The organism is Acinetobacter sp. GRABPA_MV_2 (assembly GCF_056725885.1).
In genome coordinates, this window is the sequence record NZ_JBWZNA010000010.1 from 1 (window position 1) to 115,343 (window position 115,343).

106 protein-coding genes and 4 pseudogenes (1 of these 110 running past the window's edge) are annotated in these 115,343 nt (G+C 37.5%); 69 read left to right on the forward strand and 41 right to left on the reverse strand.

All coding sequences use genetic code 11. From position 1 onward, the window contains the following. The 8 genes and pseudogenes from ACXM0J_RS10205 to ACXM0J_RS10240 form a co-directional block, all read left to right on the forward strand. Positions 1-397: pseudogene (locus ACXM0J_RS10205) on the forward strand (TonB-dependent receptor); the annotation flags it as partial. 565 nt (positions 398-962) lie between these two features. Next, entirely contained in the window at positions 963-3,110 is a 2,148-nt protein-coding gene (mtlD, locus tag ACXM0J_RS10210) for a bifunctional mannitol-1-phosphate dehydrogenase/phosphatase (protein WP_213034376.1), read from the forward strand. Positions 3,111-3,215: 105 nt separating this feature from the next. After that, entirely contained in the window at positions 3,216-3,842 is a 627-nt protein-coding gene (locus tag ACXM0J_RS10215) for a 2'-5' RNA ligase family protein (RefSeq protein ID WP_086264592.1), read from the forward strand. Next, entirely contained in the window at positions 3,830-4,348 is a 519-nt protein-coding gene (gene cobU / locus ACXM0J_RS10220; protein ID WP_086264593.1) for a bifunctional adenosylcobinamide kinase/adenosylcobinamide-phosphate guanylyltransferase, read from the forward strand. Before ACXM0J_RS10215 ends, cobU begins: the two co-directional genes overlap by 13 nt. A gap of 1 nt (position 4,349) precedes the next feature. Beyond that, on the forward strand, positions 4,350-5,405 hold the full coding sequence (gene cobT / locus ACXM0J_RS10225; protein ID WP_086264594.1) for a nicotinate-nucleotide--dimethylbenzimidazole phosphoribosyltransferase: 1,056 nt from the start codon (positions 4,350-4,352) through the stop codon (positions 5,403-5,405). Then, positions 5,398-5,997, forward strand: coding sequence for a histidine phosphatase family protein (locus ACXM0J_RS10230; protein WP_086264595.1), 600 nt, complete (start codon positions 5,398-5,400; stop codon positions 5,995-5,997). Before cobT ends, ACXM0J_RS10230 begins: the two co-directional genes overlap by 8 nt. A 124-nt stretch (positions 5,998-6,121) precedes the next feature. After that, positions 6,122-7,690: a histidine phosphatase family protein gene (locus ACXM0J_RS10235; protein WP_479750482.1), complete on the forward strand. Its 1,569-nt coding sequence runs from the start codon at positions 6,122-6,124 to the stop codon at positions 7,688-7,690. 106 nt (positions 7,691-7,796) lie between these two features. Then, entirely contained in the window at positions 7,797-8,540 is a 744-nt protein-coding gene (locus ACXM0J_RS10240) for an adenosylcobinamide-GDP ribazoletransferase (protein WP_086264597.1), read from the forward strand. A gap of 73 nt (positions 8,541-8,613) precedes the next feature. Here the strand turns inward: ACXM0J_RS10240 and ACXM0J_RS10245 are convergent, their stop codons facing one another. Next, positions 8,614-9,723: a 3-deoxy-7-phosphoheptulonate synthase gene (locus ACXM0J_RS10245; protein WP_081404725.1), complete on the reverse strand. Its 1,110-nt coding sequence runs from the start codon at positions 9,721-9,723 to the stop codon at positions 8,614-8,616. 96 nt (positions 9,724-9,819) lie between these two features. Further along, complete coding sequence (locus ACXM0J_RS10250) at positions 9,820-10,707, reverse strand: sulfite exporter TauE/SafE family protein (protein ID WP_086264598.1); 888 nt, start codon at positions 10,705-10,707, stop codon at positions 9,820-9,822. A 61-nt stretch (positions 10,708-10,768) separates the two neighbouring features. On the opposite strand from ACXM0J_RS10250, the pseudogene ACXM0J_RS10255 reads away from it, so the two are divergent. Further along, a pseudogene (locus ACXM0J_RS10255) lies at positions 10,769-10,883 on the forward strand (hypothetical protein). Here ACXM0J_RS10255 and ACXM0J_RS10260 read toward each other — a convergent pair. The 4 genes from ACXM0J_RS10260 to ACXM0J_RS10275 form a co-directional block, all read right to left on the reverse strand. Next, positions 10,858-11,139 carry a hypothetical protein gene (locus tag ACXM0J_RS10260; protein ID WP_033849947.1) on the reverse strand — a complete coding sequence of 94 codons (282 nt, stop codon included), beginning with the start codon at positions 11,137-11,139 and terminating at the stop codon, positions 10,858-10,860. The pseudogene ACXM0J_RS10255 and the gene ACXM0J_RS10260 overlap by 26 nt on opposite strands. Then, entirely contained in the window at positions 11,136-12,692 is a 1,557-nt protein-coding gene (locus ACXM0J_RS10265; RefSeq protein ID WP_262470165.1) for a PepSY-associated TM helix domain-containing protein, read from the reverse strand. Before ACXM0J_RS10265 ends, ACXM0J_RS10260 begins: the two co-directional genes overlap by 4 nt. Beyond that, positions 12,685-12,984 (reverse strand): hypothetical protein, encoded by a 300-nt coding sequence (locus tag ACXM0J_RS10270; protein WP_213034378.1) that lies wholly within the window; start codon positions 12,982-12,984, stop codon positions 12,685-12,687. Before ACXM0J_RS10270 ends, ACXM0J_RS10265 begins: the two co-directional genes overlap by 8 nt. Before the next feature lie 66 nt (positions 12,985-13,050). Then, positions 13,051-15,210, reverse strand: a complete 2,160-nt coding sequence (locus ACXM0J_RS10275) for a TonB-dependent siderophore receptor (RefSeq protein WP_086264599.1) — start codon at positions 15,208-15,210, stop codon at positions 13,051-13,053. A gap of 220 nt (positions 15,211-15,430) precedes the next feature. Between ACXM0J_RS10275 and lpxB the strand changes: the two genes are divergently transcribed. Continuing rightward, a complete protein-coding gene (lpxB, locus tag ACXM0J_RS10280; RefSeq protein ID WP_086264600.1) occupies positions 15,431-16,606 on the forward strand; it encodes a lipid-A-disaccharide synthase in 1,176 nt (391 codons plus the stop codon). A gap of 36 nt (positions 16,607-16,642) precedes the next feature. Here lpxB and ACXM0J_RS10285 read toward each other — a convergent pair whose 3' ends face one another. Further along, positions 16,643-17,512 (reverse strand): DUF2797 domain-containing protein, encoded by an 870-nt coding sequence (locus ACXM0J_RS10285; RefSeq protein WP_086264601.1) that lies wholly within the window; start codon positions 17,510-17,512, stop codon positions 16,643-16,645. Between the two features lie 39 nt (positions 17,513-17,551). Here ACXM0J_RS10285 and ACXM0J_RS10290 point away from each other — a divergent pair, with 39 nt between their 5' ends. Beyond that, positions 17,552-18,013: a DUF6231 family protein gene (locus ACXM0J_RS10290; protein ID WP_086264602.1), complete on the forward strand. Its 462-nt coding sequence runs from the start codon at positions 17,552-17,554 to the stop codon at positions 18,011-18,013. A gap of 99 nt (positions 18,014-18,112) precedes the next feature. After that, positions 18,113-18,703 (forward strand): YidB family protein, encoded by a 591-nt coding sequence (locus tag ACXM0J_RS10295; protein ID WP_086264603.1) that lies wholly within the window; start codon positions 18,113-18,115, stop codon positions 18,701-18,703. A 108-nt stretch (positions 18,704-18,811) separates the two neighbouring features. Here ACXM0J_RS10295 and ACXM0J_RS10300 read toward each other — a convergent pair whose 3' ends face one another. From ACXM0J_RS10300 to ACXM0J_RS10310, 3 genes are all read right to left on the reverse strand, one after another. After that, the gene (locus tag ACXM0J_RS10300; RefSeq protein WP_086264604.1) at positions 18,812-19,918 is read right to left on the reverse strand and encodes a porin; all 1,107 of its coding nucleotides are present in this window, start codon (positions 19,916-19,918) and stop codon (positions 18,812-18,814) included. A 255-nt stretch (positions 19,919-20,173) separates the two neighbouring features. After that, on the reverse strand, positions 20,174-20,587 hold the full coding sequence (locus ACXM0J_RS10305) for an HIT family protein (protein WP_005069390.1): 414 nt from the start codon (positions 20,585-20,587) through the stop codon (positions 20,174-20,176). 17 nt (positions 20,588-20,604) lie between these two features. Further along, a complete protein-coding gene (locus ACXM0J_RS10310) occupies positions 20,605-20,874 on the reverse strand; it encodes a YARHG domain-containing protein (RefSeq protein ID WP_063098761.1) in 270 nt (89 codons plus the stop codon). A gap of 736 nt (positions 20,875-21,610) precedes the next feature. On the opposite strand from ACXM0J_RS10310, the gene ACXM0J_RS10315 reads away from it, so the two are divergent. After that, a complete protein-coding gene (locus ACXM0J_RS10315) occupies positions 21,611-22,078 on the forward strand; it encodes a hypothetical protein (protein WP_086264605.1) in 468 nt (155 codons plus the stop codon). 294 nt (positions 22,079-22,372) lie between these two features. Here ACXM0J_RS10315 and ACXM0J_RS10320 read toward each other — a convergent pair whose 3' ends face one another. Continuing rightward, a complete protein-coding gene (locus ACXM0J_RS10320; protein WP_086264606.1) occupies positions 22,373-23,458 on the reverse strand; it encodes an alpha/beta fold hydrolase in 1,086 nt (361 codons plus the stop codon). A gap of 137 nt (positions 23,459-23,595) precedes the next feature. Here ACXM0J_RS10320 and ACXM0J_RS10325 point away from each other — a divergent pair, with 137 nt between their 5' ends. From ACXM0J_RS10325 to ACXM0J_RS10345, 5 genes are all read left to right on the forward strand, one after another. Then, entirely contained in the window at positions 23,596-24,783 is a 1,188-nt protein-coding gene (locus ACXM0J_RS10325) for an O-succinylhomoserine sulfhydrylase (protein WP_213034379.1), read from the forward strand. Positions 24,784-24,951: 168 nt separating this feature from the next. After that, positions 24,952-25,188, forward strand: a complete 237-nt coding sequence (locus ACXM0J_RS10330) for a hypothetical protein (protein ID WP_086264608.1) — start codon at positions 24,952-24,954, stop codon at positions 25,186-25,188. 264 nt (positions 25,189-25,452) lie between these two features. Continuing rightward, positions 25,453-25,782: a YbaB/EbfC family nucleoid-associated protein gene (locus ACXM0J_RS10335; protein WP_002113538.1), complete on the forward strand. Its 330-nt coding sequence runs from the start codon at positions 25,453-25,455 to the stop codon at positions 25,780-25,782. 9 nt (positions 25,783-25,791) lie between these two features. After that, positions 25,792-26,388: a recombination mediator RecR gene (recR, locus tag ACXM0J_RS10340; protein WP_086264609.1), complete on the forward strand. Its 597-nt coding sequence runs from the start codon at positions 25,792-25,794 to the stop codon at positions 26,386-26,388. A 332-nt stretch (positions 26,389-26,720) separates the two neighbouring features. Further along, the gene (locus ACXM0J_RS10345; RefSeq protein ID WP_086264610.1) at positions 26,721-27,845 is read left to right on the forward strand and encodes a ribonuclease D; all 1,125 of its coding nucleotides are present in this window, start codon (positions 26,721-26,723) and stop codon (positions 27,843-27,845) included. A gap of 461 nt (positions 27,846-28,306) precedes the next feature. Here the strand turns inward: ACXM0J_RS10345 and ACXM0J_RS10350 are convergent, their stop codons facing one another. Further along, a complete protein-coding gene (locus ACXM0J_RS10350; protein WP_086264611.1) occupies positions 28,307-28,981 on the reverse strand; it encodes an FMN-dependent NADH-azoreductase in 675 nt (224 codons plus the stop codon). Between the two features lie 119 nt (positions 28,982-29,100). Between ACXM0J_RS10350 and ACXM0J_RS10355 the strand changes: the two genes are divergently transcribed. The 3 genes from ACXM0J_RS10355 (at position 29,101) to ACXM0J_RS10365 (ending at position 30,829) form a co-directional block, all read left to right on the forward strand. Further along, the gene (locus ACXM0J_RS10355) at positions 29,101-29,952 is read left to right on the forward strand and encodes a LysR family transcriptional regulator (protein WP_086264612.1); all 852 of its coding nucleotides are present in this window, start codon (positions 29,101-29,103) and stop codon (positions 29,950-29,952) included. 95 nt (positions 29,953-30,047) lie between these two features. Next, the gene (locus ACXM0J_RS10360; RefSeq protein WP_014206661.1) at positions 30,048-30,314 is read left to right on the forward strand and encodes a hypothetical protein; all 267 of its coding nucleotides are present in this window, start codon (positions 30,048-30,050) and stop codon (positions 30,312-30,314) included. Positions 30,315-30,493: 179 nt separating this feature from the next. After that, complete coding sequence (locus ACXM0J_RS10365; protein ID WP_086264710.1) at positions 30,494-30,829, forward strand: hypothetical protein; 336 nt, start codon at positions 30,494-30,496, stop codon at positions 30,827-30,829. Positions 30,830-30,901: 72 nt separating this feature from the next. On the opposite strand, the gene ACXM0J_RS10370 is transcribed toward ACXM0J_RS10365, so the two are convergent. Next, entirely contained in the window at positions 30,902-31,066 is a 165-nt protein-coding gene (locus tag ACXM0J_RS10370) for a hypothetical protein (protein WP_002113596.1), read from the reverse strand. Between the two features lie 471 nt (positions 31,067-31,537). Between ACXM0J_RS10370 and ACXM0J_RS10375 the strand changes: the two genes are divergently transcribed. The 8 genes from ACXM0J_RS10375 (at position 31,538) to ACXM0J_RS10410 (ending at position 38,948) form a co-directional block, all read left to right on the forward strand. After that, on the forward strand, positions 31,538-31,843 hold the full coding sequence (locus tag ACXM0J_RS10375; RefSeq protein WP_032062314.1) for a YcgL domain-containing protein: 306 nt from the start codon (positions 31,538-31,540) through the stop codon (positions 31,841-31,843). Further along, positions 31,836-32,222, forward strand: coding sequence for a hypothetical protein (locus ACXM0J_RS10380; RefSeq protein ID WP_086264614.1), 387 nt, complete (start codon positions 31,836-31,838; stop codon positions 32,220-32,222). The genes ACXM0J_RS10375 and ACXM0J_RS10380 overlap by 8 nt, the downstream gene beginning before the upstream one ends. 29 nt (positions 32,223-32,251) lie before the next feature. Further along, positions 32,252-33,103 carry an AAA family ATPase gene (locus ACXM0J_RS10385; protein WP_002113662.1) on the forward strand — a complete coding sequence of 284 codons (852 nt, stop codon included), beginning with the start codon at positions 32,252-32,254 and terminating at the stop codon, positions 33,101-33,103. 15 nt (positions 33,104-33,118) lie between these two features. After that, entirely contained in the window at positions 33,119-34,306 is a 1,188-nt protein-coding gene (locus ACXM0J_RS10390) for a vWA domain-containing protein (RefSeq protein ID WP_086264615.1), read from the forward strand. Positions 34,307-34,343: 37 nt separating this feature from the next. Continuing rightward, positions 34,344-35,549 (forward strand): tryptophan synthase subunit beta, encoded by a 1,206-nt coding sequence (gene trpB / locus ACXM0J_RS10395; RefSeq protein WP_086264616.1) that lies wholly within the window; start codon positions 34,344-34,346, stop codon positions 35,547-35,549. 236 nt (positions 35,550-35,785) lie between these two features. Further along, positions 35,786-36,793 carry a 50S ribosomal protein L3 N(5)-glutamine methyltransferase gene (gene prmB, locus ACXM0J_RS10400; protein ID WP_002113580.1) on the forward strand — a complete coding sequence of 336 codons (1,008 nt, stop codon included), beginning with the start codon at positions 35,786-35,788 and terminating at the stop codon, positions 36,791-36,793. 12 nt (positions 36,794-36,805) lie between these two features. Beyond that, positions 36,806-37,897 carry a chorismate synthase gene (gene aroC / locus ACXM0J_RS10405; protein WP_086264617.1) on the forward strand — a complete coding sequence of 364 codons (1,092 nt, stop codon included), beginning with the start codon at positions 36,806-36,808 and terminating at the stop codon, positions 37,895-37,897. Positions 37,898-38,228: 331 nt separating this feature from the next. After that, entirely contained in the window at positions 38,229-38,948 is a 720-nt protein-coding gene (locus ACXM0J_RS10410; RefSeq protein ID WP_086264618.1) for a hypothetical protein, read from the forward strand. Positions 38,949-39,258: 310 nt separating this feature from the next. On the opposite strand, the gene ACXM0J_RS10415 is transcribed toward ACXM0J_RS10410, so the two are convergent. Next, entirely contained in the window at positions 39,259-40,488 is a 1,230-nt protein-coding gene (locus ACXM0J_RS10415; RefSeq protein WP_086264619.1) for a GGDEF domain-containing protein, read from the reverse strand. A 320-nt stretch (positions 40,489-40,808) separates the two neighbouring features. Here ACXM0J_RS10415 and ACXM0J_RS10420 point away from each other — a divergent pair, with 320 nt between their 5' ends. Next, on the forward strand, positions 40,809-41,561 hold the full coding sequence (locus ACXM0J_RS10420; RefSeq protein ID WP_086264620.1) for an iron-containing redox enzyme family protein: 753 nt from the start codon (positions 40,809-40,811) through the stop codon (positions 41,559-41,561). Between the two features lie 48 nt (positions 41,562-41,609). On the opposite strand, the gene ACXM0J_RS10425 is transcribed toward ACXM0J_RS10420, so the two are convergent. Then, positions 41,610-42,749, reverse strand: coding sequence for a transcriptional regulator (locus ACXM0J_RS10425; protein WP_078225350.1), 1,140 nt, complete (start codon positions 42,747-42,749; stop codon positions 41,610-41,612). Positions 42,750-42,905: 156 nt separating this feature from the next. Then, positions 42,906-43,892 (reverse strand): lipoyl synthase, encoded by a 987-nt coding sequence (gene lipA, locus ACXM0J_RS10430; RefSeq protein ID WP_086264621.1) that lies wholly within the window; start codon positions 43,890-43,892, stop codon positions 42,906-42,908. A gap of 362 nt (positions 43,893-44,254) precedes the next feature. Between lipA and ACXM0J_RS10435 the strand changes: the two genes are divergently transcribed. From ACXM0J_RS10435 to ACXM0J_RS10460, 6 genes are read left to right on the forward strand one after another with little or no spacing between them, the layout of a single operon-like run. After that, positions 44,255-45,217, forward strand: coding sequence for a thiamine pyrophosphate-dependent dehydrogenase E1 component subunit alpha (locus tag ACXM0J_RS10435; RefSeq protein ID WP_001177517.1), 963 nt, complete (start codon positions 44,255-44,257; stop codon positions 45,215-45,217). 13 nt (positions 45,218-45,230) lie between these two features. Next, the gene (locus ACXM0J_RS10440; protein ID WP_086264622.1) at positions 45,231-46,250 is read left to right on the forward strand and encodes an alpha-ketoacid dehydrogenase subunit beta; all 1,020 of its coding nucleotides are present in this window, start codon (positions 45,231-45,233) and stop codon (positions 46,248-46,250) included. A 1-nt stretch (position 46,251) separates the two neighbouring features. Continuing rightward, on the forward strand, positions 46,252-47,787 hold the full coding sequence (locus ACXM0J_RS10445; protein WP_086264623.1) for a 2-oxo acid dehydrogenase subunit E2: 1,536 nt from the start codon (positions 46,252-46,254) through the stop codon (positions 47,785-47,787). Between the two features lie 10 nt (positions 47,788-47,797). Next, on the forward strand, positions 47,798-49,201 hold the full coding sequence (gene lpdA / locus ACXM0J_RS10450; protein ID WP_086264624.1) for a dihydrolipoyl dehydrogenase: 1,404 nt from the start codon (positions 47,798-47,800) through the stop codon (positions 49,199-49,201). Positions 49,202-49,227: 26 nt separating this feature from the next. Then, a complete protein-coding gene (locus ACXM0J_RS10455; protein ID WP_086264625.1) occupies positions 49,228-50,013 on the forward strand; it encodes an acetoin reductase in 786 nt (261 codons plus the stop codon). A gap of 29 nt (positions 50,014-50,042) precedes the next feature. Further along, a complete protein-coding gene (locus tag ACXM0J_RS10460) occupies positions 50,043-51,101 on the forward strand; it encodes a 2,3-butanediol dehydrogenase (RefSeq protein WP_086264626.1) in 1,059 nt (352 codons plus the stop codon). A 46-nt stretch (positions 51,102-51,147) separates the two neighbouring features. Here ACXM0J_RS10460 and ACXM0J_RS10465 read toward each other — a convergent pair whose 3' ends face one another. Together ACXM0J_RS10465 and ACXM0J_RS10470 are read right to left on the reverse strand one after the other, a co-directional pair. Continuing rightward, entirely contained in the window at positions 51,148-52,059 is a 912-nt protein-coding gene (locus ACXM0J_RS10465; protein WP_086264627.1) for a bestrophin family protein, read from the reverse strand. Between the two features lie 69 nt (positions 52,060-52,128). Beyond that, the gene (locus ACXM0J_RS10470; RefSeq protein ID WP_086264628.1) at positions 52,129-53,400 is read right to left on the reverse strand and encodes a sigma-54 interaction domain-containing protein; all 1,272 of its coding nucleotides are present in this window, start codon (positions 53,398-53,400) and stop codon (positions 52,129-52,131) included. A 191-nt stretch (positions 53,401-53,591) separates the two neighbouring features. On the opposite strand from ACXM0J_RS10470, the gene ACXM0J_RS10475 reads away from it, so the two are divergent. The 4 genes from ACXM0J_RS10475 to ACXM0J_RS10490 all read left to right on the forward strand — a co-directional run bounded on the left by ACXM0J_RS10475 (position 53,592) and on the right by ACXM0J_RS10490 (position 58,117). Next, complete coding sequence (locus ACXM0J_RS10475; protein WP_086264629.1) at positions 53,592-54,287, forward strand: MBL fold metallo-hydrolase; 696 nt, start codon at positions 53,592-53,594, stop codon at positions 54,285-54,287. A gap of 9 nt (positions 54,288-54,296) precedes the next feature. Then, on the forward strand, positions 54,297-55,952 hold the full coding sequence (locus ACXM0J_RS10480; RefSeq protein WP_086264630.1) for a bifunctional protein tyrosine phosphatase family protein/NAD(P)/FAD-dependent oxidoreductase: 1,656 nt from the start codon (positions 54,297-54,299) through the stop codon (positions 55,950-55,952). A 259-nt stretch (positions 55,953-56,211) separates the two neighbouring features. Then, positions 56,212-57,003 carry a sulfite exporter TauE/SafE family protein gene (locus ACXM0J_RS10485; protein ID WP_086264631.1) on the forward strand — a complete coding sequence of 264 codons (792 nt, stop codon included), beginning with the start codon at positions 56,212-56,214 and terminating at the stop codon, positions 57,001-57,003. A gap of 109 nt (positions 57,004-57,112) precedes the next feature. After that, positions 57,113-58,117, forward strand: coding sequence for a homoserine dehydrogenase (locus ACXM0J_RS10490; protein WP_086264632.1), 1,005 nt, complete (start codon positions 57,113-57,115; stop codon positions 58,115-58,117). 32 nt (positions 58,118-58,149) lie between these two features. On the opposite strand, the gene ACXM0J_RS10495 is transcribed toward ACXM0J_RS10490, so the two are convergent. After that, a complete protein-coding gene (locus tag ACXM0J_RS10495; protein WP_086264633.1) occupies positions 58,150-59,067 on the reverse strand; it encodes a DMT family transporter in 918 nt (305 codons plus the stop codon). 166 nt (positions 59,068-59,233) lie between these two features. On the opposite strand from ACXM0J_RS10495, the gene ACXM0J_RS10500 reads away from it, so the two are divergent. Continuing rightward, the gene (locus ACXM0J_RS10500) at positions 59,234-60,088 is read left to right on the forward strand and encodes a helix-turn-helix domain-containing protein (protein ID WP_086264634.1); all 855 of its coding nucleotides are present in this window, start codon (positions 59,234-59,236) and stop codon (positions 60,086-60,088) included. Here ACXM0J_RS10500 and ACXM0J_RS10505 read toward each other — a convergent pair. Continuing rightward, positions 60,085-60,480 carry a winged helix-turn-helix transcriptional regulator gene (locus ACXM0J_RS10505; protein WP_086264635.1) on the reverse strand — a complete coding sequence of 132 codons (396 nt, stop codon included), beginning with the start codon at positions 60,478-60,480 and terminating at the stop codon, positions 60,085-60,087. The genes ACXM0J_RS10500 and ACXM0J_RS10505 overlap by 4 nt on opposite strands. Before the next feature lie 95 nt (positions 60,481-60,575). Between ACXM0J_RS10505 and ACXM0J_RS10510 the strand changes: the two genes are divergently transcribed. Next, positions 60,576-61,184 carry an FMN-dependent NADH-azoreductase gene (locus tag ACXM0J_RS10510; protein ID WP_086264636.1) on the forward strand — a complete coding sequence of 203 codons (609 nt, stop codon included), beginning with the start codon at positions 60,576-60,578 and terminating at the stop codon, positions 61,182-61,184. Between the two features lie 324 nt (positions 61,185-61,508). Here the strand turns inward: ACXM0J_RS10510 and ACXM0J_RS10515 are convergent, their stop codons facing one another. Next, positions 61,509-62,795, reverse strand: coding sequence for an MFS transporter (locus ACXM0J_RS10515; protein WP_086264637.1), 1,287 nt, complete (start codon positions 62,793-62,795; stop codon positions 61,509-61,511). A 516-nt stretch (positions 62,796-63,311) separates the two neighbouring features. Between ACXM0J_RS10515 and ACXM0J_RS10520 the strand changes: the two genes are divergently transcribed. Then, positions 63,312-65,516: a TonB-dependent siderophore receptor gene (locus ACXM0J_RS10520; RefSeq protein WP_086264638.1), complete on the forward strand. Its 2,205-nt coding sequence runs from the start codon at positions 63,312-63,314 to the stop codon at positions 65,514-65,516. Between the two features lie 58 nt (positions 65,517-65,574). Here ACXM0J_RS10520 and ACXM0J_RS10525 read toward each other — a convergent pair whose 3' ends face one another. Further along, complete coding sequence (locus ACXM0J_RS10525; protein ID WP_086264639.1) at positions 65,575-66,993, reverse strand: aspartate ammonia-lyase; 1,419 nt, start codon at positions 66,991-66,993, stop codon at positions 65,575-65,577. A gap of 416 nt (positions 66,994-67,409) precedes the next feature. Here ACXM0J_RS10525 and ACXM0J_RS10530 point away from each other — a divergent pair, with 416 nt between their 5' ends. From ACXM0J_RS10530 to ACXM0J_RS10545, 4 genes are all read left to right on the forward strand, one after another. Further along, positions 67,410-67,592 (forward strand): hypothetical protein, encoded by a 183-nt coding sequence (locus tag ACXM0J_RS10530; RefSeq protein ID WP_002113649.1) that lies wholly within the window; start codon positions 67,410-67,412, stop codon positions 67,590-67,592. A 109-nt stretch (positions 67,593-67,701) separates the two neighbouring features. Beyond that, the gene (locus ACXM0J_RS10535; protein ID WP_079284332.1) at positions 67,702-67,923 is read left to right on the forward strand and encodes a hypothetical protein; all 222 of its coding nucleotides are present in this window, start codon (positions 67,702-67,704) and stop codon (positions 67,921-67,923) included. Positions 67,924-68,469: 546 nt separating this feature from the next. Beyond that, on the forward strand, positions 68,470-69,363 hold the full coding sequence (locus ACXM0J_RS10540; protein WP_086264640.1) for a LysR substrate-binding domain-containing protein: 894 nt from the start codon (positions 68,470-68,472) through the stop codon (positions 69,361-69,363). A gap of 233 nt (positions 69,364-69,596) precedes the next feature. Then, positions 69,597-70,490: a LysR family transcriptional regulator gene (locus tag ACXM0J_RS10545; protein ID WP_003651675.1), complete on the forward strand. Its 894-nt coding sequence runs from the start codon at positions 69,597-69,599 to the stop codon at positions 70,488-70,490. Between the two features lie 48 nt (positions 70,491-70,538). On the opposite strand, the gene ACXM0J_RS10550 is transcribed toward ACXM0J_RS10545, so the two are convergent. The 6 genes from ACXM0J_RS10550 to ACXM0J_RS10575 all read right to left on the reverse strand — a co-directional run bounded on the left by ACXM0J_RS10550 (position 70,539) and on the right by ACXM0J_RS10575 (position 76,279). Then, positions 70,539-71,711: a thiolase family protein gene (locus tag ACXM0J_RS10550; RefSeq protein ID WP_086264641.1), complete on the reverse strand. Its 1,173-nt coding sequence runs from the start codon at positions 71,709-71,711 to the stop codon at positions 70,539-70,541. 65 nt (positions 71,712-71,776) lie between these two features. Beyond that, positions 71,777-73,186: a short-chain fatty acid transporter gene (locus tag ACXM0J_RS10555; protein WP_086264642.1), complete on the reverse strand. Its 1,410-nt coding sequence runs from the start codon at positions 73,184-73,186 to the stop codon at positions 71,777-71,779. Positions 73,187-73,301: 115 nt separating this feature from the next. After that, on the reverse strand, positions 73,302-73,943 hold the full coding sequence (locus ACXM0J_RS10560) for a 3-oxoacid CoA-transferase subunit B (protein ID WP_014206696.1): 642 nt from the start codon (positions 73,941-73,943) through the stop codon (positions 73,302-73,304). A 1-nt stretch (position 73,944) separates the two neighbouring features. Beyond that, positions 73,945-74,649, reverse strand: a complete 705-nt coding sequence (locus tag ACXM0J_RS10565; RefSeq protein ID WP_086264643.1) for a CoA transferase subunit A — start codon at positions 74,647-74,649, stop codon at positions 73,945-73,947. Positions 74,650-74,894: 245 nt separating this feature from the next. Beyond that, complete coding sequence (locus ACXM0J_RS10570; protein ID WP_086264644.1) at positions 74,895-75,776, reverse strand: LysR family transcriptional regulator; 882 nt, start codon at positions 75,774-75,776, stop codon at positions 74,895-74,897. Between the two features lie 113 nt (positions 75,777-75,889). Next, a complete protein-coding gene (locus ACXM0J_RS10575; protein WP_199992401.1) occupies positions 75,890-76,279 on the reverse strand; it encodes a hypothetical protein in 390 nt (129 codons plus the stop codon). Between the two features lie 489 nt (positions 76,280-76,768). On the opposite strand from ACXM0J_RS10575, the gene ACXM0J_RS10580 reads away from it, so the two are divergent. The 7 genes and pseudogenes from ACXM0J_RS10580 to ACXM0J_RS10610 all read left to right on the forward strand — a co-directional run bounded on the left by ACXM0J_RS10580 (position 76,769) and on the right by ACXM0J_RS10610 (position 81,967). Then, positions 76,769-77,122 carry a hypothetical protein gene (locus ACXM0J_RS10580; RefSeq protein WP_086264712.1) on the forward strand — a complete coding sequence of 118 codons (354 nt, stop codon included), beginning with the start codon at positions 76,769-76,771 and terminating at the stop codon, positions 77,120-77,122. A gap of 103 nt (positions 77,123-77,225) precedes the next feature. Then, positions 77,226-77,339: a hypothetical protein gene (locus tag ACXM0J_RS10585; RefSeq protein WP_139841461.1), complete on the forward strand. Its 114-nt coding sequence runs from the start codon at positions 77,226-77,228 to the stop codon at positions 77,337-77,339. A 56-nt stretch (positions 77,340-77,395) separates the two neighbouring features. Further along, positions 77,396-77,797: a J517_1871 family lipoprotein gene (locus ACXM0J_RS10590; RefSeq protein ID WP_368662603.1), complete on the forward strand. Its 402-nt coding sequence runs from the start codon at positions 77,396-77,398 to the stop codon at positions 77,795-77,797. A 121-nt stretch (positions 77,798-77,918) separates the two neighbouring features. Beyond that, positions 77,919-78,015, forward strand: a pseudogene (locus ACXM0J_RS10595) (hypothetical protein); the annotation flags it as partial. Between the two features lie 397 nt (positions 78,016-78,412). Beyond that, on the forward strand, positions 78,413-79,834 hold the full coding sequence (locus tag ACXM0J_RS10600) for a GntP family permease (protein WP_479750492.1): 1,422 nt from the start codon (positions 78,413-78,415) through the stop codon (positions 79,832-79,834). A gap of 33 nt (positions 79,835-79,867) precedes the next feature. Beyond that, the gene (locus tag ACXM0J_RS10605; protein WP_000163845.1) at positions 79,868-80,653 is read left to right on the forward strand and encodes a 3-hydroxybutyrate dehydrogenase; all 786 of its coding nucleotides are present in this window, start codon (positions 79,868-79,870) and stop codon (positions 80,651-80,653) included. A gap of 327 nt (positions 80,654-80,980) precedes the next feature. Beyond that, complete coding sequence (locus ACXM0J_RS10610; RefSeq protein WP_069036033.1) at positions 80,981-81,967, forward strand: AraC family transcriptional regulator; 987 nt, start codon at positions 80,981-80,983, stop codon at positions 81,965-81,967. 69 nt (positions 81,968-82,036) lie between these two features. Here the strand turns inward: ACXM0J_RS10610 and ACXM0J_RS10615 are convergent, their stop codons facing one another. Next, entirely contained in the window at positions 82,037-83,380 is a 1,344-nt protein-coding gene (locus tag ACXM0J_RS10615) for an MFS transporter (protein WP_086264645.1), read from the reverse strand. A gap of 16 nt (positions 83,381-83,396) precedes the next feature. Beyond that, positions 83,397-84,608, reverse strand: coding sequence for an OprD family outer membrane porin (locus ACXM0J_RS10620; protein WP_410374424.1), 1,212 nt, complete (start codon positions 84,606-84,608; stop codon positions 83,397-83,399). Between the two features lie 369 nt (positions 84,609-84,977). Here ACXM0J_RS10620 and ACXM0J_RS10625 point away from each other — a divergent pair, with 369 nt between their 5' ends. Genes ACXM0J_RS10625 through ACXM0J_RS10645 form a run of 5 tightly spaced genes read left to right on the forward strand, consistent with a single transcriptional unit; the run spans position 84,978 to position 89,868 of the window. Next, a complete protein-coding gene (locus ACXM0J_RS10625) occupies positions 84,978-86,228 on the forward strand; it encodes a dienelactone hydrolase family protein (protein ID WP_086264647.1) in 1,251 nt (416 codons plus the stop codon). 12 nt (positions 86,229-86,240) lie between these two features. Further along, positions 86,241-87,023 (forward strand): SDR family oxidoreductase, encoded by a 783-nt coding sequence (locus ACXM0J_RS10630; protein WP_086264648.1) that lies wholly within the window; start codon positions 86,241-86,243, stop codon positions 87,021-87,023. A 46-nt stretch (positions 87,024-87,069) separates the two neighbouring features. After that, a complete protein-coding gene (locus tag ACXM0J_RS10635) occupies positions 87,070-88,308 on the forward strand; it encodes a styrene monooxygenase/indole monooxygenase family protein (RefSeq protein ID WP_213034381.1) in 1,239 nt (412 codons plus the stop codon). Between the two features lie 28 nt (positions 88,309-88,336). Continuing rightward, positions 88,337-88,867: a flavin reductase family protein gene (locus ACXM0J_RS10640; RefSeq protein ID WP_086264650.1), complete on the forward strand. Its 531-nt coding sequence runs from the start codon at positions 88,337-88,339 to the stop codon at positions 88,865-88,867. Between the two features lie 53 nt (positions 88,868-88,920). Next, positions 88,921-89,868: a SphA family protein gene (locus ACXM0J_RS10645; RefSeq protein WP_086264651.1), complete on the forward strand. Its 948-nt coding sequence runs from the start codon at positions 88,921-88,923 to the stop codon at positions 89,866-89,868. Positions 89,869-89,922: 54 nt separating this feature from the next. On the opposite strand, the gene ACXM0J_RS10650 is transcribed toward ACXM0J_RS10645, so the two are convergent. From ACXM0J_RS10650 to antA, 4 genes are all read right to left on the reverse strand, one after another. Continuing rightward, entirely contained in the window at positions 89,923-90,981 is a 1,059-nt protein-coding gene (locus tag ACXM0J_RS10650; RefSeq protein WP_086264652.1) for an AraC family transcriptional regulator, read from the reverse strand. A gap of 449 nt (positions 90,982-91,430) precedes the next feature. Continuing rightward, the gene (antC, locus tag ACXM0J_RS10655) at positions 91,431-92,465 is read right to left on the reverse strand and encodes an anthranilate 1,2-dioxygenase electron transfer component AntC (RefSeq protein ID WP_086264653.1); all 1,035 of its coding nucleotides are present in this window, start codon (positions 92,463-92,465) and stop codon (positions 91,431-91,433) included. A gap of 5 nt (positions 92,466-92,470) precedes the next feature. Continuing rightward, on the reverse strand, positions 92,471-92,962 hold the full coding sequence (gene antB / locus ACXM0J_RS10660) for an anthranilate 1,2-dioxygenase small subunit (protein ID WP_078220806.1): 492 nt from the start codon (positions 92,960-92,962) through the stop codon (positions 92,471-92,473). Between the two features lie 2 nt (positions 92,963-92,964). After that, positions 92,965-94,380 carry an anthranilate 1,2-dioxygenase large subunit gene (antA, locus tag ACXM0J_RS10665; protein WP_086264654.1) on the reverse strand — a complete coding sequence of 472 codons (1,416 nt, stop codon included), beginning with the start codon at positions 94,378-94,380 and terminating at the stop codon, positions 92,965-92,967. A 220-nt stretch (positions 94,381-94,600) separates the two neighbouring features. On the opposite strand from antA, the gene ACXM0J_RS10670 reads away from it, so the two are divergent. The 4 genes from ACXM0J_RS10670 (at position 94,601) to ACXM0J_RS10685 (ending at position 97,230) form a co-directional block, all read left to right on the forward strand. Continuing rightward, on the forward strand, positions 94,601-94,951 hold the full coding sequence (locus ACXM0J_RS10670) for a winged helix-turn-helix domain-containing protein (RefSeq protein ID WP_086264655.1): 351 nt from the start codon (positions 94,601-94,603) through the stop codon (positions 94,949-94,951). A gap of 179 nt (positions 94,952-95,130) precedes the next feature. Next, on the forward strand, positions 95,131-95,916 hold the full coding sequence (modA, locus tag ACXM0J_RS10675; RefSeq protein ID WP_086264656.1) for a molybdate ABC transporter substrate-binding protein: 786 nt from the start codon (positions 95,131-95,133) through the stop codon (positions 95,914-95,916). Next, positions 95,913-96,605, forward strand: coding sequence for a molybdate ABC transporter permease subunit (gene modB / locus ACXM0J_RS10680; RefSeq protein WP_086264657.1), 693 nt, complete (start codon positions 95,913-95,915; stop codon positions 96,603-96,605). Before modA ends, modB begins: the two co-directional genes overlap by 4 nt. 4 nt (positions 96,606-96,609) lie before the next feature. Next, positions 96,610-97,230, forward strand: coding sequence for an ATP-binding cassette domain-containing protein (locus ACXM0J_RS10685; protein ID WP_086264658.1), 621 nt, complete (start codon positions 96,610-96,612; stop codon positions 97,228-97,230). Positions 97,231-97,277: 47 nt separating this feature from the next. Here ACXM0J_RS10685 and ACXM0J_RS10690 read toward each other — a convergent pair whose 3' ends face one another. Together ACXM0J_RS10690 and ACXM0J_RS10695 are read right to left on the reverse strand one after the other, a co-directional pair. Continuing rightward, a complete protein-coding gene (locus ACXM0J_RS10690) occupies positions 97,278-98,882 on the reverse strand; it encodes a PepSY-associated TM helix domain-containing protein (protein ID WP_086264659.1) in 1,605 nt (534 codons plus the stop codon). A 2-nt stretch (positions 98,883-98,884) separates the two neighbouring features. After that, positions 98,885-99,175, reverse strand: a complete 291-nt coding sequence (locus ACXM0J_RS10695) for a hypothetical protein (protein ID WP_086264660.1) — start codon at positions 99,173-99,175, stop codon at positions 98,885-98,887. 413 nt (positions 99,176-99,588) lie between these two features. Between ACXM0J_RS10695 and ACXM0J_RS10700 the strand changes: the two genes are divergently transcribed. After that, a complete protein-coding gene (locus ACXM0J_RS10700; protein ID WP_086264662.1) occupies positions 99,589-100,320 on the forward strand; it encodes a 4'-phosphopantetheinyl transferase family protein in 732 nt (243 codons plus the stop codon). Between the two features lie 42 nt (positions 100,321-100,362). On the opposite strand, the gene entS is transcribed toward ACXM0J_RS10700, so the two are convergent. The 4 genes from entS to fes are packed head-to-tail and all read right to left on the reverse strand — an operon-like array spanning position 100,363 to position 110,218. After that, positions 100,363-101,613, reverse strand: a complete 1,251-nt coding sequence (gene entS, locus ACXM0J_RS10705) for an enterobactin transporter EntS (protein WP_086264663.1) — start codon at positions 101,611-101,613, stop codon at positions 100,363-100,365. Beyond that, a complete protein-coding gene (locus ACXM0J_RS10710; protein WP_086264664.1) occupies positions 101,610-108,761 on the reverse strand; it encodes a non-ribosomal peptide synthetase in 7,152 nt (2,383 codons plus the stop codon). The genes entS and ACXM0J_RS10710 overlap by 4 nt, the downstream gene beginning before the upstream one ends. 12 nt (positions 108,762-108,773) lie before the next feature. Continuing rightward, positions 108,774-108,989 carry an MbtH family protein gene (locus ACXM0J_RS10715; RefSeq protein ID WP_005305165.1) on the reverse strand — a complete coding sequence of 72 codons (216 nt, stop codon included), beginning with the start codon at positions 108,987-108,989 and terminating at the stop codon, positions 108,774-108,776. Between the two features lie 29 nt (positions 108,990-109,018). Beyond that, on the reverse strand, positions 109,019-110,218 hold the full coding sequence (gene fes / locus ACXM0J_RS10720; protein ID WP_086264665.1) for an enterochelin esterase: 1,200 nt from the start codon (positions 110,216-110,218) through the stop codon (positions 109,019-109,021). A gap of 266 nt (positions 110,219-110,484) precedes the next feature. Between fes and ACXM0J_RS10725 the strand changes: the two genes are divergently transcribed. The 5 genes and pseudogenes from ACXM0J_RS10725 to ACXM0J_RS10745 all read left to right on the forward strand — a co-directional run bounded on the left by ACXM0J_RS10725 (position 110,485) and on the right by ACXM0J_RS10745 (position 115,089). Beyond that, positions 110,485-111,255: an SDR family oxidoreductase gene (locus ACXM0J_RS10725; protein ID WP_086264666.1), complete on the forward strand. Its 771-nt coding sequence runs from the start codon at positions 110,485-110,487 to the stop codon at positions 111,253-111,255. A 44-nt stretch (positions 111,256-111,299) separates the two neighbouring features. Then, complete coding sequence (locus ACXM0J_RS10730) at positions 111,300-112,538, forward strand: isochorismate synthase (RefSeq protein ID WP_086264667.1); 1,239 nt, start codon at positions 111,300-111,302, stop codon at positions 112,536-112,538. After that, positions 112,535-114,199, forward strand: coding sequence for a (2,3-dihydroxybenzoyl)adenylate synthase (locus ACXM0J_RS10735; RefSeq protein ID WP_086264668.1), 1,665 nt, complete (start codon positions 112,535-112,537; stop codon positions 114,197-114,199). The genes ACXM0J_RS10730 and ACXM0J_RS10735 overlap by 4 nt, the downstream gene beginning before the upstream one ends. 20 nt (positions 114,200-114,219) lie before the next feature. After that, positions 114,220-114,870 (forward strand): annotated as a pseudogene (locus ACXM0J_RS10740) (isochorismatase family protein); the annotation flags it as partial. A gap of 30 nt (positions 114,871-114,900) precedes the next feature. Next, the gene (locus ACXM0J_RS10745) at positions 114,901-115,089 is read left to right on the forward strand and encodes a phosphopantetheine-binding protein (RefSeq protein WP_235823111.1); all 189 of its coding nucleotides are present in this window, start codon (positions 114,901-114,903) and stop codon (positions 115,087-115,089) included. A gap of 54 nt (positions 115,090-115,143) precedes the next feature. Here the strand turns inward: ACXM0J_RS10745 and ACXM0J_RS10750 are convergent, their stop codons facing one another. Next, positions 115,144-115,343, reverse strand: the 3' portion of a protein-coding gene (locus tag ACXM0J_RS10750) for a multidrug efflux RND transporter permease subunit (RefSeq protein WP_086264670.1). 2,962 nt of this gene lie beyond the right edge of the window; only the last 200 of its 3,162 coding nucleotides appear in the window; its start codon lies off the right edge, out of view; it ends in the stop codon at positions 115,144-115,146.

Consider the following 115,343-nt stretch of genomic DNA (forward strand, 5'->3'; position numbering starts at 1 on the left):
AACACTTGGTTATACGCGAGGTCAATATAAAGATACGGTTGGTAAATGGAAAGAGTTGAATGCTTTTCAAGTCTCGCCAATCAAAGGTACGGTTTTTGCCGAGTGGAACAGTGATGAAGGATATGGTGCTCGTGTGCAAATGCTTGCTGTAAAAGGTACAAATGAAGCAGTAAAAGATGGCTCACTTTCAGCTGTAAAAATTAAAGGCTATAGCACGATGGATGTTTTGGCACATTTTTCAGCTTGGAGAGGACGTATAGATTTTGGTGTATATAATGTTTGGAATAGAGATTATCGAACTGTCTATAGTCAACAAGCAGAAAAAGTATATGGTCTTGTAGAAAGTATACCAGCTGAAGGACGTACTTACGGCCTCAGTTATACATTTAACTATTAATGTGAAGTGAGATAGGGAATATCTATAAATCATAGGTATTCCTTAATAAATTTAAAAAAATAATAAAATAAACTTGCATTATTAAATGCAAATGATTATCATTATCCATATTGAAAGTTGAGGGATATTCTAATAATTAAGTTTAACGTCTACTACTGTAATGCTGAGTTTTAGACGATTTAAAGTTATACCAGAGACTCCAATAACAATGATGTTGAAAAAGATGAGTTGATTTCTGGTATGTGAGCGCCTGCAGGACATTATAAAAATAGGCAGGTTCAACTAGCGGTAAATGGAACAAAGAAAAATAAACATGATCAGCGCAACAAAAAGAACTAATCAAAAGCAGTAGGCGAGGATGGCCTGCTGCTTTTGTAGTTAAAATTAATTTCACAGTTATTTATATATTTCAACTCTTTTAGTTATTTAACTCGCCACAGTCACAGATCAAATGTGTTTTTTGATTAAAAAATAACCACTAATGTTTCATTTATTAACATTCTGTCTTTTTAGCTATTTTTTTGTATACCCTGAATAAAACATGATCAAAAAAAGAGGTAAAAACGTGCTTATTTTTCATGGAAAACCTGTTCACGGAGCTATCTTCGATATGGATGGGACAATGTTTGATACTGAGCGCTTGCGGTTTCAAACATTGCAACAGGCATCTCAAGAACTCATTGGACAGGAATTTTCACACGAATATTTAATGCAATGTCTAGGTTTAAGTGCAACTACTGCAGAGCAATTAGCGCAACGTCTATATGGCGTAAATGTTCCATATAAAGAAATTCGAAAAAAAGCTGATGAGATGGAACTTGAATATATTCGAAAACACGGCGTGCCTATTAAAAAAGGTTTGGTTCAAGTTCTAGAGCGTTTGCGAAAATCTGGTTTAAGAATGGCTGTTGCGACTTCAAGCCGTAGGGCAATTGCAGAAGAATATTTAATTAATGCGAATGTTTATAAATTTTTTGATGTGATTACCTGTGGTGATGAAGTAGAACAAGGTAAACCGCATCCAGAAATCTTTTTAAAAGCTGCTAGTCAACTTCACTTGGACGCTAACCAATGTTTAATGTTTGAAGATTCTGAAAATGGTTTAACTTCAGCTCACACTTCAAAAGGTTTAACGATTTTATTAAAAGATATTAAAGAACCAAATGACGAAATGTTGGAAAAAGCACATTTTTATTATGAACAAATGTATGACTTATTGAATGACCTTGACCAATTTATTCCAGTTATGGATATGCCAGAGATACAGGAGCCTTTTCCACAAAGCTTGAATCAACTTACAGTTGGGATACATGGTTTCGGTGCGATTGGCGGTGGTTACATAGCGCAAATCTTGTCACATTGGGATGGATATACAAAACCAAAACGTATTATTGCATCAACACGAAATAGTCTTTTTCGCGAAGCCGTGAATGCATTTGGAACATATAGCATTCGCTATGGGCAATTTTCTTATGATGAGCGTATTGAGAATATGACCATTGTTGATTCTGAAAATGAACAACAAATGTTAGAGATGTATACTCATTCAAGCTTAATTGCACTTTGTTTACCTGAACAGGCCATCGAAGTTGAGGCAAAAATAATTGCAAAAGGGTTATATGCACGTTTTAACTCGCAACTTGAAACATGTATAGAACCGTTAACCTTTCTAATTATTTTAAATAAGGTTGGTGCGAAATATTTGGTTATGAAGCATCTTAAAGAAGCTCTCCTGGAGTTGACCAACGATGAAGATGTGACTGAGCATATTTTAAAAGAACATTACTTTTGCGACACCGTTGTAAACCGCATGGTTTCAAAACTATCTAATCAGAGTTTATATCGCCAACTTCGTATTAAGCATAATTTTCTTGAACAGCATTTAGAAGATGTGGAACACGACGAACAAATCGAAATTGAAGACTGTAATAAACTGACTCAAGATCAGCAAAATCAGGCTTCTTTATATGTCGATAACATGCGCCGTAATTTCCAGCCAGGACATATATTACAAAGCATGGACCTAATTCTGTTTCATAGCGAAACGGATATGCCAATTTATGTAGAAAAAGGCAGCCCTTTACTCGAAAAGTTGCGTCAAGTAGTTTTGGTGGGGCAGATTACTGACATTCAATTAATCAAAAATCGTCTATGGAACGGCGTACATGCCATGCTTGCTTGGTATGCATCTTTACTGGGTCATGATTCTATTGGTGTTGCCATGGGAGATCATTCAGTTAAAGCATTTGCAGAAAACTTAATTACAGAAGTGAAGCAGGGACTTGCAATCGTATTGCCTAATTATGCGAAGGATTTGGACCGCATGGCACAAAGCTTTCTAGACTCATGTGAATATGCTTTTAAAGATCCTTGTCAAAGAGTGGCAAGAGATCCACTTCGCAAATTAACTCATAATGAAAGAGTAATTGCATCAATTGGGGTGAATATCGCTCATGATTTACCTTATAAAAACCTTTTAAAAGGTGCTGCGCTAGGTTATGCCTATGCGATTCAATTTTTAGAAATTGAAGAGACTGATGCAATTAAACATTTACACGACCAAGTTCAAAAACTGGATATGAGTGCCGCTCAAAAAGGGCAACTTGAAGTTGAGTTAACACAATTAGTTCAATATTTATTTTCTGAACAAAGCAAACAGCCTTTAAACATGAAAATTACCAATTCAAAAAATACGAGTGCTCAACATGCCTAAATTCTTTTAAGTAATTAATGCTCTACAACTGAAAGGCAAACATGCTTTAATACAAAAATTGAATGATTTTGAATTAAAGTTGTGCTGATAAAACCCTCGAGGTTCATGGTGCCAACATCTATACGTGATTATCCTGAGTGGCACCTTGGGCGTCAAAATTACGCTTTATGGTATCTAGAAATTAATGATCGGAAATTAGTTCATTATCTAGATCAATTGCGTGCGCATTTTTCAGAATTCTTATTAGAACCCAATAACCGTCAATATCATGTCACATTATTTATATGTGGATTCTTAATTCATGAAACTAAAATTTATAGTGATGACTTTAGTTTTGGTGAATTTGAGCAGCAAAGAGAAATCTTAAGAAAAGAAGATTTTGCTCCGTTTCATTTAAAAATTGGTTCAGTAGATAGTTTTAGTAGTGCTTTATTTGTAGAAATACGAGACACCGAAAATATCTTATCTCAGATACGCCAAAAACTTAGCCTAGTTTCTAATGAAATTGCGGCTTTAGAGTATTGCCCGCACATTACATTGGGGTTGTATAAAAAAGACTATAGTAGTGATTTGATTTTACATAAAATTTCTCAATTACCTGTACAATACAAACAAGCTGAATTTGATCTTAAAGTCGAGCATTTAACATTTGGTTATTATCAAGCTCAAACTTTACAAGGTAAGTTATATCCATCTCAGCATTTGTTTTTAGGTGATTCATGTTGCAACTGATTTTGGGTGGAGCCCGTTCTGGCAAAAGCCGACTGGCTGAACAAACGGCAATAGATAGGCAATTAGCTGTCACTTATGTTGCAACGGCGCAAGCACTTGATCCTGAAATGCAAAGTCGAATAGCCCATCATCAAAAGCAGCGTCCTTCTCACTGGTCTTTGGTTGAAGAACCTTTATATTTAGCAAAAACTTTGCAAAATATTGATCGAACTAACCAAATTATTCTGGTGGACTGTTTAACACTTTGGCTAACCAATTTGTTACTTTTAGAAGATCAAAATGTTCAGCAATTTGAATGTGAGCAGCTATTAAAAGTTTTACCTATGCTTGAGTCAGAAATTATTTTAGTAAGTAATGAAACAGGACTTGGGGTTGTCCCACTCGGTGAGATTAGTCGTCGATTTGTCGATGAAGCAGGCAGGCTACATCAGAGTTTAGGGCAAATTGCAGATAAGGTTATGTTTTGTGTGGCTGGTTTTCCAATGATTTTAAAAGGTGAGAAATAAAATGAACTGGTGGTTAGAGACTGTACAGCAACCTGATTTGGACACAAAACAACAAGCTGAGCAACACCAGCTCCAACTTACAAAGCCTACTGGAGCTTTAGGTGATCTAGAACTCATAGCAGTCAAACTTGCTAGTTTGCAATCAAATGCACATCCGCAAGTTAGCCATCCATGGATTACAGTTTTTGCTGGCGATCATGGCGTGGTTGAAGAAAATATTTCTGCATATCCTCAAGCCGTTACCTGTCAAATGCTACAAAACTTCACGACTGGTGGTGCAGCAATTAGTGTACTTGCTAAATATCATCAAGCTCATTTGCAAGTGATTGATTGCGGTACCGTAGGTGAAGCATACGAATACACCGGAGTTGAACGTCATTGTATTCGTGCCGGCACTGCAAATTTTGCCAAACAAGCCGCAATGAATGCAGATGAATGTCGTGCTGCTTTAGAGTTAGGTAAAAACAGTGTAGACACGGCCAAATCTAAAGGTGCAGATATTTATATTGCGGGTGAAATGGGGATAGGAAATACCTGTTCTGCTTCTGCCTTAGCATGTCTTTTATTAAATGATACTGCCGAGCAATTAACTGGAGTTGGTACAGGAATTGGTGCCGATCAGTTAAGACATAAAATTGAAGTAATTGAAAAGGCAATTGAACTTCACCATAAACATGTTGTTGGTGATGTATTCAAAACACTATGTGCTGTAGGTGGTTTGGAAATTGCAGCAATTATCGGTGCTTACATTCGCTGTGCGCAGGTGGGCTTACCTATCATTGTCGATGGTTTTATTAGTTCGGTCGCTGCTTTATGCGCAGTACGAATGAATTCTAACGTGCGTGACTGGATGTTTTTTGGCCATCAATCGGCAGAATATGGACACCGACGTATTTTACAAGAACTCAATGCTGAGCCGATTTTAAAAATGAATTTGCGTTTAGGTGAAGGTAGTGGGGCTGGCGCTGCTTTGGCATTAGTTAAAATGGCATGTGTATTACACAACCAGATGGCTACATTTGCTCAAGCTGCTGTAAGCGGGGATAAAATTGGGTAAATTCAGAATTGATTTGCTCAGACATGGCGAAAGTCAGTATAGCCATACTTTACGTGGACATTTGGATGATGAGTTAACGGCAAAAGGTTGGCAGCAAATGCAGTCAACCATTGAGCAAGTTACAAATCAGTCATGGCATGTCATTATAAGTTCAACATTAAAACGTTGTGCTTGTTTTGCTGAGAAACTTGCAAAGACAACTCAGCTACCTTTACTTTTAAACCATGACTTAAAAGAAATGTATTTTGGTGAGTGGGAAGGTGTCTCAACTCAGCAAATTTATGAAACTTCACCAGAATTACTGGCAAATTTTTGGCAAAAACCGAGTCAATATTGTCCACCGCGTGCAGAAACATTAATGCAATTTCAAACAAGGGTGCTTAAAGGCTTTCAGGAACTACTTGTAGAGATGCAAAAACAAAACTGGCAACATGGATTGGTTGTTACCCACGGCGGTGTAATTAAGCTATTGACTTGTTTAGCTAAACAACAACCTCTAGATGACTTACTTAAAATGCCAGCAGAGCTTGGAAAATTATATTCACTCGAATTTTCTGAAACAGATGGTCAATTAAATTTTAAGTTAAGATAGTAGTTTTATATTTTTATATACTTGTAAGTTGTTATTTTTATGAAGATATTTAAGTCTATGTAATAGAACTGTCACTCCTAAAAACTAAGCTATTGGCATTTCTTATTAATTACTCATCTGACTTATGAATATTTTATTTAAAACAACTATGCTCGCCGCATCACTATTACTCATAGCGTGTAACAATAATGATGATCAAGAAGCTCAAACTGCACCATCTACAAACCAATCAAAATATTATCAAACGAAAACGCCTTACCAACCTCAACAAGAAATAAGAAACTATGAACAAGCACCGAATGGATTCCAGCCAGTTTTTACAGAGCTAGTGGCGCGTCACGGTTCAAGAGGCCTCTCAAGTCTGAAATATGATTTGGCACTTTATAATTTATGGAAACAGGCAAAATCAGAAAATGCCTTAACACCTTTAGGTGAGCAATTAGGTGCTGATTTAGAAGCCATGATGAAGGCAAATATCTTATTAGGTTATGGCGTGGAAGGGATCCGCCAGTACGGTTATGGAAACGAAACCATGACTGGTATCTTAGAACACCGTGGCATTGCAGATCGTTTATTACAACGCTTACCAACTCTTTTAAATTCTCAAGCCTCTATATTGGTACAAAGTTCTGGGGTGGATCGTGCGGTAGATAGTGCTAAATTTTTCACTGCTGAACTTATAAAACAACAACCGCAACTGAAAGATAAAATTTTTCCATTGTCTTATACCAATTTATCAAGTGAGAGCGTGGCGAGTGTTGAAGATGGCGGCGTAGATCGTTTCAAACTCTATTTTCATAGTTTGAATGCAGACGAAGACTTAGCTCAACCCCTGAGTGCTAGCCAACAAAAAATTTATGATGCTAGTCAGGCCTATCAAGATTTTGAAGAAAATAATAAAGATTTAGCACAAAAGTTAGATGAGTTATCAAAAAATACTGAGGCTGAAAAAACAGCTCAAACAGTGCTCAGTCCGATTTTTAAAGCAGACTTTATTAAAAAACTGGGTACAACAGGTTATAGCTTTAGCAATACCGGATCTTTCACGGTAACCTCACCTAAAGGTGAGCAAATTACAGAAAAAGGTAAGGGTAAAAACACAATTGCCAGCGCAGTTGATGCAGCAGCTTATATTTATGAACTCTATTCAATTTCTGGTGGTATGAAAGATGAGTTGAAAGGTATTAATTTTGATAAATATATGCCGTTAGATGCTGCGAAATTCTACGCTGAATTTAATGATGCAAACGATTTTTACGAAAAAGGTCCAAGTTTTACAGAGTCAAATAAAGTCACAAGTGAAATTGCCCAAGGACTCAAACAGGATCTGTTCCAACAAGTTGACGCTGTGGTGAATAAAGCTCAGCCTTACAAAGCAGTTTTACGGTTTGCCCATGCTGAAATTATTATTCCTTTGGCAACCAGCCTAGATTTGCATAATATGATGCAGCCGTTACCACTACGCCAGACTTATAATTACTCGACAAGTGCATGGCGTGGTGAAGTAGTTTCACCTATGGCGGCAAATGTACAGTGGGATATTTACCAAAATAGTCAAGGCTCTACTTTGGTAAAAATGCTTTATAACGAAAAAGAAACTTTGTTCAAATCTGCATGTAACTATGCACGCTACACACCAACCAGTTTTTACTATGACTACATCAAATTGAAACAGTGCTATCAAATGCAATAGATTTTCAGTTTTTTGAAGTCTTTAATGGGAATAGGGATTGCTATTCCCATTTTTATTTCTTCATAATTCAATTTGTTTTAGATATAGATCAGTTAGAGACTTGGATATGACACCTTTTTGGATAGCATTGCAATTTTTAACTGTTCTGCCTATTGAGTTAAAGACTATACCAACGGCGCAACAAAATGGTCGAGCTATTTTGTTTTATCCTCTAGTCGGTCTGATTATTGGCGGCATACTTTTTATTGTTGCCTGTCTTTTTGCCAAATTACCCGTTATTTTGCTTGCAACTATCATCATGACTTTATGGATTTGGCTAACAGGTGGGCTGCATTTAGATGGGCTAGCAGATACGGCCGATGCATGGATAGGTGGTTTTGGAGACAAACTACGTACTTTACAAATCATGAAGGATCCAAGTTGTGGCCCAATTGGAGTCCTCAGCTTAGTTATCATATGTTTGCTTAAACTCGCATTGGTTTATGTATTGATTGAACAGCATCAAACGTTATTTTTAGTCTTTGTTCCTATCCTTGGGCGTGTGGTGCCATCTATTTTATTCTTAACTACACCATATGTACGTGAAAAAGGTTTAGGGCGTTCTTTGACTGATCACTTACCTAAAACAGCCTCATGGATAATCACTGGGTTAGTTCTACTATTACCTTTCTATTGGGAGTTGCAAGGGCTTATTGCCATCATTAGTTTTTTAATAAGTCTCGTTTATTTAAGACATCTGTTTATAAAAAGAATTGGTGGTATTACGGGGGATACTGTTGGTGCAGCAATTGAGATTAGTGAAACCGTGCTGCTTTTTGCTTTTGTTTTGAGTTATTTTTATTTAGTTTAATTTTGAGATCCATCCAAAAATAAAAAAGCCCTCAAAAAAATGAGGGCTTAATTTTCAATCTTAAAAAGATGAATTAGCGGTTTGGTAAAACATCTTTTAAAGCTTCATGCATTTCAAGCAAGGTCTTTTCAGTAGTTTCCCAATCGATACAACCATCAGTTACTGATTTGCCATATTCTAAATCACAAAGATTATCCGGAATATCTTGGCGGCCGCCTTTCAGGTGACTCTCAACCATAATACCTACGATTGACTTATTACCATCTAAAATTTGTTCAGTAATATTTTTAAGAACAAGTGGTTGTAAGTACGGGTCTTTATTTGAATTAGCATGGCTCGCATCAATCATGATTTTGTTGCTCACTTTAGCTTTTGCTAAAGCATTTTCTGCTTCTGCAACCGAGCCTGCGTCATAGTTCGGTTTACCGTTACCACCACGTAATACAACGTGTGCATAAGGGTTACCATTTGTATTAATAATTGAAACTTGGCCGTCTTCATTTAGACCTAAGAAACTATGGCCATATTTAACAGATTGCATCGCATTGGTTGCAACAGTTAAACCACCATCTGTACCATTTTTAAAACCAACTGGTGATGATAAACCAGAAGACATTTCACGGTGAGTTTGGCTCTCTGTTGTACGTGCACCAATCGCAGACCATGAAATTAAGTCTTGGTAGTACTGTGGAGAGTTCGGGTCGAGTGCTTCAGTTGCACATGGCAAACCTTTTTCATTTAACTCAAGCAAGAGTTTACGGCCAATACGTAAACCTTTTTCGATATTAAATGAGTCATTCATATCAGGGTCATTGATTAGGCCTTTCCAACCAATAGTTGTACGTGGTTTTTCAAAATAAACGCGCATAACTAAATACAATGAATCTTTAACTTTTTCACTAAGTACTTTTAAGCGATCAGCATATTCGTGAGCAGCTTTGGGGTCGTGAATAGAGCAAGGACCAATAACGACAAACAAACGTTTATCTGAACCATCTAAAATATTACGGATAGTTTCGCGGCCTTTTAGAACAGTTTGCGAAGCAACGTCAGATAAAGGAAGTTCTGACTTAAGCTCAGCTGGTGTTACAAGAGTTTGAATGCTTTTAATATTAACGTCGTCGATATCTGGCTTTGAAACGGAATTTGAATGTGTAGTCATTGCTGTCACTGGTTCGATCATACTAAAGGTTGTTTTGTGTACTGAATATACCATGAAATAATTATGAAAATACTACATCTCATGGTATTTCAGATTGGAAAAATCCTATTGATTTTACTATCTTTCAGTCGAGTTGCCTGTTTTTTCGGCAACTACTGCTTGTTGTTGTACCACAGGTGCTTTCGGTTTTGCTTTGACTGGATGAACCATAAAGTTAACACCGAGGGCAAATAGGGTAATCCCTAGAATTTTTCGGATTAAACGTTCAGGCATACGAGAGCTAATTAATGTTCCAATAATAATTGCTGGAATCGAACCCACCAATAACCACATCAGAAGGGTAAAGTCGACGTTACCAGCACTCATGTGTCCAAGGCCAGCCACTAAGGTAAGTAATACCGCATGTACAACATCCGACCCGATAATTCGGATCATTGGCAAGTTCGGGAACATAATCACAAGTGCCATGATCCCAAATGCACCCGCACCAACTGATGAAAGAGTTACGAATACACCTAAAATGATGCCCATAATCACGATAAGGCTACGTTTTTTATGGATTGCTAACTGCTCATTTTCAGTTTGGGTAACTTCTTTAGATCTGAATTTATTAAAGAACTTCTCAATGCGCGTACGGAAAATGATGGAAACACCAGTTAAGGTCAACATAAAGCCTAATACCATGGTTAATACAGCTTTATAGTGTGTTGACTGACTTAAATAATGCTCAAGTACCCATGAGGTGCCGAAAGATGCGGGAATACTACCTACAGCCAACCATAAAACAATTGGCCAAACAATATTGAGCTTTCTTGCGTGAACCATTGATCCACAAAATTTTGAGATTGCAGCATAAAGTAAATCGGTACCAATCGCGATATGAGGTTCAATTCTAAAAAGACCAATTAAAATTGGTGTCATTAATGATCCACCACCAACTCCTGTAATCCCTACACAGAAACCAACTAACATACCCGCTAAGATAAATTCAAAAGCACCAGACATCTTTATCGCCACTTATCACGAAACGCAGATATCTTATTCCTTTTAGAGATAAACAGTTGTCATGAATAATGATTTACTTATGCAAAAAACAGCTAAGCAACGAAAATTTTGCTTAGCTTGTACTATTTTTCATCATTTTTAAGAAAATGATTATTTTGATGACTTTAGTGGATTAATTAAAAGTATAAGAAGAAAAGTTAATGGCGTTGCAAAGATCCACCAACTGACAAAACCAATTGAAAATTTATATTGTTGAATAAGAATAAATGCACACAAACCAAATAATATAAATGCAGCTATTTTGAAGTGCCGGTAATACTTTTGAGCTAACGATTTGAAATGACCTGTCGATTTCGGCGATCGATATTTTTCGCTCGCCATAAATAACAAGTACATACCTAATAAAATTAAGATGAACGCTATAAGAATCATGAGCTCACCTCAGTATTTAGTTTATTCAGCTTTTTTTGAATTTTTGCGACAGCTTGATGCTGGATAGGTTGAATTTTGCAGAATATAAAAATGGCTAAAGTTGCAAAGACCCACAAAAATACATCTACACGTGCAAACGTCCAATAATCACTGATGTTTTGCACATAATCATGTTTAAGTAAATAACTTAGATTTAAGATTGGAAGTGTAATACATAGCATAATAAAAACGCTAAGTTGAGTTCGCCACAAATGCTGTTTTTTAGTGATTAATGCAATGATTAAGCTGATTAGCCAAACGAAGAAAAAACTATAAATTTCATAATTGATTGTGCTTGAAGTGATTGTAAATAATCGATTAGCGCTTAAGTAGGCGACAGTTGCACAAGGCAATCCTACAAATGCTGCAACATTTAAACGGTCAACTAAATAGTGCCCGAAATGAAACTGACTATTCTTATTTTGAATTTGTCGTTTAAGACTCCACAGTAACAAACCAGAGGCAATCATTACACAGCCAAGAATGCCAGAGAAAAAGAATCCTAAACGAAGTACAGGCTGAGCAAATGTTGCCATGTGCAGGCCATAGACACCTGCATTTAATGTTGCAATAGGGCTATTATTACGTGTGTCTTCTAAGACTTTGCCAGTTGATGCATTTAATGTAATTTGAGGCTGATTTCGAGTAATAGTGCGGTCTTCTTTTTGAATAAATGTAATTTGAGCTTGGTTCGTATTTGGATTTTTCACACTCATTGTTGATAAAGGTTGTTTGCCCCAACTTTGTTGAACCTGGCTCAGCAGCTTCTCAATAGCTAAGTTTTGGGCAGGTTGAATCGATTGATTCTCAAGCATAGTCTTTGTGCGGATTTCGGTAAAATATTGATACGGGTTTTCAGGGTAAAGCTTTTGCATTCCCCAAGGCAGATATAAATAAAAGAAAATAGCTAAGCCTGTAAATGTAATGGTTAAAAAGAAGGGCAGAGCAACGACTGAAGAAATATTATGAAAGTCTAACCATGAACGCTGAGACTTAAATGTACGTAAAGTAAAAAAGTCGGTGAATATTTTTTTATGGGTAATAATGCCTGAAATCAAAGCAATCAGCATAATAAATGCGGCAAGACACACGACTAATCGCCCAACTATTATTGGAATTCCAAAAAGTTGGTAATGGAAGCGGTAAAAAAAATCGCCGCCTAAGGTCGCCGAAAGTTGAAGCTCTTTTCCCGTGTTAGCATCAAGTGTGGCATTGCCATAACCACCGTCAGCTTTTTCCCAATACATGGTGTTGACCGGACTTTCTGGTGTTGCAACAGTTAAATACCAAGATTTGGCGTCTGGAGCGTTTTCTTGTAAATATTGATATGCTGTTTTAATGGCAATATCTTGCTTTACTTCATATTGCGCAAGCGCCGGTTGCATCCATAAATTAATTTCATGGCGGTAGTAGGACAAACTTCCCATTAAGAAAATTGCAAACACAAGCCATCCAAAAATTAAGCCAGTCCATGAGTGTAGCCATGCCATAGATTGACGTATACCTTTATGCATAACCTACCGTCCGTGTCACAATAAAGAAAAGGGCTAATAGCGCGATTGATAGAATGGTCAGTCGCAATAATGATTGAATGCAGAATCCAACAATCACAAAGGCTACGTAAAATAAAATCGCTATAAATGCTGAAAGATAGATAGCCTCAGCTTTGTCCAGATTCAAAAGGAAAATTCCAGTGAGTCCAAGACTTAAATACGTCATACAGGCAAAGCCCATACCGAAAACTAGCAAGAAACGATAGAAAACTTTTATACGATATGACACTGGGATATTTACAGTTTTGGACATCTTCACTGACACATACACAAAGAATAATAAGTAAAGCCAATCCCTAAATTGAGATTGGCTACAGTATTAATATTTAAATTTTACAGCAACTGTATAGTTGGCTGGAGCTCCATAAAAAGCTTGCCCATCGGGGAAACTATTTAAATATTTCTTGTCAAAAATATTATTACCATTTGCTTGAAGCGTAATATGATCATTGACTTCATAGCTTGCCATTAAATTAACTAAAGCATATGCATCTTGTTTGATCGTACTGTTTACATTTGAATCATATAACTTTATCCCATCTTGCCATTGTAAACCTGCACCAACTTTCAGCTTAGGTAAAGCTGGTAGAGTGTAGGTGGTTAGCAAGTTAAGTGTTTGGTTTGGATTGTAAGTTCTTGCCTCGCCACCATTTTTGGTATCTTTAATACTAAATTGAGCATAGCCGAAAGAAAGATTCACATTATCTGTGATTTGACCAGATAGACCGACTTCTACACCTTGTGACTCTAAATCACTCGTTGGTACTTTTCGATTAAGTGGATTTCCATCTGAGCTGCGTAGAGGGTAATTATTTTGTTCAGTTTTAAATACTGAAAGTGTTCCTGTTAAACGGTCATCTAGCCATGAGCTTTTTACGCCCATTTCATAGCTTTTACCATCAATAGGTTTTAAAGCTTGATTGGTATTTTTATCAATACCAGTTTGAGGCCGGAAAATTGAGGTGTAACTCATATAACCTGTATATTCAGGTGTAAAGTTATAGGTTAGTCCAACATATGGTGAGACTTTACTTTCACTATATGACATTGGAGAACCATAACTTTCACCTTTACTTTCAGCCTGTACATAGTTTGCACCAAGTAAAAGTTTTAAATCTTCATTAAGATGTAAGCGCGTCGCAGCATAGATGGAGTTAATATTCTGTTTATAGTTTGCAGCTTCTGTAAAATCTGACCAAGTTATAGATTGCGGTGTCCAGCTTGCCCAATTTGTCGTGAGCTGGCGTAAATATCCTTGAGAGTAATCATTCAAAATATTAGCATCGTTAATAAAACCTGAAGATTGTTTATCTTGCTGATGGTTACGTACGTAGCTGTAGCCTAAAGTTGCCTCATGTTCTTGGTTAAAAAGCTTATAGCTCCCTTCAAGATTAAAATCGACAGCATGTTTTTCTTGATGTTCTTGTCCTCCCCAAGCTGTTAAAGCAACATCAGAACCATCAGCTTTGGGATATCCATAATAATAAAGAAGACGACTATTATGCTTGGTATCAAGATAGTTATAAGTCAGTTTAGCCGTCCATAGGTCATTAATTTTTTGTTTTAATTCAACAAAAGCATTTTGTGTCTCATTATCCCAGTGCGCCCAGTCAGGGTTTGGATTATATGAGCGATCATATGAAATCTGCTTACCATTGGCATCTAACAAAGGTAGCGAACCCCAGTTGTTTGCATTGGGGTTATTTTGTTCTTGGCTATAACCTGCTGTAAGTAAAGTGCTATCTGTCAAATCAGCTTCAATAATACCTGCGAAACCATTTTTCTCAGAAGAATACCGATCAAGGTAAGAATCACCAGTTTGTTCATAGCCCATAATACGGCCACGTACTTTTCCACTTGGTATAATCGCACCAGAAACATCAGCTTCATAACGCTGCGTATCCCAAGAGCCATAACTTAGGCCGCCACTTGCTTGGAATTCTTGGGTTGGACGTTTTCGAATATTATTGATGGTTGCACTCGGATCGCCAAAGGCATTAGTTAAAGAGTCAGCTCCTTTAACCACTTCTACACGATCATAAAAGTAAGTATCAGGATTCGTATTGTTATAGTTATAACCTGAGAGGGGAAAGCCTACGCCGTCAGTTAAAATATTTGAAATCTCAAAGCCACGAGCCATATAAGTAGTTCGCTCGGTTTCTTGACTAGAGACGGTTACACCAGGGGTGTTTTTTAAAACATCGCGAGTACTGGTAAGTCCGAAATCTTCTATTTGCTGACGAGTAACGACATTAATGGTTTGAGGAGTTTCTTTAGCCTCAATATTAAGCTTGGTTGCGCTACTCGAATTTTTAACATTATATGCTTTGGTTTGTTCAGAAGCCTGCTCAGCATTTGATGCTTTAACTTGAATCGTCTGTAAAGCTTGTACCTCTGAGTCTTGAGCATAAGAGAGGTTTGCATAACAAATCGCGCAGGCGATTACGGTAAGCTTAAATGGTCGAGGTGGGATATTCATAAGATTAAAGATAATGTAAATAATTCTCATTTATTTTATTGTTTGTAAATGTAAGCTACAATTCAAATTGCATTGTTAATTTAGATTAAAATATGGTGAATGAGTGTAATTTTAGATAGCTTGTGCTGTGGCTGCTCTTGGTAAGTACAAATAGATCAAGTTCAAGATTGGGAAACCTCTATGCTAGAATGCATTATTTCAAATTCTTGGGTAAATCGCCTTGGCAAACCGAAAACTTAAAATAGGCATTGTAGTTGGGGAAGTTTCTGGAGATACGCTTGGTGTTAAGCTTATGCGTAGTTTCCGTGAACAGGGAATCGATGCCGAATTTGAGGGAATCGGTGGTCCTCAAATGATTGCTGAAGGTTTTAACAGTTATTACCCAATGGAAACTCTATCTGTGATGGGGATTGTTGAGGTCTTAAAAGACTTAAAAAAACTATTCGCTGTACGTGATGGTTTAATTAACCAATGGACTCAACATCCGGTTGATATTTTTATTGGTATTGATGCGCCAGACTTTAACCTCAGACTTTCTAAAAGTATTAAAGAAAAGAATCTTCCTATAAAAACTGTTCAATATGTGAGCCCATCGGTTTGGGCATGGCGTCAAGGGCGAGTACATGGCATCAAACAAAGTATAGATTTAGTACTTTGCTTATTTCCTTTTGAAAAAGTCTTCTATGAACGATATGAAGTTCCAGCAGCATTTGTAGGCCACCCATTAGCTAAAAAATTGCCACTTGAGAACCCAATTCAAATTGCCAAACAAGAATTGGGTATTGATGAAAATCAGAAGCATATTGCCTTATTGCCTGGTAGCCGCAAAGGTGAAGTAGAGCGACTTCTTCCTATGCTGTTGGGAGCTGCCAATATTTTGCATACCAAATATCCTGACATTCAATTTTTAATTCCGGCAATTAATGATGCTCGTAAACAACAGATTGAGCAGGGTGTTGAACAATTAGCGCCGCAGTTAAAAGTAAAAATTCATATTTTAGAAAATACTGATAGTGAATCAAAAATTGGTCGTATGGTCATGAATGCAAGTGATATCATTGCTTTAGCTTCTGGGACTGCAACATTAGAAGCAATGCTGATGCATCGACCGATGGTCACTTTCTATAAATTGCACTGGTTAACTTATTTAATTGCTAAATTCTTGGTGAAAATTCCTTATTATTCTTTGCCTAATATTATTGCGGGTAAAAAAGTGATTGAGGAGCTGATTCAAGCTGATGCAACACCTGAAAATTTAGCAGCTGAAATAGAAAAACTGATGAATATAGAAACCGCTCAAATTCAAGTGATGCAACATTTAACTATGCATAAACAGCTTATTTCTGGAAATACAGAAGACCCAGTTCAAGCAATCCTAAAAGTACTTGAAAAGTAAAAAAAGCCCCATTTTTTTGGGGCTTTTTAAATCTACTTAAGCACGTACAATCAGCTCGTAACCAGTATATTTACGAATGTTGATAACACCAATATCAAAAATTAGATATTGACCTTTAATACCTTGTAATACACCGCGAATTTTCGGTGTTTTATCGAGGTTTAGAGATTTAATTTTTTCAGGATATTGTTCAACTGGATAAACAAACTCACGTGGCAATTCACTTTCTAATAGCTCAACCGTTTCGTTAAATTCAAGGTTTTGACTAAATTCTTCACGAATAGATTGAATTTTAGGTGCAAACTCTTCAATTAACTGATCACGCTGTTCAACCATATTTAAAGGTTCAGCTTCACCCTTGAGGAGTTTGCGCCAGTCAGTTTTATCAGCAATTAAAGAACCAAACATAGTTTCAAGCTGACCAGATAAACGGCGTGATCCAACTTTTAAAATAGGTAAGGCTTGAGTTGCACCTTGATCTAACCAACGACCTGGCATATGGCTAACACGAGTAATACCCACTTTTAAAGCACTTGAATTTGCCAAATATACAATATGTGGTTGGAAACAAACGCTATGGGCAAAGTCATCTTCACGACACGTACCTAAATGATAGTGACATGTTTCAGGTTTCATAATGCAAAGGTCACATTCTGCTTTGGTTTTAAAACATTTAAAGCAGTGACCTTGAGAATAAGACTTGGGTGTTTTAGCGCCACAAGAGGTGCAATAAATATTACCTGTCCATTCGATTTCTAGTTCTTGTCCTAAATTAAAAGGAAGATCAATTTCTGAACGGTCTAATACAAATTTGTATTCAACATTTGCCTTGGTTGTCTGTTGATCAGTTACACTAGCATCTTTTAGGCCTGCATGCATTTTATGGCAAATGCCTTGTAGTTCCATAAAGTTTAAACTCACATCTTTCAATTAAGGGTTGCAGTTATGGCTGAACAAAATGTCATCACTTCTATGCTAGACGATTTATCAAATGAACAGCCCATTCATACTGCACTTTGTATTGGCCAGAAAATTGACCAGAATAACGCAATTCAATGGCATTATTTTAACGTAACTGAGCTTTTAAGTCTGCCTTTTACTCAGCGTTATGATTTAGGTTTTGTACTGTTTGATACTGATGAAATGCAGAACATCAGCGATGTGCAAAAATCACAATTATTAGTAAAGCTAAGAGATTTATTAGCAAAACGAATTGTCGTCGTGAGCAAGCGCAGTGATGAGCAGCTTTTGCGTTCTTTAGGTTTTACGCAACTGATTGATAAGACATCACATGATAGTGATTTCGCCTTATGGCAATTTAACATATTGACCTATAAACATGTACCAGATTGGTTTAATTCAAAGTTCTGGGCAAACCCGGAAAACTGGAATAAATTCCGCTGGTAAAAGAGCCCTAAATCTCTTTCAAAATTTAACAATTTGGCTTTTGCTGTCTTAACAAGAATCCGCGTATGCTCATGTATAAACCATACATAAGAGTTACTCATGACAAATTTAAGCAACATTGTAGAAGTTTTGGCTAAACAGGCTTTAGGTGGAAATCAGCAAGCATCAGGTCAAGGCGGTTTAGGTGGAATTTTAGGTTCAGTACTAGGACAAATGGGGAGTAATACTTCTTCTGGCGCTCAAGGTGGCCTTGGAGGAGTATTAGGTTCTGTATTAGGGCAAGTGACTGGTAATAACAGTACACCTCAAGCAGGTGGCGGCGTACAAAGTTTATTGATTGCAGTTGTGCCTTTAATTTTGGGCTGGGTACAGCAACAAGGCGGTTTGCAGGCTGCTTTGGAAAAGCTAAAAGGTGCTGGTTTAGGTAGCCAAGTTCAAAGTTGGGTTGACCCAAATCAAACTAATAGCGAAGTTCCAACTCAACAATTGCAGAGTTTATTTAATCCCGCCGACATCGAGCAAGTTGCTGCTCAAGCTCAAGCGCCAAAAGAACAAGTTTATGGTGCAATTGCTTCCGTTTTACCTCAAGTCATTGACTCGTTAACACCTCAAGGTGATAGTACTGACCATCAAGAAGCCAACCAAGATATTCAAAATGTCATGAATCTTGTAAGTGGTTTTTTAAAATAAGATATAAATCTACAAAAGCCGATAAGTTTTATATCGGCTTTTTTACTCACGACAAAAAATAAAAGGGCATAAGCCCTTTTATTTTAGATCTGAATCAAACATAACTGATTAGAAGTTATATTCGATACCCGTACCTACAACAGTTTGTTTGTCGTCGTCGTTCAACCAGTCACGTTTTTGTTGAGCAACGATACCGTAGAAGCGAGCTTGTTTGTTGATTTGGTAATCAAGACCTAAACCGTACAAGTCAATTTTACGATCTGCCTGACCACTTACTTGTGTTTCAGCAGAAGCATATTCTGCTTTTACTTTAAGTTTAGTATTTGGAATTTTATAAGCAGCTGTTACTGCGTATGCTTCTTCTTCTAAACCACGGTAAGCTTTACCAGCTTTATCGATTGAACCGTCTGATTTATATGATTGACCATATGCAGTTAAGTCATCAGTAGGTTCAGCATGTTGCCATAAAGCACCTACCACAAAACCAGATTTTGCAATGTCATAAGAACCAGTTACACGGTAAGCATCTGTATAGACATCTTTTAGACCGTAAGCTGTATATTTACCTTTAATACCAAAGTCACCAGCAGCAGCAATTGCTAAACCGATATCTTTGTTTTCGTAACCAAGTGAAGTTGATACAGAGTCAAAGCTATCATTTTTGCTGTCTTTACCAGTTTCACCTTGTTTGCTATCAGAGGTGCTTTCGCCAGTTTGAGCCATGATATTGAATGTTAAACCAGCTAATAATTTAGGGTCTAATTCAAAACCGATTACGTTATCTAAACGGTTTTCACCGTACATGATATTAGTAATATCTAAACGTGTATCGTCATTAAAGATGTCTTGGTTACCACCAGCAGCAGTTTTGAAGTAAGAATCATATTTACCTACTTTCAACGTACCAACACCATCAGTTTTTAAACCGATAAAACGGTTACGAGCACTAAGGTCAGTATCAGAACCTGAACCATCAGTAGAAATTGCCCATTCAGCTAAATAAACAGCAGATAATTTGTCAGTTAATTTCTCTTCGCCTTTTACCCCAATACGAGAAGAGTTTGAGTTAATTTCGGTAACGTCACTTTTTCCATCGAAATTTTTATTATCAACTTGGTTAATAGAAACATTTAGTTTGCCATACAAAGTTGGCGCTGCTTGCACCGCGTTTATGCTCAAAGTTGCAACTGCGGCAGCGAGTAGCAATTTCTTCATTGAGATTTCTCCAAAAGTATTTAAAAATGGCGTATGCCTAGCTAACTATTTATTTTGTAGTTGACTGATGTACAAAAAGTTACAAAAGCTCACCAACTTGCTATGCAGTATCGACAAATTTTGTGACAGAGAAGTGAAGAATAAATGACAGTTTTATGACGTTTAAAATTTAGAAATAAATTAGTTATTTTTATTGTTTGATAGTTTTTAGACGAAAAAAAGCGGAGTCTAAACTCCGCTTTAACCATTTAAAAATCAAAGAGCTGCTTTAATTTTTTCAGCTAATTCTTTAATTTTTTCTTGATCTCCTAATTCAACAGCATGGCGTCCAAGATGATGCACATTTGTTGGAATTAGGTGAAAATGAACATGTGGAACAGTTTGTCCTGCTGCTGCTCCAGAAAGTTGCATCAATACAATACCTTCCAAATTGAGCGCTTTTTCCATTGCCTTAGCAATTTTCTGAACAATTTGTATGGTATATGCAGCTGCTTCAGCAGGTAAGTCTAGCAGTGTTACAGCAGGCGTTTTTGGAATAACTAATGTATGACCATCGGCTTGAGGCATAATATCCATAAAAGCTAGAACTTGATCATCTTCATATACTTTTATCGCTGGAAGTTCTCCACGTAAAATTTTTGCGAAGATATTTTGATCATCATATGCCATGTATTATTCCTTTAAAATCATTTACATTTCAATTCTTTTTGACGTTCTTTAATCGCGTCTAGACGTTGTTGCTCTTTGTCAGAAAACTTTGGTTTTGTCGTATGACAGTTTTCATTACCATATTTTTCTTTTGCATCAGGATCTTTAAAACAAAAGCCTTTTGATGCATAAATCAAATTGTAATCGTCTTGCAATTTCTGACATTCTTGCTCAGGTGTTGCAGCTTGTACACCTACACTAGCAATGCTTACCATGCCAGTAAAGACTGCAACCATAAATTTATTCATGAGCTTTTCCTCAGTTAAAGGTATGAACCTGTACTCAATATACGGTTTATTACCAATATTTCAATGACTATTAATTACTCAAGTGTCATTTTGGTTTAGAATTTGTTCAGAGGATGAATAAAGTTATTAAATATCAATAATTTAAAAATATTAAATAAAACATAAGCTTAAGTGGTTATTTATATATTTTTCAATAATCTGATTCTTATCTAGCCCCTTATGACTCACAGTGTTGGCCTATATAAAATACTTGTGTTTTGTTGTAATGATCTAAAATTTGATGGAAAGGCTCAGGATTTTGTTTACTGCATAGAAGCCTTTTAGCATGCAATTTGGACAATGAAAAAAACCAGTTATTAATAACATTATCAAAAGTATGAAATGTGATAATTATTATGTTTTAAATGAAAGATGTATTGATTTTACATATTTTAGCTTCTATTATAGTGTCCTTAATTGCTGCGTTTGATAGTTTTTGTTTTTATAGCCTATTTCTCAAAATGAAATGGGCTTTTTTTTATTTAAAGTTATTTCTAATCATGAAAAATAAGCGGTTTGGAATGATATAAATCTTACACTATATTTTATTTTTGTGATAGACTTGACATAGCACTTTCACAATTGATCTGGTAGTTACTTTCTAGCCTTATAACCTTACATATAGTAATAGTATATCCATCATACTTTCTTAAAGGACTTAGTCATTCATTCAGACTAAATACTAAAGGAATAGAGGATGCCACAATTTTTAATTATTGCTGAAAAAGTTTATAAAAAGTTTGAAGAGGAAAAGCATTCTACTGATAATATTATTGAGCATTTGAATGGCTTAGTTAGTATTATCCGACAAGAAATAAGAGGTACGCCGTATCAACTAAAATATAATTTTATTGATTTTGAAGAATGTCTAAATAAGCCTGCAAAAGAATGTAGAGTTAAACTCGATATCAGCTTAATGCCAACCTATAAGAATAAAGGAGAATACATTATGTGGTTGGCTGGTTTTATCGAAAAAATTACTTTAGGGGGAAGGGAAAAGTTTCCACCACTTACAAATAGTTTATTGCCAAGTTGTATAGTTACCAATCCTTATGTAACAAAAATGGAGCAGGCAAAAGCTTCTTCTGAAAGAAGTGCACAAATGATTGTAAATTACTTTAAATCATCCGATTATGAAAAAATTAATAAAGTTTCTACATCTTAAAAAATAATAACTTTGAAGTGCTTAAGATGCTTTTTATATAAAAAGATTTGAATGATAAATGACATGATTTAATAGAATAGTTGAGTACTCTTAGTAAATATATTTCATTGACTTATATTTTATAAACCGCCCATTTGAACGGTTTTTTTATATTTAAATTAAGTACTTTTAAACTATTAAGACAAGCCAGTAAGTAGTTATGAAAATAATAGTATTATTGGTCAATGCGCAGCTATACGGTCTCAATCACTCCTAAACCAGTAAATGCAACGAATTGAATCATAACTTTTATTATTAAATTTGCGTTGAACGTTCGGATAGCCATTTTGCCAGTTGGGGCCAAAACTCCAGAGCACTTGCCTGACTCGACATGAGGCCCAAATGTCCGCCAGGAATAAGAGTAAACGTAACGTCTTTGCTACTAGTTAATTGGCTTAATGGGTGAGCAGCATCAGCAGTTACTAACTGATCACTACGACCCGCGCCAACTAACAGAGAACAATTGATATTTTTTAATTCTATTTTTTTATCTTTTAACTGGATAAAGCCGTGCTTCAATGGATTTTGCAACCAAACATTGAACAACATGTCGTGATTAATTCCGCCCGGGTAATCAATCATATTATTTAAAAAGTTACTTAGAGTGGCATGCTCTTGCACAAATTGTAGGTCATCAAGATTCTTTAGTAGTTGAATATGTCCATCAAACCAGCCTTTAGGATCAAGAATTTTGAAACCTAAAGAGTTTAAAATTCCAGGACTATGAATCAAACGTTTTGGTAGTCCAGAGTAAATACGGTCTTGAATTTTTTTATTGCGACCAATCGCGTTGTTTATGGCTCGGTAGAGTTTTCCAATATAACCAGAAGCATAACTATCTATTGGACTACCAAGTACGATAAGGTTTTTAACATAATTGGGTTGATTTAAAGCGGTATATAAGGTGACAAATATGCCAGCCATACTCCAGCCATGAAGCGAGATTTGTTCACTTCCTGAATGTGTTCGGACAAGTTGTATTGCTTGAGGAATAAACCCTTCAATAAATGATAAAAAATTAAGATGTCTATCTTTAAAATTTAAGCGGCCCCAATCCACAAGATATACGTCAAAACCTGCATTTTGGAAGTATTTAATAAGAGAGCGATATGGATATAAATCATATATCGCCATATTAATAGCGAGTGGTGCAACAAATACTAACGGTTCTTTAAATTGTTTTTGAGTAGCTGCGTAATAACGAATACGAGTTTGATTGAATTCACCAATCACTTCATAAGGAGTGCTTTGTGACAAAACCAATGTTTTTGGGCGAAATAGTCGGGTAGAGAGGTGCTTGATTTGACTTTGTTCAGAGACAATGGACTTTAAGCGTTTCATCTTTCTTTTACCAACTATTTTCTAAAGTTGAATAAAGTCTAAGCGATAATTTTAAGGTTTACCTTGACCTTAAATACCCTAGACACTCAAAATGATGATAGTTTTTTTAGTACATGACCAGTAAAGGCGAACATTTAATGAACCAGTCTGATGATTTAGAATACCAACTTGATACTTTAGCCATTCGTACCGGACATACTCGTAGTTTTGAAGGTGAGCATGGCGAACCGATTTTTTTGACTTCATCATTTGTATATGAAAACGCTGCTGAAGCGGCTGCAAAATTTTCTGGTCAGGTTCAAGGAAATATCTATTCTCGTTTTACTAATCCGACTGTATCGATGTTCGAAAAACGTTTAGCAGCTTTAGATGGTGCTGAACGAGCTGTAGCGACAAGCTCGGGAATGGGCGCGATTTTGTCAGTTGCTATGGCATATCTAAAAGCGGGTGATCATGTTATTTGCTCAAGAGCAGTTTTTGGTTCAGTTGTTGCCTTATTTGAAAAATATATTGCCAAGTTTGGTGTAGACATTACATTTGTTGATTTGTGTGATTTAGACGAATGGAAAAATGCTGTACGTCCTGAAACCAAACTTTTCTTTGTTGAGTCACCGTCTAACCCTCTAGCTGAGATTGCAGATATACAAGCTCTAGCAGATATCGCCCATGCGAATGGCGCATTACTTGCGGTTGATAACAGTTTCTGTACACCTGTTTTACAGCAACCACTAAAGTTTGGTGCGGATATTGTGATTTACTCTGCGACTAAATACTTAGATGGCCAAGGCCGTGCATTAGGCGGTGCTGTTGTTGGTAATCATCAGTTGTTAGAAGAAGTTTTCGGTGTTGTTCGTACGCTTGGACCATCAATGAGCCCATTTAATGCATGGGTTTTCTTAAAAGGTCTAGAAACTTTACGTTTACGTATGAAAGCACACTGTGAGAGTGCTCAAATTCTTGCAGAATGGTTATCTGGTCATGAAAAGGTAGAGAAGGTTTACTACGCTGGTTTACCAGCTCATGAAGGTCATGAACTTGCTGCTAAACAGCAAAATGGCTTTGGCGGTATTGTATCCTTCGTTGTTAAAGGCGAGCGTGAAGGTGCTTGGAAGGTTATTGATAATACTAAGTTTATCTCGATTACAGGTAATCTAGGTGATGTGAAATCGACGATTACCCACCCAGCAACCACAACTCATGGCAAACTTTCTGTTGAAGCAAAAGAAGCTGCTGGTATTCAAGAAGGTCTAATTCGTGTTTCTGTGGGTCTAGAAGATATTAATGACATTATTGGTGATATCTCACGTGGGTTAGATTTAATCTAATTAAGTTATGTTTGTTATGGAAAAGTCACATTCATTTTAATGTGGCTTTTTTTGTTACTTATAAGCAACAATAGCAATAAAAAGTCTACGTTTTGTTATAAAACAGTCTAAAATTTCAACGTATAAAAGCTCTAAATTTAATAAAAATAACAAAGAGAGTCTTTAGTCATGCTTAAACCAATAATTATTTTAGTTGCGATAGGGGCAATTGGTCTAGTTGGATATAGAGTATTTGCTCAGAAAGATGAACCAACACAGATGAGTGAAACTGTATTATTAATTAATGATGCAAACAAATCCGTTCAAGACGCTGATCTTTCAATAGAAAAAGCCAATACTTCTTTCAAGAATGTTCCTTTAAGTGAATATAAACCAAACAATAAAAGTCTACAGGCTGCCCAGTAACTTTTCTAAATTTTACTTTTTTCTACTCATCAAAAGTTTTCTATATAAACGCTTTTAGTCGATTGACCATAGAAAATAGTTTCATAGATACCAATAGAAAACATTGATTTATTGTGTCAGAATTACGGATTAATTTTGATTTAAACGTACTAACCTCAATGATCTTGATGATCTATATGGGGAGTAGAAAGAGTTTAAGTTTTGCAGTGTTATGTGACTATCAATAATACTTGAAATATTTGATAGAGATACGGAGTTAGGTTTATGAATATCAATATGCTTATGCAGCAAGCGCAGCGCATGCAAAAAGATATGGAATCAAATATAAAAAAGGCTAAAGAAGAGCTTGCTCAAACTGAAGTACACGCTGAAGCGGGCGGTGGTTTGGTTAAAGTCACAATGACTGGCCGTTATATCGTAAAACGTATCGAAATTAATCCAGAATTACTTCAAGATGAACCAGACATGATTGAAGACTTAATTGCTGCTGCAGTAAATGATGCTGTACGTCAAGCAGAAGTGATTTCTGAAGAAAAAATGCAAAAAGCAAATTCTGGTATGGGTTTACCACCTGGCTTAGCGGGCATGTTCTAAGGAAATTCAGTGTTTAGCGATAGATTTGAACAACTCGTTCAAGCTTTACGTATATTGCCAAGCGTTGGTCCGAAGTCGGCTCAACGTATGGCTTTACATCTTTTGATGAAAAATCGAGAAGGGGCATTTGCATTAGCTCATGCTTTACATGAGGCTTCAAGTTATATACATGAATGTAGTGTCTGCCATTCTTTGACTGAAAATGAAGTTTGTGATATTTGCGCCTCAACTGACCGAGATGATCAGTTATTGTGTGTAGTTGAATCACCAGCTGATGTGATGGCGATTGAGCAAAGCGGTAGCTTTCGTGGAAAATACCATGTTTTAGGTGGTCATCTTTCTCCATTAGATGGTATTGGTCCAGAAGAAATTGGTATTCCTTACCTAATTCAGCGTCTAAGCCAAGGTACTATTGAAGAAGTCATTTTGGCAACTAATGCGACTGTAGAAGGACAAGCGACAGCCCATTATTTGGTAGAGGCGACTAAACATTTACCAATACAAATGACGCGTATTGCTCAAGGTGTACCTCAGGGTGGTGAACTCGAATACGTAGATAGCCATACTTTAAGTCAGGCAGTATATAATCGCATGAGAATGAAATAAGTATTTCGATGCTTATTTCATTAATGAATGTACTATCAATTTGATTAAATTTATTAATTGAATTCAGTTATTAAACATAAATATTATTTTGTATTTTATTATTAAAGATATTTTAAACAAAATATGAATATAAGCATGAAAAAGATCTTATAAATTTTAAATAAAGAACATTTGGAGATAAATTTAAAAAGTACAAATAAAAGATCAAAAAATTATCTATTTTCGAAAAATTGTTCAAAAATAGAGTATTCATAAAGGTTTAAGTGGCATTTTTCTGCTTCTATGTTATATATACCAGAGTTTAAAGCACTCTTTGCAATACTTGAGAAAGCATGTTTCAGTTTATCCAACAGCAAACCGAATTGGTTGATGTTCTTCAAAAAATGGATCAATGTTCAATATATGGACTTGATACAGAGTTTATTAAGGTTGACACACTCTGGCCTAAACTTGGAGTATGCCAAGTCAATGTAAATGGTGATGTCTATCTGTTGGATGGTGTTTCATTAGATCTAAGGCAGTTTTGGAAAAAGATTTTCCTCGCGCAGCAAAATATTTTTCATGCATGTGGAGAAGATATTGATTTAATCTATCATTACGCTGATCAAGAAGATCTGCTTAATGTGTTTGATACTCAAGTAGGTCTGTCTTTTTTAGGTCATGGCCTGCAAGTGAGTTACCAAGGTGCTTTAAAACTTTGTCTTGATATTGATATTGAAAAAGATCAAACCAGATCTGATTGGTTGGCTAGACCTTTATCGCCTCAGCAACTTTGTTATGCTGCTAACGATGTTTTGTATCTAATGAAGTTAGCTAGTCATATTCAAGAACAGCTTAAGCAGAAAGGGCTTTATAACTATGTTCTTGAGGACTGTAGTAGTCTAACTAAAGAAATCATTAGTGAAACTCCGACCGAATTACTATATACCGATGTGGGAAATTATCGTCATTCACGTCGTCAGTTAATGCAGTTGCAAAATTTAAGCGAGTGGCGTGAATACATTGTAAAAGCAACGAATCAGCCACGCAGTTTTATTCTTAGAAATTCAACCATGATTGATATGGTTGAAAAGAACCCGCGTAATAGTTTTCAACTTTCGCAAGTGAAAGATATTCGTCCGAATGTAGTTCGCGAGTACGGCAAAACGATTTTAGAACTTCTTAAAGATTTACCAGTCGAAAGCAAATGGCCATCAAAGATTGCAAAACCATTTAAGGTTACGTCTAAAGAAACTTTAAATAAAATGGATATGGTACTTGCTCATGCAATAAATGAGACTTCTATTCCCAAAGAAGTGTTGCTGAGAAAAAAATGGTTAAATGCCATTCATCAACATGTTCTATCTCAAGGGGATGAACAGGATTTACCTGACTATTTGTTAGGATGGCGTTACGAGTTATTAACTCAACCATTAATCCAGTTGTTTCAAGAAGAAAAACAAAGTTTATCTATTTAAAATGAATAGATAATTAGAAATTTAGAGGCTCATCATGTGATGAGCCTTTTAAATAAAGAATAATCGTTGTGTTAAGTTTTTAATTAGTTTTTATTTAAAAAAAGAGTTAATTTTAATATTTAAGTATATAAAAATAATATTTTTTGTAGATTATCTAAACAATTATTTAGTCTGATAAAATTCATAAAATAATGTAATAAAGTAAATATAATTTGAAAATTCAATAATGAATTAAATTAACTTATATCGTGAGAAAAATTCAATTGATTAAACATACAGGTCTGTATATTCTTGGGTTTAAGAAAAACAATTTCAACTTATATAATATATAACTATAAGTTTGTTTCGGTGCAGAAATGAAAAGCCTACCCAATAGGGTAGGCTTTTTTATTTTTACTGATTTAACTTATTTTAAATTTAAGTATTTATTTTTTAAATTTAAGTATTTATTGCTCTAGACTTTACGCAAATGAATGAGCAAGTTCGGACACAACTTCTTCAGCTTTTTGAAAAGCATTTTCTAATGATTTTATATGCCTATGATCTCCAAACTCTTGATACTCAGAAGTAATTTCGTAAATTTTTTCTACGCCTAAATATTTACTCAATGTACGAATATGTGGCACAAGATGGCTCATATCATGTCGAATTCCATCTTTCTCAAACCCAAATTCACCGCTGGAAGTGATAATAATTAAAATTTTTCCAGATAAAAGAGGCTGTAAGGGAAAGTCTCCCCGAGCGTGGTCAAAATCAAAGGTTTTACTGATCCGAATAATTTGATCAAACCATGCTTTCAGTTGGGCAGGCATACCGTAATTGTACATAGGGGAAGAAATTACAAGAATATCTGAGTTCGAGACTTCAGCTATTAATTGATCTGATATAGATAAAACATTGCGCTGAGCTTCAGTTCTTTTATTATCAGGTGTGAACACAGCATCAATCCAGTCTTGATTAATAAAGGGTGGTGGATTCATTCCTACATCACGATAAATATATTCATCTATGGGCAGTTGTTGTTTCCATGAGTTGATCAACCGATTAGCAATATTTTTTGAAATAGAATTGTGATTTGGGTTAGGGTTAACCGCAGCTCTGACGCTAGCATCTATATGTAATATTTTACTCATCATTAATTCCGAAAAAGTTAGGATTTAATTTATTTTGAGTCTTAAAACATAAGTAGACAAACGAGAAAATTACATTTATAGATGATTTTAGTTCATCTATAAATTTAAATGGGGGAGGAAGCATGCAAGTTTCTTTGCAAGCACTTAAAGTATTTGAATCAGCCGCTCGATTGGGTAGTTTTAAGTTGGCTGCTGAAGAGCTTTCGCTAACACCGACTGCAATTTCACATCATATTGCGAATCTAGAAAGCAGATTAAATGTTGATTTATTTCATCGACAGGTAAGGAAAATAACGCTTACAACGACAGGGAAAAGACTTGCTGGAGCAATTTCTGAAGGATTTCGTAAAATTGAAGATGCACTAGATGAAATAACAGTAAATGGAAGCGTAGTGAGAGTCGCTAGCACTTCTTCACTAGCTGCAATGCTGTTAATTCCTTCAATAAGTGAGTTTTATCAATCGCATCCCGATATATCAGTTGAGTTTTCTACAGGTGAAACTTTAGATAATCACTTATATACCTTACCTATTCGATATGGCGACGTATCTTTGGTCCAATCTCAAGATATCGTTAAATATGAGTCTTTTAATGTGTTTGGTTCATCTAAACTTGATCTGCTTAAATGTTCTAGTGAACCAATAACTTTATTTACGACAGAATGGAAAAATAAGGCATTACCAAGTCCACCACTAGAGACTTGGCTTGAGGAAAATGAATGGAACCCAAAGAGGCTTATAATTAAGAAATTTGATCAGGAAATTTTTGGGATCCACGAGGCTTTATCTGCCAATGGATTAGTATTTTGTTCTACTACACTTACCCATAGGTTTGTTAAGGCGAATCTTTTACAGGAGTTTAAAACTAAACCCATTCAATCAGAGCTGTGTTACTACATTCCAAATAAGCAAGATTTTAAAAATAGAAATGCCAGAAAATTTATCGAATGGGTAGAAAATTTATTTACTCAATAAACTTCTATATTTGATGGGGTAACTACACAACACTAAAACTTACATAGCCTTTTTATGATATAAAATTATATAGATCAATAATTAGAGAGATAAATATGCTTAACAACTTTAATGCTGAACAAGCTCGTCAAAATGCTAAAAACTTTAAAATAAATCAAGACGTCATATTAGAAAAAATTTTAACTGGGACGGAGTCTGAATCTAAAGAGGGGAAGCGAAAAGCAACTTTCTGGTTTCCTGTTGATGCTATAAGTCCTGATCATCTTACACTGGTTGAAGAGGAGCTTAGAAGCAGAGGTTTTAATGTCTCAACTGATATTGAGCACTCTGGTACCACGATCACAATTGAAATAAGCTTCTAATGAATGATTGTTTTAACTAAACCACTCTTAAAAAAGAGTGGTTTTTTTATTGCATGATTTATCGTGATCTAAAGGAAGTTAAATATAAATTTATTTACAATTAAATTTATATTAATCAGGATATTATTTGACAGGTTTTATCTTGTTCTGTAGCTTTACTTTTTGAGTGGAATATGGATATGAACTTCCAAACAATACTTTTATCTTTCAAAAATCAATCTACTGGTACAGATGCATTTAAAGACTTAAAAAATGCATGTGAGCAGTCACTTAAAGAATCTCAAGATACAAAAGAAAAAGCAGCAGTTTACCTAATCTACGGTTTCGCACGTAGTTATGTAATCTTATATGAAGATGAAGCTGTAACGACAGAATTTGCCCATACCTCTAAAACTCAACTCATTGCTTATATGGAGAGTTTTAATGAGGCTCTATTAAGTCAAGATGATAGCGCTATTTTGAGTGCCTTAAATCAAGTAAGCGATGACTATATAAAAAGCTCTCGCGTCTTCTAGAAAAAAATTAACACGTCCTTAAATAAGAAATACTTCTTTAGTTTGGGCTAAAGAAGTATTTATTTTAATATATTAATGGGACTTTTTCTTACCGCCACCATCTTGTTTATTGACGGTAGACCATGCAATTCGTTCGGCTTCTTCTTGAGAATGGCCTCTATCTACTTCACTCTCAACAATATGTTTGGCCTGACGTTTTTGCTTGGCTGTATAAGCAGTTTTATCACCACGAGGCATAATTTCATCCTCCATATCTATGAACAAGATACTTAATATTTAAACATGTTGAAAATTTAAACCAGTTAAGTAATGTCTCCCAATGTGTATTAAGTGCATAGAAATTTTACTCAAATGTGAATTTAAAAGGGTAATACCTGATTGTAATATGATAAATTTCATAGAATTAAATCGTGAAATTATTAAAGATAGATCACAAAAAGTACTCAGTAACGAACATTTTTTCTTTTTTCCTAAAAATTGTTTTATTTTATTAAAGTTGAAAATTATGTTTAATTATTTAAAATCAAATATTTATTAATTTTATATGGAACCTTGTTTTTAACAGGAACAAAGTTATTATCGACCTTAATCATTGTTGTAGGTTAATATTTCTCAAGAATTAAAAAAACGACTGATGCGTAAACAAACCTGCGTGTGTGAGTCGTTTTTTTTCATGTATGCTGTCCTTAGTTCAAGAGTTGATTTGAAATGCACTGTGATATTTATAGATCGAGCAAAAAAGATGAAATGTACATGTATATTGCTCGTCCAAACTATCCTGACAATGCGGAGCAAGCTGATCCGTTTGAAAATGTTCCTGAAGCTGTTTTACAAGCGTTTGGTCGTGCAACGTTTGTCATGCATTTAGAGTTAGCTCCAACACGTAAATTGGCGCGTGTTAATGTTTTACATGTTTTAGACTCATTACAAACAAAAGGTTTCTTTATTCAGATGCCGCCAGAAGGGTTAATTAACCCGAATGCAGTTGAACCAGAGGGCTTACGTGGTGCATGAAAATCAAACTGGAATAATGAATCAATTATTTTCTTTTTTGGATGTTATTCCTGAAGGTGTTATTGCTTTAGCAGCTTATGGAATAGGCGCTATTATTGCTTTGTGGTGTTGGTGGCGATTAATGCGCCGTCTTCCTACTACTTTGGGTGCAATTAGCTGGCTGATTGTATTTGCTATTTTAGTTACACCAACAGTATCTGAAGGACCGAATGCATCTGTAGCACCTGCTATTTTTGGACTCCTTTTTGGTGTTTTAACTAAAGACAGTCCGTTAATTTGGTCAAATTTATCTTTAATTCTGTTTGTAGTTGGTCTAGGTTTGGTGATTGGATATTGTTGGTCAAAATATTCAACAAACAAAAACATGCGTTCCATCTAACCATTGAAATAGAAAAATAAGGTCTTTACATGTCTGCTGATACCCAACATTTTACCGGTACAGATCAATATATTGCGACTGATAGTCTTAAGCTTGCTGTAAAAGCAGCTCGTGCTTTGCAAAAGCCTTTACTGATTAAGGGTGAACCAGGCACGGGTAAAACTTTACTTGCTGAACAAGTAGCACAAAGTTTGGGTTTAAAACTGATTACTTGGCATATCAAATCTACAACTAAAGCGCAGCAAGGGTTGTATGAATATGATGCAGTTTCTCGTTTAAGAGACAGCCAGTTAGGCGATGACCGAGTTTACGATATTAAGAACTACATTAAACCCGGTAAACTGTGGGAAGCTTTCACCAGTGAAGAGCGTTGCGTATTATTAATTGATGAAATTGATAAGGCCGATATTGAGTTTCCAAATGACTTATTGCATGAACTCGATAAAATGTCTTTTTATGTTTATGAAACGAATGAAACAATTACGGCAACGCAACGCCCAATTGTAATTATTACTTCAAATAATGAAAAAGAATTACCAGATGCTTTCTTGCGTCGTTGCTTCTTCCACTATATTGAGTTTCCAGATGAAGCCACAATGCGAGAAATCATTGCGGTTCATTTCCCAAATATCTCTGCAACATTGGTGAACGAAGCTTTACAAGTTTTCTTTAAACTACGTGAAATTCCTAATTTGAAGAAACCACCATCAACCTCTGAGTTGATTGATTGGTTAAGCTTACTCATGGCAGATGATATGCCTGAAGATGTATTACGTAATCGAGATACATCTAAAGCTATTCCACCTTTATATGGTGCTCTCATCAAAAACGAGCAAGATGTACAACTTCTCGAACGCTTGGCTTTCATGTCGCGACGTTAAAGGAGGGAATAACCCATGTTTGTGCGGTTATTTTACACCTTACGTAAATATGGTGTTCCAGTTAGCACGCGTGAACTCATTGACTTAAATCGTGCAGTGAGTGAAGGCTTGGTTTTTGCTGACCAAGATGAGTTTTATCAACTTGCTAAAACTATTTTAGTTAAAGATGAGCGCTTTTTTGATAAGTTTGACCGTGCTATGAAAGATTACTTTGATGGCATTGAAACTTTTGATATCGATGAGTTGCTTAAACAAGTTCATAAATTACCAAAAGACTGGTTCGATTTAGAACTTCTCGAAAAACATTTAACTCCAGAGCAAAGAGCTGAACTTCAAAAAGCGGGTTCTTTAGAAGAACTAATGAAAATGCTGGAAGAGCGTTTACGCGAGCAGCATAAGAAACACCAAGGTGGTAACCGTATGGTTGGCACAGGTGGAACTTCACCTTTTGGTGCTTTTGGTGACCATCCAGAAGGTGTGCGAATTGGAGGGCCGGGCCGTAAACGTTCGGCAGTTAAAGTCTGGGAACAGCGGAAATATCAAAATTTAGATGATGATCAAGTTCTTGGTACTCGCCAGATGCAAATTGCTTTACGACGTTTACGCAAATTTGCTCGCCAAGGTGCAGCTGAAGAGTTAGATGTTGACGGAACTATTCGTGAAACAGCCAAACAAGGTATTTTGGATGTTCAGATGGTACCTGAACGTAGAAACCGAATAAAAGTGCTGATGTTGTTCGATGTGGGCGGTTCGATGGATGCTCATATTGCTCAATGCGAAAAACTCTTTAGTGCTGCTAAAAGTGAGTTTAAGACACTCGAATACTTTTATTTTCATAACTGTCTTTATGACTATGTTTGGAAAGATAACTACCGAAGAACAGCAACGCGCATGAATACGTGGGATCTGTTCCATACTTACGGACGCGACTATCGTGTAATTGTGGTGGGTGATGCCAGTATGGCACCGTATGAGTTGAAATCGGTAGGTGGCTCGGTTGAATATATGAATGATGAAGCAGGTGAAGTTTGGTTACGTCGCCTACGCCAGCATTTTGATAAAACAGCATGGTTGAACCCTGAAACAGAAGGGTATTGGCATTACACTCAAACAATTGGTTGGATTAAAGAGATTTTTGAAAACCATATGTATCCAATGACCCTAAAAGGCATTGAGGATTTGACGCGTTACCTTTCTCGATAAGCTTGATAACTTTAATAATTTAAAAAAGAGGGATGATATGCAACATCAAATTAATGGTATTGCTTTGCCAAATGAACAGGGATTTTTTGGTGAGTATGGAGGTCAATTTATTCCTCCACATTTAAAAGAAGCAATGGATGAAATTAATGTTGCTTATGAAGAAATTCGCCATACACCTGAATTTCAAAATGAATTATCGGACCTCTTTTCAAATTATGTAGGTCGTCCAAGTCCCTTATTTCATGCAAAACGTCTTTCTGATCAGTTAGGCGGTGCGCAAATTTATTTAAAACGTGAAGACTTAAATCATACGGGTGCTCATAAGATCAATCACTGTTTAGGTGAGGCTCTACTTGCTAAATATATGGGTAAAAAGAAAGTCATTGCTGAGACTGGTGCAGGACAGCATGGTGTCGCTCTAGCAACAGCTTGTGCTTTAGTTGGTATTCCATGTGAAATTCACATGGGTCAAGTAGATATTGAAAAAGAGCATCCAAATGTCGTTAAAATGAAAATTTTGGGCGCTCATTTAGTTTCAGTAACACGTGGTACAGCAACCTTAAAAGATGCAGTTGATAGCGCTTTTGAAGAATATTTAAAAGATCCTAAAAACTTTATTTATGCGATAGGTTCTGTGGTTGGACCACATCCATTTCCAAAAATGGTTCGAGATTTTCAATCGATTATTGGCAATGAAATTAAAGAGCAGACCCGTCATCGTTTTGGGAAAAATCCGGATTATGTTGTCGCATGTGTTGGTGGCGGTTCAAATGCAATCGGTGCGTTTACAGCATTTTTAAATGATTCGGATGTGAAGTTGGTTGGGGTCGAACCAGCAGGACATGGTTTAGAAACTCACATGCATTCGGCAACCTTAACTTTAGGTAAGCCAAGCCAAATTCATGGTATGGCGTGTTACGTGCTTGAAAATGAAGCTGGTGAACCATTGCCAGTGCATTCTATTGCTTCAGGATTGGACTATCCGGGTGTTGGGCCACAGCATAGTTTCTTAAAAGATTTAGGTCGTGTGGAATATAACACTGCAACTGACCATGAATGTTTGGATGCTTTTATGACCTTATCGCGTGTTGAGGGAATTGTTCCTGCGCTTGAAAGCTCACATGCTGTGGCTTGGGCAATTCGTGAAGCACCAAAGCTGCCGAAAGAAGTCATGATTGTGGTTAATCTGTCAGGCCGTGGAGATAAAGATTCGGATTATGTGGCAGAAAAGCTTAAGCTTTAAACCCACTAAACATCAAAAGAGGTCAAACTTCAAAGACCGCTTTTTTATTTCATAGACGAAATCTATACCTTGTTAAAAATTCATTATTTCTTAATTAAAACAAAGTATTCTGATTTTAAGCTGTGATTGTTAGAGATAGGTGTGTAAAACACTGCTTCACAAGGCAAAGCGTTGCGTTGCTTTGTCTCACTCAGTAGAATAGTCACTTTGCAAAATTTGCCTTTGGAGACGCCTAAGTGGAGCGACCGACGATTAGCCCTGAACATTTACAGGAAGCTGCTGAAAATTTATCTACAATTCGAGATTTTATTCGTTTTGGGGTATCAGCATTACGTCAACATGATGCACATTTAGGACAAGGTACTGAAGATTATTTTGCAGAAAGTTCTGCATTAGTTTTACAAACCTTATCTCTTGAATGGTCAGCAGACTCAGAGATTTTAGATGCTAAGCTTTTGCCAAGTGAAAAAGCAGAATTCTTAAGTTTGTTAGAACGTCGTATTAATGACCGTATTCCGACTTCTTATTTATTAAATTTAGCTTACTTCTTTAATAAGCCATTTTATGTGGATGAGCGTGTACTTATTCCGCGTTCACCAATTGCAGAATTAATTGAACAACGTTTTGCACCATATTGCTTGGATGAAAATGGTCAAATGCGTGAAGCACTTAACAACCTACCAGAAAATGCAAAACCTAAAACTCCACAACGTATTTTAGATATGTGTACAGGTTCTGGTTGTATTGCTGTAGCTTTAGCTTATGCATATCCAGATGCTGAAGTAGATGCAACGGACATCTCGAAAGAAGCTTTAGAAGTAGCATCGATTAATGTTGAACACCATAATAAACAATATCAAGTTGCTTTACTTGAATCAGACCTATTTGCCAAAATTCCAGCTGAAAACCAGTATGATTTGATTGTAAGTAACCCTCCATATGTTGATGCTGAAGACATGGCTGACTTACCGGAAGAGTTTTTACATGAACCTGAGCTTGCATTGGCAGCAGGCCAAGATGGTTTAGATCTTGTGCGTAAAATGCTTGCTCAAGCCGCAGATTACTTAACTGAAGATGGTTTAATTGTAATTGAAGTGGGTAACTCTGAATGGGCTATGCGTCAGAACTTCAATACCATTGATTTCAACTGGCTTACTTTTCAAAAAGGTGGTTCTGGCATTTTTGCTTTAACTGCAGAACAATGTCGTCGTTATAGAAAACTATTTGAACAGCAACAAGCATAAGGAGTTGTACATATGGCAGGGAACAGTATTGGACAACTCTTTCGTGTAACGACATGTGGTGAGTCTCATGGTGTTGGTTTGATGGCAATTGTTGATGGTGTGCCTCCTGGCATTGCATTAACCGAAGAAGATCTACAAAAAGATCTAGACCGCCGTAAACCAGGTACATCAAAATTTGCGACACAACGCAAAGAGCCTGATCAGGTTGAAATTATTTCAGGTGTATTTGAGGGAAAGACTACCGGCACATCAATCGGTTTACTCATTCGTAATACTGACCAAAAATCGAAAGATTATGGCAATATTGCGCAAACTTTTAGACCGGGTCACGCAGATTATACCTATACACAAAAGTACGGTTTCCGTGATTACCGTGGTGGCGGACGTTCAAGTGCTCGTGAAACTGCTATGCGTGTTGCAGCTGGTGCAATTGCAAAGAAATATTTAGCAGAAAAGTTTGGTGTATTGATTCGCGGTCATGTCACACAAATTGGTAATGAAGTTGCTCAAAAACTGGATTGGGATGAAGTTCCAAATAATCCATTTTTTTGTGGTGATGTAGATGCTGTTCCTCGTTTTGAAGCATTGGTTACATCTTTACGTGAACAAGGTACAAGCTGCGGGGCTAAGCTAGAAATTTTAGCTGAGAAAGTTCCTGTAGGTTGGGGGGAACCTGTTTTTGACCGCCTAGATGCTGATATTGCACATGCGATGATGAGCATTAATGCAGTTAAAGGTGTTGAAATTGGTGATGGTTTTGAAGTTGCTGGGCAGTTTGGTCACGAAACACGTGATGAGCTAACTAGTCATGGTTTCTTAGCAAATCATGCGGGTGGTATTTTAGGTGGTATTTCAAGTGGTCAGACGATTCGAGTCGCCATTGCATTAAAACCTACTGCAAGCATTACAACACCAGGTAAAACGATTAATTTAAATCGTGAAGATACTGATGTGTTAACTAAAGGCCGTCATGATCCGTGTGTAGGTGTTCGAGCAACTCCAATTGCTGAAGCAATGTTAGCAATTGTCTTAATGGATCATTTTTTACGTCATCGTGCTCAAAATGCAGATGTTGTTCCTCCATTTGCTCCGATTGAACCCTAGTCATAATTTATGACTATAGTAAATAAAGCCCCAAATTTAAGTTAAATATGGGGCTTTAATTTTTTATTAGATTATGATCTATTAAATTTTAAATTATTTTCTTGTCTTATAATCTCTATATAAATATAATACCGGCGATTTATTTTTGAATATATTTATCTTTTGGCTTTGAAAATTAAAGCTTTATTAATTTACTTAGTACATCAGATATCTATATTATTTCTTAAAACTGATTTTAGTAAAATTAGTTTTATATGACTTTTTTACATTTTAAATTTTATTACTTTAACAAATACTTTTTAAAGTCATCATTGAAATTGGGGAAATATCAATGAATCAATGTACATATAGAATTGGCTGTATGTCAAAAGATAGGTTATTGCCTAAAAATTTACAGGCAATGATAAAAGTTATTTATGACTTATCCTTGTCATCTGAGCTATCTGGAAACTGGATATATAGTGATAATGATCCAGATATACATATTATTGATTTAGACAGTGGCTATACCAATGTTCTTATTCCTAAAAAAATTAAAATTGTATTGAGTAATAACCCGGACCTTTTAAAAGGTTATCAATATGGGTTAAAGAGACCATTAAGATATCAGGAGCTTTTAAAAATTTTATTAGAAATTGAAAATAATGAATACTTTCAGAACACTTACCAAGAGCGCATAGTTAATCATAAAAATATAAATTATAGAAATTCTTCTGAAACAAAAATTTTATATAAACTCGTTTGTTATCCAAACTTTAAAAATATTCATGCCGAGCAGATTGTTAACGTAACTAGAGTTTGTAATTTATTATCTATTGAATCAAAAACAGCACAAGAAATTAAGAGGTTCTTAAACTTATCTGTAGATGAGATACAAAGAACAATAGAGATTATTAAAAAAGAGGCCTATCCAAACTATGAAACGATACATGAAAATGTTGTCTCCATACTCCCATTTAAAACTGAAGCAACCTCAGTTAGACAAAAAAAGATAGGTCAAAATCTATTATTTTATTTTATAAATAAATTGTGGAGAAAGTTAAAAAGATAACTCTAATAAATTGTAATGCTTTTATATTAACAAATATATTTTTTAATTTATTTAAAGAAATTTCTGTGTTTAAAGGTAAAGTGTTTTGTGAATTTAGATAAATTTATAATTTGGTTCATTGCTTTTATGAAATTTATTTTAGGCTTTAATTTGAAGATAAATTAAAAAAAGAATTCGATTATTGGCCTAAATTATATTTTAGCTTTTACCATGGATGGAAAAGCTAATTATAGATTGCTTGTCATATTAATTTGAAAGGAGCTATAAAAGAAGACAAACGATGTAAGTAGTATTACAAAGTAATTTAACTTTAAGTTAAATCTACAATTTGTTCTTCGTTTACAGCAATTTTATATTGATTACGTCCATTAGTTTTTGCTTTATATAAAGCATGATCAGCTCGTGCAACAAAAGCGGAAATTGAATCATTTAGACGGGGAGTTGTGGTCGCCACACCTACGCTAATAGTGACATGTGGTGAAACATCACTACATGGATGCTTAATCGCAATCTTTTTAATCGCACTCATTAAACGCTCGACTTGTATCAAAGCTTGCTGAGCATTCGTCATAGGGAATAGTAATAAAAACTCTTCACCACCATAACGAGCAACTAAATCGCCACTACGAGCAGCAATAGAAGAAATAGCAATTGCGATTTCTTTTAAACATTCATCACCTTTGAGATGTCCTAGCGTATCATTGTATGCTTTAAAATAATCGATATCGACCATCATAATGGTGAGTGGTGTTTCATGTCGTAAAGCACGGCGCCATTCATTATCAAGAGTTTCATCTAGATAACGTCGGTTCGCTAAACCCGTGAGCGCATCTTGCTGTGAAAGTAAGGATAACTGCTGTGCTTGTTGCATAAGCTCAATACGATTCAGCTCAATCATACAGTTTTGTAGATAATTTTCTCGATGTTGACGATCAGTTGCGTAGGCAAGGGTCATTCCTAAAAAACTACTGAAGGTATAAGTACGGTTTAAAAAGGTCCAGTCAATCACGCCATTCAAGTAGTTACTTACTAAAATTCCAACCAATCCGCCCATCCATCCAGCAAATATGGCGGTATAGAAACGCATACCTACTGCACCATAAATAATGACGATTGCATACATCATCGCAGCATGAAAAAGGACATTATCTTGCCCATTTTCAATAACGTTAATTAAAATAAAAGTAATTGCTACTGCTAAAGCTGAACCAATCCCTACATAATAATCAAAATACTGATTTAATTTTTTAATAAATGATAAAATCCAAGCAATAAGAACAATCACACCTACCCAAGAATAATAACTAAACCAGGGTAAAACTTGCTCAGTTGGTAAAACTTGGTATATACCAAAGCTTAAAAATATATATAATATTAAAATAATAGGTGCCCTATAGCGAAACTCATAGGCAGCACCGTTTTGGTATTGAAAACGATAAATCGTTTCAAGCTGTTTTGGAAACCACACGAAATTTAATCCTCGTGTGGTTAATAAATCTATTTGTTCTTGTCCCAATATATTGGAACCTTGCAACTTCATAATTAATGCTCTCTATATTGGAAGTTGTCATAAAATGAGACTTATTTTAAGTAAAGTTCCATCTAAAAATATTGATTATATAATGTGTGGTTTATTCAAAATAATAATACAGTTTTTTTAAAAAAGTAATGATTTTTATCAGTGTTAAATGTGATAAAAATCACGACATTTCAATGATTAGCGTAATGATTATCTAAAGCTCTTCAATCCATCGAAAAAAGTTACAAATGGTCGATTAACGATTGTATCTTTATCATTTTCGGATAGACTTATAGCGTGAAACACAGATGATTGCTGTCATATAAATAGGAAAATTAGCAATGACTGCTCTAAATCAATATGGAATGAATTTAGAAATTACACCGCATAATGAATGGTCACAACGGTTCTGGGACGACCTGTTACCAGCGAAAGAACGGGTGAGCAAACATCCATTTTTTACGGAAATGGCCAATGGGGGATTGAGCCTAGATAGTTTTCGTTATGCTTTACTTAATTTCTATCCATTAGTTGCCCACTTCCCGTCATATATGGCTGGAGCACTGGGGAAAGCGACTGGGTTTTCTGAACCGGGAGTTACAGAAGCACGAGATTGGTTAATCCAAAATATTAAGGTAGAAGAGCGACACTTAAAATGGTATCGCGATTGGGCTGGAGGTTTTGGCTTAACAGTTGAAGAGCTTGATCACGTACGTCCACCAGTTGCTATGAATGCGGTAAACCATTTTCTATGGAATATGAGTCATCGAGGGAATTTGGCAGAATGTCTGGCTGCAACAAATTTGGCGATTGAATGGGCAACTGGAGATTGGTCTATTCAGGTGTATAAAGGGATTCATACTTATACTGATCATCCTGAAGTAACGATTGATAAGCGTTCTTTAGCTTGGTTACGTGCGCATGCACATTATGATGATTTACATCCTTATGAAGCCATGGAACTGATTAAGCGCTTATGCAATGATCGTCCTGACTGGCAGCAAAAAGCATTTCATGCTGCTGAAGAAGGGCTAAGATATTATGAATTAGCTTTGGACGACTGCTATAGGGTACAGCTTCGAGCCTCTGCTTGATCTGGCCTTAAAAAGGGAGAATATCGTATGGATATTCTCCCTTTTATTTTATTCGAGCAACTTTAAGAGTTTAGTTCGATAAGGTGTTTCTTCGGGTAATAATTCGAGTAGACGCTCCACAGCATCTACACGGTCTGGTACACGACTGACTACTCGCAATAATTGATCAATATCTTCAATTTGATAAATCACATGACTCAAACGAGCGTCAAAACAATCTCTCCATGCGCATAAAAAAGGACTTTCTGATTTAGCTAAGAAACTTCCTCTATAGAGTGTAAGCGTAGTTGATGTAAAACCAAGGTTTAAGGCTTGCTCGGCCATTAAAAAATCACATTGAATTTCGCAGTTAAGTCTATATGGTCGTGACTCGATAACGTCGGGTATTAAGTTTCTGAGTTGAGAAAGTTCTGCTTTTAAAGTGGTGGTACTTACAGGCCGATCACCATATAAAGCATAGTGAAGTTCTTCAAGATTAATCCCTTCGGGACAAAGGGTTAGGATGCACAAAATCTCAATTTGACGTTGAGTCAATGTAAGGCTGTGTTGGTTATATTGAACTTTAGGAGTGCCGAAGGCTTTAATATATAAGATATTTTTCTGATGAAGCTGAATTGCTTGCTTAACAATGTCAGCACAACGCTCTACTGCTAAAACTCCAAGTGAATTATGCTTTTGATATTTGGTCGATAAATTCATAATTCCATAAAACTGACCTGTATTTGTATCGGTAATCGGTGCTGCATAACAGACCCAATCTCTGACACTATTCATTTGGTTTTCATGTGAGTAAACACAGCTTGCAGAATGTGTATTTAATGCTAGACCAATGGCATTTTGACCTACTGCCTGAGTAGACCACTGACCACCCTCAACAAAGTGTACTTGCTCAGCCGATGAGCGCATAGGGTGACTACTCCATGTCCAAAGTAGAGTACCATGAGGATCAGTCACACCAATGGCCATATCGGCATCTTCGGCAATATGCATTAAGTTGCGATGGCACTCGTGAATCGAACGACCAAATAATGAGTGTTCCCATTCCTCACCCAGATCAAACAAAGGTGCTGCTTCAAGGTCAAGTGATGGTTTTTTTCCTAATTGTTTAGAATGAGATGAGGATTCCGGCCGAAATAAGGACGGACTAGTGTCTATTAAAGGCGATGATAATTGTTCTGACATATCCATATCGAAATTCCTTTATCATTGAAATGGCGTATCCGTAGCCGCTCAATAGTTATAACTTTTTTATTGTGACTATTTCCTAGTTATCTCCTTACCTTAAATAATTTTATAAGTCTTGACCATTATCCTATTGGATAAGTTTTGTTAATTGCCTAATTATTAAGATAAGACATCTTGTCGGGTGAAAGGCTTTGGCACTTCTTCTCCGAAATATTGTCGATCAGCAAAATAGCTAGAACGAACCATAGGTGCACTCCAAATATTTTTAAAACCTAATCGCTTACCGTGTCGGGTATATCGTTCAAATTCTTGTAAATGAACAAAACGATGAATAGGCGCATGTGATTTTGAAGGCTGAAGATATTGACCAATCGTGACAAGATCGACTTGATAATCTTTTAAATCGTTGAGTAGGGCAAGCACTTCAGCCTCTATTTCTCCTAATCCAACCATCAGGCCAGACTTGGTTTTGATATCGGGACAGTATGCTTTAAAGCGTTTAAGTAACTCTAGTGAATGTTGATAATCTGAACCAGGGCGCATCGCTTTATATAAACGAGGAACCGTCTCAATATTATGATTAAACACATCTGGGGGCGATAAGCTCAAAGTCGAAAGAGCTATCTCTAAACGACCGCGAAAATCTGGTACTAAAATCTCAATCAATGTTTCTGGACAACGTTTCCTAATTTCTTCAATACACTTTACAAAATGTGCAGCGCCGCCATCGTGTAGATCATCACGGTCTACAGAGGTAATCACAACATATTTTAAGTTTAGGTTTGCGACCGTTTCAGCCAAATGTTTAGGTTCATCTTCATCTAGCGGTTTTGGACGACCATGAGCGACATCACAAAATGGGCAGCGACGAGTACAGATATCGCCCATAATCATAAATGTTGCCGTACCTCCACCAAAACATTCCGGTAAATTTGGACACGCCGCTTCTTCGCACACACTGTGTAACTTCTGTTGGCGCAGTAAATTTCTTATGCGTTTAATTTCCTCAAAATCGGTTATTTTCGCTCTAATCCAGTCAGGTTTAGTCGGTAACTCTTCTGTAGGTAAAATTTTAATCGGAATGCGAGCAACTTTATCCGCTCCTCTTAATTTAATACCAGTTTCTATTTGCCTTTTTAAGTCCATATATAAAATTCCATTTTATATTAAATAGTTTTTAACTAGACTCTATATAATAAAAATCCTTATATTTTAAATAAAGGATATAGAGTTTATTAATGAGCGTAGTACACAGCCAATATTATAAATTAATAAAGGTTGGTTAAAGGTTTGTTTTGCAAGTAAATGAAATGTATTAAAATTTTTTAATTTTATTTTTATGGTGTAAGTTTGTGAAAAATAAAAATTAATAGCTAAAAAACTTATTTTAAAATTTTTAGTCTAATAGCATATTAAATTAAATTGAGCTTTATTATTTATAGCGAAATATATAACACTCGCTGAAACTTGGTTGATTTTTAATAATCAAGATAATAAAGGAAAAGGATATGCAATTAACGGAAGAGCAATTACTCGCAGCATATAAACGCATGCGTGATATTCGTGAATTTGAGGATCGACTTCACGAAGAAAATACCAATGGTGATATTCCAGGTTTTATTCACTTATATAGTGGTGAAGAAGCTGTAGCAGTCGGGATTTGTGAAAACTTAACAGACAAAGACTATATCACTTCAACACACCGTGGACATGGACACTGTATTGCAAAAGGCTGTGACATTCACGCCATGATGCTGGAAATTTTCGGTAAAGATGACGGACTATGCCGCGGAAAAGGCGGTTCTATGCATATTGCCGATTTAGATAAAGGTATGCTCGGTGCCAACGGGATTGTGGGTGGTGGACCTCCTTTAGCAATTGGTGCAGCTTTGACAGCAAAAACCTTAAAGACTGGTGGCGTCGGACTGTCTTTTACAGGTGACGGTGGCTCAAACCAAGGCCTTACTTTTGAAGCGATGAACATGGCTGTTGTTCTTAAACTTCCAGTAATTTTCGTTTTCGAAAATAACGGTTTTGGTGAAGGTACTGGTCATGATTACGCAGTAGGAAGCAAAGACATTGCAGGTCGTGCAGCAGGTTTTGGTTTGCCTGCGGTTAAAGTTGATGGTACCGATTTCTTCGCAGTTTATGAAGCCGCTCAAACTGCCATTGAACGTGCACGTCGTGGTGAAGGTCCAAGCGTGATTGAAACCATTACAAATCGTTTTTATGGCCACTTCGAAGGAGACCCTGGCTTGATTCGTTCTAAAGAGGAAGTCGAGTTCATCAAAGAAAATAAAGATCCTTTGAAAATTTTCCGTGAAAAAGTCAAAGGCAAAATTGATGAAGCCAAACTAGACGAGATTGATGCAGCTTCTAAGGCAAATGTTGATGATGCCGTTGCTAAAGCTCGTGCTGCGGCATACCCAAAACCAGAACAACTCCTTACTGACGTCTATGTCTCTTACTAAAGGAATAGTAAAGATGCCAAATAAAAGTTTTCGTAATGCAATTAAAGAAGCCATTGAATCAGAAATGCGCCGTGATCCAACGGTATTTGTTGTTGGTGAAGATGTTCGCGGTGGACATGGCGGTAAGAACACTGAAGAAAATCAGCTAGAAGGTTTCGGTGGTGTATTGGGTGTAACCAAAGGTTTATGGACAGAATTTGGTTCGGAACGTGTTATTGATACGCCAATTACCGAGTCTGCAATTATTGGTATGGCCGCTGGTGCTGCAGCAACAGGTTTACGTCCTGTTGCCGATTTAATGTTTATGGATTTCTATGGCGTGTGTCATGATATGCTTTATAACCAAGCCGCTAAATTCCGTTATATGTTTGGCGGAAAAGCAAAAGCACCAATGGTTGTACGTGGCATGATTGGCGCAGGTTTTTCTGCGGCAGCTCAGCATTCTCAGTCACCCTATAACGTATTTGCTGCGGTTCCGGGCTTAAAAGTTGTAGTTCCATCTAGCCCATATGATGTGAAAGGACTCTTAATTCAGGCTATTCGAGATGATGACCCTGTAGTGTTCTGTGAACATAAAATGCTTTATGACATTAAAGGTGATGTTCCAGATGATGCCTATACCATTCCTTTTGGTGTAGCAAATTACACCCGTGAAGGGACAGACGTGACCATTATTGCTTTAGGCCTGATGGTACACCGTGCCAATGAAGTAGCAGATAAACTAGCAAAAGATGGTATTTCGGTTGAAGTGGTCGACCCTCGCACAATTTCACCTCTGGATGAGGAAGGAATTTTAGAGTCTGTTGCATCGACTGGGCGTGTGGTTATTGTGGATGAATCAGCGGCACGCTGTGGCTTTGGTCATGATGTGGCTGCACTGATCGCCCAAAAAGGTTTCCACTATTTGAAAGCACCTGCTGAACTCGTAACGCCACCACATACGCCTGTTCCATTCTCTCCAGTTTTAGAAAAAGAATGGATTCCAAGTGTAGAGCGTATTGAGCAAGCTGTGCGAAAAACATTGGAGGCTTAGGATGAGCGAAATTAAAACGCTGGAGATCCCGAAATGGGGATTATCCATGGAAGAAGGCACGATCGCCCAATGGTTGATTAAAGAGGGTGATAGCTTTAATAAGGGCGATGAAATTTGTGAAATTGAAACCACAAAAATCGTCAATGTGTTAGAAGCGCCTTTTGCTGGAACACTCCGTAAAATTTTAGCAAAAGATGGTGATACTTTACCTGTTGGTGGCCTTATTGCCGTATGTGCTGAAAGCCAAGTTTCTGATGCAGAAATTGAAAAATTTATTGCGTCACTAGGCGGTTCAGCAGCTCAAGCACCTGAAGCACCTTCGGAGAAAAGTAAAGCGGAAACATCTGCACCTATTGCTGAAAAAGCAGAACAACCACAGACTGTAGCAGTTAGTGCCTCAGCTCCTGTAAAGGTCGCTAAAGGTGACTATGCTGTACCCGAGTCATTACAAGGTTATCAAACATCTAATGAGTTGTTTGCAACGCCGCATGCCTTGAAGCTTGCAGAAAAACACAATGTAAACTTGGCAAAAGTCACAGGTTCTGGTCGTGAAGGACGTATTAGTGTTCAAGACATCCAGAAGGCTGTACAGGCTGCTGGTGGTCAGTGGCCTGATGTTAAGCAGCAAACTCAAGTTAAAGTGGTTAAATCTACGGCCGATGATAGCCAAGTTTTAGCGACACCTGTAGCACGCCGTTTAGCAAAACAATGGGGCATTAATTTAAATGAATGCCGTGTTTCAGGTACTCGTGGCCGTGTCTGTAAAGAAGATGTTGAAGCGGTTTACTATCGTAATAACCCAACGTCAGTAAATGAACAACCTGTGCAATGTGCTGCTCAACCAAAATCGACTGTTACTACGGTTACGATGAATGGTATGCGTAAAGCGATTGCTTCACGGTTACAGGCTGCAAAACGTAATGCACCGCATTTCCGCTTAGTGGTCGATCTAAACGTAGAAGCTTTGCAAAATTTGCGTAAGCAGATTAATGAGACTGTTCCACAAGTGAAACTTTCTATTAATGACATGCTAATTAAGGCAGCGGCGGCGGCACTGATTAAAGTACCTGAGGTAAACGTTCAATTTGATGAGGCGACTCAATCAATTTTACAGTTCTCTCAAGCGGATATTTCGGTGGCCGTGGCTATTCCAAACGGTTTAATTACACCGATTGTAAAAGCAGCAAATCAGAAGTCTTTAGCACAGATTTCCGATGACATGCGTGATTTGGCAACGCGTGCCAAGACTGGCAAGTTACAACCTGATGAGTTTCAGGGCGGCAGCTTTAGCATTTCAAATTTAGGAATGTTAGGCATCAAACAGTTCGATGCCATTATTAATCCACCGCAAGGTGCAATTATGGCATTAGGCGCTTCTGAATCTCGCGCTGTTGTTGAAAATGGCAATGTAGTGGTTCGTGAGATTGTTACAGCGACGTTGTCATGCGATCACCGAGTCATTGATGGTGCAGTTGGGGCGAAATTCTTGGCCAGCTTTAAGCAGTTTGTTGAAAACCCTGCTTTAATTTTGGTGTAGGAGAACCCGCATGTCAGAAACTCAATTTGATTTAATTGTGATTGGCGCGGGACCGGGTGGGTATGTGGCTGCAATTCGTGCAGCCCAGCTCGGACTAAAAACCGCAATTGTAGAAGAGCAACATTTAGGCGGAATTTGTCTAAATTGGGGCTGTATTCCAACCAAAGCTTTGCTTGCAGGGGCAGAGCTTGCAACCCAGTTTAAACATGCTGGACAGTTTGGTTTTCAGGTATCTCAACTCGATTTTGATATACAAAAGCTTGTGCAGCATAGCCGACAAGTGTCAGCTCAGTTAGTACAAGGCATCGATTATTTACTTAAAAAGAATCAGGTGACAGTGTTTAATGGCCGTGCTCAACTTACGGCTAAAGAAAAACTTGAAGTGACCGATGCTCAAGGTAATAGTCAGGCTTTGAGTGCACCGCATATCATTTTGGCAACTGGAGCGAAAGCTCGACATGTTCCTCAGCTTCCTGTCGATGGAACGTATGTCTGGAGCTATAAAGAAGCGCTTGTACCAGAGCAATTACCAAAAAGTTTACTGGTTGTGGGCTCAGGTGCAATTGGTAGTGAGTTTGCTAGCCTTTATCAAGACTTGGGGTGTCAGGTGACAATAATTGATTTAGCCAAGCAGATTTTACCAACCGAAGATGCAGAAGTTGCTCAATTTGTCAGAAAGCAGTTTGAACAAAAAGGTATGAAAGTCTTAACCGATGCTGTCGTTCAAAGTATTCAAATTGAAAATGGGCAAGTTCACTGTGTGATTGAAACAGCAAATGAAGTTCAAACGATTGTTTTTGACCGTGTCCTTTCGGCAATTGGTGTACAACCTAATATCACGGGGCTAGGACTAGAACGTTTAGGTGTAGAACTCAATCCACAAGGTTTTGTGGCAATTGATGACTATTGTAAAACCAATGTAGCAGGGCTTTATGCCATTGGGGATGTTGCTGGAGCACCGTGTCTTGCCCATAAAGCAAGTCATGAAGCCATGATCTGTGTCGAGAAAATTGCTGGTGTGAAAAACGTACATTCACTCGATCGTAGCCAGATACCGGGTTGTATTTTTACGCATCCACAAGTAGCGAGTATTGGTTTAACGGAAAATGCAGCAAAAGCTAAGAATCTACCTATACGAATTGGCAAGTTTTCTTTAACTGCAAATGGTAAAGCTTTAGCAATTGGAGATGCGTCAGGTTTCGTTAAAACGGTGGTACATGCAGAAACGGGTGAATTACTTGGTGCACATATGGTAGGTCATGAAGTGACCGAACATATCCAAGGATTTGCGATTGCCAAATATCTAGAAGCAACTGATGAAAGTTTAGCTCAAGTGATTTTCCCGCATCCAACATTATCAGAAGCCATGCATGAATCCATTTTGGCTTCAATGCAACGAGCGATTCATATGTAGAAATTCTACATTTACAGGAGTTGAACATGGTTAAGGGATTAAAAAATAAAGTCGCTTTAGTGACTGGGGCAGCCCAAGGCATTGGCCGTGGGATTGCCCTGCGCTTGGCGCAAGAAGGAGCACATATTGCATTAGTTGATATGAAACAAGATCGACTGAACGATGTGCAGCAGGAAATTCAGGCTTTAGGTGTAAATGCGAGTACATTTATTGCCGATGTAAGTGACCGCGAGCACGTGTATGCTGCTATAAATCATGCTGAGCAGACACTTGGTGGGTTTGATGTCATGATCAATAACGCTGGAATTGCACAAGTTCAAGTGATTGCTGATATCACACCAGATGAATTCCAAAAAATTGTTGATATTAATATTGGTGGAGTGCTGTGGGGAATACAGGCTGCTGCTGCAAAATTTAAACAACGCGAACATAAAGGTAAAATCATTAATGCTTGCTCAATTGCAGGCCACGACGGGTTTGCTTTACTCGGTATTTACTCGGCAACCAAATTTGCGGTACGAGCACTTACCCAAGCTGCGGCAAAAGAATATGCCAGTCACGGTATTACGGTAAATGGATATTGTCCCGGAATTGTCGGAACTGACATGTGGGTTGAAATTGATAAACGTTTTGCTGAAATTACCGGTGCTGCAATTGGTGAAACTTATAAAAAGTATGTGGAAGGCATTGCTTTAGGTAGAGCCCAAACACCAGACGATGTAGCCGCATTAGTTGCTTTTCTAGCAAGTGAAGATTCGGACTATATAACAGGTCAATCTATTTTAACGGACGGCGGAATAGTCTATCGCTAAAACAACATCCTGATTTGAGGGAGATAATAATGAAAGCAGCGCGTTTTTATGACAGAGGTGATATTCGTATTGAAGATATTCCTGAACCAGAAGTCACTCCCGGCACTGTAGGCATTAAGGTAGCTTGGTGTGGAATCTGTGGTACAGATTTGCACGAATTTATGGAAGGACCAATTTTTATTCCACCTTGTGGACATCCGCATCCTATTTCAGGTGAATCTGCACCGATTACCATGGGACATGAATTTTCAGGTGTGGTTTATGCCGTAGGTGAAGGTGTTGATGATATTGAAATTGGTCAGCATGTCGTCGTAGAGCCTTATATTGTGGCGGATGATGTACCGACTGGACCGGGCGATAATTATCATCTTTCCAAAAATATGAACTTTATTGGTTTAGGCGGTCGTGGCGGTGGTTTGTCGGAAAAAATTGCGGTTAAACGCCGTTGGGTGCACCCAATTTCCAATAAAATTCCACTGGATCAGGCAGCCTTAATTGAACCGCTATCGGTTGGGCATCATGCTTTCGTACGTAGTGGTGCAAAGGCTGATGATATTGCACTGGTTGGCGGTGCGGGTCCTATTGGTTTATTGCTTTCGGCAATTTTAAAAGCGAAAGGTCTTAAAGTCATCATTACCGAACTAAGTGCAAAACGTAAAGAAAAAGCCAAAGGGTCGGGTGTTGCAGATTATATTTTAGACCCGTCAGAAGTTGATGTTGTTTCTGAGGTTATGAAAATTACCAATGGCGATGGTGTTGATGTAGCTTTTGAATGTAGTAGCGTTAACAAGGTGTTAGATACTTTAGTCGCGGCAGTGAAACCAACAGGTGTGATTGTTATAGTTTCGATTTGGAGTCACCCAGCATCAATTAATGTGCACAGTGTGGTAATGAAAGAGCTTGATGTACGAGGCACAATTGCCTATGTAAATGACCATCAAGAAACCATTAAACTGGTAGAAGAAGGAAAAATAAATCTGGAACCTTTTATTACGCAGCGCATTCAACTTGATGATTTGATTTCACAAGGCTTTGAAACCTTAATTCATAACAATGAATCAGCCGTTAAGATTATTGTACATCCATAAACAGACACTTAAACCTATAAAAAAGAGCGATGATTCGCTCTTTTTATTAAAGTAAATTGTTGTTTTGGGCTTCAATAATAGGGGGTAATGGCTGTCCTAAAGAGCTTAAAGACTCACGTTCAATCAAACGCACAATAGAATCGAGCGGTAAATCATTTTCTTGCAAACCGAAAGGTTCTTCAATTTGAGCACTTAATGCATCTAGTCCTAAAAACATATAAGCGATTAAGCCGACAATAAGCGGTGTCCAAATACCTAAAGCTGCTTCAAGGCTAAAGGGTAATATAAAACAGAAACAGTAAACAGCACGATGTAAAAGTACAGAATAAGAGTAGGGTAAAGGTGTACCAGCAATTCGGTCACAACCCGCTTGAATATTGCCTAGCTCAATAATATGTCGATTTAGCGTGCTATAGATAATGTCACTAATTTCGCCGTCTTTGAGTATTTTAACTAAATCTTTTTGAATATTTTCGAGTACAAACTGAGGTGCATTAATATGCTCATTTAAATAATTAAGTGAAGAATTATTTAAATAGGCATGCTCAAGAAATTTTGTGGGTTCGACTGTTTGTTGACGTAAACGATCACGCAACAAGTTACTAAAAATTAAGACCTGATGAATTAAATGTTCACGTTGTTCATTGGTTAGAACATAACTATCTCTAACAATATGTCTAGCATTGGCAATTAGTGCGCCCCAAAGTTTGCGACCTTCCCACCATCGGTCATAACACGCATTATTTCGAAAACCCGTACAAATCGAAAGAATCACACCAAAGATGGTAAATCCGATCGCAGGTACGGTAGGAATTTGAATCCAATGATAATAAGAGAGCCAGACCACACATGCTGAAATAAGTACAACAAAACTCAGTGCTGGCAAGACCTTCGGTAAAATTGTTCCTTTCCAAGCAAATAATAATTTAAATACATTGCTTTTATCGCGAACAATCATATAAAGCCTTTGAACTAACGAACCTAACCAAGTGCAATATGATACGCCTTAGACGAGGTAAATACCTAGCTAAAGCTTATGCTTTTGTCTATATCGCCAAAGGGTAGTACGACTAATTCCAAAAATATTCGCGACCATATTTAGGTTATGATTGTATTTTTCTAAAGCAGCTTGTACATTTTCAGGGGTAAGTTCTGTATTTATCTCAGGCAATTTAACGTAATCATCTGCATTTAAAAGCTCATTTGGTAAGTCTTCGACTTCAATTTCATCCTTACCATTTGCCATGGTTAACGCATAAAGCAGAGTGTTTTTAAGCTCACGAACATTTCCTGGCCAGTCATAATTTAAAAGAACTTGCATGGCTTTTTGATTGACATGACGAGGCATGGTGTCGAGTTGAGTTGAGCTTTCTTTTAAAATCTGATCGACAATAAGAGGAATATCGACCTTTCGTTCTCTGAGTGGTGGTATAAAAATTGGAATCACACGTAAACGGTAGAGTAAATCATGGCGGAAACGTCCAGCCTTAGCTTCTTCGCGTAAAGCTTTATGTGTTGCTGTAATAATGCGGACATTGGCTTGAATCGGTTTTTCACCACCTACAGGAGTAAATTCACCTGTTTCTAACACCCGTAATAATTTAGCTTGAAGCTCTAAAGGAATCTCGGCAATTTCATCCAGAAAAAGCGTTCCACCTGCGGCACGTTCAAACACGCCTTTATGATCGCGAATTGCTCCCGTGAAAGCACCTTTCACATGTCCAAATAGTTCACTCTCTAAAATATTAGAATTTAAAGCTGCACAGTTAATCGCTACAAAAATCTTATTTTTACGTTGGCTATAATCATGAATTGCTTTTGCCACAAGTTCTTTACCGCTACCAGATTCGCCGCGGACAAGCACTGGAAACTCAGTAATTGCTACTCTTTGAATAATTGAAAACATACGAGCCATTTCTGGTGAACAACTATTGAAAACTTTAGCCAAGTCTTGCAATTGTTCTGTTAGCTCTACTTGATTAGCAATATCATTCTCTATGCTAACGGGCTGTAGAATATGCAATTTCCCAATAATCCGATGCTCTGCAATGTAAATATCATGTTCTTGATAGATAAATCGCTTTCTCATTTTAGAAGTATTGATCTCAAGATATTGATTATGATGGTCTTGAGTAAGCGCTGCCATGCTCTCAACAGAAATGTCATCTGTATTAAATTTATAGTGAATTGCTTGAGTCGTTGTGTCTGCTAAAAACAGACTCGCATGTGGGAATAAAGCTTTTAATTGCTCGAATAAAATATAAAAATCCTGTTCTGACTCAAAATTTAGTTTTGCCATTTTAAATGTTTCACAATCGTTTCATTGAAACATACTTGAGTTTCATAGGAACATCAAGCTGTGCTCGTTTTCTAACTTTAATTTTACTTATTGTTTTAAATATTTGATTTTTAAATTTATTATTTAATTTTAAATAATTGGCATCTTATTTGCAAAATATAGGATATAAATAAATTATTGGGGTATAAATCATGTTCTTTAAGCAGTTTTTTGAGCAGGAAAGTTCGACTTATACATATATGCTTGGGTGTGAAGAAACACGAGAGGCTGTTTTAATTGATCCAGTCGCATCAGATATAGAAATTTATGCAAAAGAATTAGAGCAGCATCAATTTACGCTCATTTATACCTTAGATACCCATGTTCATGCAGACCATATTACTGCTGCGAATTTGCTTCGTGAACGTTTCCATTGCAAATCGGTTTTACACCGAAACTCAGATGTAAGTTGCGGAGATATTTTAATTACAGATGGTTGCATGCTTAAAGTTGGCACTCTCAGTATTGAAGCACGTTATACACCAGGTCATACCAATGCTTGTACCAGTTATTTAGCAGGAAATATGGTTTTCACTGGTGATGCATTATTAATTGATGGATGCGGTCGAACTGACTTCCAACAAGGTAATGCAGGCACACTTTATGACAGTATTCACAAACAACTTTTCAGCCTACCTGACGACACTATTGTGTATCCGGGGCACGATTACAAAGGTCGTCTGTCTTCAACAATTGGTTATGAACGGTTAAATAATTCACGTCTAGGTCGGAATCGCTCGCGTGAAGATTTTATTGAATTAATGAATAACTTAAATCTGCCATATCCAAAACAAATCGATAAAGCACTTCCTGCCAATCAGGCTTGCGGCTCAATTTCACAATTATAAGGTGGCAATATGGAACTTAAACGAGTTAATCAAGAATTTTATGTTGCGGGCCAGATTACTGCCGATGATGTCGCAAAAATTGCAGGCCAAGGAATAAAAACTCTGATATGTAACCGTCCAGATGGAGAAGGTGCAGACCAACCGAATGTAATTGAAATTGAAGAAGCAGCTCAACAATATGGCCTAAACGTAATCTATCAACCTGTTACCAGTGGCAAAATTACCGATCAACAAGTTGCTGAGTTTAAACAGCTTTATCAGAATGCCCAAAAACCTGTTTTAGCGTATTGCCGTACTGGTATGCGTGCAATCAGTTTATGGGCTTTGGCTGAAATTGCCCCAAAAGATGCAACATTGTTAGTTGAATCGGGTAATAAGCTTGGGTTCAATTTGAAAGGCTTGGTGCCACGTATTTTAAAACGTGACCATGAACCAGCCACTATTCCTTGTTATAGCGTTGTTATTGTGGGCGCTGGAGCAGCAGGAATTTCTGTAGCGTCTAGTCTTTTATGTCGTGAACCTCATTTAGATATTGTCATTATTGATCCGGCAGATACACATTATTATCAACCGGGCTGGACCATGGTTGGTGGGGGTATTTTCAAACCACAAGTAACCGCACGGTCAATGGTAAGTGTGATTCCTTCAAAAGTGAAATGGATGAAAGCAGCTGTTGCTGGATTCGACCCTGAGCATAATCAGGTTATTTTGGAAGGATGCCAACCCATACAATATAAAGCTTTGGTTGTTTGTCCGGGTTTAAAACTGAATTGGCATGGCATTGAAGGTTTAGTCGAAACCTTAGGTAAAAATGGGGTGACGTCTAACTATCGATATGACTTGGCGCCGTATACATGGGAACTGGTGCAACAGCTAAACGGTGGAAAGGCAATCTTTACCCAACCACCTATGCCGATTAAATGTGCGGGTGCTCCACAAAAAGCAATGTATCTTTCAGCTGACTACTGGTTAAAGCAAGGCAAACTCAAAGATATCACTATTCATTTTTATAACACTGGTGCTGTTTTATTTGGTGTGAAGGAATATGTACCTGCACTAATGCAATACGTCGAAAAATATGGTTCAGAACTACACTTTAACCATCAACTTGTCAAAGTAGATGGGCCTGCAAAAAAAGCATGGTTTAAGGTGGTGAATGATGCAAATGCAGCATTGATCGAAACTGATTTCGATATGTTGCATGTTGTTCCACCGCAACAAGCGCCTGATTTTATTCGTGCAAGTACACTCACTGATGATGCAGGCTGGGTGAGTGTGAATCCTCAAACCTTACAACACACCCAGCATGCCAATATTTTTGCTTTAGGGGATGTGATGAATGCGCCTAATGCCAAAACTGCTGCTGCCGCACGTGCACAAGCTCCGATCGTTGCTGTGAATGTTATAGCCCAGCTCAAAGGTGAGCAAAACTTTTGTGAATACAACGGCTATGGCTCATGTCCACTCACGGTAGAACGTGGAAAAATCGTTCTGGCAGAGTTTGGTTACGGCGGAAAATTACTTCCTAGTTTTCCAAAATGGGTGATTGATGGGCAAAAACCATCTCGTTTGGCATGGTTGCTTAAAGAACAGATTTTGCCACCGATTTACTGGCAAGGCATGCTCAAGGGCCGTGAGTGGATGGTCAAACCTGAGCGAGGATAAGTAAAGATTAATAATCTTTACCCGAGCGCAAGACGAGAACTATGTTCGAGTTAAGAGGTTAAACAAAGCAACGCTTTGTCCTGAGAAGCGGTTGAAGCTTCGTAAGAAGGCGAAAACTGTGCTCGAGTGGAAGAGGTTAAGTAAAGATTAATAATCTTTATCCTGAGAAGCGACTAAAGCTTCGCAAGAAGACGAGATCTATTCACTCATTAACAAGCAGTCTACTGCAAATGATGTATATGAAATTTAGGCTTTTGATATGTTACTACTTGTCGTTGAAGGCATTGTGATTGGCTTTTTACTTGGTCTTACTGGTGCGGGTGGCGGTATTCTTGCCGTACCTGCGCTAATGACCAGTCAAGGCTGGAGCGTGGCGCAAGCTGCACCGATTGGGTTATTGGCAGTTGCGCTATCTACACTCATTGGAACCATTGAAGGCTTATTTAAAAAGATAGTTCGTTATCGTGCTGCTATTTGGATTGCTTTAATTGGTGCTCCTATGGCACATATCGGCATTTTAATAGCTAACATGATTTCACCGGTCTGGCTCATGTTAATGTTTAGCTTAGTCATGTTTACAGTGGGTTATCGACTCATTAGTAATCGAGTATCAGACTTTCATAACCCGCCGTGTCAGGTCAATCCAAGTACGGGACGCTTTATCTGGAATTTTAAAACGGGAAGCGTTCTTGCTAGCATCGGGATTATTGCGGGGCTTTTAACTGGCATGCTCGGTGTTGGTGGCGGCTTTGTAATTGTGCCAGCGCTTAGAAAAGTCACAAATTTGGATATGCATAGCATTGTTGCAACCTCACTTATGATTATTTTTCTCATTAGTGGCATAAGTATTGTTATGCATATTGCAGAGGGTTTTCACTATCCAGTAGCAATCACTAGTGCGTTCGCACTCGCATGTGCATTCGGTATGTTATTAGGACGCCGAGCTATTCGTTTTATTCCGTCTGCAATTGTACAAAAAGTCTTTGCTTTAATGGTTTTTGCTGTCGCAATTTATATGGTAATTAAGATTGTTAATCTAACAAATATCTAAGAGATATAGTATTTTAACCATCTATATAAATAGCAATTTTCCCAAGATGAGATGTTAAAACCATCTTTAGAAAATTGATTTAAACCATTTAAATTTTTGAGAAAATGAAATGAAGCGAGTTAACGTGGCAATTTGTGGTTTTGGACGGATTGGGCAACAAATTGCAGAGCTTCTTTTAAATCGATCTGTTTACTACAAACAAAAATATCAAATTGATGCCCGTTTAGTGGGTGTCTGCAACTCATCATCAGGCTTAATTGACCAAGAAGGTTTACAAGCTGCAAAGTGGCTAGATAAAACACAGTATCAAGCAGGAGTAACTGAGCAAAAGTTTTTAGAACAGGTTCAAGCAGATGTCATTATTGAGACCGGACCAAGTGACTATGTGACAGGTGGAAAAGGCCTATTTTATTTAAATTATGCTTTAACACATAACATGAATGCGATTGCGGTATCTAAAGGTGCTTTAGTAGTAGAAGGCAAAAAATTAATTAACTTGGCAAATAAGCAGAATAAAAAACTATTTTTTAGCGGTGCGACAGCTGCGGCCTTACCAACTGTTGATTTGTTTGAATATAACCTAGCTGGCTGCCAAATTTTAGAAGTTGAAGGTGTTTTTACGGGCACCACAAATTTTATTTTAAATGATATGTTGCAACATGAATGTGCGTTTGCAGAATCTCTTGAAAAAGCTCAAGTAAAAGGTATTGCGGAACCTGACAGTTCTTTCGATGTAGATGGATGGGATACTGCTGCCAAAATTACGATATTAGCCAATACTGTTTTAGGAGCTGATATAAAAATTCAAGATATTCCAAGACAAGGAATCAGTCATGTCACAGCCGATCTTATCCGTGATTGGAAAAAAGAAGATTTAATTCCTCGTCTGGTTGGTTTTATTCATCTGAAAAATCAGCAAATTCAAACAGGTGTTGAGTTACGTTTAGTTCCGATAAATCACCCTTTTGCTCATCTGCAAGGTTCTAATAAATGCATTCGGGTGTTAACGCAAGAAATGGGTGAATTTGTGGTTAGTGGAGGAGCATCTGCACCTTTAGCCACAGCAGCCGCGGCTTTAAAAGATTTTGAGTTGATGATAAAAATGGGCTGCTAAAAATTAATCATGATTTATAAAAAAGCAGGCTATTATGCCTGCTTCTCACAACTTTTTTGACTATTAAATAGCTTCTTTCCAATTTCAAACTTACTAAACATTAAGTAGTTACCGAGTAAAATTAATAAAATTCCAAAGACAGCATTTAAAGTCCATACATATCCTTCAAAGAAAGTAGAAACTGTTAAAGCAACTAAAGGGAAGAGCAACGTGCTATATGCTGCTTTGGCTGCGCCAATTCGTCCAACCAGAGAAAAATAAGCAGAGAACCCAATAACACTACCAAATATAGCCAAGTAAAGTACCGAGCTTAAAAATGGGAAATTCATTGGAGGCATTAAATCTTGGCCAGTAAAGAACGCTAGACTTAACATCACCAATGCGCCATAAGTCATGGCATAACAGTTTGTTGAAAAGATATTTAGGCCACGTTTTTGATGTCTAACACTAATCATATTACCTAAAGAAAAACCGTAAGTGCCTATTGCACATAGACCGATACCCATTAGTAACTGTGCATTAAACTGACTATTAATCAGGTCATGCCAGAACAGTAAAACAATACCTATGAGTCCTAAAATTGCAGCTGGGGCAAAATTTGGTGATGGTTTTTGCTTAAAAAAGATAAGCGCATTAATAGCATTAAAGAAAACGGCCATCGAAAAAATAACGGACTCTAAACCGCTGTTTACATATTTAACTGCGGTATAAAAACAAATAAAGTTTAGGCCGAAAACACAAAGACCTTGTAGCATACAAAACAAATGATCTTTTAAAGCAATTCGCTGTAATTTTCCTGAAAATAGTAAAACAACCCAAAGTAATAAGGCTGAAATGGCAAAACGCCATAAAATTGCGACAACAGGTGTTGCATAATGGCTCTGAACGGCAATTCCAATCCATGTTGTTCCCCAAATCAACACCACCGCAACATAGAGTAAAATATTCATAACTTCATCCTCGATTACCAAGCTTAAGTATCTAGGAATGCTTCATTTTTCACGTATATATTCTTGTGTTGTACATGCAAGATCTTGCGTTTTTTATATGACTGAACTAGCTGAATTTTGCTGAATATGGTTAACTTAAGCTCAATGATATTCGTTTTAATTTTGCATGGCCTATCAAACTTTAGAACAGCTACAGCAATCTAAAGCCAAGCTTCACGAAACTGTGGTGCTTGATGAAAATATGCAACTTGCATTTTGGTCTAATCAGCAAGATCGTGTAAGTGTCTGTAGTGATCACCACACTCTAAGTCTTTATATTCAAGATGGCTATGAAAGCTATCAAAAAACACCTGCGGGCTGGAAAAATGGTGGCGGGCCGGGTCGTTTTTGCTTATTGCCTGAACATCAGGAGTCGACTTGGGATATCCGAGGTGGGCTTAAATTCGTTCACTTGTATTATACTGACCAACATTTGCGTGATGTTGCCGAAAAAATATGGGACAAAGAACCCAATCAAATTGAACTAAACGAAGTTGTGTTTAATGACGATGAACGGATTCGAGCGTTATATCAATTCTTCTTGCTAGATTGTGATTGGAAAGATTCTTCAAATCATTTGCAAATGAGTACAACAGCAAGTTTATTGTTGAATCACTTGATTCGAAGATATAGCAACGTGAAGTGGCAGCAACCCGTCATTAAAGGAGGCCTCGCGCCTCATAAACTCAAATATATTCAAGACTGGATTGAAGGGCATCTAGACCAAGCACTGACTTTGTCTGACTTAGCAAATGTTGTGAATTTAAGCGAATATCATTTTGCCCATATGTTTAAACAGTCCATGAATATGGCGCCTCACCAATATGTCATGCAAAGACGCTTAACTAAGGCAAAGGGGTTAATTCAGTCATCTCAGCTTTCTTTGCAAGATATTGCGCTAGTATGTGGGTTTAGCTCAGCAAGCCATTTAAGTCATCGCTTTAAACAGTTTTATGGCATGAGTCCTTCGCAGTTACGTTAAGTGTCTAATGTAATTGGTTTCTCCTGAGCTGCATCAAAGGCAGCTCTTGCTGCATCAATATCAGCAATATGCTGCTGCGCCCATTGGCCTAAAGCAATTACAGGTTCTGTAAGTGAATGGCCCAGTGGAGTTAATTCATATTCAACATGAGGTGGAACTACAGGATAAACTGTACGTTTAACTAATCCATCTCTTTCTAAACCACGCAAGCATAAGGTAAGCATACGCTGCGATATTCCATTGATATTTCTCTTTATTTCAGAAAAACGATGTGGGCGTGATGCAAGTGTCATTACGATGAGGATGCTCCATTTTTCACCAACCCTAGCCAACACTTGACTGACTCTTTGACAATCTGAACTCTGGATATCATGAGGTATGGTTACAGTCATATTACTTGGTTCCCTAAATGTGCCTTCTTGTGCATAAGAATAATAGTAGTAACATAATTAGTTCAAGTAACAATTTTATACTATGGGTATAAACGATGAAACTACTTCAAATTGACACAAGTATTTTAGGTGAGCAGTCTGTTAGCCGCCAACTCACCTCATCTGTTGTTGGAAAGCTCAGAGCAGCTTATCCAAATGCAGAAATTATTCATCACGATTTTGCTTTAGAACCAATTCCTCATTTGTCTGATGCTGAGTTTTTTGCATGGCAAGGAATTGAACCTAATAATGAAACAGCGCAGCAACGTGTTGCGCAAAACACCCAATATTTGGATGAGTTCTTATCGTCAGATATCGTTGTAATTGGCGCACCTATGTATAACTTTAGTTTTCCATCACAGTTAAAAGCGTGGCTTGACCGCCTATCTGTTGCTGGGAAAACATTCCGCTATACGGAAAACGGCCCTCAAGGTTTAGTAGAAGGTAAACGTGTCATTATTGCTTCTTCGCGTGGTGGTGTGTATTCAGAAGGTTCACCAGCCGAAGTTTTAGACTATCAAGAAACTTATATCAAAGCGTTTTTCAATTTTATTGGTGTTACTGATATTACTTTTGTGCGTGCGGAAGGGATCGCTTTCGGCCCAGAAGCACGTCAAGCTGCCTTAGATAATGCAGCTGCGCAAATCGCACAGTTAGCAGGTTAATATATAAACAGCCGAACAGTAATATGACTGTTCGGCCTTAAAGAGATTTTGATTTTAGGGAGTCAATTAAATCAGCAAATAACTAAAAGAAAGTCATAGCCAATTTAACCTCAGACCAATCCATCAATCATTTGTGTAGGTGAAAGCCATCAAAAAAATTGATTCAGACAGATCAAGAATACTGAAAAAACTACTAATTTGTAGTTAATTGAATAAGTTAGATGTACCGTATAGCAATAACATATAGAATAAAAATGAATTTCTTATTGTTTTAAAAAGATATTCTTCTAAAAAATCTTTAGAAGAATATCTTTTTGGCATTCTTTAATGATCATGTTCCAAATAATCTGGTTTTTTCGGAAGCGCAAGGCTACATAAGAAACAGATAATGAGCATGACAATGACATAAATAAAGAAGGTGTTTTCAATTCCAGCAGCTTTGAACTGCAAGGCAACTGAAGGCGCGGAACCACCAAACAGCGCATTACCTACCGCATATGAAAATCCTACGCCTAAAGCTCGTACATGCGGTGGGAACATTTCAGCTTTTACTAATCCACTGATAGAAGTATAGAAGCTGAGTAACATCATCATAAAGATGAGTAGTAATGTAATGATGATCGGCGAATCAATATAGTTACGCATCCCGATAACCATGACTGGATAGATAAAAATCGCGGACAATAAGCTAAATGCCAACATTGAAGAGCGTCGGCCAATACGGTCGGAAATTGCACCAAATACAGGCTGAGCACACATATAGACAAATAAAGCAAAGGTCATGATATAACCAACGGTTTTTCCATCCATCCCTAAATTGGTTAAATAGGTTTTTGAATAAACTGTCTCTACATAAAACGTTAATGAACCAGCAGAAGTATATCCAACCACTAATAAAAAGGTTTTCCAATGTTTCTTAAAGAGTTCTCTTAAGCTGCCAGATTCTTTTCGTTCGCTGTCTTGATGAGAAAGTGTTTCTTCTAAGCGACTACGTGCAAGCAAAGAAAAAATTGCTGCAATACCACCAATAACAAACGGAATACGCCATCCACCATCATGTAATTGTTGTTCACTTAAGAACGTCAATAAAATAACACCCAATAAGCTTGCTAATAATTGACCACCAGAGAGGGTGACATATTGGAAAGAGGAGTAAAAACCACGTTGACCTTTTAAGCCTAATTCACTCATATATGTTGCTACGGCACCATATTCACCACCAACTGATAAGCCTTGAAGTAAGCGCACTACAAGTAAAAGGAAAGGGGCAAATAAGCCAACTTGGTCATAAGTAGGTAGGGCTGCAAATAAAAAAGAACTCAAAGCCATGAGGCAGATTGAGATGACCATTGATTTTTTACGGCCATGTCGGTCTGCAATTCGTCCAAATACCCAACTACCGATAGGACGCATAAAAAAGCTTGCAGCAAACACACCCCAAACATAAATAGACTTGGTCGTACTATCCATATCAGGTGCTGTTAGCGCTTGAGTAAAGTAGGCAGCAAATACTGCATAGATATAAAAGTCGAACCATTCAACTAAATTACCAGAGGCTGCGCCTACAATCCCACGTATTCTGCTACGTTTTTCTTCCTGAGTGTATGTCATATTTCTTCCATCATTTTGCAGACAAAAATGAGGAATTTATAGATATGCTGGATAGAAAATGAATGAAACTTTAAATATCACTCGATCCTGAGCACTTCCTTAAATTCCTAACCATTCATTTTTTCTAATTTTAAAATTCGATTCTAGAGAGATTACGTCCTTTTGTTCGATTTAAAGAGATTTTTCCCAATGATCGAACACTTCCTTTCGTTTAACTTCATAATTAATTGTATTGAAAACCAATCAGCTAATTTAACAACGGTATTTTTTTATTTTATTTCTCCTTTTAAGTTCCATTTTGAGCTTAAGTTTATTTTGAATATTTGGTAATACTTAAAAAGTTATAGCGTCAATTCCTCATAAAATAAATGAAATTTATATAATGATAAGTTCATAAAAGTTGTATCACATTCACTTAATCGAAAAAGTACAGAATGTGTTGTTTCTCAATATATGTAGCTGTATTCTTGCGTGGCTAAAAATAGACTCCGCAATCATTTCTAGCGCTTTAGAATTATGCACGGTATGGCAGGTAGTTATTCAATGGAAAGACATTCGTTAAATCTTCACTTCATGACATGCTCTAAAACAGCATTGGCGTCATCTATTGCACTCATAACATCTGTCGTCTATGCAAATGAAGTGGAGGTTTCGCAGCTCCCAACCATTACTGTGAATGCTACACAAAATAGTGATGCGTTATATACATCTAAAAAAGTAAGTTTATCTGGTTTTCAAACTGGTGATATAAAGAAAGTTCCTGCATCTATTACTACCATTACAACTGAGCGCATAGCAGACCAACACGCAAAAACGTTAACTGATGTTATTAAAAATGATTCATCGTTAGGCGATGGTTACGCTCCTATTGGCTACTATCCAAACTTTGTAGCACGTGGTTTTGCGCTTGACTTAGGTTCGAGTTATCTCATTAACGGCCATACCATACGTGGTGAGCAAAATGTGGCTTTAGAAAATAAAGAACAAGTTGAAATCTTAAAAGGCATTTCTGCAATTCAAAGTGGAATGTCGACACCAGGCGGTGTTGTTGACTATGTCACCAAAAGACCAGCCGATGTTAAAAACATTACTGTAGATGCAAATTCAGAAGGTGGTTATACACTGGCAACGGATGTAGGGGGCTTTATTAATGATAACTTTGGCTATCGAATCAATTTAGCCCATGAAAGTATTCACCCAAATGTTGATCACGCAAATGGTAAACGTGAGTTTGGTTCAGTTGCTTTAGACTGGAAAATTAATAAGCGTTCTAAATTATTGTTTGATATTGAAGCTCAGCATCAAAGTCAACGTTCAGTACCAGGTTATCAACTGCTTGATGGACAAGAAGTACCAACAAATGTAGATCAAGACCGTTTATTGGGTTACCAGTCTTGGAGTAAACCTGTTGTAAATAACAGTGTAAATGCGAGTTTGAAATATCAATATGCATTTAACGAGCAATGGAATGGTAGCTTAAGTGCGTCTCAAAGCCGTGTTGTGATTGATGATAATAGTGCTTTCCCATGGGGATGTTATAACGATAATTGTGAAGTTACTGGTTTAGGCAATACTTTTGATAAACACGGTAATTATGATATTTACGATTTCCGTAGCCCAGATGACACACGTATTACCAACCAGTTTGCCGCTGGGTTAAATGGACAATTCAACACTGGCAACATTCAGCATCAAGTAGCTTTCGAATTACAACGTACTTATAAAAGCTTAAAGCACCATACACCACTGAATGTAGCTGTAGGAACAGGCAATATCTATGAAGATACGATTGACTACAGTCCATCATCAGAAAGTCCAGGTGATCGTTACAAAGCCCTAAAAAGCGATCAGACTGCATTTACTCTATCTGACCGAGTTCAATTTAACGATCAGTGGTCAACTTTATTGGGTGGGAAACTTATTCATCTTGATGAGCAAGCTTATAAGTCAGATGGGCAGCAAAGCCGAGACACCGATTTAAATAAGTTCTTACCGCAATTAGCTCTCATGTATAGCCCAACTGCTAAGACGAATCTTTATGCTTCATATGCCAAAGGATTATCAGATGGTGGTGAAGCACCTTGGTTTGCTAATAATGCTCTAGAAGTTCTATTACCGAAAAACTCTGAACAATATGAACTTGGTGTTAAGCAACAAATACGCAACTTCTTATTAACAGCAGCTATTTTTGATTTAAAGCAAGATAATCAATATACGACTACAAACTCTGAAGGGAAGTTAGAGTTTGTGGAACAAGGTGAACAACATAATCAAGGTATTGAATTAGGTTTAACAGGTGCCTTAACCGATACAATTGACGTAAGCTATGGCATTACCTATACCAAATCACGTCTAGTTGATATTGATAGTGACAGCTACAAAGGTCATCAAACTCAAAATGTACCGAAAGTACGCGCAACTGCACAGTTATCTTATAAAGTACCTTCAGTTGAAGGATTAAGATTACTCAGTGGCATGCAATACAGTAGCGGTAAATATGCAAACAAAGAGGGAACTGCAAAAGTAGGTGGATATAGCGTTTTTAATGTTGGTGCTGCCTATAAAACAAATTTTGCTGGGCATGACACAACTTTTAGATTCAATATTGATAACTTATTTAATAAGAAATATTGGCGTGATGTAGGCGCATTTATGGGGGATGACTATCTGTTCTTAGGTAATCCTCGCACAGCTCAATTTTCTACAACTTTTAGCTTTTAATAGTTGTTATGGAACAAATAAAAAAGGAGCTTTTAAAGCTCCTTTTTTATTTCAGGAATTAAGCCGACATTTTTGGTTTAACCATATTATTAATCGACAAGATATCATCAAGCACTTGTGCTGATAATAAACCTTCATTTTGAACTAAAGCCAATACGCTTTGTCCAGTTTCGTTTGCTGTTTTAGCAATACGAGTTGTAGTTTCATAACCTAGATATGGGTTAAGTGCAGTCACGATACCAATCGAGTTTTCAACCAAAGCTTTACAATGCTCAGGGTTCGCCGTAATTGTATCAATACACTTACTTTGGAACATTGCCATTGCTTTACCAAGTAAGTCCATTGATTCAAACAGTTTGAATGCAATAAGTGGTTCCATTGCGTTTAACTGTAATTGGCCAGCTTCAGCAGCTAAAGTTACAGCCAAGTCATTTGCAATAATTTGGAAGCAAGCAAGGTTCATCGCTTCAGGAATAACTGGGTTTACTTTACCCGGCATGATCGAGCTACCCGGTTGGCGAGCTTCTAAATTAATTTCATTAATGCCAGTACGTGGACCACTTGAAAGTAAACGTAAGTCATTGGCAATTTTTGAAAGTTTAGTCGCGGTACGCTTTAATAAACCAGATAAAAGAACAAAGTCACCCATATCTGAAGTTGCTTCGATTAGATCAGGGGCAGACTTAATTTTCTTACCAGAAATTTTTGCAAGTGCTTGAATAGCGAGTTCACGGTAACTATATTCAGTAGTAATTCCCGTACCAATCGCCGTACCACCAAGGTTCATATACGCTAAAACATTTGGAATAAGCGTATTAATTTGCTCAAGGTCTTTTTGTAAAGTTACTGCAAAAGCACCAAACTCTTGACCTAATGTCATAGGAACCGCATCTTGTAACTGCGTACGGCCCATTTTTAGGATGTGAGCAAATTCTTGAGATTTATTGCGGAAACTTAAGATTAAATTGTTAAAAGGAAGATTTAGTTCATCTAAGCTTAATAACAAACCTAAGCGAATCGCAGTAGGGTATACGTCATTTGTTGACTGTGACATGTTAATGTCGTTATTAGGATGCAAATACTGATATTGGCCTTTTGCATGTCCCATATATTCTAAAGCGATGTTTGCTAATACTTCATTTACATTCATATTTGTTGAAGTACCAGCACCACCTTGCATCATATCAATCGGGAACTGGTCGTGAAAATTACCACGAATCAGTTGATTACAGCTGTATTCAATCGCTTCAAATTTAGTCTGATCTAAGCTTTTTAGATTATAGTTCGCTTCAGCACAAGCAAGCTTTACCATTGCTAAGGCTTTAATAAGGTGAGGGAAATTTCCAACCTTGCTTTGAGTTAAATTAAAGTTTTCTAGAGCACGTAATGTTTGAACTCCGTAGTAGTCGTTATTATTGATCTCTCTATAACCAATAAGATCCTTCTCAATACGGGTGGTAATTTCAGCGTTCATCATTAAACTTCGAATTAGTAAAGAAGATAATTCATATTAGATTTCGAAATGCTTCACTTCTAATGCATTTATCAAGTTAATTATGCATTTTTTGCATATCAAGTTTTTAATTTTACAGAGAACTAACGAGGAGATTTCACTTACACCTATTAATTTAACTTAAATTTTATTATTTAAATTAATATCTTAATATAAAGATAGGGTTAATTTAAAAAATTGTTGGATATAGTAAAATGTCCTCTAATTTTTGAAAAGCAACCTATTACAAAATTTAAGACTGATTAATTTAAGTGAAATATCAACTTAATTATCTTTATTATTAGCTTTTAAAGTGTAGCTTATCTAACAAATTTATATAAAAATGTGATGCATTTCACATAAAAATAACTATAATATGAAAAAATCTTAGTTTTAAGTTTATGTTAAAAGTCACAGCCGCATTAATTATCTTGGGAAGTTTTACATACTATGTACTTTTCCATGGTGAAGAGAAAAGTGAGTCTAAAACTTCTCGTCTGCTTAAAGAAGCAGAGCAATCTATCGCTTCTGCTGAAACCTCTGTAAATAAGGCCAATAGTATTGTACCCATATCTTATAAGTAGCTACAGCTCTTAGGTTAATCTTTTATATCTTTCATCAAAATATTGTTTTACTTAGACTTTTTTTAGGTTTAGGTAAAAGACTGTATGTATAGAGACAAAATTCATGAGAATGAAGTTTATCGCCTATGATCCCAATTCTGGGGAAAAATTAAGCTTAAAAGAGCATATTCACCACATGGATAAATACACCACTTATATCTTTTTTAGTGATGAAAAAGACAATATGGTGTTCAATCCACAGAAAAAGCAAGTTTTTGAAATTACTCAATATACTTCTAATATGATGGTAGAAATTTCAAGGAAGCTATATTATCTCATTGGTGAATACTAGAAACTCATCTGTATTCAGTTTTAGGTTAAATACTTTAGTAGAATAGTCAGGTTTTTTGGATTGAGCTATACTGCAAGCATATCTTCTGATTTAAATGAATTTATTGAGTCAGAGAGCTTAATTCCTGAAATAAACAAGATATTAATTTTTCTGTTTTACAGTCCGTATTCTTCCCCAAGGTACGGACTTTTTTTATTAAAAATAAAACTGGGGTAAATCTTGTGATTATTTCTGTTTTTTATTAAGGGGGAGTTGGCTATTTACTTGAGTTATATTAATCTTACTGTTTGATTTAAAATAATTTTTAGAATAATAATTTTAAATTTGTTTGAGTTATTGAGTTAAATCAAAGTCTTTTATTCTCTTACGCTCGTTTCTATGTCAGAATTATTCAATACTTATTTTTATTGTTTGGCTTTGCCAATCCTCCATCGCATTTTTGCAGGTACTCCCATGTTTTATAATTTTTATTCATCGATTCAGCTATTTATTCAGCTTCCCAACCAGACAAATTAAGGACATAAATATAAAAAGGGAATGCATAAAATGAACTTAGAAGTACGTTGGGTAGAAGACCTTTTAACACTAGAGCGTGAGCGTTCTATTTCAAAAGCAGCCGAAAAACGATTTATTAGTCAATCCGCGTTTACGCGTAGAATTCAGCAAATAGAAGAGATGATTGGAGCTGAAGTTATTATTCGAAATAATAAAAATAATATTGAATTTACAGACATCGGACGAATTATGCTGGTGATGTCTAAAAATATTGAGAAGCAGGTAGAAGAAACAGCCAAGCTGATTAAAAATATCAAAAATGAAACCGAATCTACGATTCGTTTCTGTGTTGTTCATTCATTAGCATCGGGTTTTTTGACCACTTTTTTAAAGAAATTTCCAACATTTATGCGTGATTTAAAAATAGAAATTGTCGCAACGAATAGTGGAGAAGGCTTATCTCTTTTAAAAGAAGGAGCCTGCGATTTTATGATTTGTTATGCAGATCGATCTAATATTAATCGAGTTGGTGATGATATTTTAAGTGGTATCAAGATCGCCGAAACAGAAATTGTTCCTGTGTCAGCTACCGAGGCTGACCATACGTCTAAGCATACAATTCAGAGTAACTTTTCATTACTTGCTTATAGTAAACATGCTTATTTACGCAAATTGGTCGATCAATTGATTGAAGGTAAATTGATCTATAAAACCTTATATGAAACTGACAACGCCACCAACTTGAAAGAGCTTGTATTACAAGGTTTAGGTGTGGCATGGATTCCAAAAATTAATGTAGAGGAAGATCTCGCTACCGGAAAATTGGTTATGTTGGACCATAACGAATATTGTCTGCCACAGGATATTTATATTTTTAAAAATAATTTGAGTGATAACAAATCTGTTCAGCAAATCTGGAAGGGCTTCCAAACTCAGCATGATTAAAATTCATAATGATATGTGATGTCTTCAAGATATTTACATACAAAGTAATCAATTAAATAACTCATACCTTTGTCTTTGTGATGAAAGGCTTTATAAAGCATTGCTCATGGTCTAGATTCTTTGTTAATTTAGACCATATATCAATAATTCAGAAATTTAGTGGGCATTTTTATATATGCTGTACATGATTTCATTCCTTTTGAATGGATTATTTGATCCAGACGGAGACAATTTTGTTTGATCTAGATAGTAGATTACTAAATATTTTTTATCATATTTATCGGTTTAAAAGTGTTTCAATGGCTGCTGATGCTATTGGCCTTACACAACCGAGTGTTAGTAATGGACTGAACAAAATCCGTCAGCATTTTAATGATCCACTTTTTATTCGTGTTGGGAATGAGATGATCCCAACCGAATTAGCAAAGGAGATTTTTCCACTCATTAGTGAAGTTATTGATAAAGTAGAAAGCATTAATAACTTTAGTGTGAACTTTGATCCGCTAACTTCAGATCAGCTTTTTACAATTGCGATGACAGATGTATCTCATCTAGTTTTATTACCGCAATTAACAAACTATTTAAAAGAGAAAGCCCCTTTAATTCGCTTGAATATTAGGCCGATTACACCAGAAACCAGCTATCAAATGGCAAATGGTGAAATTGATCTTGCAATTGGTTTTTTACCCCAATTAGAAGAAGGCTTTTATCAACAAAAGTTTTTTAAACAACATTATGTGGTGATTAGTTCTAAGAGCCATCCTCGTTTAGACCCAAATAATTTTACTTTAGATGATTATATGCGCGAGTATCATATCGATATTGATGCGGGAATCGGGCATTACCACATTAAAAATGAATTACAGAACAAAGGATTGGATCGGAATATTTTAATTCGATTACCGAGCTATCTTGGAGTGGGATTAGTCGTTCAAGAAACAGATGCGATCGCAACGGTACCGTATTATTTAAGCCAAGTCTTATTGGTGAGAGAAAATTTACAGATTTTACCAGCACCTCTAGACTTCCCAACTTATGATGTTAAACAACATTGGCATATGTCTTGCCATCATAAAAGTAGCCATAAATGGTTCCGTCAAACCTGTTATGAACTTTTTAAAGTCTAAAAAAGTAGGTGTAAGAAAAACTCTTACACCCACTGTGTACTTTGATTTTTAGATTTCAATTGCCACAGCTGTAGCTTCACCACCACCAATACATAAAGCAGCAACCCCTTTCTTTTTACCAAGGCGTTTTAAAGCATAGATGAGAGAAAGAATAATTCTTGAGCCAGTTGCGCCAATTGGATGGCCTAAAGCACAAGCACCGCCATGTACATTTACTTTTGCTTCATCAATGCCGAGTTCATGAATTGGCGCCATTGCCACCATTGCAAAAGCTTCATTAATTTCCCAAGCATCTACTTCATCAACAGACCAGCCAGCGCGCTCAAGTACTTTTTGAATTGCACTAATTGGAGCAACGGTAAATTCGCTTGGATGTTGTGAGTGAGTAGAAGTTGCAACAATTTTTGCCAAAGTATTTAAACCATGACTTTGAGCATATTCTTCAGTGGTGAGTACTAACGCAGCAGCACCATCAGAAATTGAGCTTGAGTTTGCAGCTGTAATTGTACCGTCCTTGCTAAAAGCAGGACGTAAAGTCGGAATTTTCTCAAGATTTGCTTTTAATGGTTGCTCATCTTGATCGATAACTTCGACACCCTTACGCGTTTTGACTTCAACAGGAACAATTTCTTCTTTGAAGTAACCTTCGGTAATGGCAGTTTGCGCTTTTTTCAATGAAGAAATCGCAAAGTTATCCATTTGCTCACGGGTAAAGCCTTTAGTATTTGCCATGTCTTGAGCAAAAGAACCCATTAAGCGGCCTGTTTCTGCATCTTCAAGGCCATCTAAAAACATATGGTCCTTAATCTCACCATGACCCATACGGTAACCACCGCGAGCTTTGGGTAAAATATAAGGCGCATTGGTCATAGATTCCATACCACCAGCCACAATAATATTGGCACTGCCTGCTTTTAGAGTATCTGATGCCATTAACACCGCTTTCATTGCAGAGCCGCAAAGTTTATTAATGGTGACAGCGCCGACATGATCAGGTACACCAGCTTTACGCATCGCCTGACGAGCAGGACCTTGGCCAATACCCGCACTTAACACGCAACCAAAAATAACTTCATCTACTTGTTCAGGGGAAACACCTGCACGTTGGATCGATTCACGGATAACAGCAGCGCCAAGTTCTGGTGCAGTTAAAGCCGATAGGCTGCCTTGAAAACCGCCCATTGCAGTACGGCTACCTGAAACTATAACAATTGAACTCATCTTAATATCTCTTATTGATGTATTTGCTAAATTTGCCTTTAGCCGAAACTAAAGGCGCCGGTAAATTAAAAAGTAGGTGGGGTATAGCTAAGCGTTCTTCCAAAGAACCATAATAAAAATAAAACTAACGGAAAATGCACAACGAGTTGAGTGACTGTAAAACCAATCACATCTTTCGCTTTTAGTTTTAGAATGCCTAACATTGGAAGCATAAAGAACGGATTGATTAAGTTCGGTAAAGCTTCGGCTGCATTATAAATTTGTACAGACCAGCCTAAATGAACTTTCAAATCATTTGCTGCTTGCATAACATATGGGGCTTCAATAATCCATTTTCCACCACCAGACGGTACAAAGAACCCCAGAATCGCAGAGTAAATCCCCATCACGATTGCAAAGGTTTCTTTTGAAGCGATTGAAACGAAAAACTCAGCTATATAATGCGACAGCGATAAATCTTGACTGTTTAAAGCTTGCGTCATAATAAAAGCGATGCTTCCATAAAGTGGAAACTGAATTAAGATTCCTGATACAGCTGGAACTGCCTTTGAAACAGCATTTAAGAAGTTTCTTGGTGTTCCATGCAAGGCTAACCCAAGCATTAAAAACACAAAGTTGTATGTGTTTAAACTTGAAATAGCAATAATTGGATTGCTTTTTGAAAATTCAAAAAACATCCAGATTAAGCCTAATGCGACGACAATAATCGTTAAGATAGGCGAGTTTTCTAACCAATCACCCGGACGCGTCGATTTTTCCTCATGTGGTTTGTCTTCTTCAAATTGAACATCAAAACTATCAATTGTTTTAACATTATTGCCTTTTGGAGCTGACCAGTAAGCGATTGCGATTGACACAATAACCAAAATAATGGTCATCGCAATTGATTGCCAAAGGAAAATCGTTTCGGTAAATGGAATAACCCCTGTTAGGTTATAAATTGACTCAGGTAAACTAGTTTTATTCGCTTGAAGCTGTGCTGCCGAAGAGCTAATTCCAAGTGCCCAAGTTGCTCCCATACCAATAATTGCCGCCGCCGCTGCTGCACGGTAATCCATGTTCAGCTCTTTACGTTTTGCTAATGCAATCACTAAAAGTGCAGTAAGAATCGTACTTACTGCCCAATTGACTAATGAAATTAACAAGCTGACAGTTGCAACTAAAACAATAGCACCACGTCCAGAATTTGGAATACGTGCCATTTTTTGGATTAGGAATTTTACGGGCTTAGATACAGAAACGACATAACCCACAATAATGAGCATCGTCATTTGCAGGGTAAAGGGAATAAGACTCCAGAAACCGTTACCGAAGGAAGTCGCGACATCGTGAATAGGTGCACCAATACCTAAAGAGGCAACTGACACGATAATGACGCCAAGTAATGCAAAAATATATGAATCAGGAAACCATTTTTCAGACCAGTCACTAATCCGAAGGGCAAATCTTTCAAAAATTCCTTGCTGTTTTTCCATAGCTGAAAAATCCTTCTCGTTCTTATTTATAGACAGCACATCCGGTGCTTTAAAGGGCTAAGACTTAAGCTAACTTTGTAACTTAAGTCTTATCTGGCTAACTAAAAATTAGAATTTACGCAACTAAGGTTTTATAAAACTCGACACCTGTAGCAGCTTGAATCTGTTCAAGGGTGACATCTTTAGCAAGTTCAATGAGCTCTACACCTTGAGGTGTAATGTCCATTACGCCTAAGTCAGTAATGACGCGGTGAACCACACCTTTACCTGTTAAAGGTAGGCTACAGTTTTTCACGATTTTTGGCGTACCGTCTTTTGCACAATGTTCCATAAGCACTACAACTTTTTGGACACCAACAACCAAGTCCATTGCACCGCCCATACCTTTGACTTTCTTACCCGGAATCATCCAGTTCGCTAAGTCACCATTTTCGGAAACTTCCATTGCGCCTAAAATTGCAATGTTGACATGGCCACCGCGGATCATGGCAAAAGATTCTGAGCTTGAGAAAAAAGCAGCACCAGGGCGAGCTGTAACTGTTTGTTTACCGGCGTTAATTAAATCTGCATCGACAGTTTCTTCAGTCGGGAATTCACCAATACCTAATAGGCCATTCTCAGATTGAAGCCAAACATTAATATTTTCAGGAATATAATTAGCAACGAGGGTAGGTAAGCCAATACCTAAATTGACATAAAAACCGTCTTCAAGTTCTTTTGCAGCACGTTGTGCCATTTCATTGCGTGACCAAGCCATTTTATACTGCCTCCGTGCTTAAAGTTTTATGCTCAATGCGTTTTTCAGGTGACGCATTAAGTACAATGCGGTTTACATAAATACCCGCTAAATGGATCTCATCTGGATCTAATTCACCAATTTCAACAACCTGTTCAACTTCGGCGATTGTAATTTTGCCAGCCATCGCACATTCAGGGTTAAAATTTTGAGCAGTTTTACGGAATACTAAGTTACCTGCCTTGTCTGCCTTATAGGCTTTAACAAGCGAAACATCTGCTGTTAACGACTCTTCTAAAATGTAGTTTTTGCCATTAAAGGTACGTTCTTCTTTACCTTCTGCAATGAGTGTACCGACGCCTGTTTGTGTGTAGAACGCAGGAATACCAGCACCGCCAGCACGTAACTTTTCAGCTAATGTACCTTGCGGAGTAAGCTCTACATCAAGTTCACCATTTAAATATTGGCGCTCAAATTCTTTGTTTTCACCAACATAAGAAGAGATCATTTTTTTGATCTGTTTTGTTTCAAGCAAAATACCTAAACCAAAATCATCTACACCTGCGTTATTTGAAATACATGTGAGACCAGTCACACCACTTTGCTTAACTGCAACAATCAGTTTTTCCGGAATTCCACATAGACCAAAACCGCCTACGGCAAGTGTTTGATTATCTGCAATAACGTCTTTTAGTGCTGCCTCTGCATTGGCATAAACTTTATTCATTCTATTGTTATCCTATATCCCTTAGTAATCTTAGTTTTAGCATCACATTTTGCGTTATAGAAGTTAATTTTTTTAAAGGATTAATGAGTATATTCAATGAATGCTATCAAATTAACAACAAAAAATTAGATGTATAGAATGCTAAAATCTTCATGAATTTGCATTAATGTATTGAAAGTTATAATAATTAATAAACTTGGCTTAAGCCTATGCTTAGCTCATCCTAAAATGCAGTCTTTAATTTTTTAAAATTTATATTGCACCAAAGCCTCAATAAATTGAGTCGAAATATTTGAAATTTCAAAATTCTTTTTATAAACAATTCCCACAGTTTTATGAATAGCTTCATCCTTTAATTCAATGAGGACATTATGTTCTTTATCAATGTGTTTAGCAAAATGCCTTGGAATCGCACTTACCCCAATTCCATAAGCAACGAAACTTGAGAGTGATGAAATTTGATGACATTCAACTTTTAAATCGAGCGTTATATTATTTCGCAAACAATTTTGTTCAACTAAATATCGAACAATTGAAGGTTTTTGCAATGTCACGAATGGATTTGAACAAAGCTCGGACCATGTAATAGAAGATGATTGAGCAAGTGGGTGAGTCTTAGGTAATAGAGCCAAGAAATCTTCTTCAAACAAAGGTCTAAACTCTAAGCCCTCGGTAAGATCTGGTTCAAAGCAGATGCCAAGCTCGAAAATACCATCTTGTACTTTTTCTATAATGGTCTCGTTAGGGATATCGTGAATTGAAAAGTTAAGATTGGGATGAAGCTCTAAAAATTGATGAATCACCTCAGGCAAAATTGCATGAGTCACAAAGGGCATTGAAGCAATACTTAATGTTCCTCGATTGAGTTTAAAGCGTTGTTTAACGTCGTTCTCCATTTCATCCCAATTGGCGAGTAACTTTTTAGCATAGGGAATGAGAGATTTGCCTTCCTGTGTAAGCTCAACTCGGCGTGTATTACGATTAAATAATTTACCGCCTAATTCTTCTTCTAGGCTTTTGATGGTGAGACTTAAAGCAGACTGGCTGAGATGTAGCTCTAAAGAAGCATTGGCATAGTTAAGTGTACGCGCAAGGGCTAAAAAAGCTTTTAATTGTTTAAGCGTCATTTCTTTCCTTTAGATTACCCAGCTCACTTAGAAGGGTAATTTATACGAAAATTTGTTTAATATGATGTTTTTTTAAAAAATTAAGAAAAAGAAATAAAGAGCAATACGATGAGCTACTTCAGTAAATTTTCCCAACAGAACTCATCTGTGTTATTAGCAAAATATAGAGCCATTCCAACTAAATGAAAAAATAAATGACCTAACCAGATTGCTTGAGGAGCAACTTTTAAGCCTTCTAATAAAATAGTTGTTGAATAGATTGCTAACAAAAAGGTAAAGAGGATGATGTATGTAGTACTCACTGCAAATTTATATTTCGGTACTAATTGAGGAATTTTATAACCAATCAAAATTTGCATACCGCAATTTATGATCAATGAAAGTATAGCTACAAGGACTTGTGGCATATTTAGATATGTTAAAGAGAGTTGCGTAATTATGAAAATAATTTGCCATAGTATAAACATCCCCAAAGGGTACAATATAAATTTAATCCACATCATATTTTGTTTTCTTATCAAGATTTTACATTGTTATTCTATTGAATAATCTAAATTAAATAAATGCTATTTTTAAAAATAAAGAGTATAAATTTGTCCACCCCCATAAAGATAAAAAGATGAATAAAGCTAAAAATTAGACGTCAAAAAATTAAATGCGCATCCTTAATAAGTGAACGGCACTTTTATAATTTAGTTAGCAAGTATCCAAAAGAATATATTAATTTTTACTATTTTGAGATAAGGCTTTATAAAAATCATATGAAAGGTTTGAACATGTCATTGCCATTGGTTTTTGATTCATTTGAGTAAGGCCTAAATTGAATATTTTTTACTATCAATTAAACTATCATTTTGTATATAAATTACTGTAATTAGATGGCTACAACTACACATAGTTCAATATATATTTCACGTCCAAGTAATTACGAGGGAGATGGAACTGACGATAAAGAAGAATTTATTGAGACATGCAATATCCATTTTAAAGATATGTTTAAAGATCAAAAATCAATCTACACACTGTCTGAAATTGAAAAAAAATACTTTGAAAAGTGTGTTTCAGCTTCAAATGATAAATATGCTGCTGAGGAAGTTATTTATGATATTGGAGTTGGTTTTGCGGTACTAATTGTTTTGCTGGGTATAGGCTGGGGATTCTATGAGGCAAAAAAATCTTTAAATACCCCAATGATAATTAATCCCAAGGAAAACACTGAGAATGATACCAATGGAGACCATATCACTAACGGAGTCATCATAGTCCTTTTTTCCGTAATTATTGCTGCATTTATTTATCTAATTTTTAGTTTTGTTTCCGGAATATGGATATCAATTAAATATTAAAGTTTTCAGAGATATATGTGGGCTGGAAAAGGATAAGCCGATTAGTTCTAGTCTTGGTGTGACAAAATAAGTAGAAGATGAAGATAAGGTAAAGAAAATCACTATGGAGGTCGTGCAATCTTTTCTGGTCTCTATTGTAGATATTGATGCATATCAAACATCTCATATTGGTTCAATCAGGTCTAGTGTGTATGGGGTAGGGTGCTATATGAACTGATAGTTTTTTATTTTCTGAACTGTTAAGTTTTAGTCATAATTAAAAGGAGTAATTTCATGAAAAAGATAATTTCATTAAGCTTAATTTTTTCATTAAGTGGATGTGTAACCCCAACAACTCAAATCATTAATAATAAATTTAGTGAAGTACAACCATCAATACCTTCGGTATCAGGTATATGGACGTTTTCGATCGACCCTAACATATCAACAATAAGACTTGACTCAGACGGTAATGGGATACTTTGTGAAGATACTAGCGGCCATGTTGTATTAAACAAAGTTAAGTATGCAAATAATATGATTTACATTCAAAATGATATGGTTCTAGAAGTTAGGTTACTTAACAAAGATATACTCGAAGCAAGAACAATTTTAAGTGCCTCTACTTCAAATATGATCTACGAAGCCGATAATGACTTAAAGGCAGCTTCATTAAAGTGTGTCAAAGAGTTATAGAGGCCTCTTTGTTATTAGCTATCATAGGCTTTTCCATGCAAGATAACATTAATATTCATTAAACAAGCTAAGAGTTGTATTTTCATATAAGCTTTTTTCTTTACTTTTGATAAACGGAATGCCGTTTTTGAGTAAAGATGAGACTATTAAAAAACACGACTCTATATTCCTGTTCTAATCTTTTGATGATTAAGATTCAAATTGCTTTATTCACATAAAGATAAAAAATTATCTGCGTGATATTTCTAAAGAATAATATGAAGTGCATTTATTAAATTAATTTAAAAAATATATTGTTTAATTGTCTTTATTAAATAATGTGTGGATATTAATTTAATTTACTCAATAATTAATAAGTTTTATCAAACAATAATGGCTTTTAAACAATTAAATTTTACCAGCAGACTAACTTAAATATTTGTATTTTATGTATATTTTAAAATTTAAATAAATTGCATTGTTTTTAAATATTTTAGTGATATTTTATTTTTAAGCTCATTTACCTATTACCATTCATAGATATTGTGATTTTTATCATTATAGGTTTGGGATAACCTAAATATCTTTTGGTAATTTTATTGAACCTAATATCTATTCTTTAGGGAGAAAGAATATATGTGGGAATTATTTGTAATTCTACTTTCACTTGGGCTGTTAATGTATACAGCTTACAAGGGCTTTTCTGTCATTCTCATGGCACCAATTTGTGCCTTACTTGCTGTTTTACTCATTAACCCAGCCAATGTCTTACCATTTTATTCGGGTGTATTTATGCCCAAAATGGTGAACTTTATTAAAGATTACTTTCTTGTGTTTTTGCTCGGGGCAATTTTCGGTAAAGTTGTTGAAATGTCAGGAATTGCTGAGTCTATTGCACGAACCATTGTGAGATGGATTGGAGCAAAAAAAGCAATTTTAACCGTTGTATTGTTAGGTGCAATTTTAACATATAGCGGTGTAAGTTTATTTGTTGCTGTATTTGCCATTTATCCTTTTGCAAACCAGCTTTTTAGACAAGCGAATATTCCAAAACGTTTAATTCCGGGAACTATCGCACTCGGTGCATTTACATTTACCATGGATGCTTTGCCTGGTACACCACAAATCCAGAACGTAATTCCAACCACATTCTTTGGTACTAATATTTATGCTGCACCATTTCTAGGAATTATTGGTGCAATTTTTGTTCTATGCATTGGTTTGGCTTACTTAGAATGGCGTCGCCGTGCAGCTGTAAAAGCTGGTGAGGGCTACTCTGGTTTTGGTGTAGACAATATGCCGTCTCAAGAAATTGAAGCCGATATGAACTTGCAAAATAATGGAAGTACGGCTCGTCAGTTTTTAGCATTTGTACCCCTCATTCTTGTTGCAGTAATGAACAAATATTTGTCTAAAGCAATCAAGGAGTGGTATCCAAATGGTTTTGATTTTGCCGCAGTTGGTCTTGCTGATTACACCGTAGATGTTGCAAAAACTGGTGCAATCTGGGCGGTGGGCCTTGCGCTTATTGTCGGGATTATTTCTGCAATTTTATTTGATTATCAGCGTGTAGTGACGAACTTCAAAGAAGGTATTAATGCCAGTATTGGTGGTTCACTTTTAGCGGTGATGAATACCGCATCTGAATATGGTTTCGGTGCAATCATTGCGTCATTACCAGGCTTTGCTCTGATTAGCCATGCAATGAGCAGTACCTTTACAAATCCTTTAGTGAATGGGGCTGTGACCACAACCGTTTTAGCAGGTATTACTGGTTCCGCTTCTGGTGGTATGAGTATCGCTTTAAGTGCGATGGCTGAACAATATAACGCCGCAATTTTAGCTGCTGGTATTCCACCAGAAGTCATGCACCGTGTAGTTGCGATGGCGTCAGGTGGTATGGATACGTTACCGCACAACGGCGCCGTAATTACTTTACTCGCTGTTACGGGTTTAACCCATAAACAGTCATATAAAGATATTTTTGCAGTTACGGTAATTAAAACGGTAGCGGTATTTGTGGTGATTACGGTCTTTACCGTAACGGGTATTGTTTAAGTCAGCACGTTATAAGTATTAAGGAGTAAATAAATGACGAAACTTTTAGACGGTAAGGTCGCTTTTATTACAGGTTCTGCAAGTGGTATCGGTCTAGAGATTGCTAAGAAATTTGCTCAAGAAGGTGCCAAAGTTGTTATTTCTGATATGAATGCTGAAAAGTGTCAAGAAACGGCGAACTCACTTAAAGAGCAAGGTTTTGATGCATTATCTGCACCATGTGATGTGACCGATGAAGATGCTTATAAACAAGCCATTGAGCTCACTCAAAAGACCTTTGGTACAGTTGATATCTTAATTAATAATGCTGGTTTCCAGCATGTTGCGCCTATTGAAGAGTTTCCAACTGCTGTTTTTCAAAAGTTAGTTCAAGTCATGTTAACGGGGGCATTTATTGGAATTAAACATGTTCTTCCAATTATGAAAGCTCAAAAATATGGCCGTATTATTAATATGGCTTCAATTAATGGCTTGATTGGTTTCGCTGGAAAGGCAGGTTATAACAGTGCTAAACACGGCGTAATTGGCCTAACAAAAGTTGCAGCTTTGGAATGTGCACGTGATGGTATTACGGTAAATGCTTTATGTCCGGGGTATGTAGATACACCATTGGTCCGTGGTCAAATTGCAGATTTGGCTAAAACCCGTAATGTGAGTTTAGACAGCGCACTTGAAGATGTAATTTTGGCAATGGTTCCTCAAAAGCGTTTGCTATCTGTTGAAGAAATTGCTGACTATGCGATTTTCCTTGCGAGTAGCAAAGCAGGTGGGGTAACAGGCCAAGCTGTTGTTATGGATGGTGGTTACACCGCCCAATAATTTAAGTATTTTATAAAAGCCGCTTATTTAAAATAGGCGGTTTTTTATTCGTTAAAAATTTACGATAGTCTCCTGTTCAAAATAATGATTTATCTCTACTCTATTTGCTTATAAAAAATCTAATAAAATAAATTCGTTAAGGTATGAAATTATACTTTAAAGGTATTTAACTTATTTCTATTTTTAAAATTTAATAGAGTATGAGAAAGTAATCTTTACTCTCTTTCTTGATTCGATATTTTTCAGGAAAACTCGTCAATTAAAGGATATTAATTGGCATACAAGTTGCTTTTTAAGCAATAAGTTATTTAGCTAGGTGAAAAGGATATGATATCACTCAGCCAACAGATGGAACTCAATCATTATTCACGCAAAGCTGAATTTGCGCAGAATTTGATGTCCACAATTTGTGGTGAACACCGTCTAGACACAATTTACAAAGACACTCTCGATTTTCACTATGACGGAATGCGTTTGCCTAATAAAAAAATGGCGATCGGTACAATCAGTTATGGTGCAAACGTTGCCATCAACATCTCAAATTTAAAAGCGTATAGCATTAGTTTACCTATACAAGGTCGACAAGCTCTTAATATTCGTGGCGCTCATTATCAATCTGATGAAAACAGGGGCCTTATTGTTTCTAATAACGATCAGCAAGATTTGATTATCGATAAAGATTGCAGAAAATTTCAGGTGGTTATTCCTGAGCGAAGTATGCAGATTGTTCTTGCAGATCTACTGAATAAACCTATAGAAGCTCCCATTATTTTTAATCCTGAAATGCACTTAGACTCTGAGCAACTTATTGGTGCGTGGTGGAAAAATATTCAGAATTTTTTACAGCTAAAATCGCAATATAGTAATTTTTATGGTTTGCAGATGTTATCTGAAGACTATGAAAATTTTGTAATTAAAGCGTTATTGTTGTCTCAAGAAAACAACTATTCTGAAGCTTTAAAGTCACTTTCACATCAGGATGAGCCTGCTTATATCCGTAAGGTTCGTAATTTTATTATTGAACATGCACATGAAGAAATCTGTGCAGAAGACTTGCAGCGTCTGGCTGGGGTTTCAAAATCAAAATTGTATGATGAATTTCAACAATACTATGGCACCAGCCCAATGTCGTATTTAAAAAAATATCGCCTCCAACAAATTTACAAAATCCTGAGCACCACAGGAGCTGATAGAAAGGTTTCTATTTCAAAGCTTGCGTATGACTGGGGCTTTAACCATTTAAGTCGTTTCTCTCAAGAATATCGTGAAGAGTTCGGAGAAAATCCAAGTGAAACTAAAGGCAAAATTTTCTGATATTTAACTTTCACAATAAAAAAACTGATTTAGTTGCCTAAATCAGTTTTTTTATTTATCGATTGATATTTATAGACTTTCTTCTAGCTTTAACACTTGTTTGTTTTTAGATTTCTCATAAATCACTTTCAGGCTAAGTGCGATAAATGAGATGAAGGTTGGTAGTGCGAGAATAAAGAAAATACCGCTTAAGCTTAAGTTAAAAGTGAAAATGAGCGAGCCAAAGAAAGCGCCTAAAATTGCACCGATACGACCAATACCATGCATCCATGAAACACCAACTGCACGACACACTGCTGGATAGAACATAGCGGCAAGTGGCAGTAATGAAGATTGAGCGCCTGCGAGTAATGCACCAATTAAGAAAATAGTAAGACCTAATAAGAAAATATTTGAGCTTACTAGACCTGCAACAATGAATAGGCCGAAGGCAATCAGATATGAATATTTAATGACTGTGGTTGGATTCAGTTTATCCATATACCACCCCATAATGGTTGCGCCAATCACACCACCAAAAGGGAAAATCGCAGCAATTAAACTAAACTGTTGAGTACTAAAACCTGCTGTTTTTAAAATCGTTGGCATCCAGCTTGTTAAAAGATAGAACACCAAAAGGCTAGTAAAGCAGCAGAGCCAAAGCATGCTTGAACCCCACAGATATTTTCCTAAAACCACTTTAACCGGATTTTCATCTGATGCAGTTTCAGCTTGAGTTAAAACAAGTTTTACCGGCTCTTGAAAAGAATGACCTTGAATATTCTCTAATATACGCTGTGCTTTGTCTTGTTGATGACGTGTGATTAAGTATTGAGTTGATTCAGGTAATTTAAACAACAAAGCAACCACTAAAACTAGGGGAATGCTTCCGCCAATAATAATCACTTTGGCCCAGCCATAGCTTTCTAACAGATAAGCTGACAGGACACCGCCACAAGAAATACCCAGCATAAAACCACAGCCAGCAAGGCCTGTAAGGAATGCTTTACGTTTTACGGGCATATACTCAGAAACAATCGTACTGATGTTTGGCATGGCTGCACCTAAACCAACACCTGTAATAAAGCGATAAATCATTAAGTCTTGAGTTGAATTAGCAAAGCCACACAAAATCGTAAATATGGAAAATAAAAGGCTTGTAAAAACAATAACGCCTTTGCGGCCAAACTTATCGGACAGAGGCCCAGAAATAATTGCACCAATCGACATACCGACTAAAGCAGCACTTAAAACTGGAGCAAGCTGAGGCTTGGTAATTCCCCAATCATCGAGCAATGCTGGAGCAACAAAACCAATAATTCCTGTATCTAGACCATCACAGAAGAAGACAAAAAAGCCTAGGATAAAAACCATCCACTGTAATGGAGACAGTTTTTCGCGATTGATAATCGTGTTTGCATCTATCGTTTTCATATGTATTCCTTATTCATTAAAATTTTTTGCTGTAATTGACGAAGAAACGGTTTTCTGAGAAATCATTTCCATGCTTAACGTCGTAATTGATGAAGATGTACTGAAGAGCTAAACCTTTGAGAAAAGGCTGTTGAAGGGCATAATTGACAATAACGTTTGCTTCACTTTCTTTGTTTTTTAAGCCATCTGCTGTTTTGAAGTGATCGCCATATACATATTTGAAAGTCGTATTTAGACCCGGCACATGATCTTTAAAGTCATAGCCATAGATGAAGTGATAAGACTTTTCATCTTGTTTGAAGAAACCAGTCGTATTCCAGTTAATGAAATAAGTTTCAGGCAAGAAACCATCCGGTAACGGGTAAGCAGACTCACCAATAATTTGCTGATAACCCAAACCAAAGCTATGATTTTTTACTTTAAGTGTTTCTAGCAATCCTACATTTTGTGCATCGATGTCAAAAAGATTTCCATTATCTTTGGCATTGAAATATTTGAGCTTTGAATTAACTGAAAAATTAGAATTTTTCCATATATGGTCAATGCCTACATAGTGTTTGTTATATAAATCCTCCATATTTCCAAAGTAATATTCACCCTTCAATGTAGGCGTCAATTGATAGCGAAGATCTATATAATTAAGTCCATCGGAGTAGCCAGTCACACCTTTTGAAGTAAAAGAAAATCGATGGAAATCTTCTTCATTTCGTGGTGATACTTTTTCAATACGGCCAATTTCAGCAAAAAGTTTGTCGTTTAGCTGGCTCTTAAGATTAGTTCCCCAATAAGACGTCAGGAGTTGTCGACTTGCATCTACAGTGGTTACGGGTAAATCCAGCCATAATTCACCAATGCTGAGTAGCGTTTTGTTATAGCCTAACTTTAAGGTCGCACCATATTTTAGATAATCAGGTGCTTGGGACTGCGTGGTTTTATCAAAAGGCAATACCGTATCTGCAACATGTTTATCTTGGCTTAAACGAACTGCATATTGTGCTGAAGCATTTGCGCCAATTTGAATTGGGGTTCCACCAATTTCTAACGGCGTATCATGCATACTTGAGTTGTAAAATAGAGAAACTGATTGTGACCAGCTACCTGTGTCCTTTACATCTGGATTGTCATAGTTTCTGTCTATATATGCATTTTTTGATGTAAATTTCCATTCTTCATCCCCTGAATAAGCCTGAGTAGAAAATGCACTACAACATAAAATATTGATGAGCATTAACGTTTTTTGTTGTCCATAAATTGGCCATGGTCGATGCATAAATAAACGCCTTAATTTAGAAAATGACTGGGCTTTTTTAATGTAATCAAACGAATTACATGACTTGATTGAACTATTTTTAGCCAATCGTCACTATCCAATAAGTCCTAATCTTCATCCATTTTTTCCAAATGAGATAAAAAGCATTAATTTCATTTTTTGATATAAAGTTTTGAAATATAGGTATTTCTTGTGTTTTTTAGTTTTTATCCAGTTTGATGAATTTTGATAATTACGCAGAGATTGGATAGTGCTTGCAGCTTTTGGACAGTCTAAAAAAAAATTCAGATAGAAGATAAAGCCATAACAATGTCAGGAGTTGACACTATGGCTGGTCAAACCATTCAAATTAAAACTGCATCTGGAAAGCAGTTCAGTGCGTATTTAGCGACACCAGAAACAGTAAAAGGACCTGGAGTGGTGCTTTGTCAGGAAATCTTTGGAGTGAATGCCGCCATGCGAGAAAAAGCGGATTTTCTTGCGGAAGAAGGCTATACCGTTTTAGTTCCTGATTTATTTTGGCGTGTAGCACCTAATATTGAACTGAGTTATACACCAGAAGATTTTCAAAAAGCTTTTGAACTTTATCAGCAATATGATGAAAACCTAGGTGTTGAAGATATTCAAGACAGCTTATCCTTTTTAAAGACTCGACCAGAATGTGACACTTCTACAGGCCTCGGCGTGGTGGGCTATTGTTTAGGTGGAAAGCTTGCTTATCTAGCAGGCTGCCGACTTTCTGACGTGGCATGTGCCGTAGGTTATTACGGTGTAGGCATCGAAAAAGCATTAGATGAGTTAGCTAACGTAAAAGGACGTTTGATTTTACATATTGCGGAACTAGACCAATTTACACCGCCAGATGCGAGGCAAGCGATTGTTGATGCGGCTAACCAATATTCAAACGTACAAGCCTATGTTTACGAAGGTGTTGATCATGCTTTTGCACGACCAAAAAGCAATCATTACCACAAACCTTCAGCACGCTTTGCTCACGAGCGTACAGTAACCGCTCTACATGAAACCATTGGGCCGAAATATGACTTAGTTGCCTTATGGGAAGAGCATATTCGTCATGAGTTCGATACACGTGACGTACCAGCAACCATGGCAACGATGGTCGCAGAACCTTATGTCAACCATATTCCAACCTTAACTGGTGGTGTAGGCCAAAGCCAGCTTGCTCGTTTTTATCAATATCACTTTGTTCATCAAAACCCAAAAGATATGAAGATCACTTCGATCTCTCGTACGGTTGGCTCAACGCAAGTGGTAGACGAGTTCATTATGAGCTTTACCCACGATGCTGAAATTGACTGGCTATTACCGGGTGTAAAACCAACTGGTAAATATGTCGAAATACCAATGATAGGTGTAATTCAGTTCAGAGGCTCAAAGCTATGCCATGAGCATATTTACTGGGACCAAGCGTCTGTACTTGTTCAAATTGGTTTATTAGACCCAACAGGCTTACCAATTGCAGGTGTCGAGACCGCACGAAAACTTCTTGATGAAGATCTTCCTTCAAATACGTTGATGCCATCTTGGTCAAGTAGTGAAGGCAAACCAGTCAATTAAGGAGGATCTGTAATGAATATAGATTTAAAAGGAAAAGTCGCTGTGGTGAGCGGCGGTGCAACACTGATTGGTAAAGCTGTTGTACAAGCTTTGGTGTGTGCTGGTGCTCATGTCGCTATCTTAGATATTGATGCCAAAGGCAAGGCGATTGCTGAAAGTTTTAACCATGATGTGATGTTTATTCAAACCGATTTAACCAGTGATGCAGCCATTCAACAAGCTGTGGCGGATATTCACCAATATTTAGGTGAAGTGAGTTACTTGGTCAATCTAGCATGTACCTACTTAGATGACGGTTTTAAATCTTCACGTCAGGACTGGTTACAAGCACTCGATCTTAATTTGGTCTCTACCGTTGAGCTGAGCCGTGCTTTATACCATGACCTAAAAAAGCAACAAGGTTCAATCGTTAATTTTACTTCAATCTCGGCCAAAGTGGCGCAAACAGGGCGCTGGTTATATCCAGTTTCCAAAGCTGCAATACGTCAACTCACACAAAGCATGGCAATGGATTTTGCTGCCGATGGTATTCGCGTCAATTCAGTTTCACCGGGTTGGACATGGTCTCGTGTCATTGCAGAAGTCAGTGGTAATAACCGTGAGAAAGCCGACAGTGTAGCAGCCGATTATCACTTGCTAGGCCGATTGGGTCATCCAGAAGAAGTTGCCAATGTTGTTTTGTTTTTATTGTCACCTGCTGCGAGCTTTGTTACCGGAGCAGATTACGCAGTCGACGGTGGCTATTCAGTAATGGGCCCTGAAGGATCACAGCCCGCTATTCCTCGTTTAGCCTAATAGCACAGCGTTTTAAAAGCAAATTTAGAAAATTATGGAGAAGATTATGCGCCGTATTGCAATTGTTGGAGCAGGACAGTCTGGTTTACAGCTTGGTTTGGGGTTATTAGATACAGGCTATGACGTGACAATGATCACCAACCGAACTGCCGATGAAATCCGTCAAGGTAAAGTCATGTCAAGCCAGTGTATGTTTCATACCGCTTTACAAACTGAACGTGACTTGGGACTAAATTTTTGGGAAGAACAATGTCCAGCGGTAGAAGGCATTGGGCTAGCTTTAGTGAACCCTGAAAATGGTGGTAAAGCATTTGAATGGAGTGCTCGTCTTGAGCGTTACGCTCAATCGGTCGATCAACGCGTCAAAATGCCATATTGGATGGAAGAATTTGAACGCCGTGGTGGTCGATTGGTAATTCAGGATGTTGGAATAGAAGAGTTAGAACAACTCGCAAACGACTACGAGCTTGTATTACTCGCCGCTGGTAAAGGTGAAGTCGTTAAACAGTTTGAGCGTGATGATGCACGCAGTGTTTTTGATAAACCGCAGCGCGCTTTGGCTTTGACCTATGTCAAAAATATGAAGCCAATTTCACCATACTCTCGTGTGACTTTTAACATTATTCCCGAAGTCGGTGAGTACTTTTCATTTCCAGCACTTACCGTGAATGGGCCTTGCGACATCATGGTGTTTGAAGGTATTCCAAATGGGCCAATGGACTGTTGGCAAGATGTCAAAACACCTGAACAGCACCTGCAATGCAGTCTGGACTTACTCAAGAAATTTGTGCCATGGGAATATGAACGCTGCACAAATGTTGAGTTAACCGATGCTGGTGGATATTTAGCAGGGCGTTTCCCGCCGACCGTACGCAAACCCGTTTTAACCTTACCGTCTGGTAAGAAGATTTTTGGCATGGCAGATGCCTTAGTGGTCAATGATCCGATTACCGGTCAAGGTTCAAACAATGCGGCTAAGTGTAGCAAGATCTATTTCGATGCCATTTTAGCCAATGATAATCAAAGCTTTAGCGAACAATGGATGGTTCAAACTTTTGAACGCTATTGGGCTTATGCAGAAAAAGTCGTGGCTTGGACCAATAGCTTGTTGTTACCACCAGAGCCTCATATCGTTGAACTATTAGCAGCTGCAAGCCAAAACCAAAGCATTGCTTCAATTATGGCCAATAACTTTGATGACCCGCGCGCTTTTGCTCCTTGGTGGTTTGATGCAGATCAGGCTCAAGCATTCTTGGCTTCAAAAACCGCAGCAAAAGTCGCTTAAGGTCAAAATATCAAAGGGAGATTTAAAAATGGACAAAATTGAAACTTTAGCTTTGCAAGCGATTAATACTGAAAACCCAAGAGAAATTCGTAACTTGCTTGGTCAGTTTGCAACTGGCGTTACCGTGATTACAACTCGTGGAAAAGATGGGCGGAAAATAGGTATGACAGCCAATTCATTTTCATCTCTGTCTTTAGATCCGCCATTAATTTTGTGGAGCCTTTCAAAAACCGCACCAAGTTTGTCTGATTTTATAGAAGCTGAATATTTTGCCATTCACATGTTGGCACAAGAGCATCATCAGCTTTCGGGGCATTTTGCTCGAGGTGCCGAAGACAAATTTGCAGGCATTGCCCATCAACAATGCAATGCTGGCGTTCCAATTTTGACTGATGCACTCGCAACCTTGGTTTGCCGTAATGTAAATCAGTATGAAGGCGGAGATCACCTGATTTTTATTGGCCAAATTGAACAGTACCAACAACGCCAAGGTGAGCCTTTGGTATTCCACGCAGGAAAGTATCGGATTGCTGCTGAGCATCCAGAATTAGCCCATTAATTCACCACAATCACGATCAATCCGGTCGTGATTTTTTTATAGGAAATAAGAAGATGAAAAGCACTTTAATTAAACATGGATTTTTAGCAGGGACATTGTTGGGTTTGCCATTGGTTACACATGCCTATGATTTACCGACTGTGAATTTAGGCATGACCAGCTTTCTCGATGGCGGATTACCCGCAGGCCCCGGCTGGTATGCTCAAACCTATTTTCAAAATTACGATAGCAATAAATTGGTTGATCGCGAGGGGCAAAAACTCGGTTTACCTAAAACTGATTTAAACTATCAAGTACTGGTTGAACAGATTAGTTATTTATCGAATGTCCGAGTAAAAGATAAAGCCAGTCTAGGCATGAATTTTTTAATTCCCTTTGTCAGTAAAATGGACATGGATGATGGCTTGAATAATGTTGCAATTAAGGCCCAAAGTGGCTTTGGGGACATTACGATTGGACCTTTTATTCAGTTTGATCCAGTCATGGGGGCACAAGGGCCGAAGTTTGTACATCGTTTTGAGTTTCAGGTGAATTTACCTACTGGGGAATACGACCAGCAAAAAGATATTAACCCAAGTAATAACGCTGTTTCATTTGATCCTTATTGGGCTGCAACATATTGGTTTAATCCAAAATGGACAGCTTCAACGCGTATCCATTATCTCTATAACTTTAAAAATAATGACCCAAGCTATGCGTTTGCCGGAGCAAATGATATGCAAGCTGGGCAAGCAATTCATGCAAACTTTGCAACAGACTATGCCATTACCGAACAGTTCCGCTTGGGACTAAATGGCTATTGGTTAAAACAAGTGACCGATACAGAAGTCGATAGTGAAAAAGTCAAAGGTCGACGTGAACAAGTCTGGGCGATTGGTCCGGGTGCGATGTATAGTTTTTCTAAAAATGATCATCTAGTCGCAAATGCTTATTTTGAGCAAGATGCTGAAAACCGCCCAGAAGGTACGCGACTACAAGTTCGTTATGTCCATCATTTCTAAGTCATAAAAAAGCCTTTTATATCAACAAATATAAAAGGCTTTTATCTATTTGTTTTAAGAAAAAATTGAAGTAATTAAGCCTGAGCTTTCACTGTGACCAGAGCGGCGAGTCGAAGAGGGTAACTCTCCATAACGACGTTTGTACTCTTGAGAAAAACGACCTAAGTGAGTAAATCCCCATTTAAAAGCAACATCAGTAACCGATAGATTTTCATTGTGCATCAGCTCTAAATGAGCATGTTCAAAACGTAATTCTTTAAGATAAGACATTGGGGTGGTTCCCAAATAATTTTTAAAACCAGTAAATAAGGTTCTTACGCTCACGCCTGCATGTTCAGCTAAAATTTCGACATTAAGCGGCTCATGTAAATGTTCTTTAATGTAGGCTTCTGTACGCTTCACGAAATAAGGAGAGACTGTTTTTTCTTTATATTGTTCAAGCTTATGTAATGCATTATTGGGTTGGCCATAAATGAGTGCATTAAACAAATTTGACTCAAATTGTTTAAAGGCTAAAGGATGATGAAGCGGGTGCTGATCACATGCTAAAGCATCCATCAATGTTCTAACGAGCTGTAAAAAATAGGCTCCACTTTGTGTAGAAAAGTCTAATTTAGGGTCAAAAATGAGTAAGTTATTTTCTGAATCGGCAATGTGTTGACGGCAATGGTAAGTAAAATCATCCTTTGAAACTTTTAGAATGAGCTGTGGTGAGTTTGCATGCCAGCGCATACGTAAAGATTGCTGAGGAGAAATAAGAGAAGCAACTTGAGAATAAGAAATAAACTTTTGTGAACCAAACTCGATTTCTGCGTAGCCTTGAGTTGGAATTTGAATTAAGTAAAAGTTATCCAGATGATCTGGTTCAATAATGACATCCGCGCCATATTCCAAGCGACTAATAGACAATGCGCCTGTTTTAACATGGTGCATTGTTGCACTGAAATCTCGCTTCTGATGAGAAATTTTAAGATTATGCGGTTTAAAAATTTGCCCTACATTTCGGCAGGTTTCGCTTAAATCGTGGTGATCAAACACTAAATTATGATCAGTAAAGATAGACTCATTTTGAAAATGACGTCCACCGAGTTCGGGGGAGTTGGCTTGGTTCATATATATCCCTTTTGGCTCACTCCTGTATTTACCTGTGTTGTAAAAGCTTTAAAACTTCGCTGTACAGCAAGTAAATACGGTACTTAAAAAATTAAGTTACTCGCAAATTACAATGAGATATAAGCAAAATACAGACCAATTTAACCGCTAATTAATGTGATTTTCTCAAATTTTTAATTCGGATTTTGTCCATCAATTTAATACATTCGAGAAATAGAATAGGGGAATATAAAAGGTGCTATAAGTTAATCTCATCATGATCTTATTCCTTAAGATCTATCAAAATTTATAGCAAATCCGAGCGAACTGGTCAATTTATTTTGTCGGAATTTATTGTTTTATATTATTGATATATAAAAACTTTTAATTAAATGTAAAAATTCAATATACCCTTATAAGAGTATATTGAATTATTTTAGGTTTCAGTGGCTTTTAAATTATTTATACTTTTAACGTGAGGTATTGCTTTGTAAAAACTTCTCGCTGTAAATACGGTAGTTTTGCAAAGCTTGCTCATCCAACCAGTTTTTAACGGCTTCAATCATTGGTGGTGGGCCACATAAATACATATCAAAAGCCTGTTCAGTTAGTTGCTCTTTATTCAAGTGCTCATGGATATAACCTGCTTTGCCTTGCCAAGCTTCAGTGGCTTTAGTCACAATCGGGTGATAACTAAAGTTTGGAAGCTGTTCTGCATAGGCATGTAAACGCTGTTGTTCGCATAAATCGGTTTCATTATTTACGCCATAGTACAACTGAACTGCAGGTGAGTTTGGTTGATCCACCAAGTTATCAAGCATCCCCAAGAAAGCTGATAAACCTGTTCCACCCGCCACAAAAACCAGTGGACGCTCTACTTCACGTAAATAAAAACTACCAAGCGGCGCTTCAATAAGTAGGCTTTGTCCAACCTGACAACGATCACGCAAATAATTACTCATCACGCCATCAGGCAAGAGACGAATCAAGAATTGCAATTGATTGGTTGGATTTGGTCTATTTGCAAATGAATATGAGCGCCAATCTTCAGTATCTGGAATTTGCAAACGAGCATATTGACCCGGCAAAAACTGAAGCTGTTTAGCATGACTGCTCGCATCAAGATGCAAGATTGCTGTTGTTTCAGAAACCAGCTCAACCGCAGTCACTTTGGTTTCAATTTTTAAGGTATCACCAGCGTTACAGATAGCAGAATTATGATCGAAATAAAAAGCTGCATCGGATTTCACACGCGTCTGGCAAGCTAACATTTTTCGCTCGGCCAAATCACGTTCACTTAATGCATCTTCATCAACATATTCTTGTTCATAAATGCCTGTTTCACATTGTCCCTGACAGGTACCACAAACACCTTCACGACAGTCTAACGGTAGGTTAATCCCTTGGCGAACTGCTGCATCAAGCAACAATTCGTCCTTATTTACCGAAATGAAAAAGGTTTTGCCATCGGCAAAGTTAAGTGCAACTGAATGTCCCATTTTCATTCCCCTTAAACGTGATAGAAGTCTAAAACGGAATCAATTTTGTCATTGAGCAAAATGCTGTGCTGACGACGAATGCGGAAACCATCTGCTGTTTGACGTAAAAGATAAGTAGCGTGTCCGTAAAAACAGCCTTCTAGACCTTGACGGTTATACAGTGTTTGCCATGCAACTTTTGCTTCAATTAATCCATCATCCAATGTTTTAACTCGGATGTTGTTTATGCTGTGCAAAGTACGTGGTAATGGCGTTGCAGACGCTGCTTTTCCTGTACGAATACGAAATACACGGTCTTCAAGACCTGTACGGTCCGCATAATAAATATAAGACAAGCCCTGATTTGGATCTTGAACATAGTTATGATCATCAATCCACTGTGGAATATGATATTCACTATCTTCATCGTAAAGCTCTAGATAGGCATCCCAGTCATAAGCATCACAAAGCTCTGCCTTTTTGTACAAAAACTGAGATACAGCAAAATTTAGTTCTTGTGACATGGTTACACCTCATCCATTACAGCATTGTTTTCAAAAGTAATATCCTGCATTTTCAATGCTTTCTTGTTTAAGCCGTCGAGCATTAGACGTTGCCAGTGTCCATGCTGGTTAACATAGAGTCCTTCGTGGGTAAACTCACGGCCAGTAATGACGGGTTGAATACCTAAATCTTGTGAGTTTTTAGTTGCGCCATATTCCCAAGACTGACAACCACGCGAAATGTCGCTCCAACGTTCCAGCCGTGCCTGAAAACCTTTTTGCTGCTCACGGAATTCAACTAAATCGTCTGGCGTACCAAGGCCTGATACGTTAAAGAAATCCTCGAACTGACGAATACGGTTACGGCGCGCTTCTGCAGATTCACCTTTAACGCCAATACATTGACTAATGACTTCAGTTTTATTCCATGCCACAGGGCGAACAATACGAAGCTGAGAACTAATTTGGTCCATAAAGAATAGGCTAGGGTACAAGTTTAAGTTTCTTAAACGATGCATTGCCCACTCAGCATATTTGTCGCCATATTTTTCGACCATATACGGCATAACTGTGCTGTAACCCGGACGAACTGTTGGATTCGGCATATCACTAAACAATACGCTATGGCCATTTTTGAAGCTGAACCAACCATCGTCAGTTTCTGAGTCACCGGCACCTAACTTACTGTAGTCAAGCGTATCGAGTTCTTCACCTTTTGATGCATTTACTTGTTGGCGGTGTTGAACTGTAGAGACATAGTTATAGTGAACAGTGCTGACATGGTAGCCATCTAAGCCATTTTCATTTTGTAGCTTCCAGTTACCAGCAAAGGTATAAGATGACTTGCCCTGTAATACTTCGAGTTCACCTGTTGGCGACTGGTTAACCATTAAATCAAGGAACAGTTTTGCATCGCCCAAAAAGTCTTCAAGAGAATCTGTTGCTTGAGTATCAAGGCTGACAAATACGAAACCACGGTAGCTGGCAATACGACCTTGTTTTAAGCCACGGCTTGATTTATCAAAATCTTCACAATATTCACCAGGTGCTTTGACTTTCACCAAACGACCATCTGACTTATAGCACCAAGCATGGAAGGGACAGGTAAATGTAGACTGATTGCCTTTAGCAACGCGTGTTAAGGTCGCACCGCGGTGTTCACAAGCATTAACCATGGCATGTAGTTCGCCTTTACCATCACGGCTCACAATAATCGGTTGACGACCAATTTGAACTGTTAGGAAATCATGATTATTTGGAATCTCACTTTCGTGACATGCATAAATCCAAACTTTTTCAAAAATAAGTTCCATTTCCAAGTCAAATAGCTCAGGCTCGGTAAACATATTTCGTGCAATACGAAACACGCCTTCGTTAGGACGGAAGTCGATACATCCATCTATAAAATCATTCCATTGTTTTAAATTAGATGAGGTCATTGCTCAATCCTCCAATCAATCAGCTTTTAACTGATTGAACCGCGATTAGACTTTGGCCTCTATCCGTTTTTTCCAGATTTTTATCCACTTTGTGCAGTTTTGATTTTTTAATAAGGCTCTTTTTAAGAGCTAATCGAGATTTAAATTTGTATATGTCTTAGCTTGTTAAACTTCCCTATAATGTTAGTGAGCATAAAATGAAATTTTGTGAAATAAGTCTATGAAAGAACAAAACTTAAAATTACAAATTAGAATTCTTTTAGAGCAAAACATCGCATTTGGTCCGGGTAAAGCAGACTTACTTGAAGCGATTGAGAAAACTGGTTCGATCTCACAAGCTGCAAAATCTATGAATATGAGCTACCGCCGTGCGTGGCAGTTGGTCGATACCATGAACCAGTGCTTTGAAACAGCTTTAGTCGAAACTCAAACGGGTGGAACACATGGTGGTGGGGCAGCCGTCACAGCTTTGGGCCAGCAAGTCTTAGAACACTATCGTCAAATGGAAATCAATGCTCGACAAGCCTTAGAACAGGACTATCAAATTATGAGTAGCTATTTAAAGAAATAAGATGAGAATTATTTTATAAATCAAAGAATTTAAGCGCGACCAATTTTATCTACCTATAGTTTTCAGTTGCTCAGAAAAAATATCTATCTTTATAAATAATTTCTACTTTTCATCGTCTATGCTTATCGTTATATTCTTAGGTATATATCGCTGCAAAAAACGACAAAAAGGTAAATATAATGGTAAGTGATACGAAGATAAAAAAGTTAGCTTTAGTCTGTTCGGTGCTCAGCATAGGATTGGTCTTTAATGTTCCCGCTAAGGCTGAATCGGTTACCGTTTATGCAGCAGCAAGCTTAACGAATGCGATTAACGATTTAGAAAAAATTTACGAAAAACAAAATAAAGTAGAAGTTAAAACTTCATATGCAGGCTCATCGATATTAGCGAAACAAATTGAAGCTGGAGCACCAGCCGATGTATTTATCTCTGCTGATACCCAGTGGATGGATTACCTGCAAAACAAAAAATTAGTTGCAGCAAATGACCGTATAAACTTATTAGGCAATCATTTGGTGCTAATCACCCCTAAAGGTCAGTCACTAAAAGTAAAACTAGATAAAACGATCGATCCAAATAAAGTGTTTACAGGCAAGATTTGTACAGGGGATACCAAAAGTGTACCTGTAGGCAAATATGCTAAACAAGCTTTTACTAATTTAGGTTGGTGGAGTCGTATTGAGCCAAAGTTAGTTGAAACAGAAGATGTTCGAGCGGCATTAAACTTTGTTGCGCGAGGTGAATGTCAGGTTGGGATTGTCTATGCAACCGATGCAGCGATTAGTAAAGATGTAACGGTAGTTGGTGTATTTCCAGAAAATACGCATTCACCAATTATTTATCCCGTAGGATTGATTAAAAAGAATCCGAGCTCAGCAAAGTTCTATCAATTTTTACAAAGCAACCAAGCCAAAGCTGTCTTTAAAAAGTATGGCTTTAGCGTGTTGGCTCCAATCAAGCCATGATGTTTTCTTTAACCCCAGAAGAGCTCAGCGTGCTGCAACTTTCTTGTAAGGTGGCAGCGAGTTGTCTTGTGGTCAGTCTTATTCCTGCGATTTGTGTGGGATGGTTTCTGGCACGTAAAGAGTTTTGGGGTAAGTCATTCATTGAAACGTTGGTATTTTTACCTTTGGTGCTACCTCCTGTTGTACCTGGTTATTTGCTTTTACAAGTTTTTGGCAGCCGCGGCGTTATTGGGCAATATTTGGCACCGCTCGGAATTGATTTTGCATTTAACTGGAAAGGCGCCGTTCTTGCTTCAGCAGTAATGGGTTTCCCGTTATTGGTGCAATCTATTCGTCTAGCAATTGAACTGGTCGATCAGCGTTTAGAAATGGCAGCAAAGACATTAGGTGCTTCATCTTTAGGGGCATTTTTTCATGTCACTTTGCCTCTTGCCAGCAGTGGCATTTTAATTGGCGCTATTTTGTGTTTTTGTCGCAGTTTAGGTGAGTTTGGTGCCACCATTACCTTTGTGGGTAATATCTCAAATGAAACACGGACTTTACCTTTGGCTATGTATAGCCTAATGCAACAACCTGATACAGAGACGGCTATTCAACGGCTTATTGTTTTATCGTTAAGTGTGGCTTTTTTAGCGCTATGGTTTGCACAGTGGTTTCATCGTTATCAAAAGAAGCGTTTAGAACGGTGAAATTATGTTGATTGATTGCCGTTTCCAGCTACAAATGGGCCAATTTCATATTGAACCTAGTTTTCAGTCAGATACTTCTGTTATTGGATTATTTGGTGCCTCTGGGTCAGGTAAAACATCGATTTTACATGCCATTGCAGGGCTGAACACTCCGCGTAGTGGACTCATTAAAATACAGGGCCAAACATGGTTTGATTCAGATCAAAAAATTAATTTAAGCGTGCAAAAGCGGCACGTTGGATTGGTTTTTCAAGATGCTCAGCTTTTTCCCCATAAAACGGTAAAGCAAAATTTATTATTTGGCCTTAAGCATCTTTCTCAACAAGAACGTCACTTTGAAGCAGATTACATTATTGAATTATTAAAGTTAGGGCATTTATTACAACGTATGCCTATCAAACTATCAGGTGGTGAAAAACAGCGCGTGGCACTGGGTCGAGCATTGCTATATTCACCTAAGCTGTTACTACTTGATGAGCCATTATCAGCACTAGATGCGAATCATAAAGCTGAAATTATTCCTTTTTTTCAGAAGGTAAAAGAGGAACTAAAAATTCCGATGATTTATGTGAGTCATGATATTCAAGAAATTAAACAACTAACTGAAACAATGTGGATTTTATAGTTTTTTTATATTTCACACATTATTTCAGTTTTGTCGATTTATGGTTATTAGCTAGCCCATAAACTACCTGTTGGAGCAGATTTTCGGCGATCTTGGGCTTGTTGATAAAAACGCCAGAATGCGAAAGCAAAAATGATAGCTAAGAAATCAACCACTAAGATTTCTCCGCCATGTACCCATAAGCCACTTTGGGGAATGAAGTGAGCAAATAGGGATGTAAGTGGAATCGCAAATAACACCAAAACCAAGGTTAACAGCAGTTGTGGTAAAGCTTTTGCATAGCCAATCACAAAGGTATAAATCAAAGTCAGTAGGAAAATCGCATAATAACCATACATAAAGAGGTGATTCATGCTTTCAATGTTAAGCGCTGCGAAAAACCAACGACTAGCTAACATTGTGCCCACGACTGCTAAAACACACCCTAAACATGCACCTATCGTTAAGTTCGCAAGGAACACCACATCTTTACGTTGAACAGGAACAGGGTCTTCAGCACGCTTTTGTTTACGCGCACGAGTTTCAACCCAAAGGATGTTACCTGTATAAAACAAGAAAGCACCCCCAACACCTAAAACAAAATAAATCCAACGTACGCCAGTACCACCAAAACTGCCAAAATGCAGGCTAAACATGGCGTTGATTAACTTATTCCCAGCATCAGTCTGTGTGTTAATACCTTTATGATTAAAGTGCTCAACTGCATATGGATTCATACGCATAAAGTCATGATTTGCACCGCGCAACATCTGATCTGAGCTATAGAGGGCAATTCGTGCATTGGCTTTTTCAGGTTTGTCTAGGCCACTGAACTGGATATATTCAACTGAATATTCAGGCGCTACTTTTTTAGCTTGAGCTAATATTTGCTGCACATCAATTTGTGTTTGTTTAGGTTGAATCAGCGCTGGGGGAGAACGCTGAAAAACTGGCTGTCCTTTGAGGGCAAGTTGTCCAATCGCATCATAAAAAAAGTCATGAAAAGCAAAGACAATAACGCTAATACTAATAATGATGTGGAACGGTAAGCTCGTAATTCCAATCACGTTATGTGCATCTAGCCAAAAGCGCTTTTTATTTTTGCCAGGCCGAATGACAAAGTAGTCCTTTACCAAGGTTGGTAAAAGAATAATGACTCCTGAAAGCAAGGCAAGAAAATATAAAATTGAAACCACACCCATCACATAAAGACCTAATCCGTGATGGCCTGCCATACCCGGTATGCCTGCTGTTTCATGTAACTGTTCGATTAGCCAGCCTGCTTTAGATAAGTTTTCTTGAGCAACGATTAATTGACCTTTATCATCTAAGCTTGCCATCCATGTAGACTGAGCAGCATTAAAGCCATCTCCACGTTCATGCTCGCTCCACGTAATGGGTGCATAGTGAAATTCATTGGACGATAAATTTAGTGTGAAGTTCTTTTGTGCAGCAGGATAGGCAGTCTGTACTTTTTGAATGAGTTCATTATATTGATCGGGTGAGACTTTCGGTAAAACTTGCTGTGTTGGCGTAGCCCACTTACTAATATGGTGCTGAAACATGCTGAGCCCACCAGCAAAGAAACAGATAAAAAGCAAAATCCCAGCACATACACCCACCCAAGTATGCATGCTTTTTGCTAATTTCATGATGTCTGAACGTACTTTCATGTTTAACCCCGTAAGACAAAAATACAGCTATACGCTAGGGCATTAGCAATGAATAAATAGATAAGCGCTTTTCGTCCAGTCGTAAAAAAATAACTGCCAAACATAATAGGCATCCAAAACCAAGGAACACTCCACATTCCCACTTGCACCAATAAATCCATGGCAACATAAGGTTGGCCTAATAAAACAATCAAATTACCAATCGCGATAGAAAGACTTAGACCAAAAACTCCACCAGCAAAAGTGTTACTCCACCAGTCTGGCTGGATCGGAGACTGAATTTTAGCTTTCATGAAACCAGTTTCCGTTTAAAAAGCGCCATAAAAGGGAGGAAAGACCACGCAAAAATGATGAGCATGAACCAGCAAAAAGCGGCAACCACTTTCGGTAAGCTTGCAAAGAGCGTAATAAATCCAATGCCTAATAGCACTAGACCTAAATACTTAAAGAAAGTAGGAAGATGTTGAGACAATAGATTTTGGTTGCTATGACTACAATAGATACTGACCGCTCCCAACAGAGTCAAAAAAAGTCCTATAAGTTTCATAATCGATGTTTATAAGTAAATTAAAGTCAAAATTTACCCAACAGTATAAGTAAATAATAATTATTATCAAATGATAAATATAATTATTTATGTATTTGCAGTGAGTAAGTTAAGATAGGTGATAACTAATTAAAAATATTTATTTTGAAGTCGAATACAGTGAATCATTATCTATACATTCCTGAACAACTCAGTACATCAATTTATGAAATTTCGAACCCTATTTTTTTTACATCAAAGCTATTTTGTTACGGGCTAGATTTATCAAAAACGCAGCATTTTCATATAGACCAACAATTAGAGCATCCCCTAAAAATTGCTCAAGCGTGTGTCGAACGTAAAAATGAATACTTATGTGGCAGGGTATTAGCTCAGGCTGTTTTAAATCATCATTTCGGTTTAGATCAGCCCATAACCTCGATGCACGAACCTTTGCCCATCTGGCCAACTCATGTTTTGGGTAGCATTAGTCATTCACAAAATAAGTTAATTGTTGCGCTATCTAATAATGCGGTTTATTTGGGAATTGATATTGAGCACTGGGTGACTTCAGAATTTGCTCAAGAGAGTGCACATCTTATTTTAACGCCGTCTGAGTTTGATTTATGGAAAAGTAAAGCGGCTGAGTTTTTTGATTTTTCCCGTTATGTGAGTTTAATTTTCTCTGTAAAAGAAAGCCTATATAAAGCGGTTTATCCCACTGCAAAGCAATATATTGATTTCTTGGAAGCATCTATAGTCGATATTAATTTTGAAAATCAAACATTAACGCTAACTTTTTTGCCTGAAATTCAGCAGCGCTATCAACTCTTAGAACAATATCAAGGTGGTTGGGTCGTAGAACAAGACCATATTATGACTTGGGTTTTTCAGGCACATCATTCTTCTTAAAACAAAAGAAGGCAATGAATTGCCTTCTTTTTTATTTAGGGTTTAATTTTCTTGTAGCTTAGGATCTTGGAATCCAGTTTCGCGTATATCTTGAGAGTTGAATAAAAACATAAATCCTACAGCAAAGCTTAATATACCAAAAAAGAGGATACTTCCTGATATTGGTAAAAACCGAGTTAAAAGTCCTAAAGTTGTGGTGGCAACCGAATCTCCTAAGGCATCTTGTGCAAGCCAGATTGCATTAATACGTCCTAAATATTCATCAGGTGTATGTCCTTGCACAATGCTGTATTGAAGCAAGTTGGCAATCGACATCAAATATCCAAATAAACATAAAATGAGCAAGGACACCAGTAACCACGGAGAAAGCCCAATCATAATCATGCAGCCAAAAACACCTAAGCACGTATAGAGCATGACTAAGCCAGGTTTGAGTAACCTTGTTGTCCACCCACTGAGTAAGGCTCCCAAGGTTGAGCCTAAAGGTACAGCCGAATACATAAGTCCAAGTTCAAATGCGCCACCGTGAAAAATTTCATCTGCCATTTGCGGAAAAATAATACGTATAGCACTGCTAAAACTGAGCAGTGTTCCAATTAAAATGGTGCTACCAACCACTTTATTTTTAAAAACGAATTTAAACCCTTGAGCTAATTGGCGAAGAGGACTTTCACCATTTGATGCGTGTTGTGGTTTGAGTGCTGGTAACCCTATTAATAAAAACACAGTCAGTAAAGTACCCACCATTGAGACCCAATACACAGTTGCTACACCACTAGCCGCAATTAAAATACCGCCGATTGCAGGCGAAATCACGGTTGCAAGGCGTACGGATACCATACTAATCGCACGGGCTTGTACAATATTTTCACGACCGACAATTACAGGCATGATTGCCATCATCGCTGTTACACCGAGTGCACCAAAGAAACCATCCCATGCTGAAAAAAAGTAAATAGCATAAAGTGAAGGGTGCTCAAACATGGCGTTGATGGCGAGGCCAGCAAAGCCTAAACCACACACACCACGTGCCAATAAAATCAGCCATTTCCGATCTTTGCGATCTGACAGCAAACCACCAAGTAACAAGCCAATAAACATGGCAATGCCTTCAAAAGCCATTGCAACTGCAACATTAAGCGAACTACCCGTAATGTCGTAGACTTGTTTTGGAATAGCCACGACCAACATGCCAATCGTTAATAATGACAATGTACGGGCAATAAATACATGTCGGAAATGAGCATTACGTTTTAAAAGACTAAAATCGGTGAATATAGATTTGAAACTCATAGCGTGTGCTCCTCTAAACCGCGTGCCTGACAAATCATGCGGTTTAAAATTGGACCGAGTGTTTCAAGTTGCTGTGGAGACAATATATCGGTATGGTCCGCTTCACTCAGTCGAACAATATTGAGTTTTTTGACTAAAGGTGACCATTGTTGTTCTGGTTGGATATACGGCAGCAAGTCTTTTTCAGCGACGACTAAGTGTAATTCACCATCAAAGTGCGGCATTTTATAGGGTTTTAATAAACGGACGGCATCGCGATAGTTTGCGAAAATATCTTCCTGTAAACGGCGGGTTTCTTCATTTAATGCCGTATCTGCATCGGCTAAAATATCATTGAAGAACTGGAGTTGCTCTTGTTCAGTTTCAGCATTCATTTCCTCTACCGACAAATCTAACCACTGATGAATTTCAGCAGGATAAGTATCTAACAAGCCGAGATAATCAACTTTTTCACCTTGTTCAGTTAACTTCGCTGCAACTGCATAAGCCACAGTGCCGCCAAGTGAATAACCTAGTAAGGTATAAGGTCCTGTTGGTTGTTGCTTGCGAATAATCTCAAGTTGTTTTTCAACCAATTCGTCCATATCCGTACTATTTGCCAATAGGCCATCTGGGCGAGGAGACTGCAATCCAATAATAGGTAAATCAGAATGTAAATAACGATTCAGCACCGTATATTGCCATGCTGAACCAGAACCTGGGAAGAAGCAGAACAATGGATGCCCTGAGCCAGAACGGATTGGTAAAATAGGTTGCATGCCAGTTTGTTCAACTTCTGCCAAACGTTCTTGTGTAAGCAGTAAAGCTGCTAAACGTTGAATCGTGACATGACTCATCAACTGGCCAATTGGAATGGTCCGCTTAAATACTTTTCGGATTTCAATTGCAAGTTTCATCACCAAAATGGAATGTCCACCAATGGCAAAGAAATCTTCGTTAACACTAATATTTTGATCTGTATTTAAAACTTGCTGGAAAATACGAGTCAGTTCATGTTCAAAAGCAGTGGTTGCATACTGTTTTTCTGTATTTGAAGAATCAAGCTGCGGTTGCGGCAGTGCTTTACGGTCCAGCTTACCATTATGACTTAATGGGAATTGCTCGACCAATATATAGTGTGTCGGCACCATATATGCAGGAAGCTGTTTCTCTAATTGTTTCTTTAACTGCTCAATATCCACAGGTTCAGTTGTCTGCAAGTAAGCAACCAACTGAATATCAGCTTTATTTTGTTCAAAAGAAATAGGATGTACAACTACATCAACACCGCTGATTAAGCGTAATTGTTGCTCAATTTCACCCAGTTCAATACGTTGCCCACGTATCTTTAACTGGTCATCAGCACGGCCTATATATTGAATACTGCCGTCTGCATGCCATCGGGCAATATCACCAGTACGGTACATGCGTTGACCTGCTGCGAATGGATTTGCCACAAAACGTGTTGCCGTTAAGTCCGCTCGATGCAAATAACCCATTGCCAATTGATGACCTGCTAAATAAAGCTCACCGTCTACTCCAATAGGAACAGGGCGCAAGTATTGATCTAAAATATAAAGCTGGGTATTCCAGACTGGATAACCAATCGCAATGCTATTTTCTTCAGGACGTAATCCCAACGTTGCATCCATATAACTCACATCTACTGCAGCTTCAGTTGGTCCATATAAGTTATGCAACTCACAACTAAAGTGTTGGGTAAATGATTTTGCTAAAGCCGTTGGTAAAGCTTCACCACTACAGAACACTCTGCGAATTGGTAAACTTTGGCGCTGAGCAAGTGACAAAATTTCTGTAGCGGCATTTTCAAAAACAGCCAACATTGATGGTACAAAATGTAATGTTGTTACCTGATATTTTTGAATAAGGCTTAACAATGCCAATGGATCACGGTGTGCATCTACTGGTGCCATAAATAATCGTGCACCTACTAAATATGACCAGAAAAACTCCCATACTGAAACATCGAAAGTACAAGGCGTTTTTTGCAAAATCGTATCGTTGGCTGACAGTGGATACTCTGATTGCATCCATAAAATACGGTTCACAATGGCTTGGTGAGAAACCATAACACCTTTTGGTTGGCCTGTTGTACCTGACGTATAGATTAAATAGGCCGGATGCTGTGGCGTAATGACTGTCGTTTTATAGCTACTTAAATCAACCTGCGTTTCATCAAACAATTCATTAAAAGCAAAGGTAGCTATTGATGGAGGGGCAATAGCAGCTAGATCTTTTTGTTCACCAATCACAAGTTTAGATTTTGCATCCTGCAACATAAATTTGATGCGTTCAGACGGATGTTGTAAATCAATAGGTAAATAAGCTGCACCTGCTTCAATCACCGCTAAAATAGCGATACTGAGTTTGACTGATCTTGGTAGGGCGACAGCAACAATATCACCAACCTGTACGCCCGCACTTTGCAATTGCTGTGCTAAAGCACAAACTTGCAAACGCACTTCACTGAAACTGAGCTGATGATTTTCATCGGATAACGCCGTTTGTTGAGGCGTAATTCGAGCTTGTTCTCTAAGTAATTGCTGTAATGTGCTCTGACGAACATAGTATTGGGTTTGATTCGTTTGTTGGATTAAATCGCGTTCTTCAGTCAATTGTAAGCGATAGTGAGCTAGAGATGTCTCTGGTTCATTTAATGCAATTTCAATCAATTGAACCATTCGCTCGAGGAAGTGTTCAGGCTGATCAATTACACCACGCTGCTCGAGTAATAGCTCGATTTGATGATCAGGAATAACCAATAAAGCAAGTGGATAATGGCTGTAACCGCGATTTGTGAGTTTGGAGATCGTAGCATCACCAAGTTTTTGCTGTAAATACTGGTTATCTGGGTAGTTTTCTACAACTAATAAACTATCGAAAAGATTGCCTTGCCCCACTAATTGCTGAATTGCACTTAGTCCTAAACCATCATGTTCTAAATGCTCAACATGCAATTGCTGCAACTGAGTCAATTGTTCCCAAAGCGTTTGCTGCATGTTGAGTTTTACACGCACCGGAATCGTATTTAAAAACAATCCGATTTGTTGCTCTAAACCATTGATAGGTGCCGAACGCCCAGAAACAGGAGTACCAAACACAATATCTTCACGATGAGCATAAATATTTAAAGTCATTGCCCAAATCATTTGCATGAAAACATTGAGCGTGATGCCTTGCTGACGTAATTTGTATTGAAGTTTCGCACCCAGTTCAGCACTTAAACGATATGAAGTTTCTTGCACAGCTTGCTGTGGTTGATTAAATAAAATAAGTGGTTGTAAATCAGCTAAATCACGTTGCCATATAGCTTTTGAGGTTTCATGGTCACGCCCAGATAAAGCTTTAATCACCTTTTCATAACTATGTTCAAGTACTGGCAGTGGTTGGTTAGTCTGCTGATATGCCTTAATAAAGTCTTGTAAAAACAGAGGAGTTGACCAGCCATCTGTTAACAGATGATGTACCATAATCAATAGTTCTGACTGTTCAGGAGCATATTGAATTAAAGTTGCCCGAATTAAGCCATAAGGTTGGTCGAGGTGAGTCGGTTGCTTCAATGCCTCTTGAATGGTTTGCTCAAGCAGATCGGGAGTAACCGCACAGAATTGAACTGGCCAAGCTTGAGTAGGATGTAATGAATAGATAAAAACAGGTTCTTCAGCTAATTCGCTATCAAAATGTCCACCTAATTGAGGGTGACGTTTTAATACGGTAATCAACGCTTGCTGTAAACGTACCGGATCAATGTCACCATTTAGACTTAGACGAGTAAAGGCATTATAGTTCGATTGACTTTCTACTTGAGATAAGAACAGCATGCCTTTTTGCAAAGGAAGCAAAGGCAGAATCGTACTGTTTTTGCCATATTTTTCTTGAACCTTTTGTACTAAATCTGCTGAAAATAACGGTTTTGAAACTGCCGCTTGTTGCTCATCTAAACGGGTGAGTTGCGGCGCCATCGCGGCGACTGTTTTAAATTGGAATACATCACTTGGTCTTAAGCCGTAACCATGTTGGCGCAATTGAGTACAAAGCATAATGGCAGAAATACTATCGCCACCTGTCATAAAGAAGTCGTCATCAATCCCAATAGCATCAAGCTTAAGAACAGATGCAGTAATTTGGCATAAAAGCTGTTGCTCAGGTGTTTCGGCCATTCGGCTATGGGTACGAATTTGAGGCTTTGGTAGTGCTTTTTTATCAACTTTTCCACTTACATTTCGTGGAAATTCGGACATAACAGTCAGGGCAGAAGGCACCATATATTCAGGTAAGTTTTGACGTAACTGACTTAAATATTGCTGACTTAGTTGTTCACGGGTTTTTTCATCAAGTTCAATGTCTTTGACCACACAATAACCGAGTAAACGATGACTGTTATTAATCGGTTCTGCAATCACGACTGCGCTTTCAACATTGGCTAAAATCGAAAGCGCATTTTCGACTTCGCCAATCTCAACACGATAACCACGGATTTTAATCTGGTCATCACAGCGGCCCATAAATTCAAGTTTACCTGTGCTATTCCAGCGGACTAAATCACCTGTACGGTACATGCGCTGTCCATGTTCAAATGGATTCGCTACAAAGCGGGCAGCACTTAAGTCAGCGCGACCTAAATAACCATTGGCGATCCCAAAGCCAGAAATATAAAGCTCACCAATAACGCCAGTCGGGCATCGTTGTAAGTGGCGATCTAGTACGTAGGCCTGTGTATTACCAATAGGGTTACCAATGACAGGGCGAGCTGTCTGCTTTAATTCTGCTCGGAAAGTATCAACCGTATATTCTGTTGGACCATATAAGTTATGAGCAAAAAGCGCTGGCTGAGCATTGAGCTGTTGCCATAAGGCTAGAGGTGCAGCTTCACCACCAATCAAAATAAGACTTGGATGATGTTGATTTTCAGCAAATAAACCATTCGTCATCATTTGTGCACAAAAAGATGGCGGTAGATCGAGTGTATCAATTTGTCGTTGCTGAATTTCTTTCACTAAACCAAATGCATCACGGCGCATGTTTTCATCAAAAATATGTAGCTCTTGGCCCCATAACATCCAGAAAACTTGCAACCAAGATGAGTCAAACGAGAAAGAGTGTGTATGCGCTGCACGTAACGGACGGTCAGGGAAACGCTCATTTACCGCTTCTAATACTGGCCAATAGATGGTTGGTTTATGCGACAAAATGAGGTTGAGTAAAGAACCATGTGTGTTCATTACTCCTTTAGGACGACCAGTACTTCCTGAGGTAAAAATTACATAAGCGACGTCTTGAAAATCAAATTTACGATTTTCAGCAGGAATATCACTCGCGTCTTGCTTTCGAATTTTTCTCTGGACATTTTCATTATCAAGATATAGCTGTTGAATATTTTGAGGTAACTGCTGTGCAAGTGCTTGTGTGGTTAATACAAATAATGGATTTGCATCTTCACACATCATTTGCATACGATCGATTGGATAATCTAGATCGAGAGGCAAGAAACTTGCACCAGAATTTAATACAGATAACATCACCACAACTGAGTCAATCGAACGAGGAATAGCACCAGCAATGACAGTTTGCTTTTTGGCCCCATTTTCTTGTAAAAACCGTGTCAGTTGATTCACTCGTACTGCAAGCTCAGCAAAACTAAGATGCTGAAGGTTTGGACGTTCGCCACTCACAATTGCGGTACGTTCGGGATAGTTTTTAATTTGCTCATAAAAAATATCTAAAACATTATTATATTGGGCAGGGTGGCTAACACGTGGACCAATACCACTTTGGGTTAGGGTAGCCAGCTCTTGTGGTGTCGTAGTATTAAAATTGCTACATGCCTGTTCTGGACGAATTAGAGCTTGTTCAAGCAATAAAGTTAAGCGTTGACCATGGTTAAATAGTTCATCTTGTGTATAACGCTGCGAATCTGCACGTAGTTCGATAATGAGTTCATGATCTTGAACAATAAAGGAAAACTCAAAATCATCAATTGGTCCTGTAGAAATATGGTGTGTTTTGACCTTTTCACCGTCTAACACCAAGTCTTGATCAAAAGCTTTATAATTTAAAATAGGACCGTACATTCGTTCATGAATATCGATACTATTTAAATCTCTTAAAATTTGTTCTGCATCGTATTTTTGATGTGGGCGAATTTCTCGTAATTGCCCTTGTACATGTTGAGCCAAGCTCACCCAACTGTCTTTTTCATCAACTTTAAACTTCACAGGCAACACATTTACCGTAGGTAAGGTTGAGCGAATCGCTTTTGAGCCTAAACGGCGCATAAATGGAATACCGTTAACCAACTCAGCTTTATCAGTCAGTTTGTAAACATAGTGTAATGACAATGACATCATCATGTCATTTAAAGCTAGCTTAGATTGCGCAGCTAAAGCTTGAATTTGCTCTAAAATTCCTTGAGAAAAACGCAGCTGATGCTTAACAAATGTTGCTGTAGTTTTTGCCGCTAAATGATGAGTACTTAAACTAACTGGACTAGGTAAATCTTCACAGTAAGCTTTCCAGAAAGCTTGGTCTATTTTAAATTGATGACTATTTTCATAAGCCTGACGTTCCGAAATAACTTCATTCACGCCAATAAACGGAGAAACCGAAAGTTCTTTTCCTTCTTGTAATTGTTGATAAAGTTCAACAATACGTTTGGTTAAGTTAATCATGCTAAATCCATCAAGCATGATGTGGTGATAACGTTGATACCAATACACTTTGTCATGCGTCGTAAATAGCACCTGACGGAACAGTTGAGATTCACCAGCTTTAAGTGATTTAGCACATTGACGGTCTGATGGCATCCAGTCCCATAAGCGTTGTTGAGCTTTTTTAGGCGTTAAATGACAAAAATCAAATTCTTCAATTTGAAACTGAATTTGATTATTAAGCTCAATAAATGGTTGAGACGCTTCAGATGAATATGAAGCAATGACCGTATCGGCTTCATTTAAGCCGATTTGAATTGCTTTTTTAAACGTTGGGATATCGACAGTTTTTGGTAGTTCCAAACAATGCGCAATGGTATATAAATCTTCAATTGAACTTAAATGATCGGCAAGAAAAATACCGAGCTGAGTAGAGGCTAATTCAAAACGAGCAGGTTGTGAAAGGTCCGGAGTAAATTCATTGTTTAATGCCTGATTCATGACAATACTCCTTTACGCTTGTTGAAAGGGGTTAATTGCAAGCCAGTGCTTTTCCACATATGCAATACACGAAGCCCGCGTATCTGGTCCATGCTGAATATCCCACCCCGATGGCACCTGATGTTGAGCAGGCCATAAACTGAACTCACCTTGTTGATTTTTTAAAACCTGAAAAGACAAACTTTCATTATCGAAAGGATTAATATAGTTTTCCTGTAAGTTGCTCATGATATTGTTATCCTTGATGAAACAAATGGTTATAGTGAAAGAGTTTTTTGCAATGCCTTAAGCAAGTCAGTACGCCAGTTCACGGCATCATGTCCGCCTGAAAAACTGTGAAAACTCACTTGATTAAATGATTGCAATTGTTGATAAAGTTGAAAGGCATCGTCCCGCATATCGGTTTCATATGTGCCGGCACTGATATAAATTTGAGTTGTTTTTGCTAATTGATGAGATAAGTTTTGAAGCAGTTCTAAAATATTACCTTTGTGTTTTTGACCTAACGTACTGTTCGAAAAATCTGACCACCAATAAGATCCAGATTGCAAAATCAGGGAAGTAAAAATGGTCGGGAACAACAAAGCGCTATGTAAAGCGCATAATCCACCTAAACTTTGACCACATAACGTAATGCCTGTTTTAGAAATAAAAGAATATTCTTTTAAGAGTATTTCAATAAGTTCATCAACCAACGCCTGACTAAACGCATCATGACAACCATAATCTTGTTGGCGTTGTTGACTATTGAAACTATGAACAAAAACATAAACTGCTGGGCGAATCTTATCTGTAACAGTTAAATGCTGAAGTTCGGGAATAATCGAAAGCTCTCGGCTCCAGATTTGGCCATCAAGCAAAATGATGAGTGGCAAGTCTTCTTGAGTTGTTTGATGACTAATAAAAACGTCGACTAAATAGTCCTGCTGGCATAAGCGACTTGACCACTGAAATGTCTTTGTAATTGGGCAATCGGCTATTAAAGATTTCGTGTTTTTAAGTTGAATTTGATTGATATATCGAGCTAGATGTCCCGTGTAAAACCGATGTTGATTGAATGGGTCAATTTGAGCACTCTGTTTAAGCTGTGTTTGCCACCATGAGCGTCGTGTTGCCGCACAATCTCTTTCTGGCGCTTCTTCACTAGCCGTAACTACAACATAACTACCAGCCCAAGCTAGAGGCAGCTCTATTTCAAAAAAGTACACATCTGTCCCAGCGATACGGCTAAAACGATTCCACTTTTGATAGATGGAAGGGCTCTGTGAATAGATATCAATATAAACAAAGATACTTTCTTTAAGCTCAGGGCTACGCCAAACAAAGGTACAAAGCGCTTTATTTTTTTGCAGGTTGACCAGCGGGCTACCTAGTTTTTTTAAGGTATTCCACCAGACTTCACTCCCAACATTGAATTGTTGAAATAGGGGATGTAAGGGTTGAGAAAATGGCTTCATTTTGAGTCCATCTCGACAAGAAAGCGCGGTCAAATTATCAAAATGATTCTCATTAGTAAATGAAAACAATTATCATTATAATCAATAAAAAAAGACGTGTTTTATTAAAATCATTAAAAAACAATTAAGTAAGTTGATTTCTTGGTTAATAAATAACTTGATTTAGATTGTAATCTTATGTTTGATATTTATCGCACTTGATAATAATGATAATTATTTGCAATTATGTGGCGAAATTTAATATTCGTGTCAAACTGGAGTAAAACATGAGCTCTACCATCGTAGTCACAGGTGCTGCAAGAGGTATTGGAGCTGCTATTACAAAAAAATTATTGCAGCAAGGGTATCAAGTCATCGGCATCGACCAACAGGAAAACCCAGAACAATGGGAAATCGCACAAAAGCTAGAAGATAGTGAAAAATCACGTTGGCAAGGCTTTCGGCAAGATATTACTGATCAAGAAACAACAGCAAAGCTCATTAACAATATTTTAAACAAACATAGCGTGACGGGTTTAGTGAATGCAGCGGGCGTGTTGATTATGCGTTCTATGCTTGAAGCAAAAACAGAAGATTGGCAAACACTTTTCTCGGTCAATGTCATGGCACCTATTGCGATTAGTCAACAACTGGCCAAGCATTTTTGTGAAAAAAAGCAGGGAAGTATTGTCACGATTAGCTCGAATAGTTCACGGATGCCACGTATACAACTTGGCATGTATGCAACGACAAAAGCTGCATTGAGCCATTACTGCCGTAATCTTGCTCTTGAAATCGCACCTCATCAAGTACGGCTTAATATTGTTTCACCAGGCTCTACGCTAACTCAAATGCAGCAGCAGCTTTGGACAGATAATACACCTCCGCCTGCGGTAATCGATGGAGATTTAAGCCAATACCGTACAGGCATTCCGTTAAGAAAATTAGCCCAACCTGAAGATATTGCCAATACGGTCAGCTTTTTACTTTCTGATCAGGCTGCACAAATTACCATGCAAGAAATTGTGGTTGATGGAGGAGCCACTTTAGGCGTTTAAACATCCATTCATTACAACAAAATAACTGTATAAGGAGTTGCGAGATGTCGGCACAGCATCCGTATTTTATCCAACGAGAAAATTTTACTGAAAGCCGCGTTGCATTAGCACAAGAAATTTTAAATTGTGGAAATGACGCAGGTTTTATTTTCACAACGCCAGAATACACCATCAATAGTCATCAAAAATTACGAGATATTCAAGTCACAAAAAATAGCCTTTTAAAAGATTGGTTAGATGAAGCAAGAGCTCAATTACAGCTTGCAATAAATGACGGTTATAAAGACGTCAAAATTATGGGTGGACTACCATTTTGCTCGGCAGCCGATGTCAATTTAATGCTCATGCAAAATGCAAAAATCTATCAGAAAGTACTCTATGCACAATCCGATATTGATTTTGGTCCTTTATCTTTAGAAAAGGCAGATTACTTCCCTTTAGGTGAACATTATCAACAGCAAGTTGAGTATTTAGTTCAGCAAATGAAAGCAAAAAAACTTGATAAGGCCGTACTTGCTCGTATTTTACAACTTGAATTTGAACAAAATATTCCCGTCTCGGACTTATTTTACAACTTAGCTAAGCATAATCCCGAAGGCTATAACTATGCAGTCGCGAGGCATCCTCAGCGTGAAGGATGGTTTGTTGGTGCAAGCCCCGAACTTTTAATTGCAAAGCAAAATACAAAAATCTGGAGCAAACCGGTTGCTGGTACATTGGCTCGTGATGATGACCCAACCGTAGACCAAAACAACGCCAGAGCATTACTTTCTTCACAAAAAGATCAACGTGAGCATGCTCTTGTCATCGAAATGATTGCTGATGAGCTAACACCTTTCTGCAAGCAATTACAAGTACCTAAACAACCATCCCTCATTCGTACTAAACGCCTCTGGCACTTGGCATCACATATTACTGGCGAACTTAAGAAAGCCGATACTCATGTTTTTGACTTAATTGAACGTTTACACCCAACACCCGCAATTTGTGGAGAGCCTAGTCCAATTGCTAAAGAATTAATTCAGCAACTAGAACCATTTAACCGTGAATTATTTGCAGGAACTATGGGCTGGGCAGATGAACAAGGTAATGGTGAATGGTCGGTGACTGTTCGCTGTGCCCGAATCTATCAGAACATTGCTCGTTTATTTGCTGGTGCAGGGATTGTGGAGGCATCTCGTCCACAAGCCGAACATGCTGAAACAGCCGCTAAATTTCGTACTGTACTGGATGGATTCCAGATTTCACCCAATCAATTGCCAATACAAGGACCAAACACATGACAACACAGGTTTATCTGGATGGCGCCGTGCCATATCCAGCAGAGTTTGCTGAGATTTACCGTAAAAAAGGTTATTGGCTTGGACAAAACTTGAGTGATTTTTTGCGTGAAAGTGCTCAAAAATACCCACAAAATATTGCGGTATATGACGGTGATAAAGCCCTGAGTTACACTGAGTTTGATTATTTAGTCGACTGCTGTGCAACTCACTTATATCAACATGGACTAAGAGCTGGTGATAAGGCGGTTGTACAAATGCCGAATCACTATCAGTTCTATGTTTTATTTTTTGCACTGATTCGGCTTGGTGCTTTACCTGTGATGTCTTTACCCGCACATCGCTTTGCAGAATTAAGTAGTTTTTTTAAACAAACTCAAGCAAAATCTTATTTCTGTGCTGATTTTGGAGCACAAAAATTTGACTACCGAGAGCTTGCCGAAAAGCTTCAGCAAACTGCTCCTTGCTTACGACATGTATTTGTACTTGGAAATGCCGATAAATTTATAGCAATTCAAGATATATTAAAAGAAACCAGTATCTTGGATGCAGCGATTTCTCCGACTACGGCAGATCAGGTTGCTTTCTTACAACTTTCAGGTGGAAGTACTGGTGTTCCTAAACTGATTCCACGCACCCATGACGACTACTTATATAGCGTACGTGAGAGCGCAAAAATCTGCCATCTCAACCAGTCATCACGCTTACTCATGGTTTTGCCAGCGGCGCATAATTTTTCAATGAGCTCGGCGGGTTCTTTAGGTATTTTTTATTCGGGCGGTGCTGTGGTTTTAGGAACTGACCCAAGCCCTGAAACTGCTTTTTCATTAATCAAAAAACACGGTGTAACAGATGCTTGCTTGGTTCCTGCTTTGGTTCGACCATGGATGGATAAAGCAGCGAAAGATCAAGATCCAATATTATCAACTTTACGTTGCTTGCAAGTCGGAGGAGCACGATTACCCGATGCAGTTGCCTCACGCTTGATTGATGAGTTCCAAGTTAACTTACAACAAGTCTTTGGAATGGCTGAAGGGCTAGTGAATTACACCCGTTTTGGGATGACGAAAGAACAGATTATCCATACCCAAGGTTTAAAAATCTCACTAGATGATGAAATTTTAGTGCTGGATGATAACGATCAGCCAGTAGATGCTGGAGAGGTAGGGCATTTGTTGACGCGCGGCCCTTATACCATTCGCGGCTATTATCAAGCGCCAGAGCACAACGCTCGTTCTTTCACACCAGATGGTTTTTATCGAACAGGCGATTTAGTACGTATTCGCGAAGATGGCTGCATTGTTGTGGAAGGGCGTTCAAAAGAACAAATCAATCGCGCTGGTGAAAAAATTGCGACAGAAGAAGTTGAACAAGCTTTATTAACTCATCCACAAATTCGTCTAGCAGCATTGGTTGCTATGCCTGATGAGATTATGGGTGAAAAAAGCTGCGCCTTTGTTGCATGGCAAGCACAAACCGATGATCCGAGCCCAATTCGTCTTGCAATGTCAGTTCGTCAACATCTAAAAGATTATGGACTTGCTACTTACAAAATTCCCGATCGAGTCGAATTTATCGAGCAATTTCCATATACAGCCTTTGGAAAAATCAACAAAAAAAGATTACGTCAACAATTTGAAACCAACACCAATGTTCTTGCTTAAAGATAAAAAGGAAAAATTTGATGAGTATTCCTAAAATTGCTAGTTACAGCATGCCACAAGCGCACGAGTTTACAGCGAATAAAACACATTGGCAGTTGCATACCAATCGCGCTGTTTTATTAGTACATGATATGCAGCAATATTTTTTAGATTTTTATGATCAAACTCAAGCGCCTATTCCAGAGCTTATTAAAAATACCAAAGAACTGATTGAAACTGCGCGTAAGTTTAATATTCCTGTGGTCTATACGGCACAGCCCGGTAACCAGACACCTGAACATCGCCAGTTATTAACTGACTTTTGGGGAACTGGCCTAAAAGATGACCCTAAAATTACTCAAATTTTGCCAGAAATTACGCCTGATAAAAATGATACTGTCTTAACAAAGTGGCGTTATAGCGCTTTTAAATTTTCTCCACTCGAACAACTTATGCGTGAGTCAAACCGCGATCAACTCATCATTTGTGGTGTTTATGCTCATATTGGCTGTCTTATGAGTGCAGCGGAAGCCTTTATGCTAAATATCCAGCCGTTTTTATGTGGTGATGCGCTCGCTGATTTTAGCCGTGAAGAGCACGATATGGCTTTAAAATATGCAAGTACACGTTGTGGGCAAGTGATTACAACTCAGCAAGTCACACGAGCTTGGACACTTGAACAAGCTGCATCACCACTCACGCAAGAAGGTATTGTTTTGGCAGTGAGTGAACAACTTCAGATTCCTGCATCAGACATTCAGTTAAATGATGATTTACTCATGCTTGGACTTGATTCTGTACGACTCATGACATTAGTAGGTAAATGGCAAGCTTACGGCGCACAAGTGAGCTTTGAAGATTTAGCTGAACAACCAACACTTGAAGTGTGGATTGATAAGCTAGTCGCTTAAATTAAAAGAATGAAAAATGGCAGATATTAAATCTGCCATTTTTTATTTCAACCTTTAAAAGGATGTATTGTCCTTTTTAATACGGCTATTAAATCTTAAAGTTCGACTCAACCATAGTTTACTCATTGACCACTGAAAACTCGGTAAACTATGAACCACAACAAAGAAGAACACCGTAAATAGCGGTACCAGTAAGGTACCAAACACGACACTACCAAATACACTCATTCCAATTTCATATCTGCTAGCAGCGC

Coding starts and splice junctions, on each gene's coding strand:
- ACXM0J_RS10215 (WP_086264592.1), top strand. CDS start 3,216: ATGGTGCCAACATCTATACGTGATTATCCTGAGTGGCACCTTGGGCGT.
- cobU (WP_086264593.1), top strand. CDS start 3,830: ATGTTGCAACTGATTTTGGGTGGAGCCCGTTCTGGCAAAAGCCGACTG.
- cobT (WP_086264594.1), top strand. CDS start 4,350: ATGAACTGGTGGTTAGAGACTGTACAGCAACCTGATTTGGACACAAAA.
- ACXM0J_RS10235 (WP_479750482.1), top strand. CDS start 6,122: ATGAATATTTTATTTAAAACAACTATGCTCGCCGCATCACTATTACTC.
- ACXM0J_RS10240 (WP_086264597.1), top strand. CDS start 7,797: ATGACACCTTTTTGGATAGCATTGCAATTTTTAACTGTTCTGCCTATT.
- ACXM0J_RS10245 (WP_081404725.1), bottom strand. CDS start 9,723: ATGATCGAACCAGTGACAGCAATGACTACACATTCAAATTCCGTTTCA.
- ACXM0J_RS10250 (WP_086264598.1), bottom strand. CDS start 10,707: ATGTCTGGTGCTTTTGAATTTATCTTAGCGGGTATGTTAGTTGGTTTC.
- ACXM0J_RS10260 (WP_033849947.1), bottom strand. CDS start 11,139: ATGATTCTTATAGCGTTCATCTTAATTTTATTAGGTATGTACTTGTTA.
- ACXM0J_RS10265 (WP_262470165.1), bottom strand. CDS start 12,692: ATGCATAAAGGTATACGTCAATCTATGGCATGGCTACACTCATGGACT.
- ACXM0J_RS10270 (WP_213034378.1), bottom strand. CDS start 12,984: ATGTCCAAAACTGTAAATATCCCAGTGTCATATCGTATAAAAGTTTTC.
- ACXM0J_RS10275 (WP_086264599.1), bottom strand. CDS start 15,210: ATGAATATCCCACCTCGACCATTTAAGCTTACCGTAATCGCCTGCGCG.
- ACXM0J_RS10285 (WP_086264601.1), bottom strand. CDS start 17,512: ATGGAACTACAAGGCATTTGCCATAAAATGCATGCAGGCCTAAAAGAT.
- ACXM0J_RS10290 (WP_086264602.1), top strand. CDS start 17,552: ATGGCTGAACAAAATGTCATCACTTCTATGCTAGACGATTTATCAAAT.
- ACXM0J_RS10295 (WP_086264603.1), top strand. CDS start 18,113: ATGACAAATTTAAGCAACATTGTAGAAGTTTTGGCTAAACAGGCTTTA.
- ACXM0J_RS10300 (WP_086264604.1), bottom strand. CDS start 19,918: ATGAAGAAATTGCTACTCGCTGCCGCAGTTGCAACTTTGAGCATAAAC.
- ACXM0J_RS10305 (WP_005069390.1), bottom strand. CDS start 20,587: ATGGCATATGATGATCAAAATATCTTCGCAAAAATTTTACGTGGAGAA.
- ACXM0J_RS10310 (WP_063098761.1), bottom strand. CDS start 20,874: ATGAATAAATTTATGGTTGCAGTCTTTACTGGCATGGTAAGCATTGCT.
- ACXM0J_RS10315 (WP_086264605.1), top strand. CDS start 21,611: ATGCCACAATTTTTAATTATTGCTGAAAAAGTTTATAAAAAGTTTGAA.
- ACXM0J_RS10320 (WP_086264606.1), bottom strand. CDS start 23,458: ATGAAACGCTTAAAGTCCATTGTCTCTGAACAAAGTCAAATCAAGCAC.
- ACXM0J_RS10325 (WP_213034379.1), top strand. CDS start 23,596: ATGAACCAGTCTGATGATTTAGAATACCAACTTGATACTTTAGCCATT.
- ACXM0J_RS10330 (WP_086264608.1), top strand. CDS start 24,952: ATGCTTAAACCAATAATTATTTTAGTTGCGATAGGGGCAATTGGTCTA.
- ACXM0J_RS10335 (WP_002113538.1), top strand. CDS start 25,453: ATGAATATCAATATGCTTATGCAGCAAGCGCAGCGCATGCAAAAAGAT.
- ACXM0J_RS10345 (WP_086264610.1), top strand. CDS start 26,721: ATGTTTCAGTTTATCCAACAGCAAACCGAATTGGTTGATGTTCTTCAA.
- ACXM0J_RS10350 (WP_086264611.1), bottom strand. CDS start 28,981: ATGATGAGTAAAATATTACATATAGATGCTAGCGTCAGAGCTGCGGTT.
- ACXM0J_RS10355 (WP_086264612.1), top strand. CDS start 29,101: ATGCAAGTTTCTTTGCAAGCACTTAAAGTATTTGAATCAGCCGCTCGA.
- ACXM0J_RS10360 (WP_014206661.1), top strand. CDS start 30,048: ATGCTTAACAACTTTAATGCTGAACAAGCTCGTCAAAATGCTAAAAAC.
- ACXM0J_RS10365 (WP_086264710.1), top strand. CDS start 30,494: ATGAACTTCCAAACAATACTTTTATCTTTCAAAAATCAATCTACTGGT.
- ACXM0J_RS10370 (WP_002113596.1), bottom strand. CDS start 31,066: ATGCCTCGTGGTGATAAAACTGCTTATACAGCCAAGCAAAAACGTCAG.
- ACXM0J_RS10375 (WP_032062314.1), top strand. CDS start 31,538: ATGCACTGTGATATTTATAGATCGAGCAAAAAAGATGAAATGTACATG.
- ACXM0J_RS10385 (WP_002113662.1), top strand. CDS start 32,252: ATGTCTGCTGATACCCAACATTTTACCGGTACAGATCAATATATTGCG.
- ACXM0J_RS10390 (WP_086264615.1), top strand. CDS start 33,119: ATGTTTGTGCGGTTATTTTACACCTTACGTAAATATGGTGTTCCAGTT.
- trpB (WP_086264616.1), top strand. CDS start 34,344: ATGCAACATCAAATTAATGGTATTGCTTTGCCAAATGAACAGGGATTT.
- aroC (WP_086264617.1), top strand. CDS start 36,806: ATGGCAGGGAACAGTATTGGACAACTCTTTCGTGTAACGACATGTGGT.
- ACXM0J_RS10410 (WP_086264618.1), top strand. CDS start 38,229: ATGAATCAATGTACATATAGAATTGGCTGTATGTCAAAAGATAGGTTA.
- ACXM0J_RS10415 (WP_086264619.1), bottom strand. CDS start 40,488: ATGAAGTTGCAAGGTTCCAATATATTGGGACAAGAACAAATAGATTTA.
- ACXM0J_RS10420 (WP_086264620.1), top strand. CDS start 40,809: ATGACTGCTCTAAATCAATATGGAATGAATTTAGAAATTACACCGCAT.
- ACXM0J_RS10425 (WP_078225350.1), bottom strand. CDS start 42,749: ATGGATATGTCAGAACAATTATCATCGCCTTTAATAGACACTAGTCCG.
- lipA (WP_086264621.1), bottom strand. CDS start 43,892: ATGGACTTAAAAAGGCAAATAGAAACTGGTATTAAATTAAGAGGAGCG.
- ACXM0J_RS10435 (WP_001177517.1), top strand. CDS start 44,255: ATGCAATTAACGGAAGAGCAATTACTCGCAGCATATAAACGCATGCGT.
- ACXM0J_RS10440 (WP_086264622.1), top strand. CDS start 45,231: ATGCCAAATAAAAGTTTTCGTAATGCAATTAAAGAAGCCATTGAATCA.
- ACXM0J_RS10445 (WP_086264623.1), top strand. CDS start 46,252: ATGAGCGAAATTAAAACGCTGGAGATCCCGAAATGGGGATTATCCATG.
- lpdA (WP_086264624.1), top strand. CDS start 47,798: ATGTCAGAAACTCAATTTGATTTAATTGTGATTGGCGCGGGACCGGGT.
- ACXM0J_RS10455 (WP_086264625.1), top strand. CDS start 49,228: ATGGTTAAGGGATTAAAAAATAAAGTCGCTTTAGTGACTGGGGCAGCC.
- ACXM0J_RS10460 (WP_086264626.1), top strand. CDS start 50,043: ATGAAAGCAGCGCGTTTTTATGACAGAGGTGATATTCGTATTGAAGAT.
- ACXM0J_RS10465 (WP_086264627.1), bottom strand. CDS start 52,059: ATGATTGTTCGCGATAAAAGCAATGTATTTAAATTATTATTTGCTTGG.
- ACXM0J_RS10470 (WP_086264628.1), bottom strand. CDS start 53,400: ATGGCAAAACTAAATTTTGAGTCAGAACAGGATTTTTATATTTTATTC.
- ACXM0J_RS10475 (WP_086264629.1), top strand. CDS start 53,592: ATGTTCTTTAAGCAGTTTTTTGAGCAGGAAAGTTCGACTTATACATAT.
- ACXM0J_RS10480 (WP_086264630.1), top strand. CDS start 54,297: ATGGAACTTAAACGAGTTAATCAAGAATTTTATGTTGCGGGCCAGATT.
- ACXM0J_RS10485 (WP_086264631.1), top strand. CDS start 56,212: ATGTTACTACTTGTCGTTGAAGGCATTGTGATTGGCTTTTTACTTGGT.
- ACXM0J_RS10490 (WP_086264632.1), top strand. CDS start 57,113: ATGAAGCGAGTTAACGTGGCAATTTGTGGTTTTGGACGGATTGGGCAA.
- ACXM0J_RS10495 (WP_086264633.1), bottom strand. CDS start 59,067: ATGAATATTTTACTCTATGTTGCGGTGGTGTTGATTTGGGGAACAACA.
- ACXM0J_RS10500 (WP_086264634.1), top strand. CDS start 59,234: ATGGCCTATCAAACTTTAGAACAGCTACAGCAATCTAAAGCCAAGCTT.
- ACXM0J_RS10505 (WP_086264635.1), bottom strand. CDS start 60,480: ATGACTGTAACCATACCTCATGATATCCAGAGTTCAGATTGTCAAAGA.
- ACXM0J_RS10510 (WP_086264636.1), top strand. CDS start 60,576: ATGAAACTACTTCAAATTGACACAAGTATTTTAGGTGAGCAGTCTGTT.
- ACXM0J_RS10515 (WP_086264637.1), bottom strand. CDS start 62,795: ATGACATACACTCAGGAAGAAAAACGTAGCAGAATACGTGGGATTGTA.
- ACXM0J_RS10520 (WP_086264638.1), top strand. CDS start 63,312: ATGCACGGTATGGCAGGTAGTTATTCAATGGAAAGACATTCGTTAAAT.
- ACXM0J_RS10525 (WP_086264639.1), bottom strand. CDS start 66,993: ATGATGAACGCTGAAATTACCACCCGTATTGAGAAGGATCTTATTGGT.
- ACXM0J_RS10530 (WP_002113649.1), top strand. CDS start 67,410: ATGTTAAAAGTCACAGCCGCATTAATTATCTTGGGAAGTTTTACATAC.
- ACXM0J_RS10535 (WP_079284332.1), top strand. CDS start 67,702: ATGAAGTTTATCGCCTATGATCCCAATTCTGGGGAAAAATTAAGCTTA.
- ACXM0J_RS10540 (WP_086264640.1), top strand. CDS start 68,470: ATGAACTTAGAAGTACGTTGGGTAGAAGACCTTTTAACACTAGAGCGT.
- ACXM0J_RS10550 (WP_086264641.1), bottom strand. CDS start 71,711: ATGAGTTCAATTGTTATAGTTTCAGGTAGCCGTACTGCAATGGGCGGT.
- ACXM0J_RS10555 (WP_086264642.1), bottom strand. CDS start 73,186: ATGGAAAAACAGCAAGGAATTTTTGAAAGATTTGCCCTTCGGATTAGT.
- ACXM0J_RS10560 (WP_014206696.1), bottom strand. CDS start 73,943: ATGGCTTGGTCACGCAATGAAATGGCACAACGTGCTGCAAAAGAACTT.
- ACXM0J_RS10565 (WP_086264643.1), bottom strand. CDS start 74,649: ATGAATAAAGTTTATGCCAATGCAGAGGCAGCACTAAAAGACGTTATT.
- ACXM0J_RS10570 (WP_086264644.1), bottom strand. CDS start 75,776: ATGACGCTTAAACAATTAAAAGCTTTTTTAGCCCTTGCGCGTACACTT.
- ACXM0J_RS10575 (WP_199992401.1), bottom strand. CDS start 76,279: ATGATGTGGATTAAATTTATATTGTACCCTTTGGGGATGTTTATACTA.
- ACXM0J_RS10580 (WP_086264712.1), top strand. CDS start 76,769: ATGTTTAAAGATCAAAAATCAATCTACACACTGTCTGAAATTGAAAAA.
- ACXM0J_RS10585 (WP_139841461.1), top strand. CDS start 77,226: ATGGAGGTCGTGCAATCTTTTCTGGTCTCTATTGTAGATATTGATGCA.
- ACXM0J_RS10590 (WP_368662603.1), top strand. CDS start 77,396: ATGAAAAAGATAATTTCATTAAGCTTAATTTTTTCATTAAGTGGATGT.
- ACXM0J_RS10600 (WP_479750492.1), top strand. CDS start 78,413: ATGTGGGAATTATTTGTAATTCTACTTTCACTTGGGCTGTTAATGTAT.
- ACXM0J_RS10605 (WP_000163845.1), top strand. CDS start 79,868: ATGACGAAACTTTTAGACGGTAAGGTCGCTTTTATTACAGGTTCTGCA.
- ACXM0J_RS10610 (WP_069036033.1), top strand. CDS start 80,981: ATGATATCACTCAGCCAACAGATGGAACTCAATCATTATTCACGCAAA.
- ACXM0J_RS10615 (WP_086264645.1), bottom strand. CDS start 83,380: ATGAAAACGATAGATGCAAACACGATTATCAATCGCGAAAAACTGTCT.
- ACXM0J_RS10620 (WP_410374424.1), bottom strand. CDS start 84,608: ATGCTCATCAATATTTTATGTTGTAGTGCATTTTCTACTCAGGCTTAT.
- ACXM0J_RS10625 (WP_086264647.1), top strand. CDS start 84,978: ATGGCTGGTCAAACCATTCAAATTAAAACTGCATCTGGAAAGCAGTTC.
- ACXM0J_RS10630 (WP_086264648.1), top strand. CDS start 86,241: ATGAATATAGATTTAAAAGGAAAAGTCGCTGTGGTGAGCGGCGGTGCA.
- ACXM0J_RS10635 (WP_213034381.1), top strand. CDS start 87,070: ATGCGCCGTATTGCAATTGTTGGAGCAGGACAGTCTGGTTTACAGCTT.
- ACXM0J_RS10640 (WP_086264650.1), top strand. CDS start 88,337: ATGGACAAAATTGAAACTTTAGCTTTGCAAGCGATTAATACTGAAAAC.
- ACXM0J_RS10645 (WP_086264651.1), top strand. CDS start 88,921: ATGAAAAGCACTTTAATTAAACATGGATTTTTAGCAGGGACATTGTTG.
- ACXM0J_RS10650 (WP_086264652.1), bottom strand. CDS start 90,981: ATGAACCAAGCCAACTCCCCCGAACTCGGTGGACGTCATTTTCAAAAT.
- antC (WP_086264653.1), bottom strand. CDS start 92,465: ATGAAAATGGGACATTCAGTTGCACTTAACTTTGCCGATGGCAAAACC.
- antB (WP_078220806.1), bottom strand. CDS start 92,962: ATGTCACAAGAACTAAATTTTGCTGTATCTCAGTTTTTGTACAAAAAG.
- antA (WP_086264654.1), bottom strand. CDS start 94,380: ATGACCTCATCTAATTTAAAACAATGGAATGATTTTATAGATGGATGT.
- ACXM0J_RS10670 (WP_086264655.1), top strand. CDS start 94,601: ATGAAAGAACAAAACTTAAAATTACAAATTAGAATTCTTTTAGAGCAA.
- modA (WP_086264656.1), top strand. CDS start 95,131: ATGGTAAGTGATACGAAGATAAAAAAGTTAGCTTTAGTCTGTTCGGTG.
- modB (WP_086264657.1), top strand. CDS start 95,913: ATGATGTTTTCTTTAACCCCAGAAGAGCTCAGCGTGCTGCAACTTTCT.
- ACXM0J_RS10685 (WP_086264658.1), top strand. CDS start 96,610: ATGTTGATTGATTGCCGTTTCCAGCTACAAATGGGCCAATTTCATATT.
- ACXM0J_RS10690 (WP_086264659.1), bottom strand. CDS start 98,882: ATGAAAGTACGTTCAGACATCATGAAATTAGCAAAAAGCATGCATACT.
- ACXM0J_RS10695 (WP_086264660.1), bottom strand. CDS start 99,175: ATGAAAGCTAAAATTCAGTCTCCGATCCAGCCAGACTGGTGGAGTAAC.
- entS (WP_086264663.1), bottom strand. CDS start 101,613: ATGAGTTTCAAATCTATATTCACCGATTTTAGTCTTTTAAAACGTAAT.
- ACXM0J_RS10710 (WP_086264664.1), bottom strand. CDS start 108,761: ATGAATCAGGCATTAAACAATGAATTTACTCCGGACCTTTCACAACCT.
- ACXM0J_RS10715 (WP_005305165.1), bottom strand. CDS start 108,989: ATGAGCAACTTACAGGAAAACTATATTAATCCTTTCGATAATGAAAGT.
- fes (WP_086264665.1), bottom strand. CDS start 110,218: ATGAAGCCATTTTCTCAACCCTTACATCCCCTATTTCAACAATTCAAT.
- ACXM0J_RS10725 (WP_086264666.1), top strand. CDS start 110,485: ATGAGCTCTACCATCGTAGTCACAGGTGCTGCAAGAGGTATTGGAGCT.
- ACXM0J_RS10730 (WP_086264667.1), top strand. CDS start 111,300: ATGTCGGCACAGCATCCGTATTTTATCCAACGAGAAAATTTTACTGAA.
- ACXM0J_RS10735 (WP_086264668.1), top strand. CDS start 112,535: ATGACAACACAGGTTTATCTGGATGGCGCCGTGCCATATCCAGCAGAG.